The 114,739-nt window shown below is 60.2% G+C and carries 105 protein-coding genes and 4 tRNA genes (1 of these 109 only partly in view); 60 read left to right on the top strand and 49 right to left on the bottom strand.

The annotated features are described in order from the left end of the window. The 3 genes in view from katB to radA are tightly spaced (at most 57 nt apart) and all read left to right on the top strand, a layout consistent with a single transcriptional unit that may run on beyond the window. Window positions 1-447 carry the 3' end of a catalase KatB gene (gene katB, locus OC605_RS04165; protein ID WP_262136363.1) on the top strand. 1,095 nt of this gene lie to the left of the window's left edge, so only the last 447 of its 1,542 coding nucleotides appear in the window; the start codon falls outside the window, past its left edge; the stop codon is at window positions 445-447. A gap of 57 nt (window positions 448-504) precedes the next feature. After that, window positions 505-1,050 (top strand): ankyrin repeat domain-containing protein, encoded by a 546-nt coding sequence (locus tag OC605_RS04160; protein WP_076564177.1) that lies wholly within the window; start codon window positions 505-507, stop codon window positions 1,048-1,050. A gap of 47 nt (window positions 1,051-1,097) precedes the next feature. Then, window positions 1,098-2,465: a DNA repair protein RadA gene (radA, locus tag OC605_RS04155; RefSeq protein ID WP_095181861.1), complete on the top strand. Its 1,368-nt coding sequence runs from the start codon at window positions 1,098-1,100 to the stop codon at window positions 2,463-2,465. A 172-nt stretch (window positions 2,466-2,637) separates the two neighbouring features. Here radA and OC605_RS04150 read toward each other — a convergent pair whose 3' ends face one another. Beyond that, window positions 2,638-3,006: a PilZ domain-containing protein gene (locus tag OC605_RS04150; protein WP_186569394.1), complete on the bottom strand. Its 369-nt coding sequence runs from the start codon at window positions 3,004-3,006 to the stop codon at window positions 2,638-2,640. A gap of 159 nt (window positions 3,007-3,165) precedes the next feature. Between OC605_RS04150 and OC605_RS04145 the strand changes: the two genes are divergently transcribed. The 3 genes from OC605_RS04145 (at window position 3,166) to yjiA (ending at window position 6,575) form a co-directional block, all read left to right on the top strand. Then, a complete protein-coding gene (locus tag OC605_RS04145) occupies window positions 3,166-5,232 on the top strand; it encodes a carbon starvation CstA family protein (RefSeq protein WP_016773099.1) in 2,067 nt (688 codons plus the stop codon). Between the two features lie 15 nt (window positions 5,233-5,247). Continuing rightward, window positions 5,248-5,445, top strand: coding sequence for a YbdD/YjiX family protein (locus tag OC605_RS04140; protein WP_003228401.1), 198 nt, complete (start codon window positions 5,248-5,250; stop codon window positions 5,443-5,445). 152 nt (window positions 5,446-5,597) lie between these two features. Beyond that, the gene (gene yjiA, locus OC605_RS04135; RefSeq protein ID WP_262136361.1) at window positions 5,598-6,575 is read left to right on the top strand and encodes a GTPase; all 978 of its coding nucleotides are present in this window, start codon (window positions 5,598-5,600) and stop codon (window positions 6,573-6,575) included. 113 nt (window positions 6,576-6,688) lie between these two features. Here yjiA and OC605_RS04130 read toward each other — a convergent pair whose 3' ends face one another. Genes OC605_RS04130 through OC605_RS04120 form a run of 3 tightly spaced genes read right to left on the bottom strand, consistent with a single transcriptional unit; the run spans window position 6,689 to window position 9,479 of the window. Beyond that, on the bottom strand, window positions 6,689-7,393 hold the full coding sequence (locus OC605_RS04130; protein ID WP_262136360.1) for a GntR family transcriptional regulator: 705 nt from the start codon (window positions 7,391-7,393) through the stop codon (window positions 6,689-6,691). 18 nt (window positions 7,394-7,411) lie between these two features. Beyond that, window positions 7,412-8,116: a FadR/GntR family transcriptional regulator gene (locus OC605_RS04125; protein WP_262136359.1), complete on the bottom strand. Its 705-nt coding sequence runs from the start codon at window positions 8,114-8,116 to the stop codon at window positions 7,412-7,414. Between the two features lie 49 nt (window positions 8,117-8,165). Beyond that, window positions 8,166-9,479, bottom strand: coding sequence for a C4-dicarboxylate transporter DctA (locus OC605_RS04120; protein WP_110603140.1), 1,314 nt, complete (start codon window positions 9,477-9,479; stop codon window positions 8,166-8,168). A gap of 149 nt (window positions 9,480-9,628) precedes the next feature. Between OC605_RS04120 and OC605_RS04115 the strand changes: the two genes are divergently transcribed. After that, window positions 9,629-9,805, top strand: a complete 177-nt coding sequence (locus OC605_RS04115) for a hypothetical protein (protein WP_174823884.1) — start codon at window positions 9,629-9,631, stop codon at window positions 9,803-9,805. A 7-nt stretch (window positions 9,806-9,812) separates the two neighbouring features. Here the strand turns inward: OC605_RS04115 and glyA are convergent, their stop codons facing one another. Together glyA and morA are read right to left on the bottom strand one after the other, a co-directional pair. Continuing rightward, the gene (gene glyA / locus OC605_RS04110; protein ID WP_186569391.1) at window positions 9,813-11,066 is read right to left on the bottom strand and encodes a serine hydroxymethyltransferase; all 1,254 of its coding nucleotides are present in this window, start codon (window positions 11,064-11,066) and stop codon (window positions 9,813-9,815) included. Window positions 11,067-11,299: 233 nt separating this feature from the next. Beyond that, window positions 11,300-15,148: a cyclic di-GMP receptor MorA gene (gene morA / locus OC605_RS04105; protein ID WP_262136358.1), complete on the bottom strand. Its 3,849-nt coding sequence runs from the start codon at window positions 15,146-15,148 to the stop codon at window positions 11,300-11,302. 287 nt (window positions 15,149-15,435) lie between these two features. On the opposite strand from morA, the gene ettA reads away from it, so the two are divergent. Together ettA and gdhA are read left to right on the top strand one after the other, a co-directional pair. Beyond that, entirely contained in the window at window positions 15,436-17,100 is a 1,665-nt protein-coding gene (gene ettA / locus OC605_RS04100; RefSeq protein ID WP_016773108.1) for an energy-dependent translational throttle protein EttA, read from the top strand. A 351-nt stretch (window positions 17,101-17,451) separates the two neighbouring features. Beyond that, window positions 17,452-18,789 carry an NADP-specific glutamate dehydrogenase gene (gene gdhA, locus OC605_RS04095; protein ID WP_262136357.1) on the top strand — a complete coding sequence of 446 codons (1,338 nt, stop codon included), beginning with the start codon at window positions 17,452-17,454 and terminating at the stop codon, window positions 18,787-18,789. Here the strand turns inward: gdhA and OC605_RS04090 are convergent. From OC605_RS04090 to OC605_RS04075, 4 genes are all read right to left on the bottom strand, one after another. Continuing rightward, complete coding sequence (locus tag OC605_RS04090; protein ID WP_110646711.1) at window positions 18,786-19,280, bottom strand: GreA/GreB family elongation factor; 495 nt, start codon at window positions 19,278-19,280, stop codon at window positions 18,786-18,788. The two genes, gdhA and OC605_RS04090, sit on opposite strands and share 4 nt — an antisense overlap. Before the next feature lie 70 nt (window positions 19,281-19,350). Beyond that, on the bottom strand, window positions 19,351-19,707 hold the full coding sequence (locus OC605_RS04085; RefSeq protein ID WP_262136356.1) for a hypothetical protein: 357 nt from the start codon (window positions 19,705-19,707) through the stop codon (window positions 19,351-19,353). 220 nt (window positions 19,708-19,927) lie between these two features. After that, a complete protein-coding gene (locus OC605_RS04080; protein ID WP_262136355.1) occupies window positions 19,928-21,781 on the bottom strand; it encodes a DUF4105 domain-containing protein in 1,854 nt (617 codons plus the stop codon). A 244-nt stretch (window positions 21,782-22,025) separates the two neighbouring features. Continuing rightward, window positions 22,026-22,514, bottom strand: coding sequence for a DUF3015 domain-containing protein (locus OC605_RS04075; RefSeq protein ID WP_016773112.1), 489 nt, complete (start codon window positions 22,512-22,514; stop codon window positions 22,026-22,028). A 302-nt stretch (window positions 22,515-22,816) separates the two neighbouring features. Here OC605_RS04075 and OC605_RS04070 point away from each other — a divergent pair, with 302 nt between their 5' ends. Both OC605_RS04070 and OC605_RS04065 read left to right on the top strand, forming a co-directional pair. Further along, entirely contained in the window at window positions 22,817-25,255 is a 2,439-nt protein-coding gene (locus tag OC605_RS04070; protein WP_024014367.1) for a Lon protease family protein, read from the top strand. A gap of 324 nt (window positions 25,256-25,579) precedes the next feature. Beyond that, complete coding sequence (locus OC605_RS04065; protein ID WP_016773114.1) at window positions 25,580-25,900, top strand: hypothetical protein; 321 nt, start codon at window positions 25,580-25,582, stop codon at window positions 25,898-25,900. On the opposite strand, the gene OC605_RS04060 is transcribed toward OC605_RS04065, so the two are convergent. Continuing rightward, window positions 25,897-27,726: a hypothetical protein gene (locus OC605_RS04060; protein WP_262136354.1), complete on the bottom strand. Its 1,830-nt coding sequence runs from the start codon at window positions 27,724-27,726 to the stop codon at window positions 25,897-25,899. The two genes, OC605_RS04065 and OC605_RS04060, sit on opposite strands and share 4 nt — an antisense overlap. Window positions 27,727-27,886: 160 nt before the next feature. Between OC605_RS04060 and OC605_RS04055 the strand changes: the two genes are divergently transcribed. The 3 genes from OC605_RS04055 (at window position 27,887) to OC605_RS04045 (ending at window position 29,551) form a co-directional block, all read left to right on the top strand. Then, complete coding sequence (locus OC605_RS04055; RefSeq protein ID WP_016773116.1) at window positions 27,887-28,375, top strand: TIGR00645 family protein; 489 nt, start codon at window positions 27,887-27,889, stop codon at window positions 28,373-28,375. Window positions 28,376-28,507: 132 nt separating this feature from the next. Beyond that, window positions 28,508-28,813 carry a DUF6482 family protein gene (locus tag OC605_RS04050; RefSeq protein ID WP_024014365.1) on the top strand — a complete coding sequence of 102 codons (306 nt, stop codon included), beginning with the start codon at window positions 28,508-28,510 and terminating at the stop codon, window positions 28,811-28,813. A 120-nt stretch (window positions 28,814-28,933) separates the two neighbouring features. Then, entirely contained in the window at window positions 28,934-29,551 is a 618-nt protein-coding gene (locus OC605_RS04045; RefSeq protein WP_186569384.1) for an FKBP-type peptidyl-prolyl cis-trans isomerase, read from the top strand. Window positions 29,552-29,688: 137 nt separating this feature from the next. Here OC605_RS04045 and OC605_RS04040 read toward each other — a convergent pair whose 3' ends face one another. From OC605_RS04040 to OC605_RS04030, 3 genes are all read right to left on the bottom strand, one after another. Beyond that, window positions 29,689-29,946: a hypothetical protein gene (locus tag OC605_RS04040; protein ID WP_016773118.1), complete on the bottom strand. Its 258-nt coding sequence runs from the start codon at window positions 29,944-29,946 to the stop codon at window positions 29,689-29,691. Between the two features lie 204 nt (window positions 29,947-30,150). Further along, on the bottom strand, window positions 30,151-30,492 hold the full coding sequence (locus OC605_RS04035) for a zinc ribbon domain-containing protein YjdM (protein ID WP_186569383.1): 342 nt from the start codon (window positions 30,490-30,492) through the stop codon (window positions 30,151-30,153). Between the two features lie 196 nt (window positions 30,493-30,688). Then, window positions 30,689-31,657, bottom strand: a complete 969-nt coding sequence (locus OC605_RS04030; protein WP_016773120.1) for a polyprenyl synthetase family protein — start codon at window positions 31,655-31,657, stop codon at window positions 30,689-30,691. A gap of 241 nt (window positions 31,658-31,898) precedes the next feature. Here OC605_RS04030 and rplU point away from each other — a divergent pair, with 241 nt between their 5' ends. The 6 genes from rplU (at window position 31,899) to OC605_RS04000 (ending at window position 37,317) form a co-directional block, all read left to right on the top strand. Beyond that, window positions 31,899-32,210 (top strand): 50S ribosomal protein L21, encoded by a 312-nt coding sequence (gene rplU / locus OC605_RS04025; protein WP_007924746.1) that lies wholly within the window; start codon window positions 31,899-31,901, stop codon window positions 32,208-32,210. A gap of 35 nt (window positions 32,211-32,245) precedes the next feature. Then, window positions 32,246-32,503, top strand: coding sequence for a 50S ribosomal protein L27 (gene rpmA, locus OC605_RS04020; protein ID WP_016773121.1), 258 nt, complete (start codon window positions 32,246-32,248; stop codon window positions 32,501-32,503). Window positions 32,504-32,696: 193 nt separating this feature from the next. Next, window positions 32,697-33,920: an Obg family GTPase CgtA gene (cgtA, locus tag OC605_RS04015; protein ID WP_016773122.1), complete on the top strand. Its 1,224-nt coding sequence runs from the start codon at window positions 32,697-32,699 to the stop codon at window positions 33,918-33,920. Between the two features lie 137 nt (window positions 33,921-34,057). Then, window positions 34,058-35,176, top strand: coding sequence for a glutamate 5-kinase (gene proB / locus OC605_RS04010; RefSeq protein ID WP_039761700.1), 1,119 nt, complete (start codon window positions 34,058-34,060; stop codon window positions 35,174-35,176). Between the two features lie 10 nt (window positions 35,177-35,186). After that, window positions 35,187-35,654, top strand: coding sequence for a CreA family protein (locus tag OC605_RS04005; protein ID WP_262136353.1), 468 nt, complete (start codon window positions 35,187-35,189; stop codon window positions 35,652-35,654). Window positions 35,655-35,892: 238 nt separating this feature from the next. Beyond that, complete coding sequence (locus OC605_RS04000; protein WP_177434347.1) at window positions 35,893-37,317, top strand: IS1182 family transposase; 1,425 nt, start codon at window positions 35,893-35,895, stop codon at window positions 37,315-37,317. A gap of 127 nt (window positions 37,318-37,444) precedes the next feature. On the opposite strand, the gene rpsT is transcribed toward OC605_RS04000, so the two are convergent. Next, entirely contained in the window at window positions 37,445-37,717 is a 273-nt protein-coding gene (gene rpsT / locus OC605_RS03995) for a 30S ribosomal protein S20 (RefSeq protein ID WP_003228351.1), read from the bottom strand. A gap of 252 nt (window positions 37,718-37,969) precedes the next feature. On the opposite strand from rpsT, the gene murJ reads away from it, so the two are divergent. From murJ to ispH, 6 genes are all read left to right on the top strand, one after another. After that, window positions 37,970-39,508, top strand: a complete 1,539-nt coding sequence (murJ, locus tag OC605_RS03990) for a murein biosynthesis integral membrane protein MurJ (protein WP_130902281.1) — start codon at window positions 37,970-37,972, stop codon at window positions 39,506-39,508. Window positions 39,509-39,637: 129 nt separating this feature from the next. Beyond that, a complete protein-coding gene (ribF, locus tag OC605_RS03985) occupies window positions 39,638-40,576 on the top strand; it encodes a bifunctional riboflavin kinase/FAD synthetase (protein ID WP_262136352.1) in 939 nt (312 codons plus the stop codon). Between the two features lie 13 nt (window positions 40,577-40,589). Next, window positions 40,590-43,421, top strand: a complete 2,832-nt coding sequence (ileS, locus tag OC605_RS03980) for an isoleucine--tRNA ligase (protein WP_262136351.1) — start codon at window positions 40,590-40,592, stop codon at window positions 43,419-43,421. Beyond that, the gene (lspA, locus tag OC605_RS03975; RefSeq protein ID WP_024014359.1) at window positions 43,414-43,926 is read left to right on the top strand and encodes a signal peptidase II; all 513 of its coding nucleotides are present in this window, start codon (window positions 43,414-43,416) and stop codon (window positions 43,924-43,926) included. Before ileS ends, lspA begins: the two co-directional genes overlap by 8 nt. Further along, window positions 43,919-44,371: an FKBP-type peptidyl-prolyl cis-trans isomerase gene (gene fkpB / locus OC605_RS03970; RefSeq protein ID WP_016773128.1), complete on the top strand. Its 453-nt coding sequence runs from the start codon at window positions 43,919-43,921 to the stop codon at window positions 44,369-44,371. Before lspA ends, fkpB begins: the two co-directional genes overlap by 8 nt. Before the next feature lie 204 nt (window positions 44,372-44,575). After that, window positions 44,576-45,520, top strand: a complete 945-nt coding sequence (gene ispH, locus OC605_RS03965) for a 4-hydroxy-3-methylbut-2-enyl diphosphate reductase (RefSeq protein WP_130902282.1) — start codon at window positions 44,576-44,578, stop codon at window positions 45,518-45,520. Here the strand turns inward: ispH and OC605_RS03960 are convergent. Further along, complete coding sequence (locus OC605_RS03960) at window positions 45,477-46,046, bottom strand: GspH/FimT family protein (protein WP_262136350.1); 570 nt, start codon at window positions 46,044-46,046, stop codon at window positions 45,477-45,479. The genes ispH and OC605_RS03960 overlap by 44 nt on opposite strands. Window positions 46,047-46,176: 130 nt before the next feature. On the opposite strand from OC605_RS03960, the gene OC605_RS03955 reads away from it, so the two are divergent. From OC605_RS03955 to thiO, 7 genes are read left to right on the top strand one after another with little or no spacing between them, the layout of a single operon-like run. After that, window positions 46,177-46,650 carry a GspH/FimT family pseudopilin gene (locus OC605_RS03955; RefSeq protein WP_262136349.1) on the top strand — a complete coding sequence of 158 codons (474 nt, stop codon included), beginning with the start codon at window positions 46,177-46,179 and terminating at the stop codon, window positions 46,648-46,650. After that, window positions 46,647-47,096, top strand: a complete 450-nt coding sequence (gene pilV, locus OC605_RS03950; RefSeq protein ID WP_024014356.1) for a type IV pilus modification protein PilV — start codon at window positions 46,647-46,649, stop codon at window positions 47,094-47,096. Before OC605_RS03955 ends, pilV begins: the two co-directional genes overlap by 4 nt. Beyond that, complete coding sequence (locus tag OC605_RS03945; RefSeq protein ID WP_262136348.1) at window positions 47,093-47,806, top strand: PilW family protein; 714 nt, start codon at window positions 47,093-47,095, stop codon at window positions 47,804-47,806. The genes pilV and OC605_RS03945 overlap by 4 nt, the downstream gene beginning before the upstream one ends. 11 nt (window positions 47,807-47,817) lie before the next feature. Continuing rightward, window positions 47,818-48,297, top strand: a complete 480-nt coding sequence (locus OC605_RS03940; RefSeq protein ID WP_016773134.1) for a PilX N-terminal domain-containing pilus assembly protein — start codon at window positions 47,818-47,820, stop codon at window positions 48,295-48,297. Then, window positions 48,284-51,373, top strand: coding sequence for a pilus assembly protein (locus OC605_RS03935; RefSeq protein WP_262136347.1), 3,090 nt, complete (start codon window positions 48,284-48,286; stop codon window positions 51,371-51,373). Before OC605_RS03940 ends, OC605_RS03935 begins: the two co-directional genes overlap by 14 nt. A 15-nt stretch (window positions 51,374-51,388) precedes the next feature. Then, the gene (locus OC605_RS03930; protein WP_262136346.1) at window positions 51,389-51,790 is read left to right on the top strand and encodes a type IV pilin protein; all 402 of its coding nucleotides are present in this window, start codon (window positions 51,389-51,391) and stop codon (window positions 51,788-51,790) included. A 56-nt stretch (window positions 51,791-51,846) separates the two neighbouring features. Beyond that, window positions 51,847-52,947 carry a glycine oxidase ThiO gene (gene thiO, locus OC605_RS03925; RefSeq protein WP_262136345.1) on the top strand — a complete coding sequence of 367 codons (1,101 nt, stop codon included), beginning with the start codon at window positions 51,847-51,849 and terminating at the stop codon, window positions 52,945-52,947. Window positions 52,948-53,039: 92 nt separating this feature from the next. Here the strand turns inward: thiO and OC605_RS03920 are convergent, their stop codons facing one another. The 4 genes from OC605_RS03920 to OC605_RS03905 form a co-directional block, all read right to left on the bottom strand. Then, the gene (locus OC605_RS03920; RefSeq protein WP_133339061.1) at window positions 53,040-54,386 is read right to left on the bottom strand and encodes a sigma-54-dependent transcriptional regulator; all 1,347 of its coding nucleotides are present in this window, start codon (window positions 54,384-54,386) and stop codon (window positions 53,040-53,042) included. Then, window positions 54,383-55,963 carry a sensor histidine kinase gene (locus OC605_RS03915; RefSeq protein WP_262136344.1) on the bottom strand — a complete coding sequence of 527 codons (1,581 nt, stop codon included), beginning with the start codon at window positions 55,961-55,963 and terminating at the stop codon, window positions 54,383-54,385. Before OC605_RS03915 ends, OC605_RS03920 begins: the two co-directional genes overlap by 4 nt. Then, window positions 55,953-56,186, bottom strand: a complete 234-nt coding sequence (locus OC605_RS03910) for a PP0621 family protein (protein ID WP_212617163.1) — start codon at window positions 56,184-56,186, stop codon at window positions 55,953-55,955. Before OC605_RS03910 ends, OC605_RS03915 begins: the two co-directional genes overlap by 11 nt. Before the next feature lie 126 nt (window positions 56,187-56,312). Continuing rightward, window positions 56,313-57,329 carry an outer membrane protein assembly factor BamD gene (locus OC605_RS03905; RefSeq protein ID WP_016773139.1) on the bottom strand — a complete coding sequence of 339 codons (1,017 nt, stop codon included), beginning with the start codon at window positions 57,327-57,329 and terminating at the stop codon, window positions 56,313-56,315. 151 nt (window positions 57,330-57,480) lie between these two features. Between OC605_RS03905 and rluD the strand changes: the two genes are divergently transcribed. From rluD to OC605_RS03865, 8 genes are all read left to right on the top strand, one after another. Further along, window positions 57,481-58,443, top strand: coding sequence for a 23S rRNA pseudouridine(1911/1915/1917) synthase RluD (gene rluD / locus OC605_RS03900; RefSeq protein WP_016773140.1), 963 nt, complete (start codon window positions 57,481-57,483; stop codon window positions 58,441-58,443). Next, on the top strand, window positions 58,440-59,162 hold the full coding sequence (gene pgeF, locus OC605_RS03895; RefSeq protein ID WP_262136343.1) for a peptidoglycan editing factor PgeF: 723 nt from the start codon (window positions 58,440-58,442) through the stop codon (window positions 59,160-59,162). Before rluD ends, pgeF begins: the two co-directional genes overlap by 4 nt. A 131-nt stretch (window positions 59,163-59,293) precedes the next feature. Beyond that, the gene (clpB, locus tag OC605_RS03890) at window positions 59,294-61,858 is read left to right on the top strand and encodes an ATP-dependent chaperone ClpB (protein WP_262136342.1); all 2,565 of its coding nucleotides are present in this window, start codon (window positions 59,294-59,296) and stop codon (window positions 61,856-61,858) included. A 297-nt stretch (window positions 61,859-62,155) separates the two neighbouring features. After that, window positions 62,156-62,231: transfer RNA gene (locus OC605_RS03885), tRNA-Asn, on the top strand. A 9-nt stretch (window positions 62,232-62,240) separates the two neighbouring features. Continuing rightward, window positions 62,241-62,317 (top strand) — tRNA-Pro (locus tag OC605_RS03880). Window positions 62,318-62,322: 5 nt separating this feature from the next. Further along, window positions 62,323-62,398 (top strand) — tRNA-Lys (locus OC605_RS03875). Window positions 62,399-62,495: 97 nt separating this feature from the next. After that, window positions 62,496-62,572, top strand: a tRNA-Pro gene (locus tag OC605_RS03870). Between the two features lie 161 nt (window positions 62,573-62,733). Continuing rightward, the gene (locus OC605_RS03865; protein WP_262136341.1) at window positions 62,734-64,359 is read left to right on the top strand and encodes a methyl-accepting chemotaxis protein; all 1,626 of its coding nucleotides are present in this window, start codon (window positions 62,734-62,736) and stop codon (window positions 64,357-64,359) included. 156 nt (window positions 64,360-64,515) lie between these two features. Here OC605_RS03865 and OC605_RS03860 read toward each other — a convergent pair whose 3' ends face one another. The 4 genes from OC605_RS03860 to OC605_RS03845 form a co-directional block, all read right to left on the bottom strand. Continuing rightward, window positions 64,516-65,814, bottom strand: a complete 1,299-nt coding sequence (locus OC605_RS03860) for an NAD(P)/FAD-dependent oxidoreductase (RefSeq protein WP_262136340.1) — start codon at window positions 65,812-65,814, stop codon at window positions 64,516-64,518. Between the two features lie 63 nt (window positions 65,815-65,877). Beyond that, window positions 65,878-66,051 carry a DUF3094 domain-containing protein gene (locus OC605_RS03855; protein WP_007909875.1) on the bottom strand — a complete coding sequence of 58 codons (174 nt, stop codon included), beginning with the start codon at window positions 66,049-66,051 and terminating at the stop codon, window positions 65,878-65,880. Window positions 66,052-66,102: 51 nt separating this feature from the next. Then, window positions 66,103-66,630: an MOSC domain-containing protein gene (locus tag OC605_RS03850; RefSeq protein ID WP_024014346.1), complete on the bottom strand. Its 528-nt coding sequence runs from the start codon at window positions 66,628-66,630 to the stop codon at window positions 66,103-66,105. Next, window positions 66,627-67,253: a DUF1780 domain-containing protein gene (locus OC605_RS03845; RefSeq protein ID WP_007909887.1), complete on the bottom strand. Its 627-nt coding sequence runs from the start codon at window positions 67,251-67,253 to the stop codon at window positions 66,627-66,629. The genes OC605_RS03850 and OC605_RS03845 overlap by 4 nt, the downstream gene beginning before the upstream one ends. A gap of 117 nt (window positions 67,254-67,370) precedes the next feature. On the opposite strand from OC605_RS03845, the gene OC605_RS03840 reads away from it, so the two are divergent. Continuing rightward, window positions 67,371-68,060, top strand: a complete 690-nt coding sequence (locus OC605_RS03840) for an energy-coupling factor ABC transporter permease (protein ID WP_016773147.1) — start codon at window positions 67,371-67,373, stop codon at window positions 68,058-68,060. A gap of 65 nt (window positions 68,061-68,125) precedes the next feature. Continuing rightward, window positions 68,126-68,341: a hypothetical protein gene (locus OC605_RS03835; protein WP_016773148.1), complete on the top strand. Its 216-nt coding sequence runs from the start codon at window positions 68,126-68,128 to the stop codon at window positions 68,339-68,341. 7 nt (window positions 68,342-68,348) lie between these two features. On the opposite strand, the gene yacG is transcribed toward OC605_RS03835, so the two are convergent. Genes yacG through pilB form a run of 5 tightly spaced genes read right to left on the bottom strand, consistent with a single transcriptional unit; the run spans window position 68,349 to window position 72,960 of the window. Further along, on the bottom strand, window positions 68,349-68,549 hold the full coding sequence (gene yacG, locus OC605_RS03830) for a DNA gyrase inhibitor YacG (RefSeq protein ID WP_016773149.1): 201 nt from the start codon (window positions 68,547-68,549) through the stop codon (window positions 68,349-68,351). Next, window positions 68,546-69,169, bottom strand: a complete 624-nt coding sequence (gene coaE / locus OC605_RS03825) for a dephospho-CoA kinase (protein WP_076564149.1) — start codon at window positions 69,167-69,169, stop codon at window positions 68,546-68,548. Before coaE ends, yacG begins: the two co-directional genes overlap by 4 nt. Then, window positions 69,166-70,038 (bottom strand): prepilin peptidase, encoded by an 873-nt coding sequence (locus OC605_RS03820; protein WP_262136339.1) that lies wholly within the window; start codon window positions 70,036-70,038, stop codon window positions 69,166-69,168. Before OC605_RS03820 ends, coaE begins: the two co-directional genes overlap by 4 nt. A gap of 1 nt (window position 70,039) precedes the next feature. Continuing rightward, on the bottom strand, window positions 70,040-71,257 hold the full coding sequence (locus OC605_RS03815; RefSeq protein ID WP_122693098.1) for a type II secretion system F family protein: 1,218 nt from the start codon (window positions 71,255-71,257) through the stop codon (window positions 70,040-70,042). Between the two features lie 2 nt (window positions 71,258-71,259). Continuing rightward, on the bottom strand, window positions 71,260-72,960 hold the full coding sequence (pilB, locus tag OC605_RS03810) for a type IV-A pilus assembly ATPase PilB (protein WP_262136338.1): 1,701 nt from the start codon (window positions 72,958-72,960) through the stop codon (window positions 71,260-71,262). 226 nt (window positions 72,961-73,186) lie between these two features. Here pilB and OC605_RS03805 point away from each other — a divergent pair, with 226 nt between their 5' ends. Together OC605_RS03805 and OC605_RS03800 are read left to right on the top strand one after the other, a co-directional pair. Continuing rightward, on the top strand, window positions 73,187-73,624 hold the full coding sequence (locus OC605_RS03805; RefSeq protein ID WP_073475464.1) for a pilin: 438 nt from the start codon (window positions 73,187-73,189) through the stop codon (window positions 73,622-73,624). A gap of 298 nt (window positions 73,625-73,922) precedes the next feature. Continuing rightward, on the top strand, window positions 73,923-74,276 hold the full coding sequence (locus OC605_RS03800; RefSeq protein ID WP_016773155.1) for a BON domain-containing protein: 354 nt from the start codon (window positions 73,923-73,925) through the stop codon (window positions 74,274-74,276). A gap of 264 nt (window positions 74,277-74,540) precedes the next feature. Here the strand turns inward: OC605_RS03800 and OC605_RS03795 are convergent, their stop codons facing one another. The 14 genes from OC605_RS03795 to dksA form a co-directional block, all read right to left on the bottom strand. Continuing rightward, complete coding sequence (locus OC605_RS03795; protein ID WP_039761633.1) at window positions 74,541-74,840, bottom strand: DUF2845 domain-containing protein; 300 nt, start codon at window positions 74,838-74,840, stop codon at window positions 74,541-74,543. Beyond that, on the bottom strand, window positions 74,837-77,788 hold the full coding sequence (locus OC605_RS03790; RefSeq protein WP_262136337.1) for a DUF748 domain-containing protein: 2,952 nt from the start codon (window positions 77,786-77,788) through the stop codon (window positions 74,837-74,839). The genes OC605_RS03795 and OC605_RS03790 overlap by 4 nt, the downstream gene beginning before the upstream one ends. Before the next feature lie 222 nt (window positions 77,789-78,010). Beyond that, window positions 78,011-79,027: a class I SAM-dependent rRNA methyltransferase gene (locus OC605_RS03785; RefSeq protein ID WP_262136336.1), complete on the bottom strand. Its 1,017-nt coding sequence runs from the start codon at window positions 79,025-79,027 to the stop codon at window positions 78,011-78,013. Window positions 79,028-79,162: 135 nt separating this feature from the next. Then, window positions 79,163-81,100 carry an acetate--CoA ligase gene (acs, locus tag OC605_RS03780; RefSeq protein ID WP_186569363.1) on the bottom strand — a complete coding sequence of 646 codons (1,938 nt, stop codon included), beginning with the start codon at window positions 81,098-81,100 and terminating at the stop codon, window positions 79,163-79,165. Between the two features lie 200 nt (window positions 81,101-81,300). Further along, the gene (pgi, locus tag OC605_RS03775) at window positions 81,301-82,965 is read right to left on the bottom strand and encodes a glucose-6-phosphate isomerase (protein WP_016773160.1); all 1,665 of its coding nucleotides are present in this window, start codon (window positions 82,963-82,965) and stop codon (window positions 81,301-81,303) included. 360 nt (window positions 82,966-83,325) lie between these two features. Continuing rightward, window positions 83,326-84,186: a pantoate--beta-alanine ligase gene (gene panC / locus OC605_RS03770; protein WP_262136335.1), complete on the bottom strand. Its 861-nt coding sequence runs from the start codon at window positions 84,184-84,186 to the stop codon at window positions 83,326-83,328. Beyond that, window positions 84,183-84,983 carry a 3-methyl-2-oxobutanoate hydroxymethyltransferase gene (gene panB / locus OC605_RS03765; protein WP_071173624.1) on the bottom strand — a complete coding sequence of 267 codons (801 nt, stop codon included), beginning with the start codon at window positions 84,981-84,983 and terminating at the stop codon, window positions 84,183-84,185. The genes panC and panB overlap by 4 nt, the downstream gene beginning before the upstream one ends. Before the next feature lie 435 nt (window positions 84,984-85,418). Further along, window positions 85,419-85,904, bottom strand: a complete 486-nt coding sequence (gene folK / locus OC605_RS03760) for a 2-amino-4-hydroxy-6-hydroxymethyldihydropteridine diphosphokinase (RefSeq protein WP_262136334.1) — start codon at window positions 85,902-85,904, stop codon at window positions 85,419-85,421. A gap of 3 nt (window positions 85,905-85,907) precedes the next feature. Then, entirely contained in the window at window positions 85,908-87,308 is a 1,401-nt protein-coding gene (locus tag OC605_RS03755; RefSeq protein ID WP_016773164.1) for a polynucleotide adenylyltransferase PcnB, read from the bottom strand. Window positions 87,309-88,042: 734 nt separating this feature from the next. After that, the gene (locus tag OC605_RS03750; protein ID WP_039761623.1) at window positions 88,043-89,479 is read right to left on the bottom strand and encodes a sigma-54-dependent transcriptional regulator; all 1,437 of its coding nucleotides are present in this window, start codon (window positions 89,477-89,479) and stop codon (window positions 88,043-88,045) included. Between the two features lie 22 nt (window positions 89,480-89,501). Further along, a complete protein-coding gene (locus tag OC605_RS03745; protein WP_024014332.1) occupies window positions 89,502-92,456 on the bottom strand; it encodes a sensor histidine kinase in 2,955 nt (984 codons plus the stop codon). Continuing rightward, entirely contained in the window at window positions 92,440-92,616 is a 177-nt protein-coding gene (locus OC605_RS03740; RefSeq protein ID WP_003176118.1) for a hypothetical protein, read from the bottom strand. Before OC605_RS03740 ends, OC605_RS03745 begins: the two co-directional genes overlap by 17 nt. Window positions 92,617-92,693: 77 nt before the next feature. Then, window positions 92,694-93,587 (bottom strand): tRNA glutamyl-Q(34) synthetase GluQRS, encoded by an 894-nt coding sequence (gene gluQRS, locus OC605_RS03735; protein WP_262136333.1) that lies wholly within the window; start codon window positions 93,585-93,587, stop codon window positions 92,694-92,696. Between the two features lie 211 nt (window positions 93,588-93,798). Continuing rightward, window positions 93,799-94,242 carry an RNA polymerase-binding protein DksA gene (dksA, locus tag OC605_RS03730; RefSeq protein WP_101157646.1) on the bottom strand — a complete coding sequence of 148 codons (444 nt, stop codon included), beginning with the start codon at window positions 94,240-94,242 and terminating at the stop codon, window positions 93,799-93,801. A gap of 332 nt (window positions 94,243-94,574) precedes the next feature. On the opposite strand from dksA, the gene OC605_RS03725 reads away from it, so the two are divergent. Both OC605_RS03725 and sfsA read left to right on the top strand, forming a co-directional pair. After that, window positions 94,575-95,744: a pyridoxal phosphate-dependent aminotransferase gene (locus OC605_RS03725; protein ID WP_262136332.1), complete on the top strand. Its 1,170-nt coding sequence runs from the start codon at window positions 94,575-94,577 to the stop codon at window positions 95,742-95,744. Next, entirely contained in the window at window positions 95,744-96,457 is a 714-nt protein-coding gene (gene sfsA / locus OC605_RS03720) for a DNA/RNA nuclease SfsA (protein WP_024014329.1), read from the top strand. The genes OC605_RS03725 and sfsA overlap by 1 nt, the downstream gene beginning before the upstream one ends. Here the strand turns inward: sfsA and OC605_RS03715 are convergent. Then, entirely contained in the window at window positions 96,454-96,771 is a 318-nt protein-coding gene (locus tag OC605_RS03715) for a Rieske (2Fe-2S) protein (protein WP_262136331.1), read from the bottom strand. The two genes, sfsA and OC605_RS03715, sit on opposite strands and share 4 nt — an antisense overlap. Window positions 96,772-96,935: 164 nt before the next feature. Between OC605_RS03715 and OC605_RS03710 the strand changes: the two genes are divergently transcribed. The 4 genes from OC605_RS03710 to OC605_RS03695 are packed head-to-tail and all read left to right on the top strand — an operon-like array spanning window position 96,936 to window position 100,477. Continuing rightward, window positions 96,936-97,808, top strand: a complete 873-nt coding sequence (locus OC605_RS03710; protein WP_262136330.1) for a hemin ABC transporter substrate-binding protein — start codon at window positions 96,936-96,938, stop codon at window positions 97,806-97,808. A gap of 50 nt (window positions 97,809-97,858) precedes the next feature. Next, window positions 97,859-98,842, top strand: coding sequence for a FecCD family ABC transporter permease (locus tag OC605_RS03705; RefSeq protein WP_262136484.1), 984 nt, complete (start codon window positions 97,859-97,861; stop codon window positions 98,840-98,842). Beyond that, complete coding sequence (locus tag OC605_RS03700) at window positions 98,839-99,609, top strand: heme ABC transporter ATP-binding protein (RefSeq protein WP_410055981.1); 771 nt, start codon at window positions 98,839-98,841, stop codon at window positions 99,607-99,609. The genes OC605_RS03705 and OC605_RS03700 overlap by 4 nt, the downstream gene beginning before the upstream one ends. Window positions 99,610-99,628: 19 nt before the next feature. Beyond that, window positions 99,629-100,477, top strand: coding sequence for a ChaN family lipoprotein (locus OC605_RS03695; RefSeq protein WP_262136329.1), 849 nt, complete (start codon window positions 99,629-99,631; stop codon window positions 100,475-100,477). A gap of 233 nt (window positions 100,478-100,710) precedes the next feature. Here the strand turns inward: OC605_RS03695 and OC605_RS03690 are convergent, their stop codons facing one another. The 4 genes from OC605_RS03690 to OC605_RS03675 form a co-directional block, all read right to left on the bottom strand. After that, window positions 100,711-101,505, bottom strand: coding sequence for a Crp/Fnr family transcriptional regulator (locus tag OC605_RS03690; protein ID WP_262136328.1), 795 nt, complete (start codon window positions 101,503-101,505; stop codon window positions 100,711-100,713). A gap of 15 nt (window positions 101,506-101,520) precedes the next feature. After that, a complete protein-coding gene (locus tag OC605_RS03685) occupies window positions 101,521-101,793 on the bottom strand; it encodes a TfoX/Sxy family protein (RefSeq protein WP_016773175.1) in 273 nt (90 codons plus the stop codon). Between the two features lie 289 nt (window positions 101,794-102,082). Next, window positions 102,083-102,427 (bottom strand): pentapeptide repeat-containing protein, encoded by a 345-nt coding sequence (locus tag OC605_RS03680; protein WP_039761605.1) that lies wholly within the window; start codon window positions 102,425-102,427, stop codon window positions 102,083-102,085. A gap of 91 nt (window positions 102,428-102,518) precedes the next feature. Then, window positions 102,519-104,075: an AAA family ATPase gene (locus OC605_RS03675; protein WP_262136327.1), complete on the bottom strand. Its 1,557-nt coding sequence runs from the start codon at window positions 104,073-104,075 to the stop codon at window positions 102,519-102,521. Window positions 104,076-104,191: 116 nt separating this feature from the next. On the opposite strand from OC605_RS03675, the gene mrcB reads away from it, so the two are divergent. The 3 genes from mrcB to OC605_RS03660 are packed head-to-tail and all read left to right on the top strand — an operon-like array spanning window position 104,192 to window position 107,617. Continuing rightward, window positions 104,192-106,516: a penicillin-binding protein 1B gene (gene mrcB, locus OC605_RS03670; protein ID WP_262136326.1), complete on the top strand. Its 2,325-nt coding sequence runs from the start codon at window positions 104,192-104,194 to the stop codon at window positions 106,514-106,516. Between the two features lie 16 nt (window positions 106,517-106,532). Then, entirely contained in the window at window positions 106,533-107,282 is a 750-nt protein-coding gene (locus OC605_RS03665; protein ID WP_016773179.1) for a tetratricopeptide repeat protein, read from the top strand. Continuing rightward, window positions 107,282-107,617 (top strand): YqcC family protein, encoded by a 336-nt coding sequence (locus OC605_RS03660; RefSeq protein WP_016773180.1) that lies wholly within the window; start codon window positions 107,282-107,284, stop codon window positions 107,615-107,617. Before OC605_RS03665 ends, OC605_RS03660 begins: the two co-directional genes overlap by 1 nt. Window positions 107,618-107,639: 22 nt before the next feature. On the opposite strand, the gene OC605_RS03655 is transcribed toward OC605_RS03660, so the two are convergent. Continuing rightward, complete coding sequence (locus OC605_RS03655; RefSeq protein WP_024014319.1) at window positions 107,640-108,056, bottom strand: DUF4124 domain-containing protein; 417 nt, start codon at window positions 108,054-108,056, stop codon at window positions 107,640-107,642. 399 nt (window positions 108,057-108,455) lie between these two features. On the opposite strand from OC605_RS03655, the gene OC605_RS03650 reads away from it, so the two are divergent. The 6 genes from OC605_RS03650 (at window position 108,456) to msrQ (ending at window position 114,443) form a co-directional block, all read left to right on the top strand. Continuing rightward, entirely contained in the window at window positions 108,456-110,180 is a 1,725-nt protein-coding gene (locus tag OC605_RS03650; RefSeq protein WP_065616944.1) for an acetolactate synthase 3 large subunit, read from the top strand. Between the two features lie 2 nt (window positions 110,181-110,182). Then, window positions 110,183-110,674: an acetolactate synthase small subunit gene (gene ilvN, locus OC605_RS03645; protein ID WP_003176102.1), complete on the top strand. Its 492-nt coding sequence runs from the start codon at window positions 110,183-110,185 to the stop codon at window positions 110,672-110,674. A gap of 46 nt (window positions 110,675-110,720) precedes the next feature. Then, window positions 110,721-111,737 (top strand): ketol-acid reductoisomerase, encoded by a 1,017-nt coding sequence (gene ilvC / locus OC605_RS03640; RefSeq protein WP_003228216.1) that lies wholly within the window; start codon window positions 110,721-110,723, stop codon window positions 111,735-111,737. Window positions 111,738-111,885: 148 nt separating this feature from the next. Further along, the gene (gene pssA, locus OC605_RS03635) at window positions 111,886-112,743 is read left to right on the top strand and encodes a CDP-diacylglycerol--serine O-phosphatidyltransferase (protein ID WP_016773182.1); all 858 of its coding nucleotides are present in this window, start codon (window positions 111,886-111,888) and stop codon (window positions 112,741-112,743) included. 63 nt (window positions 112,744-112,806) lie between these two features. Beyond that, a complete protein-coding gene (msrP, locus tag OC605_RS03630; protein ID WP_024014317.1) occupies window positions 112,807-113,820 on the top strand; it encodes a protein-methionine-sulfoxide reductase catalytic subunit MsrP in 1,014 nt (337 codons plus the stop codon). After that, window positions 113,820-114,443: a protein-methionine-sulfoxide reductase heme-binding subunit MsrQ gene (msrQ, locus tag OC605_RS03625; RefSeq protein WP_130928038.1), complete on the top strand. Its 624-nt coding sequence runs from the start codon at window positions 113,820-113,822 to the stop codon at window positions 114,441-114,443. The genes msrP and msrQ overlap by 1 nt, the downstream gene beginning before the upstream one ends. Window positions 114,444-114,739 lie beyond the last annotated feature (296 nt).

Raw genomic sequence — 114,739 nt, 5'->3', positions numbered from 1 at the left:
ATGTATCGCCTCGGCGCCAACGCTTTGCAATTGCCGATCAACGCTCCGAAAACAGCGGTGAACAATGGCAATCAGGATGGCGCGATGAATTTTGGCGCCAGCCAGTCCGGCGTCAACTACCAGCCGAGTCGTCTGCAGCCGCGTGAAGAGACGCCAGCGGCGCGTTACAGCCAGTCGGCACTGGCGGGCAGCACGCAACAGGCGAAGATCCAGCGCGAGCAGAACTTCAAGCAGGCCGGTGATCTGTATCGCTCGTATAGCAAGCAGGAACGTCGCGACTTGATCGACAGCTTCGGCGGCTCGCTGGCGACCACCGATGACGAGAGCAAGCACATCATTCTGTCCTTCCTGTACAAGGCTGACCCCGAGTACGGCAGCGGTGTGACCGAAGTGGCCAAGGGCGACCTCAGCCGTGTGAAAGCACTGGCGGCCAAACTGACCGACTGATAGCGATGCGGCGTACGCGAGGGCTGTCCCGCCTCGCGTGCGCTCAAGGAGAGCCCTATGCGTATTTTTCTTTTATGCCTGGCCGGGTGCCTGTCGTTCAGCGCGTGGGCGGCACCGGTCGAGCAAAGTCCCGAGGCAATCAAGGCGCAGTTGCAGGATTACTACTTTGACGCCGCACGGCGTGGCGACGTGCCGATGCTCGAGACCTTCATCGAGTCCGGCTATTCCCTCGATACCCGCGACAGCAAGGGTTACACCGCGCTGATTCTGGCGGCCTATCACGGTCAGGCGCCGGCGGTTGAGCGGCTGTTGGCAGCGGGCGCGGACGCCTGTGCTCAGGATCAACGCGGCAACACGGCGCTGATGGGCGCGATTTTCAAAGGCGAGTTGCAGATCGCCCGGCGCCTGATGGCCACCGATTGCAGCCCCGACCAACGTAACGGCGCCGGGCAGACAGCGGCGATGTACGCCGGGCTGTTCAAGCGTCTGGAATTGCTTGATGCGTTGAAAGCCAAGGGCGCCGACCTCAATGCCGAGGATCCGCTGGGCAACAGTGCCGCGCGTCTGGCCAGCGGCGAAATCCGTACCGCTGCGCCGCGCTGATCGGCGATGGCTGCGTTATCATCGCGTCTTTTGTTCCGGGGGTTCTGATGGCCAAGGCCAAGCGCATGTACGGCTGCACCGAGTGCGGCGCAACCTTTCCCAAGTGGGCCGGGCAGTGCGGCGAGTGCGGTGCCTGGAACACCCTGACCGAAACCATGATCGAAAGCGGTGGCGCCACGGCACCCACCGGGCGCACCGGTTGGGCCGGCCAGCAGGCACAGATCAAGACGCTCGCCGAAGTCAGCATCGAAGAGATTCCACGCTTTTCCACCGCGTCCGGTGAGCTCGACCGCGTGCTCGGCGGTGGTCTGGTCGATGGTTCGGTGGTGCTGATCGGCGGTGATCCGGGGATCGGCAAATCGACAATCCTGCTTCAGACCCTGTGCAATCTGGCCAAAAGCATGCCGGCGCTGTACGTCACCGGTGAGGAATCCCAGCAGCAGGTGGCGATGCGCGCTCGCCGTCTCGGCCTGCCGCAGGATCAGCTGCGGGTGATGACCGAAACCTGCATCGAAACCATCATCGCCACCGCCCGCCAGGAAAAGCCCAAGGTGATGGTGATCGACTCGATCCAGACCATTTTCACCGAACAATTGCAATCGGCCCCGGGCGGCGTGTCGCAGGTACGCGAAAGTGCGGCGCTGCTGGTGCGTTACGCCAAGCAGAGCGGCACGGCGATCTTCCTCGTTGGTCACGTCACCAAAGAGGGCGCTTTGGCCGGTCCACGTGTTCTGGAGCACATGGTCGACACCGTGCTGTATTTCGAAGGTGAATCCGATGGTCGACTGCGTCTGCTGCGGGCGGTGAAAAACCGTTTCGGCGCGGTCAACGAGTTGGGCGTGTTCGGCATGACCGACAAGGGCCTGAAAGAAGTCTCCAACCCATCGGCGATTTTTCTCACTCGCGCTCAGGAAGAAGTCCCGGGCAGTGTGGTCATGGCAACGTGGGAGGGCACCCGGCCGATGCTGGTGGAAGTGCAGGCGCTGGTCGATGACAGCCATCTGGCCAACCCGCGTCGGGTGACGCTGGGGCTGGATCAGAACCGTCTGGCAATGCTGCTCGCGGTGTTGCACCGTCATGGTGGCATTCCGACCCACGATCAGGACGTGTTCCTCAACGTGGTCGGTGGCGTGAAGGTACTGGAGACGGCGTCGGACCTGGCGTTGATGGCGGCGGTGATGTCGAGTTTGCGCAACCGGCCGCTGCCGCATGATCTGCTGGTGTTCGGCGAAGTCGGCCTGTCCGGCGAAGTGCGCCCGGTGCCGAGCGGGCAGGAGCGGCTGAAAGAAGCGGCCAAGCACGGCTTCAAACGCGCGATCGTGCCGAAGGGTAATGCTCCGAAGGAATCGCCGGCGGGGTTGCAGATCATTGCCGTGACCCGTCTCGAACAAGCCCTCGACGCACTGTTTGAGTGAATGCCGAACCTCTGTGGTGAGGGGATTTATCCCCGTTGGGGCGCGTAGCGGCCCTGAAAAAACGGGTCTGCTGCGCAGCCCAACGGGGATAAATCCCCTCGCCACATCAATCCCCTCGCCACATAAATCCCCATCACCACAGGGGCATTCCAAATCGGGATTGGGGGTGGCGCTAGATCTCGATCAGCGCACCCAATTCCCGCTCAAGCTCCTGCGGATCACCGAGGTTGAACTCGATCAACCGCCGCAGGCGCTGGATCGATTCCAGGCTGATGTGGCGGCAGATGAACCCCAAGTGGCCGTTTTCCTCATGGGCCAGATGCACGTCCATTTCGATATCGACGTCTTCGCTCAGATGAATGTCGACGAAGAAGTCCTGCTCTTTATCCCCGAGCCACGGCTCCGGTCGCTCGATCAGCAGACCCTTGAGCGACAGGTCGATCAGCTTGACCGGCCAGATGTACTCGCCCTGTTTCAGCTCGGTTCGGGCATCGAACGCAATACGTTTGAAACGACGTCGATTGGCGGGGTGCTCACTCATGGCGCAATCCTCATGAAGGTTCGCTGACTATAGACCGCGAATGCGGGCGCCAGCCAATCGCTCAAGCGTCTAGACCTATGTCGGGGTATGGCCTTTGGCGCCGTAAGCGCTAAACTCGGGGTGGCTGTCTTTCTTGTCCACCCTGGCTGGAATAATAAAATGAAAAATAATAATAGCCTGCTGCGCCACTTACCCTGGCTCGTGCTGGCAATCGTAGGAGCGTGCGCCCTTGGCGTAGTGGCATTGCGCCGCGGCGAGGCGATCAACGCCTTGTGGATTGTGGTCGCTGCCGTGGCCATTTATCTGGTTGCGTACCGTTACTACAGTCTGTTCATCGCCAACAACGTGATGCAACTGGATCCGCGTCGGGCCACCCCCGCCGTGCTCAACAACGATGGTCTGGACTACGTGCCGACCAACAAACACATTCTTTTCGGTCACCACTTCGCGGCCATCGCTGGCGCGGGGCCACTGGTCGGTCCGGTGCTGGCGGCGCAGATGGGGTATCTGCCCGGCACACTCTGGCTGATAGCCGGTGTGGTGCTGGCGGGCGCGGTGCAGGACTTCATGGTCCTGTTCATGTCGACCCGACGCAACGGCCGTTCCCTGGGCGACATGGTGCGTGAAGAAATGGGCCGGATTCCCGGCACTATCGCACTGTTCGGGTGCTTCCTGATCATGATCATCATCCTCGCGGTGCTGGCGCTGATCGTGGTCAAGGCCTTGGCCGAGAGCCCCTGGGGCATCTTCACCGTGATGGCGACCATCCCGATCGCGATGTTCATGGGCATCTACATGCGTTACATCCGCCCGGGCCGCATCGGCGAAATTTCCGTGGTCGGCGTGTTGCTGCTGCTCGGTTCGATCTGGCTGGGCGGGCAGATAGCTGCCGATCCGGTATGGGCCAAGGCCTTCACCTTCACCGGCGTGCAGATTACCTGGATGCTGGTCGGTTACGGTTTTGTCGCTGCGTCGCTGCCGGTCTGGCTGATTCTCGCGCCGCGTGACTACTTGTCGACCTTCCTCAAGATCGGCACCATCGTCGCCTTGGCGATCGGCATCCTGATCACCATGCCCGAGCTGAAAATGCCGGCGCTGACCCAGTTCGTCGACGGCACTGGCCCGGTGTGGAAGGGCGGTCTGTTCCCGTTCCTGTTCATTACCATTGCCTGCGGCGCGGTATCGGGTTTCCACGCACTGATCTCGTCGGGCACCACGCCAAAGCTTTTGGATAACGAAACCAACGCCCGCTACATCGGTTACGGCGGCATGCTGATGGAATCGTTCGTGGCGATCATGGCCATGGTTGCCGCTTCGGTGATCGAGCCGGGCGTGTACTTCGCCATGAACAGCCCCGCCGCAGTCGTCGGCAGTGACGTCGCTTCGGTGGCGCAGGTTGTCACCAGCTGGGGCTTTGCGATCACACCGGAAGCGCTGCAAGCGGTTGCCCATGACATCGGCGAAACCACCATTCTGGCTCGCGCCGGTGGTGCGCCGACCTTGGCGGTCGGTATTGCGCAGATCCTGCACAGTGTCCTGCCGGGTGAAAACACCATGGCGTTCTGGTACCACTTCGCGATCCTGTTCGAAGCGCTGTTCATCCTCACCGCTGTCGACGCCGGCACCCGTGCCGGGCGTTTCATGCTGCAGGACCTGCTCGGCTCCTTCGTACCGGCGCTCAAACGCACCGAATCGTGGGGCGCCAACCTGATCGCTACCGCCGGTTGTGTGGCGATGTGGGGCTGGTTGCTGTATCAGGGCGTGATCGATCCTCTGGGCGGCATCAACACCTTGTGGCCATTGTTCGGCATCTCCAACCAGATGCTCGCCGGTATCGCGCTGATGCTCGGTACCGTGGTCCTGATCAAGATGAAGCGCCAGCGCTACATCTGGGTCACCCTGTTGCCGGCCACCTGGCTGTTGATCTGCACCACCACCGCTGGCTTCATCAAGCTGTTCGACGCCAACCCGGCGATCGGCTTCCTCTCCCTGGCCAAGAAGTACAGCGATGCGCTGGCCAACGGTCAGGTGCTGGCGCCGGCGAAGAGCGTCGAGCAGATGCAGCACGTGATCTTCAACGCCTACACCAACGCCACACTCACCGCGCTGTTCCTGTTCGTGGTCTTCAGCATCCTGTTCTATGCGCTCAAGGTCGGCATCGCCGCCTGGGGCAAAAAAGAGCGTACGGATAAAGAATCGCCATTCCAGGCCCTGCCGGATGCGTAACCAGAGGATTGCAGCATGTTCAATGACCTGAGTCGCCTCGGTAAATACCTCGGTCAGGCCGCGCGCCTGATGGTCGGCATGCCCGACTACGACACCTACGTCGAGCATATGCAAACCAAACACCCGGACAAACCGGTGATGAGCTACGAGATGTTCTTTCGCGAACGTCAGGAAGCCCGTTACGGTGGCAAGGGTGGGCCGAAGTGCTGTTGAGCTGACAGCCTGCGGTTGAGGTAATCCCCTGTGGGAGCGAGCCTGCTGGCGAATACGGAGTGTCAGTTGAAGAATGATTTGACTGACACACCGCTTTCGCTAGCAGGCTCGCTCCCACATTTGTTTTTGTGTTCTTTTCAGGAGATCGGGTTTTGTCTTCTCCCATTCCGGTAACGGTACTCAGCGGTTTCCTTGGCGCCGGCAAGACCACCTTGCTGCGTCATTTATTGAAGGCCGAGCACGGCCTGAAAATCGCCGTGATCGAAAACGAATTCAGCGACGCCGGCATCGACACTCAGTTGCTGGGTGACGAGCCGGTGCAAGTCATGACTCTGGCCAACGGCTGCGTCTGCTGCACCATTCACACCGACTTGACCAAGGCGCTGTATTTGCTGCTCGAGCGCCTGGACAGCGGCGAGATCGCCTTCGACCGTCTGGTGATCGAGTGCACTGGCCTTGCCGATCCGGCGCCGGTGGCGCAGACCTTTTTCATCGATGAAGAGCTGCGCGAGCGTTACCTGCTCGACGGCATCATCACCCTGGTCGACGCCGCCCACGCCGACGTGCACCTGACGCAGACCATCGCCCAGGCGCAGATTGGTTTCGCCGATCGCTTGCTGGTGAGCAAGACCGACCTGGTCGATGAGCCGACGTTCAATGCGCTGAGCGAGCGCCTCACGCGAATCAACCGCCGCGCGCCGATCCGCGTGGTCGAGCATGGCAACATCGATCTGGCCGAATTGCTGGATGTGCGTGGCTTCAACCTCAATGCTGACCTCGGCGGCGGTTTGAGCCTGCGCCCGGTGAGCAAGGCGCCGTCGATCGATCGCATCTCCAGCCTGGTGCTGCGCACCGATCAGGCGCTGGATATCGATCAGCTCAGCGAGTTCATGAACGAACTGCTGGAAGAGCACGGCAAGCAATTGCTGCGCTACAAAGGCGTGCTGAATATTGCCGGCGAAGATCGGCGCCTGGTATTTCAGGGCGTGCTGAAACTCTATGGCTTCGACTGGGACACCGAATGGGCCGAGGGCGAGGCGCGCGAGAGTGTGATCGTGTTTATTGCCGATGACTTGCCGGAAGAGAAGATTCGGGCGGGGTTTGCCAGGGTAGCGGCGCAACAATCCTGATATTTCAACAGCTCAAAGGGCCTCTTCGCGAGCAGGCTCGCTCCCACAGTGGATTGCATTCCTCCTGACAGAATGCGGTCTTTTGTGGGAGCGAGCCTGCTCGCGAAGGCGATCTAGCCGACAGCACAATGCCCATGGTCAGAACCGAGCAGCGTCTGCTCAAGACGATCCAGATGCCGATCCATCAGCCTCCCGGCCTTGGAAACATCACCTCGCTCCACAATCTCAACCAACGCCAAATGCTCCTGCCATGCGCAACAACTGCGCGTCGGGCTCTGACTCCGCGCAATCGCCAGCGACGTCAACGGCACAAGGCTGCGCAGAAAATGCGCCAGCGGCAGATTTCCCGCCATCCGTGCCAACTGCAAATGAAACTCCCCCGATAACCGAATCGCTGCCCCGCGCCGAGCCTGCTCGATGGCGCCCTTCTCGCGCTCTATCAACGTGCGCAAACATTTCAGATCGTCTGGCTGCGGACGCTGACAGGCCAACCGCACCAAGGTGTTTTCAGCCAGCCGGCGCGCATGCAAGGTCTGCCGGATCAGCTCCCGATCAGGCGCGGCCACTCGTGGTCGATGATTGGCGCGCAATACCACGATCTGCTCGTGGGACAACTGCGTCAGCACCCGTCGTACATCGGCGCGGCCGGCGCCGAACATCGCTTGCAGACTGTCCTCGGTGAACCGGCTGTCTTCATCGATACGCTGTTCGAGAATCGCGTCGAACATTCGCGGATACAGATCTTCCATCGGCGTGCCCAAGCGAGAGACGGGCAGGGCGGTCGATTGCGCGTGGGTCGCTGAAGCGAAACTGTTCATGGCCGTTCTCCTGGCAAATCAGGTGGGCAGGTTGTCATCCGGAATATTCAGCTCGATGCCCATGCGCTGACCTTCGCGCAGAATGTGCCGGCGCATTTCGGCGCTGGCCTGAGCGCTGTTCTTGCTGCGGATCGCGCGGACTACGGCTTCGTTTTCTTCCAGGCGTTCGGCCAGATGTTCCGGGGAATTGCGCAACACTTCGGCGCTTTGCTTGAGCGCGTTACTGGTCTGCTGCACCACGCTCTGGAAAATCGGATTCGAGGTCAGCGTGAACAGTTCTTCGTGGAAAGCGATGTAGGCACTGACTCCGGCCTCACTGTCACCGGCCTCGAGGGCTTCGCGCATGTCCATCAGGGTCAGGCGCAACTGGCCGACTTCCTTGCTGCTGATCGATTGCGCGACCAGGCCAACGATGAACGGCTCAAGGGTGTAGCGCAGTTGCAGCACGTCTTCGAGACTGGCGCCGGCCACCGCGCTGTCGTGGCTCTGGCTGTCACAGAGTTGTGCGTCGAGGACGACTACGCCTTTGCCCGGCATCGAGCGCACCAGGCCGAGTGTTTCGAGGACAATCACCGCTTCGCGCAGGCTCGGTCGGCTGATGCCCAGCTGTTCGGCCAGTTCGCGCTGGCCCGGCAGCATGTCGCCGGAGCGCCATTGGCCACGGGCCAACGCGGCGCGGAGTTTTTCCACCACTGAGTTGACGACGGTTGACGTTGTAATCACGTATTGGCTCCCTGCGCCGTGCCTGCGCATTGGCAGGAACGGCACTCATTCAGAATTCTTTGGCCGCCGCCTGAGCGACGGTTTTTCGCGGTTGAAAGTTATAGCCCTGTTCGCCGTTGAGCACCTTGTTCGCGCGCTGTACATCGATGTCCTTTTCCCAGCGGGCGATGGCCACGGTGGCGACGCAGTTGCCGATCAGATTGGTCAGCGCGCGGCCGATGCCCATGAACCAGTCCACGGCCAACACCAGCACCAGACCGACTACGGGAATCGCCGGGATCGCCGTCAGCGTCGCGGCGAGAATCACCAGCGCCGAACCGGGAATGCCGTGGGCGCCTTTGGAGGTGATCAGCGACACCAGCAGAATCGTCAGCAAATCGGTCATCGCCAGTGGCGTGCCGGTGGCGTTGGCGATGAACACGATGGCCAGGGTCAGGTAGATCGAGAAACCGTCGAGGTTGAACGAGTACCCGGTCGGGATCACCAGACCGACCGTCGAGCTGCCAATACCGAGGTGTTCGAGCTTGCGCATGATCTGTGGCAGCACGGCGTCGGAAGAGGCAGTGCCCATGACGATCAGCAGTTCTTCGCGCAGGTACTTGAGCAGCGGCCACATGCGCAGGCCGGAAACGCGCATCACCAGACCGAGGATCAGCGCGACGAAGGCGACGCAGGTCAGGTAGAACAGACCGACCAGACTGCCCAGGTGCTGCAGCGAGTCCAGGCCGTATTTGCTGGTAGTGAAGGCGATGGCACCGAACACGCCGATCGGCGCCAGCCGGACGATCATGCCCATGATGCGGAAGATCACGTGGCTGAGTTCGTTGATCAGCCGCGAAATCCCGGAAGCGGCTTCGCCGACCAGATTCAGCGCACTGCCGAACAGCACCGAAAACAGCAGCACTTGCAGAATATTGTTGTCAGCGAAGGCACCGATCACCGAGGTCGGGATCAGGTCCATCAGAAATTGTGTGGTGGTGTGCATGTGCTGGCCGCGCTCGGCGAGGTCGCCCATGTCGGCGCTGGAGAGTTGCTCCAGATGAATGTTCGCGCCGCTGCCAATGCCGGTGCTGAAGGCGAACACCAGACCGATCACCAGAGCGATGGTGGTCAGCACTTCGAAATAGATCACCGACTTGAGGCCGATGCGCCCGACCTTCTTCAGATCGCCCGCGCCGCTGATGCCGCTGACCACCACACAGAACACGATCAGGCCAATGAGCATCTTGATCAGTTTGATGAAGCCATCGCCGAGCGGTTTCAGCTGGGCGGAGTATTCAGGAAGGGTCAGCCCGCAGACGATGCCGAGCATCAGTCCGAGAACCACTTGAAGGAAGATTGAGCGCGAGCACCATCTGAGCATGGGAGGAATCCTGGGTCGGTGTCCTGGCTGCCGTACGCGTGGCGCAGCGGATTCAGGACTTAATTATTGTGGTCTTACCGGTATGTCCAGTGCAGGCGCAGTCTAGGCTTGGGTTTTTCCTGAATACAAGGGGGAAGCATGAAATTGGCATGACCGGTCTGACCAGCGGCCAAAGCCGCGTAGGTGCTGCCGAAGGCTGCGATCTTTTGATCTTGTTTTTAAAATCCAGATCAAAAGATCGCAGCCTTCGGCAGCTCCTACAGGTGAATTGCAGGCGAAAAAAAACCGGCCAATCACTTGGCCGGTTTTTCATGCTGCGGGTTTAACGTCGCATCAAGCGCCGTACACCGGCAGTTTCTTGCAGATGGCTTTGACTTTCTCGCGAACGGCGTCGATCACCGCTTCGTTGTTCAGGTCAGCCAGGATGTCGCAGATCCAGCCAGCCAGCTCTTTGCACTCGGCCTCTTTGAAACCGCGGGTGGTCACAGCCGGAGTACCGAAGCGCAGGCCGGAGGTAACGAACGGCGAGCGTGGATCGTTAGGTACGGAGTTCTTGTTCACGGTGATGAACGCTTTGCCCAGTGCGGCGTCGGCGTCTTTACCGGAGATGTCCTGCTTGATCAGCGACAGCAGGAACAGGTGGTTCTTGGTACCGCCGGATACTACGTCGAAACCGCGCGCGATGAACACTTCGGCCATGGCCTGAGCATTCTTCACCACTTGTTCCTGGTAAGCCTTGAACTCTGGCTGCAGCGCTTCCTTGAAGCAGATTGCCTTGGCGGCGATCACGTGCTCCAGCGGACCACCCTGGGCGCCCGGGAATACTGCGGAGTTGAGCTTCTTCTCGATCTCGGCGTTGGCGCGAGCCAGGATCAGACCGCCACGTGGACCGCGCAGGGTCTTGTGCGTGGTGGTGGTCACGACGTCAGCGAACGGCACCGGGTTCGGGTACACACCCGCGGCAACCAGACCGGCAACGTGAGCCATGTCGACGAACAGGTAAGCGCCAACCTTGTCAGCGATTTCGCGGAAGCGCGGGAAGTCGAGAATCTGCGAATAGGCCGAGAAACCGGCAACGATCATCTTCGGCTTGTGCTCGACCGCCAGGCGCTCGACTTCGTCGTAGTCGATCAGGCCGTTGGCATCGATACCGTATTGAACGGCGTTGTACAGCTTGCCCGAGGAGGAAACGCTGGCGCCGTGGGTCAGGTGACCACCATGGGCCAGGCTCATGCCCAGAATGGTGTCTCCACCTTGCAGCAGAGCCAGGTAAACAGCGGCGTTGGCTTGCGAACCGGCGTGCGGCTGAACGTTGGCGTAATCGGCGCCGAACAGTTCCTTGGCGCGGTCGATGGCCAGTTGTTCAACCACGTCCACATATTCGCAACCACCGTAGTAACGCTTGCCCGGATAGCCTTCGGCGTACTTGTTGGTCAGGACCGAGCCTTGAGCTTCCATCACCGCTGGGCTGGTGTAGTTTTCCGAAGCGATCAGCTCAATGTGTTCTTCCTGACGCTGAGCTTCTTGCTCCATGGCGGCAAAAAGGTCGGCGTCGTACTTGGCAATAGTCAAATCACGGCTGAACATGGCGGTCCTCAAGGATCGGGGGGGCAGAAAAGGGGGGCATTCTAACCCAACCGCTTTTGGATGACATATGAAACGACGTCATGTCGCAGACAAGTGGCGTTCATGACAGATGTGCGGTGCTTTTGCCGGCCCCTTCGCGAGCAGGCTCGCTCCCACAGGAGAATGCATTGCAGCAAGGGAATGCATCTCAAATGTGGGAGCGAGCCTGCTCGCGAAGGCCGCGCCGCAGATCTTCAGTCGAACATGAACAGCGCATCGTTACAGAACTGCGCTTCAAACCGCCCCGCCGGCATTGGCCGGCCGAACAGATATCCCTGCACCTCATCGCAGCCATGCTCTCGCAGGAAGTCCAGTTGCTCATGAGTCTCCACACCCTCGGCGATCACCGCAAGATTCAGGCTGTGGGCCATGGCGATGATCGCCCGGGCGATCTGCGCGTCCTGCTCGCCGGACGGCAGGCCGTCGACGAAGGTGCGGTCGATCTTCAGCACGTCGATCGGGAATTGCTTGAGGTAGTTGAGCGATGAATAACCGGTGCCGAAGTCATCGACCGCGATACTCAGGCCGAGGTTTTTCAGCCCGGCAAGAATCTGCATCGCCTCGCTGACTTCGCGCATCAGGATACTTTCGGTCAATTCCAGCTCCAGACATGCCGGTGGAAGGCCGGTTTCGCGCAGGATCGTCGCGATTCGCGTGCCCAACTGGCCGTCGGAGAACTGCCGTGCGGAGATGTTCACCGACACCTTCGGCACCCGCACCCGTTGCTGGTGCCAGGTTTTCAGCTGTCGACAGGCCTCGCTGATGACCCAGTCGCCAACGTCCACCACCAGACCGAGCTCTTCCAGCACCGGAATGAAATCCCCCGGCGGCACCAGCCCGCGACGCGGATGGCGCCAGCGCAGCAGCGCTTCGGCGCCGGTCAGGCGCTTGCCGTCGCCACTGAACTGCGGCTGGTAATACAGGACGAATTCGTTCTGCTCCAGCGCATGGCGCAGATCGCTTTCCAGTTCCAGACGCTCCAGCGCACTGGCGTTCATATCGGCCTGATAGAACTGGAAGTTGTTCTTGCCGCGTTCCTTGGCGTGATACATCGCCGTGTCGGCGTTTTTCATCAACTGGCTGAGTTCGTTGCCGTCCTGCGGACTCAGGGCGATGCCGATACTGGCGGTAACGAAGAACTCACGACCCTCAAGCACGAACGGCCGCACCAGGCTGGCGAGAATCTGCTCGGCCACGTGAATCGCCCGGTTCAGCGCCAATTCTCGGTTGGAGCGATGCTGCAGCAGCAGGGTGAATTCGTCGCCGCCCATGCGCGCCACGGTGTCATCGTCATCGACGCAGGCCAGCAGGCGCGTGGCCATGTCCTTGAGCATGCGGTCGCCGGCGGCGTGGCCGAGGGAGTCGTTGATCGGTTTGAAACGGTCGAGGTCGAGGAACATCAGCACCACCCACGACTTCTGCCGTTCGGCCGCTTGCAGCGCGGTGTGCAGACGATCCTGGAACAGCGTGCGGTTCGGCAGGTGGGTGAGGGCGTCGTAATAGGCGAGGCGGTGGATGCGCTGCTCGCTGGCCTTGCGCTCGCTGATGTCGCTGAAGAAACACACGTAACTGGCCAGATCGCCCTCATCGTCGAGCACGGCAGTAATGCCGACCCACGCCGGGTAATGTTCGCCGTTACGGCGCTTCATCCACACTTCGCCTTCCCAGGTGCTGTGCTCGTGCAACTGCTTGAGCACGTAGCGCAAGTGCGCGTCCTGCTGCTCGTCGACAGTGAGCATGTTCGGCAACTGGTCGAGCACTTCGCCAACGCTGTAGCCGCTGACCCGACTGAACGCTTCGTTGGCCTGGACGATGTAGCCGGCCGGGTCGGTGATCAGGATTGCCGAAGTCGAGTGCTCGAATACCGTGGCGGCCATGCGCAGATCTTTTTCGGCACGGCGCTGTTGACTGATATCGCGGCCGACGCCGAGCACTCCTTCGAACGCGCCGTGTTCGTCCCACACCAGCACCAGGCGCAGTTCGATCGGAATCTTGCGGCCGTCGGCACGCAGGCAATCGAAGAGGAACAGCTGCGTTTGCACCTGACTGCGCAGCAATGCCAGTTGCTCGGGCTTGTCCAGCGCCTTGCTGACGCGGTCCATCAGCAAATGAATGCCGTTCAGTTGCCCGGGATTGGCGATGATCGATTGCCAGCCGTTCTGGAAAATCCAGTCGGCGTTGTAACCGAGCACGGCCTGCACCGACGGGCTGACGTAGTTCAGCGAGAGCTTGCTGTCGGTGGAGAAAATCACGTCGCTGATGCTTTCGGCAAGCATGCGGTAGCGCTGCTCGCTGTCACGCAGCGATTCGCTGGCCTCGATCTGTTCGGTGATGTCCTTGGCCACGCCGATGATCCGCGTGACCTGATCGTGCTTGTCCCGCGCCAGCGCCTGTTCACGGATGTCGAAGCGCCGCCACTTGCCGTCGCGATGGCGGAAGCGCAATTGGCATTGCAACAACTGGCTGTAACCGGCGTGACGCTGCAACTGCCGCGAGCGATGGTAATAGTCGGCATCTTCCGGGTGCAGGAGGATTTCCCAGAAGTACTCGCCCATCTGATGCAGTTCGGTGCGGTTGTAGCCCAGGGTCTGGCCGAGGTGGTGGTTGCTGAAAATCATCCGCTGGCTGATCACGTCCTGCACATACAGATGATCGGGCACGGTGCGCACCACGTCCGACCAGAAGCCTTCACGCTCCAGCAGCGACAGTTCGATCAGCTTGCGGCTGGTGATGTCGTTGATGCTGAGGATCACCGCTTTATAGTCGTGCTGCTCGCTCGGCAGGCGCAAAACCATCCACAGATGCTGGTCGCGACCGTTGCTGTTGGGCAGTTTGATTTCCAGTTCCAGCTGTTTCTGCTGCTGCAGGACGGCGTCGAGGATCTGCTGACCGATCGCGCACTGCGGATGGCGCTGGCCATCGATCAGCAGTTGCCAGGCATCGTCGCAGGAGTGCACATCGAGCAGTTGCAGGGCGACCTGGTTGACTTCGGTGACGCGCATTTCCGCGAGCAACTGCTGGCGCTGCTGCGGTTGTTCGAGCCAGGCCTTGAGCTGGTCGCTGGTCTGAATCTGCGCCTTCTCGAACATCTGCTTGAGGCCGGACAGGTCGAGTACGCACAAGGCCACGCCGGTGCCTTCGAAAATATCCTGATAACGCCGCCGGCCTTCATGCACCTGGCGCTGACGCCGACGCATGTTCAGCAGCGCGATCACCGGCAACATCGAAAACGCCAGGCCGAGCAGGCATTTGCCGATGAACGCTGGCAGCAACTCTTCAAGGACGCGCTGGCGGTCGAACAGCCCGCGCAGTTGCCAATCGCTGCTGCTCAGCGGCACGGTCAGCACGGTGTTGGCGACATCGTCGGGCGTCAGCCCGCCAGCCTTGGTCGGGGGCAGCCCTGCTTCGCGGCTGATGATCTGGTGATTGAGGCGGTTTTCCACCAGCCACAACGGGCGCAGGGCGGTGGCGTCCTGTTTGGTCAGCGAGTCGAAGAAGGTTGGCGTCAGGCGCAAGGCCCAGTAACCGCGACTGCTGCCGCTGGCCTGATGCAGCAGCAGATGCACCACCGAGCCGTCATCGGCATTGCTGAAGTAATGCGCCTGGGCACGGCTGCGGCGCACCAGTTCAGTCAGGTAATCGGCGTCGGAACTGTCGGTGGCGCTGTCGCTGATGATCCGGCCGGAGGGCGAGAGCAGGGCCATGCTGCGCAGGTCGGGCAGCGAGCGTTGCAGCTTGCGCAGGAGCATCTGCTGTTCGTCGGCAGTTTGCGGTTGTTCGACGATCGGTAGCAGATTGAGGGCGATTTGCGCATTCAGCGCCATGTTCAGGCTGACCTGAGCGGCGAGGTCGGCGGTGTAGTCGATGGTGTATTGGCGCTGATTTTTCTGGGTTTCGCGCAATTGATCGAGCAGTTGCCAGAACAGCAACGCGAGCAATAACAGCACGAGGGTGGCCAGCGCCCCCTTCAATGTCCCGCGCAGGGGCGAGCCGGGCGCCGGTGGGGTGCTGCTCACAGAGGCTGGCGGAGTGACATTGGTCAAGCTGTGATCCTGCGATTTGGCTGGACTGGCGCGACGTGCACTATAAGCCGGACGCCCGAAGGGCGGCTAGCATGCCTTGACTCGTGGCTAAGTGCCAGCCCCTCTCGGCTGGACTGCCTTCCAGCATTAAGGTAGCTTTGCCGGTTAGACCGGGGGCGTTCCAGCCCCTACAATCAGACTTTTTCCAGCGCGCACGCATTGATCGCGATCAAGTGAACGACGCGCACAGTCTGGCCAGGCATCGCCTGCGCTCCAATCATTCATCTGTCACTGACCCAAGGTTCTCCATGGCTCAATACGTCTTCACCATGCATCGGCTGGGCAAAGTTGTTCCGCCGAAGCGGGAAATCCTCAAGAACATTTCGCTGTCCTTCTTCCCCGGCGCCAAGATCGGCGTGCTCGGCCTCAACGGTTCGGGTAAATCCACGCTGCTGAAAATCATGGCCGGCGTCGACACCGAGTTCGAAGGCGAAGCCCGTCCGATGCCGGACCTGAACATCGGTTACCTGCCGCAAGAGCCGCAGCTCGACCCAGCCAAGACCGTACGTGAAGTGGTCGAGGAAGCGGTCAGCGTGATCAAGGATGCGCAAGCGCGCCTGGACGAGGTCTACGCGGCCTACGCCGACCCGGATGCCGACTTCGACAAGCTTGCTGCTGAACAGGCCAAGCTCGAAGCGATCCTCCAGGCCAGCGACGGCCACAACCTCGAGCGCCAGCTGGAAGTCGCTGCCGATGCACTGCGTCTGCCGGCCTGGGACGCGAAAGTCGAACACCTGTCCGGTGGTGAAAAACGTCGCGTCGCCCTGTGCCGTCTGCTGCTGTCCGCGCCAGACATGCTGCTGCTCGACGAACCGACCAACCACTTGGACGCCGATTCGGTGGCATGGCTGGAGCATTTCCTCCACGACTTCCCGGGCACCGTGGTCGCGATCACGCACGACCGTTACTTCCTCGACAACGTCGCCGGCTGGATTCTGGAGCTCGACCGCGGCGCGGGCATTCCTTACGAGGGCAACTATTCGGGCTGGCTCGAAGCCAAGTCCGATCGTCTGGCCCAGGAATCCAAGCAGCAGTCGGCTCATGAAAAAGCCATGAAAGAAGAACTGGAATGGGTGCGCAAAGGCGCCAAGGCCCGCCAGTCGAAATCCAAGGCACGTCTGCAACGCTTCGAAGAAATGCAATCGCAGGAATTCCAGAAGCGCAGCGAAACCAACGAGATCTACATCCCGGCCGGTCCACGCCTGGGCGACAAGGTCATCGAGTTCAAGAACGTCACCAAGGGCTACGGCGATCGCGTGCTGATCGACAACCTGTCGTTCTCCATGCCGAAGGGCGCCATCGTCGGCGTGATCGGCGGTAACGGTGCCGGTAAATCGACGCTGTTCCGCATGCTGATGGGCAAGGAAACACCGGATTCGGGCAGCATCGAAATCGGTGAAACCGTGCAGCTGGCCTGCGTCGACCAGAGCCGCGAAGACCTCGACGGCAGCAAGACCGTGTTCCAGCAGATTTCCGACGGTTCCGACCAGATCCGCATCGGCAACTACGAGATCCCGTCGCGCACCTACGTCGGTCGCTTCAACTTCAAGGGCGGCGACCAGCAGAAGTTCGTCAAGGATCTGTCCGGCGGTGAGCGCGGTCGTCTGCACCTGGCGCTGACCCTGAAGGAGGGCGGAAACGTCCTGCTGCTCGACGAACCGTCCAACGACCTCGACGTGGAAACCCTGCGTTCGCTGGAAGAAGCCCTGCTGGACTTCCCTGGCGCGGCGATTGTGATCTCCCACGATCGGTGGTTCCTTGACCGTGTCGCCACGCACATCCTGGCGTACGAAGACGACTCGCAAGCGGTGTTCTTCGAAGGCAACTACACCGAGTACGAAGCCGACCGCAAAAAACGCCTCGGCGAAGCAGCGGCCCAGCCACACCGGGTACGTCACAAGAAACTGGCCTGATATCGGGTTGGTTGCATGAGAGAGCGGAGCCTTCGGGCTCCGTTTTTTTTGCCTGAGTTTTTTCAGTCAACCCAGGCGCGGCGATTCGCGAGCAGGCTCGCTCCCACAGGGGTAACGCATTCCAAATGTGGGAGCGAGCCTGCTCGCGAAGACGGTGTAACTGTTGGTGCAAGTCTTGAATCTGTGCTCCCCACTCAGGTGCAAAAACGGATCAAAACCCCCTCGGATTTATATCCTGTGCACCATTTAATTTCATAACTGCGACATTTTGCTCTGTTCCTGTGCGCAATTCGTTTGTTACAGTCCGGCCCAATCTCCTCCAACGACAATAAATTTGCCGAGACTTTGCCCATGATCGAATCCGTCGAATCCTTCCTTGCGCGCCTGAAAAAACGCGACCCGGATCAACCCGAATTCCACCAGGCTGTCGAAGAAGTCCTGCGCAGTCTTTGGCCGTTTCTCGAAGCTAATCCGCATTACCTGACTTCGGGCATTCTCGAGCGTATCTGCGAGCCGGAGCGCGCGCTGGTGTTCCGGGTGTCGTGGGTCGACGATCAGGGCAAGGTCCAGGTCAATCGCGGCTTCCGTATCCAGATGAACAGCGCCATCGGCCCGTACAAGGGCGGCTTGCGTTTTCATCCGTCGGTGAACCTCGGCGTGCTGAAATTTCTCGCCTTCGAGCAGACCTTCAAGAACTCGCTGACGTCCCTGCCCATGGGCGGCGGCAAGGGCGGTTCGGACTTCGATCCCAAGGGCAAGAGCGATGCTGAAGTCATGCGCTTCTGCCAGGCGTTCATGAGCGAGCTGTATCGCCACATCGGTGCCGACGTCGACGTGCCGGCCGGTGACATCGGCGTCGGTGCGCGGGAGATCGGTTTCCTGTTTGGCCAGTACAAGCGCCTGAGCAACCAGTTCACCAGCGTCCTCACCGGCAAGGGCATGACCTACGGCGGCAGCCTGATTCGCCCGGAAGCCACCGGTTTCGGCTGCGTGTACTTCGCCGAAGAAATGCTCAAGCGCCGCGGGCAGAGCGTGGAAGGCAAGCGCGTGGCGATTTCCGGTTCCGGCAACGTTGCCCAGTACGCGGCGCGCAAAGTGATGGACCTGGGCGGCAAAGTGATTTCCCTGTCCGACTCCGAAGGCACGCTGTACTGCGAAGCAGGACTGAGCGAAGAACAGTGGCTGGCGCTGCTGGAGTTGAAGAACGTCAAACGTGGGCGCATCAGCGAACTGGCGAGCGCCCATGGTCTGGAATTCCGCGCTGGCCAGCATCCATGGTCGTTGGCGTGCGACATCGCTCTGCCCTGCGCGACACAGAACGAACTCGACGCCGAGGCTGCGCGCACTCTACTGCGCAATGGCTGCGTCTGTGTGGCTGAAGGCGCGAACATGCCGACCACGCTGGAGGCTGTGGATATCTTTATCGAGGCCGGCATTCTGTTCGCACCGGGCAAGGCGTCGAATGCGGGCGGTGTTGCCGTGAGTGGTCTGGAAATGTCGCAGAACGCCATGCGCCTGCTGTGGACCGCGGGCGAGGTCGACAGCAAGCTGCACGCGATCATGCAGTCGATCCACCACGCCTGCGTGCATTACGGCGAAGACAACGGTCAGATCAATTACGTCAAAGGCGCGAACATCGCCGGCTTCGTCAAAGTCGCCGATGCGATGTTGGCGCAAGGCGTGGTTTAAGCCGGTTCGATGCGGATCACTTCGATCAGTTGATCGCCGGCAGGCCGCTGCCACAGCACTTCATCGTTGAGCCGGGCGCCGAGCAAGGCCCGGCCCAGCGGTGAGGCCCAGTTGATCAGGCCCTGACTGGCGTCGGCCTGATCCTCGCCGACCAGTTGCACGCGGTGTTCAGTGTCGTGTTCATCGGCAAAAGTCACCCAGCTACCGATCTGCACCTTGTCGGTGGAAGTCGCAGCGACTGCGACTTGGGCGCTGCTCAGGCGTTGAGTGAAATAACGCAGATCCCGTTGTAGATCGGCGAGACGTTGTTTGTCGGCCTGCTCGCCCTTGGCCGTTTGCTCAGCGTGCAGGCTTTGCAGCTCGGTGACTTTCGCCTGCAATTGCGCCAGACCTTGCGGGGTGACGTAGTTGGGCTGCGTGCTGACCTGACGTTCGACCGGCTGATCGGCCTGCGCGGCGGCGTTGTCTTCGTTGACGAATGCGCGACTCATGAAGTCCTCCTGTTAAAGGATTTGGGCCATGGTTGCCGGCATTTGGTTTCACTGGATGTCTGCAAGCGACCTATTGCGAGCGATAGGCCCGCCCGACGTCCTGGTCCTTCTGCTGCTGCCAGGCGCGTTCGCGTTCGTCCCAATGTTCGTTGCGATATTGCTCGCGATCCTTGTTTTCGAGCATCGCCTGACATTGGCGGAAGCCGTCGACCCAGCCTTCGGCGTATTGCTGATCCTTGAGATAGCGCGGCACGTTCTTGCGAAATTCGCCGCTGATCGACCCCGCCGCTTGCCGGCCGCTGATGCAGCCGTCATCGAAACCGTCGGCGAAGGCCGGCGGATAACCCTTGGCGATCAAGTCTTCATGGGTGGTCTGGCAACCGCCCAGCGCCAATACAACGCCCAACAACCCCACGCACCGCCACATCGCACTCTCCCGCGCCGGTTTTCGGCTGATACGGGAAGTCTAGAAGGCGATTCATGAGGCGGCTGTCGAAGGCCTGTGAAAAATCCATTGCACACCACAAAGCGCGTGTGGGAGCGAGCCTGCTCGCGAAGGCGTCGTGTCAGGCAACACTACTATTGACTGACCCACCGCTTTCGCGAGCAGGCTCGCTCCCACATTGGTTTTGTGCTGTGTGCGGGGATCAGTAGTGATACCACTTCACTTCAAGCATGACTTCTGTTTCCGGGCTGGCGAGCTGGCTGAATTCACGCTGCGCACTCAAGCGCAGACCGAGGTTGCGCGACAGCTCCCACTGCTGATTCAGGCTCAGGCTGCGGCGCACTTCGCCGTTGAAGAAGTAGTCGCCCTTGGCTTCCAGGCTCAGATTGCCCAGCGGGTTTTTCCACAGCACGCCGGTGTTGAAGCCACCGGCCGGGGAAACAAACTCGGCGAAGTCGTTGTTGTGTTCCACCCGCACCGTGCCCAGAGCGAAGCCGAGAACGTCTTCGCCCAACTGCCACGTGCCGCCGCCGCCACCGTTGACATGGCTGACCAGCGTTTCGTCGTCATGCTTGCCCGGCACGCGCTCAAGGCCACCGGTGACTTGCCACGACAATGGTTGCAGCAGCTCGTTGCGCGGTGTCAGCGAACGAATGGTCGCCAGGTCCAGTTGCTGCAACTGCCAGTCATTGCCTTCGTATTGACGCAGCTTCAGTTGCAGGATCTCGATCTGCGCGCCGAGAGGAAAGCTTTCGGCGTTGTCATTGAGGTCGTGATAAGCCATGCGCAGGCCGTATTCGCCAAAGGCGCGATCGCCTCGCGTACCGAGCCCGGCCTGCCAGGTGCGGGACTCGTGGCCATCTTCGGGCAGACCGGGTTGCGGTATTTCCAGCTCCGGCGCCGGGTTCTTGTTGATCGCCCGCAACAGTTCGAAACTGCGCTGCGCTCGTTGCGGGTCGCGCTCCTGACCGTTGGCGCGGTAGCGCTCCAGACGATAGGCGGCGTCGACGATCAGCGCCTGACGTGCGCGCGGCAGGGCTTTGAACGCTGGCTCTTGCAGGACTTTTTGATCGGCGCTGACTTTCAGCACCCATTGCTGTTCATCATCGCTCAACGGCTCGGCGCGGCTGAGCAGTTCACGTTCGCGGGACGGGCGATATTCGATGTGCTCGACCAGCCCGGCTTCTTTCACCGCTTTGACGGTGTCGGTCGGGATCGCGGTCAGCGGGAATTGTTCGGTCAGGCGCAGGCTCGGCCGCGCCACTTGCAGCAATTCCAGCAAGCGATACGAGCAGTTTTCGTCGAAGAAGAAGTAGTCGAACTGGATCTGCTTGAGCTCCCACACATGTTCGACCATGCGTGCGGTTTCTTCCTGAGTCAGATTGAGCCGGTATTCCCACAGGTCGCGGTTTTCCAGGCTGCGGTATTCCGAGAGTTTTTCCTGATACGGCACCAGCGCAAACAGCCCCGGGTAGCCGCCCATCAAGCCTTTCCAGGCATACAGAATGCTGTTGTCCGAGCCTTCGATGTAGGCACCGAAGTTGATCGCGTAGCTGAGCAGCGAGGTTTTATCAGCCTGCACATCCGCCTGATCGATGCGCAGCAGGGTGTGGCCGAACATCGACGATGGGCTGTTGAGATACGCCGCCGGGAAAATCATCACCGCACTGTGCGGCGAGACGTCCTTGAACCATTTCCTGTATTCGGCGCATTCCGGCGCTGGCAGGTCAGCGAGATTGAGCTGCGCTTTCAGCCAGCGTGTACGCGCCGGGTATACGCATTGTGCGTGTTGCTCGCCGAGGCTGGCCGGGGCGTACAGCGCCTGCACGGTGGCGGCGAGTTCGCGGTCCGGATGCTCGTTGCCGTCGGGCGCGAGAAAGAACTTCTTGTCGCTGACATAGCTGCGCCAGCCGCCAAGCTTGGCGGTTTCGTAATGACCGAGGGAAATCCAGAAGCGGTCGTTGGCCAGTTGCTGCAAACGTTGAGGATCGATGTGAGGCGCGGCGGACAGCGGGGCGCAGACACAGAGCGCCAGCCAGGCAAGGCGTTTGAGCATAGGTGGCAACTTAAGTCGAAAGAAAAAAAATCCCGTATCGGGGGTAATCACTGCACCCTGTGGCGAGGGGAGTTATTCCCCCCGGGGTGCGAAGCGGCCCCATAAGCTGTGTCACCAATGCATCGGATACATCGCATGCACAGGTTTTACGACTGCTTCGCAGCCGAACGGGGATAAATCCCCTCGCCACAGACCGTAATCAAAATAAAAACCCGCTTCCCGAAGGAAGCGGGCGGGGTCGAGCTTAAGCCTGAGTTGCGTACTTGGCCAGACGTGGGTCCGATTTCAGTACTGCCAGGGTGTTGGTATGCACGTCTTCAGCGGTCACGTCAGCCTTGCTGAAGATCTGCTGGAAGTGCTCGTGGGTCACTTGCGCGAAATGCGCGCGATCTTCCGGTGCTACGCCCAGTACCACGGCATAGGTGGTCAGCGCTTCGCCGTTGCCTTTGGCCATGTCTTCGGACAGCTCGTTCATCATGCCATTCATGGCGAACCAGGATTTGCCGCCATAAGTCAGGGACGCGTTGGTCGAGCAGCCGTTGGTGCCGGAAGTCATACCGAAGGTAGCGTTACCGGAAGTGCCGTTGGTGGTGGAAGCAAGGAAGTGCGCCGGAGTGCCACGCTGACCTTCGAACAGCATGTTGCCCCAACCGCAATCCGGGCCGCCCGGGGCTTGCGCCATTGCGTTGATGGATACAGCGGTGAAGAGAGTACCGAGAAGAATCCGTTTCATAGCTTTGTTCTCTTTATGTGCATACCAATGGACAGGGTTCTGGCCCTTCGCGCTCTGCCCGAGGACAAAGCCGAAAGTGTCAGTGGGCCGGTATTAGTTCCAGCCGCGCAGTTTGGAGTTTAGGCACGTTCCAGCGGTTCCGTGACTTTTTGCAAAATATTTGGAATAAACCTCTGATTTATCGGGACCCGTCGACCGGCCGCGCGCTTGTCTATGCTTTGTCATGTGGCGCGCCTTGCCAGTGGGGCACGGGCAGCGCCAGAATGCCGCTACCTGCCCCGCCTGATTGTTAAGGAAGCCCGATGCCTGATCCTGTTGCTGCCAGCCTGCGTCTTGCGCCCGAAGCGCTGACTCGTCCGTTTTCCGCTGAACAGTTCAGCTTCACTAGCACCAATGATCTGGAGCCCTTTCGCGGTGTGCTCGGCCAGGAACGCGCGGTCGAAGCCTTGCAGTTCGGTGTGGCGATGCCACGCCCCGGTTACAACGTATTCGTCATGGGCGAGCCCGGCACCGGCCGTTTCTCGTTCGTCAAACGCTACCTGAAAGCCGAAGGCAAGCGCCTGCAGACCCCGGCGGACTGGGTCTACGTCAACAACTTCGATGAGCCGCGCGAACCGCGCGCACTGGAGCTGCCATCGGGCACGGCGGCCTCGTTCATCGGCGACATCAACGGCCTGATCGACAACCTGCTGGCGACTTTTCCAGCAGTTTTCGAACACCCGTCCTACCAGCAGAAAAAAAGCGCCATCGACCGCGCCTTCAATCAGCGCTACGACAAGGCGCTGGACATCATCGAACGCCTGGCCCTGGAAAAAGACGTCGCCCTGTACCGCGACAGCAGCAATATCGCTTTCACCCCAATGCTCGACGGCAAGGCCCTGGACGAAGCCGAATTCGCGCAGTTGCCGGAAGCCGAGCGCGAGCGTTTTCACGATGACATTTCCGGCCTCGAAGAGCGTCTGAACGAAGAACTCGCCAGCCTGCCGCAGTGGAAGCGCGAGTCGAACAATCAACTGCGTTCGCTCAACGAAGAAACCATCACCCTGGCCTTGCAGCCGTTGCTGGCGCCGCTGTCGGAGAAGTACGCAGAGAACGCCGGGGTCTGCGGTTACCTGCAAGCGATGCAGGTCTACCTGCTGAAAACCGTGGTCGAGCAACTGGTCGACGACAGCAAGACTGACGCCGTCGCGCGCAAGTTGCTGGAAGAACAATACGCACCGAGCCTGGTGGTCGGGCATCCGGCCAGCGGCGGTGCACCGGTGGTGTTCGAACCGCATCCGACCTACGAAAACCTGTTCGGCCGCATCGAGTACACCACCGATCAAGGCGCGCTCTACACCACTTACCGGCAGTTGCGTCCGGGGGCGCTGCATCGCGCCAACGGCGGTTTCCTGATTCTCGAAGCGGAAAAAATGCTCAGCGAGCCGTTCGTGTGGGATGCGCTCAAGCGCGCCCTGCAATCGCGCAAACTGAAAATGGAATCGCCGCTGGGCGAGATGGGCCGCTTCGCCACCATGACCCTGAACCCGCAGCACATTCCGCTGCAGGTCAAAGTCATCATCATCGGTGCGCGGCAGCTGTATTACACGCTGCAGGATCTCGATCCGGACTTCCAGGAGATGTTCCGCGTTCTGGTCGACTTCGACGAAGACATCCCGATGGTCGACGAAAGCCTCGAGCAGTTCGCCCAGCTCCTGAAAACCCGTACTTCGGAAGAAGGCATGGCGCCGCTGACCGCCGATGCGGTGGCGCGGCTGGCGACCTATAGCGCACGGCTGGCCGAGCATCAGGGGCGCTTGTCGGCGCGCATTGGCGATCTGTTCCAACTGGTCAGCGAGGCGGATTTCATTCGCCATCTGGCCGGCGATGAAATGACCGACGCCGGCCATATCGAACGCGCCCTGAAAGCCAAGGCCACCCGCACCGGGCGGGTCTCGGCGCGGATTCTCGACGACATGCTCGCCGGAATCATCCTAATAGACACCGACGGTGCGGCAGTCGGCAAATGCAACGGGCTGACGGTGCTCGAGGTCGGCGATTCGGCGTTCGGCGTGCCGGCGCGGATTTCCGCCACGGTCTACCCGGGCGGCAGCGGCATCGTCGACATCGAGCGTGAGGTCAACCTCGGCCAGCCGATTCACTCCAAAGGCGTGATGATCCTCACCGGTTATCTGGGCAGCCGTTATGCCCAGGAATTCCCGCTGGCGATCTCGGCGAGCATTGCGCTGGAGCAGTCGTACGGTTACGTCGACGGCGACAGCGCATCGCTGGGCGAGGCGTGCACGCTGATTTCGGCGCTGTCGAAAACCCCGCTCAAGCAATGTTTTGCCATCACCGGTTCGATCAACCAGTTCGGCGAGGTGCAGGCAGTCGGCGGGGTCAACGAGAAGATCGAAGGCTTCTTCCGCCTCTGCGAAGCACGCGGCCTGACCGGCGAGCAGGGCGCAATCATTCCCCAGGCCAACGTCGCCACGCTGATGCTCGATGAGAAAGTCCTCGCCGCCGTGCGCGCCGGCCAGTTCCACGTGTATGCGGTGCGCCAGGCCGATGAGGCGTTGAGCCTGCTGGTGGGCGAGCCGGCCGGAGAGCCGAACGCCGATGGCGAATTCCCCGAAGGCAGCATCAATGCCCGAGTGGTCGAACGCCTGCGCGATATCGCCGAGATGATCAGCGAAGAGGACCTGAAAGAGGCCGAGAAGGAACTGGCGCAGGAGGCTCTCGCCGAAGCCAAACCCGCCTGACAGGCTTGCAATAAACCCTGTGGGAGCGAGCCTGCTCGCGGAAGCGCTGTATCAGTCGACGAATGAGTTGGCTGATCCATCGTCTTCGCGAGCAGGCTCGCTCCCACAATTCTTTTCCAGATTGATCTCTGCGGGGATCTTCGGGGAATGTGCCACTACTCTGGCGCCAATATTCACACAATGACCATTCGGCGCCTTCTGGTTCCATTTGGCTTGCGCGGGACACTTTTCTTCTATTCTCAGGTCAAGGATATCGACAGTATCACTGGATCGAGCCAGTCCTCCCGTGGGGGCTGAATACCGGCTTTACCGAGGGTCGCCGCCATGTCGCGCAACCTCTGTCTCACCCGTCAATGCCTGGGTCTGGTGACCCGGATCGAATGCGCCGTCAAGCCGCTGGCCGGCGACAATGGCATGTGGACGCTGCTCTTCGCGGCCGGCATGGCCGGCGAACAACCTTCCGCGATCAAAGCCCAGGGCCCGTTTCACGGCCCGGTCGCGGCCGAGTCGATTCTCGACACCATCGTTGAAAGCCTGACCTTGCATGGTTACGAACTGGCCGATGATCCGCAGATCTGGAGCTTGCATCTGCAAGCGCAGTTGCGGCAGATCAACGGCGGTCGTGGGCGCAGCCTCAACGGTTAAGGCGCTGTCTGGTCCACCGGCGCCTTGTCGAGCTTGACCTCAAAGCCGTATTGCACGGTGGCGAGGTCGGTGCGCTGATAGGTTTCCACGCGAGTCGGGCGACCGTAAAAATAGTGCACGCCGAGTAGCGCCGGGCCTTCGGTGCTGGCGTCGTGGCTGACCGAAAGAATCTGCTTGAGGTAATGGCCACTGTCGTCCTTGACGAAGAAACGCCATTCGTTGGCCGGGAAGGTTTTCAGGTCGACCACCAGCGTGTTGTCCTTGATCGCCAGGCCTTTGGGCAATGACTGCGCGTCGTAGGATTGCTTGGCCACCGTGGCCAGGAACAACGGCATCGAACCCACGGCAATCGCCGGGGTTTCCGGAAACAGATTCAGATCATAAGTAATCGTCGCTTGCAGCGGATCGACCTGGTACGCCTCGGGCGGCAGTTCGATCGGCTCGTCGAGTTTGCCGCCGCGCTTTTCCGTGAAGAAGGTCACGGGACTGACGCCGGGGTTGAGTTCGTCGCCAAGCAATTCGTCATTGAAGGTGCGGCGGTGGGAAAACTCGATACGCGCCGCGCTCGGCTCTTCCACCGATTGATGAATGCGCACGCCGGCCTTCAATTGTTCCTCGGTCAGGTCCGCGCCTTTGAGCCAGTTGGCGGCGAGGTCGTCATACACCACAACTGGCAGATCCAGCGGCTGCACGGCTTTGGCCGTGGTGTGCGGATTGAAGGTGCGCACCGGCAGATCCAGGGGGTTGCGCGTCACCGTCGCCGAGGAGAAGTCGAGCACGCTGACTTCCAGGGTCTCGATCGGGCCGTGGAAATACACCTTGTTGTAGCGGCGCGGGTGGTCTTTCTCGAAGGCTTGCTGGTCGTCGCTGAGCTGTTTTTCCAGGGTGTCGCTCCAGCTCTTCTGCTTCTGTAACTGCCTCAGTTGCTTCTGGTAAAACTCGACCTGCTCCGGGCTTTCGTTGATCGAGCCGGCGCGCACCAGGTATTGGCCACTGGCGTCGCGGGCCTGGACGATCAGCGGATTGATCCGGGTTTCGGCGACTTCTGCCGCCAGCGGCAGGCTGTTGCTGACTTCGACCTCGGCATAGTTTTTTTCCAGCTTGAGCAGTTTGACGCTGAGGTTGTCGTTCGTGCGAGTCTGGCCGACGTCTTTCTGCGTCAGGTCGAAACTGTACAGGCGACGTGGCGCGATGACTTCGACCTGGCCTTGCAGGCTGACCGGTTGTGGCAGGCTTTTTTTGTCGACGTTGAGGCCATCGATGAACGGGTAGGTCACCGTCAGGTCGTCGGGATTGGTCACGTTGGAGCTGGACGGGCTGAGCTGAATGCCCGGATCGGTTTCCGACCACTCCGGCTGCCAGGCGATCACGCGTTTGTTGCTTAGCGTCACCGAGTGCCACTCGATGCCGTGCGGGAACAGGAAACCGCCGGGAATGTTCAGGTTGAACGGGTATACCGGTTGCAGATCGGTGAGGTAATCCGAGCTGGCGTCCTTGTGCAGCACGAACAGGCCATTGATAAAGGTATCGACCAGCGCTTGCGGGGTAGGGTAGTGCTTGAGCACGGCGAGGGCGTCGGCGCCGTATTCGGTGTGCGGGGTGATGTCGTCGAGCTTGAGTCGGGCGCGTTCGAGCAACAGCAGCGAACCGCCGAGTTCGGTGATGGCGTCCTTGAGCTTCGGATCGCTGATCGTGTCCAGTGACTGTTCGAAGGTGGCGGTCTTTTCGTCGAGGTTGGCGACTTGCTTTTCATCGCCGGGCGAACAACCGCCGATGAGCAAGGCTAGGCAGATTCCGGCAGTCGTCAAGGCTGATCGCACATCCATTTCCACGCGTCCTGTCCACTGTCATTGGGCTGTCAATGCTTTGGACACTAGCAGAAAAACTTTGTCACACACACGCAGGTGGCGGATTTTCCGGCGGTTTCTGGCTGTCACAGCGGGCTGTTATACTCGCCGCCATTTCCAGCCCCTTGTGTGAGAGTCAATGGAACGCTTTATCGAAAATGCAATGTACGCCACCCGCTGGCTGCTGGCGCCGATCTACATCGGCCTGTCCCTCGGTCTGCTGGCGCTGGCATTGAAGTTCTTCCAGGAAATCATCCATATCCTGCCCAATGTCTTCGCCATGGCTGAATCGGATCTGATTCTGGTGCTGCTGTCGCTGATCGACATGGCGCTGGTGGGCGGTCTGCTGGTGATGGTGATGATTTCCGGCTACGAGAACTTCGTCTCGCAACTGGACATCGACGAAGGCAAAGAGAAGCTCAGCTGGCTGGGTACCATGGACTCGTCGTCGCTGAAGATGAAAGTCGCGGCGTCGATCGTGGCGATTTCTTCGATCCACTTGCTGCGCATCTTCATGGATGCCAAGAACGTCGATCCCGAGCATCTGATGTGGTACGTGATCATTCACATGACTTTTGTGGTGTCCGCGTTTGCCATGGGTTACCTGGACAAGGTCACCAAGCACTGATCAGCCGATCAAGGCAAAAAAAACCGCCCGTCTGTTGCGAAACAGACGGGCGGTTTCGTTTGTGGCTTGTGCTTTCAAGCGCAGCGGCCTATGCCTGTAACGGTGCGATTCGCCACGGTGTGAGGTGCTTCCATGAACCTGCAAGAGTTGAACGCGTTTGCTGTTGCCAGGAAGGTCGACGAATTGAACCTGATCTCCATGGAAGGAGGCATTTACCTGTTGGAAGCGAGGATGCATGGGACGGCGTATCCGTTGAGCGATCTCAAGGGCAATATGCTGACGCTGCGCTCAGTGGAGCACGCGCGGGATCTGCTGCATGCTTTCCCGGTGCTGCCCTTCAACCTTGTGCACACCTCGGTCCATGACGAAATGTGCGGGCTGGTCGCTGACCTCGATGAAAGCCTGAAAGTGCCGCTCGCCTGGCGCTCGGCCCTGTAGGCCCGGCCCCAAGTCCGGGGTATCTGTGCTAGTCTGCTCGCCCTTTTGGTTCCGGGCGCGCCGGGACGCGCTGTGCACGCACGGCAAGTCCTGTGGCCGTCCGCACAGCGGAGCAGTGTCATGTCCGAAGTAAATCTGTCCACCGACGAAACCCGCGTCAGCTACGGTATCGGCCGTCAACTCGGCGACCAGTTGCGCGACAACCCGCCACCGGGTGTCAGCCTGGACGCGATCCTGGCCGGTCTGACCGACGCTTTCGCCGGCAAACCAAGCCGTGTGGGGCAGGAAGAAATGTCCGCCAGCTTCAAGGTTATCCGCGAAATCATGCAAGCCGAAGCAGCTGCCAAGGCTGAAGCTGCGGCTGGCGAAGGCCTGGCCTTCCTCGCCGAAAACGCCAAGCGTGACGGCATCACCACCTTGGCTTCCGGCCTGCAATTCGAAGTGCTGACTCAGGGCGAAGGCGCCAAGCCGACCCGTGAAGATCAGGTGCGCACGCACTACCACGGCACCCTGATCGACGGCACTGTGTTCGACAGCTCCTACGAGCGCGGCCAGCCTGCAGAATTCCCGGTTGGCGGCGTGATCCCGGGCTGGACCGAAGCTCTGCAACTGATGAATGCCGGCAGCAAATGGCGCCTGTACGTGCCGAGCGAACTGGCTTACGGCGCGCAAGGCGTGGGCAGCATCCCGCCGCACAGCGTTCTGGTGTTTGACGTCGAGTTGCTCGACGTTCTGTAATACCGAGCCTGCCTTGATGGCGGGCTAACCCTGTGGGAGCGAGTCTGTTTGCGAAGGCGGTGTGTCAGTCAACTCAATCGTCGACTGCAAATCCGCCTTCGCGAGCAGGCTCGCTCCCACAGGTTTTGTACTACCGCTCATATTTCGATCTTGTTGTGCAGCTCATTGGTCGGGCGCAAGGCCCGGGCATAGCAGAACAGGAACAGATTGCGCACCAGCTCCTTGAGTACCAGCGGCTCGCTGGAATTGAGGCTGCTGACGTCCAGATCGCCTTGATCCTGCAGCTCATGCAAGGCTTCTTCTTCAAGCACCGCGCAGACTTCGCCGGTTTCCCGATGGAGGATTCTGAGGTACGGGTGTGGGCGATCCAGCCAGGCGTCGATCAAATAAGTCATGGGTCTCATCTCCTTGAAAGGTTTCAATGAGAATAATTCTTATTCATCAAATAGCAAGTGCCTATTGGCGGATCGTGGTGTTTTCCGGGTAAAGGTTGTGTCAAGTCAAAATGGCTGGCTGATGGCCATGCGCGGATTCATTGAGCTGAAGTGGGGAGGGCAAAGCTCCATCCCACGGCTGGCGCAGGATGGATGACGCAAGGCTCAGACTTTTCTGACGAACTCGGATTTGAGCTTCATCGGGCCGATGCCATCGATCTTACAGTCGATGTCATGATCGCCGTCGCACAGGCGGATGTTCTTGACCTTGGTGCCGACCTTGACCACCAGCGACGTGCCTTTGACCTTGAGGTCCTTGATCACGGTGATGGTGTCGCCGTCCTGCAGGACGTTGCCGACCGAATCTTTCTTCACGGCATCATCGGCCGCCACTTCGGCTTCGCCGCTGGCAGACCACTCGTGGGCGCACTCGGGGCAGACCATTTGGGTGCCGTCTTCGTAGGTGTATTCGGAATTGCATTTCGGGCAGGGTGGCAACGTGCTCACTAAGGTTCCTTGGGTATCAGGAGGACTAAAGGGCGCACATTGTATAGGGTTTTACGCGGAGGAGGGCATAGCGCAGAAACAACTGTGGGAGCGAGCCTGCTCGCGAAAGCGCTGTGTCAGTCAACATTGAGTCGATTGGCAGATTGCTTTCGCGAGCAGGTCGAATCGTCGCACCGTCGCTCCCACAGGGGATGAATCAGTGCGTGCGGGCGACCGCGAACTCGCTCAGTTCCACCAGCGCATCGCGGTATTCGCTGGCCGGCAGCGCCTCGAGGCACTTGATCGCGCGGGCCACGTAATCGCGGGCCAGTTGCGCGGTGTACTCCAGCGAGCCGGACGCTTCGACGGCGATGCGGATGCTTTCCAGGTCTTCGATCCCGCCTTTCTGGATCGCCTGACGCACCAGTGCCGCCTGTTCGGCCGTGCCTTCGCGCATGGTGTAGATCAGTGGCAGGGTCGGTTTGCCTTCGGCCAGATCGTCGCCGACGTTCTTGCCCAGGGTTTCCGCGTCGCCTTTGTAGTCGAGCAAGTCATCAACCAGCTGGAACGCCACACCCAGGTGATCGCCGAACGTGCGCAGGGCTTCGCTCTGCTCGGCGGTCGCGCCGGCGAGCGCGGCGGCGCTGTGGGTCGAGGCTTCGAAGAGCATCGCGGTCTTGCCGCGGATGACTTCCATGTAGGTTTCTTCGCTGGTGCTGGCGTCACGCACCTTGGACAGCTGCAACACTTCGCCTTCAGCGATGATCCGCGTGGCTTGAGACAAAATCTTCATCACCGGCATCGAGCCCAGTTCGACCATCATTTCGAACGAGCGCGAGTACAGGAAATCGCCGACCAGCACGCTCGGGGCATTGCCCCACATGGCGTTGGCGGTCGAGCGGCCACGACGCATCCCGGACATGTCGACGACGTCGTCATGCAGCAGGGTCGCGGTGTGCAGGAATTCGATGGTGGCGGCCAGCAGGCGCATGTCGTCGCCTTCGCGCCCCAGGGCCTTGCCACACAGCAACACTAATAAAGGACGCAGACGTTTGCCGCCGGCCGACGTGATGTAATCGCCGATTTTCGATACCAGCGGCACTCGAGACGTCAGCTGCTTCTTGATGATGCCGTCGACGGCGCTAAAATCGTCCGCCACCGCGCGGTAGAAAGCTTGGGGTTGCATCAGCGAGAGTCGCTCCAGAAGGGTTGCGCGGCATGCTAGGACCCCCGTCCAGACCTGTCAAGGCGCGATGGACGGCCACTTGCGCGAGGCAGATTGCTTGCGTACAATCGCGCACCCTGAACTTCCTGGGCAGCACCTGCCTTACGCAATTGCACTTGGGCCGTTCCAGCCCCATGCAGCCATGCCAGCCAATACCTCTTCTTATAAAGAGCTGGGTGAGCAGGATTATCGGAGAAATACCATGTACGCAGTAATCGTTACCGGCGGTAAGCAATACAAGGTCGCTGAAGGTGAATACCTGAAGATCGAAAAACTGGAAATCGCTACTGGCGAATCCGTGACTTTTGATCGCGTTCTGCTGGTCGCCAACGGCGACGACGTGAACATCGGCGCACCAGTTGTTGCTGGCGCAACCGTCAAGGCTGAAGTGATCTCCCAAGGTCGTCACGATAAAGTCCGCATCATCAAGTTCCGTCGTCGTAAGCACCACATGAAGCGTATGGGCCACCGCCAGTGGTTCACCGAGATCAAAATCACCGGTATTCAGGCTTAATTACAGCCTAATTCCTCACTAGGAGAATTGAACTCATGGCACACAAAAAAGCTGGTGGTAGTACCCGTAACGGTCGCGACTCAGAAGCCAAACGCCTTGGCGTGAAAATGTATGGCGGCCAGGTCATCAAGGCCGGCAACATCATCGTGCGTCAGCGCGGCACCCAATTCCACGCTGGCTACGGCGTTGGCATGGGCAAGGATCACACTCTCTTCGCTAAAATCGAAGGCGTGATCAAGTTCGAAGTAAAGGGCGCCTTCGGTCGTCGTTACGTGAGCGTAATCGCGGCTTAATCGCGAGATCGCTGGAGAAGCCCTGTCTTGCGACGGGGCTTTTTCGTTTGTGGGGTGAGTCTCTTGCAAAGCTGTTTGTATGGGCTGTCGGCGTGCGATGCAGGTCGTGTCTTGGGGTCGCTGCGCTCATTTTTGCAAGAGTCTTATGTCTTGATTGTTTTTCGGCTCGTCCGTACGGCGAGAGGCGTTGGTTATGAAGTTTGTTGATGAAGTATCGATTCGCGTAAAGGCCGGTGACGGTGGCAACGGTGCCATGAGTTTCCGCCGGGAAAAATTCATTGAAAACGGCGGTCCGAACGGCGGTGATGGCGGTGATGGCGGTTCCATCTACATGATGGCCGACGAAAACCTCAACACCCTGGTCGACTACCGTTACACCCGTCACTTCGATGCCGAGCGTGGCTCCAACGGCGGCAGCACCGACTGCACCGGCAAGAAGGGCGAAGACCTGATCCTGCGCGTGCCGGTCGGCACCACCGTGATCGACTCTGCCACTCAGGAAGTCATCGGCGACCTGACCAAGGCCGGTCAGAAACTGATGGTAGTGCAGGGCGGCTGGCACGGTCTGGGCAACACCCGTTTCAAATCCAGTACCAACCGTGCACCGCGTCAGACCACGCCAGGCAAGCCGGGCGAGCAGCGCGACCTGAAACTGGAAATGAAAGTGCTGGCCGACGTCGGTCTGCTGGGCTTGCCGAACGCCGGTAAAAGTACTTTTATCCGTTCGGTCTCGGCGGCCAAGCCGAAAGTCGCCGACTACCCGTTCACCACGCTGGTGCCGAACCTGGGTGTGGTCAGCGTCGATCGCTGGAAGAGCTTCGTCATTGCCGACATTCCGGGTCTGATCGAAGGCGCTTCCGACGGTGCCGGCCTGGGCATTCGCTTCCTCAAGCACCTGGCGCGTACGCGTCTGCTGCTGCACCTCGTCGACATGGCGCCACTGGATGATTCCAGTGCTCCGGACGCGGCTGAAGTGATCGTCAACGAGCTGATCAAATTCAGCCCGTCGCTGGCCGAGCGTGATCGCTGGCTGGTGCTGAACAAGTGCGACCAGATCCTTGAAGAAGAGCACGATGCCCGGGTCAAGGAAATCGTCGATCGTCTGGAGTGGACCGGTCCGGTTTACGTGATCTCGGCCATCGCCAAGATCGGTACCGAGCGTCTGTGCCATGACATCATGCGCTACATGGAAGACCGTGCCGATCGCCTCGCCGCAGATCCTGCGTACAAGGAAGAGCTGGCCGATCTCGATCAGCGCATCGAAGACGAAGCCCGTGCTCAGTTGCAGGCGCTGGACGACAAGCGTGCCCTGCGTCGCAGTGGCGTGAAGTCGGTCCATGACATCGGCGACGATGACTGGGACGAAGAAGATGTGGATGACGAAGACGGTCCGGAAATCATTTACGTGCGTGACTGATCCGTTGCGATAAACTTGAACGCCGCTCAATCGAGCGGCGTTTTAGTATCCGGAAATCGATCGTTGGTCAGCAATCGCCACGATTAACGTCACGGGCAGTGCCAGGTCGCGCTGCCCTCAAGCTGAGGTTGAAGATGATGCGGAGCAAGGTGACAGGTGCGCAGCGTTGGGTCGTGAAGATCGGCAGCGCTTTGCTGACAGCTGACGGCAAAGGGCTGGATCGCGCGGCAATGAGTGTCTGGGTCGAGCAGATGGTGGCGCTGCATGAGGCGGGCGTCGAGCTGGTGCTGGTGTCCTCCGGGGCGGTGGCGGCCGGCATGAGTCGCTTGGGCTGGACCGCACGACCCAGTGCCATGCACGAGCTTCAGGCGGCCGCTGCAATCGGTCAGATGGGGCTGGTGCAGGCGTGGGAGTCGAGCTTCGCCGAGCATGGCCGGCACACTGCGCAGATTCTCCTGACCCACGACGACCTGTCCGACCGCAAGCGCTACCTCAACGCCCGCAGCACCTTGCGTGCACTGGTCGAGCTGAAAGTCATTCCGGTGATCAACGAAAACGACACCGTGGTCACCGATGAAATCCGTTTCGGCGACAACGACACGCTGGCGGCGCTGGTGGCCAATCTGGTCGAGGCCGATCTGCTGGTGATCCTCACTGATCGCGACGGCATGTTCGACGCCGATCCGCGCAACAATCCCGATGCGCAGCTGATTTATGAAGCACGCGCCGATGATCCGACGCTGGATGCGGTTGCGGGCGGTACCGGCGGTGCGCTGGGGCGCGGCGGCATGCAGACCAAACTGCGTGCAGCGCGCCTGGCAGCGCGTTCCGGTGCGCACACCATCATCGTCGGCGGGCGCCTTGAGCGCGTGCTTGATCGTCTCAAGGCGGGCGAGCGCATCGGCACGCTGCTATCGCCGGAGCGCGGCATGCTCGCGGCGCGCAAGCAGTGGCTGGCCGGGCATCTGCAAACCCGTGGCACCCTGGTGCTGGATGAGGGGGCGGTGTCGGCGTTGTCCAAGGGCAACAAAAGTCTGCTGCCGGTGGGGGTGAAACTGGTTCAAGGCAGTTTCCGTCGTGGTGAGATGGTCGTCTGCGTAGCGCCGGATGGTCGGGAGATCGCTCGGGGTCTGGCCAATTACAGCGCCCTGGAAGCGCAAAAAATCATCGGTCAGTCGTCGGATGCGATTGTCGGTTTGCTCGGTTACATGGCAGAGCCGGAACTGGTTCACCGTGACAACCTGATTCTGGTCTAAGGAAAATTCGATGCGTATAGCGAAAGGATTATTGGGTCTGCTGATGGCCATGCCATTGCTGGTCTCGGCCGAGGAGATCGGTCAGGTCTCGACGGTGTTCAAGTTCGTCGGGCCGAATGACCGGATCGTGGTCGAGGCCTTCGACGATCCGAAAGTCGAGGGCGTGACCTGCTACCTGTCGCGCGCCAAGACTGGTGGAGTGAAGGGTGGTCTCGGTCTGGCCGAGGATCGCGCAGAAGCGTCGATCGCTTGCCGCCAGGTCGGGCCGATCAAGTTCAAGGGTGAGCTGAAGGATGGCGATGAGGTGTTCAAGGAGCGCACTTCGCTGGTGTTCAAGACCATGCAGGTGGTGCGTTTCCTCGACAAGAAGCGCAACACGCTGGTGTACCTGGTCTACAGCGATCGCTTGATCGAGGGCAGTCCGCAGAATGCGGTCACGGCCATCCCGATCCTGCCGTGGGTACCGGTCCAGCAATAAGCGCCACCAATCCGAACTGTGGGAGCGAGCCTGCTCGCGAAGAGGTCATGTCGGTCGATAGAAATATCAACTGGCAGATCGCATTCGCGAGCAGGCTCGCTCCCACATTTTTTTGCCTGTAGCTTGTTAAATCACAGGCAATAAAAAACCGACCCTGACAGACTGTGTGAAAACCTAGCAATCTGCGCAGCGCTCAAAGAAAATGCTCCGTATCGAAAGATACGGAGCATTTTTCGTTATGGCCTACATCCAGGGACAATCCCGCAGCCAGACCAGCCTGTTTCCGGTCTCGCTGGAAGAGTTGATCCCCGAGGATCACCTCGTTCGCGTTATCGATCTTTACGTCGCCAAGCTGGATCTGGCTCGACTGGGCTTTGATAAAGCACTTCCCAAAAGCACCGGCCGTCCCTCTTACGATCCAGCGGATCAGCTCAAACTCTACCTCTACGGCTATTTCCAGCGGATTCGCTCATCACGACGGCTCGAAGCCGAGTGCCAGCGCAACGTCGAAGTGATGTGGCTGATCAATCGACTCAAGCCTGATTTCAAGACCATCGCCGATTTCCGTAAAGACAACAAAGCCGCTTTCATCGCGACGTGCCGGGCCTTCGTGCAGTTTTGCCGCTCAGCGGGGCTGATAACCGGCGAGTTGGTGGCCATTGATGGCAGCAAATTTCAGGCGGTCGCCTCTTCACGGCGTCATATGAATTTGAAGCGGCTCCAACATCAAGAGCAGAAGCTGGAGAAGCGCATCGCCCACTATTTGGCAGAGCTGGACGAGGCAGATAAAACCGAAGCCGGCGAGAAGATTGACCGCAATGCAATCAAGGCGACTTTGGCGCAACTTGAAGTCAGGCATTCCAATAACTTGACGTGCCAGGCGCTGATGAAATCCATGGAGCTTGAGCAATTCAATACCCACGAAAGCGATGCGCGAATGCTGCGAACGCACAAAGGGCCTCGGGTCGGGTACAACGTGCAGACAGCCGTGGACGCTGAAAACTGCATGATCGTGCATCATGAAGTGACTCAGGACAGCGATGATCGCAAGCAACTTGAACCGATGGCCAAGGCCGCCAAGGAACAACTTTCACAAGATGAACTGACGGTCACCGCGGATGCGGGCTACTCCAATGGCAAGCAGTTCCAGGCATGTGAGGATGAGAACATCACGGCTTATGTGCCTGTGGCGCGATCACTCAACTCCTGCGGCAAGGAGCAGATATTTTTCGATCGAACAGCATTTGCCTACGATGCGTCGCAAGATCGATATCAATGCCCTGCCGGAAAATGGCTGATCTTTAAGCAGATCAGCAACAAAGGCCGGATCTACCAAGCGAAGGTCAGCGACTGCGCAAGCTGCCCGATTAAAGCGAAGTGCACCGACGCCAAACGCCGATACATCTCGCGCCATCTGCACGAACAGGCTTTCGAGCGAATGGAGCAGCGAATGCAGGCACATCCCGAAATGATGGTCAGTCGACGATCCATCGTCGAACATCCCTTCGGCAACCTTAAACAGTGGTTATTTGGTAACGCTCGCTTCTTGCTGCGACAGCTTGAAGGCGCGAGAGCTGAAATGGCCTTGGCGGTGAACGCCTACAACCTGAAAAGAGCAATTAACGTGTTGGGCGTGCGCCAGATGATGGCGCTGATGGGCTGAAACGCCTTTTTTCGTTTGCTGTGAGCACAAAAGCAAACGCCCCGAACAAGTCGGGGCGTTTGCTGGAACCACCATCAGTGCGTTTTCACACAGTCTGCTGAGGTCGGTTTTTTAATGACTACGTCGATTAAGCGGCTTCTTTCAGCGCTTTGACGTGGCCATTCAGACGGCTCTTATGACGAGCAGCCTTGTTCTTGTGGATGATGCCTTTATCGGCCATACGGTCGATAACTGGCACAGCCAGAACGTATGCAGCTTGAGCTTTTTCAGCGTCTTTTGCGTCGATGGCCTTAACTACATTCTTGATGTAGGTACGAACCATGGAACGCAGGCTGGCGTTGTGGCTGCGACGCTTCTCAGCCTGTTTTGCACGTTTTTTGGCGGAAGGTGAGTTGGCCACCGTCGAGCTCCTCGAAAGACTTTTTAGGAAATAGCAAACAAAATAGGCCGCGAATCATGCCGATGAAGACTTGTCTTGTCAAGGGCACTTGAATCGTTCCGCTAAGTGGTAGGTATAAAGAGGCGGGATATTTATTTCCGGCGCTTGACCTGTAAACTCGCGAGCTTTGGCTCTGTGCTGTTGCGGCGCGGAGTATCGCACAAGTAGGCGCATTGTTCGCCTGCTGTTTATCGACAGGCACAAACTCTCTCAATGAATCTGCTCAAATCGTTGGCCGCCGTCAGCTCTATCACGATGCTTTCCCGGATTCTGGGTTTTGTTCGTGACACGCTGATCGCGCGGACATTCGGCGCCGGGATGGCCACGGATGCCTTCTTTATTGCGTTCAAACTGCCCAACCTGCTGCGGCGGATCTTTGCCGAAGGGGCTTTCTCCCAGGCGTTCGTGCCGATTCTGGCCGAATACAAAAGCCAGCAGGGCGAAGAGGCGACGCGTACCTTTATTGCCTATGTATCCGGCCTGTTGACGCTGGTGTTGGCGGTGGTGACGGCGCTGGGCATGATCGCCGCGCCCTGGGTGATCTGGGCCACAGCGCCCGGTTTTACCGATACCCCGGAGAAATTCCAGCTCACCTCCGATCTGTTGCGGGTAACCTTTCCTTATATATTGCTGATCTCGCTGTCGTCGCTGGCCGGCGCGATCCTGAATACCTGGAACCGCTTCTCGGTGCCGGCCTTCGTGCCGACTCTGCTCAACGTCAGCATGATCGTGTTTTCGCTGTTCCTCACGCCGTACTTCGATCCACCGGTCATGGCCCTTGGCTGGGCGGTGCTGGTCGGCGGTCTGGCGCAGTTGCTGTATCAGCTGCCGCACCTGAAAAAGATCGGCATGCTCGTGCTGCCACGCCTGAACCTGCGCGACAGCGGCGTGTGGCGGGTGATGAAGCAGATGCTGCCGGCGATTCTCGGCGTGTCGGTCAGCCAGATTTCATTGATCATCAACACCATCTTCGCCTCGTTTCTGGTCGCAGGTTCGGTGTCGTGGATGTATTACGCCGACCGTTTGATGGAATTGCCGTCGGGTGTGCTGGGTGTGGCTCTCGGGACGATTCTGCTGCCAACGCTGGCCAAGACCTACGCCAGCAAGGATCGCCACGAGTATTCGCGAATCCTCGATTGGGGGCTGCGCCTGTGCTTTGTGCTGGTGCTGCCGTGCGCGCTGGCACTGGGGATTCTTGCCGAGCCGCTGACGGTTTCATTGTTTCAATACGGCCAGTTCAGTGGCTTTGATGCCGAGATGACCCAGCGTGCGCTGATTGCCTATTCTGTCGGCCTGCTCGGGATTATCGTGATCAAAGTGCTGGCGCCGGGCTTTTATGCGCAACAAAACATTCGCACCCCGGTGAAAATCGCGATTTTCACGCTGGTCTGTACCCAGTTGTTCAACTTGGCGTTGATCGGCCCACTGGCCCATGCCGGCCTTGCCTTGGCGATCAGTGCCGGTGCTTGCCTGAATGCCGGGCTGCTGTTCTATCAGCTGCGCAAGCAAAAGATGTATCAACCGCAACCGGGCTGGGGCAAATTCGGTTTCAAGCTGGTCGTTGCAGTGACCGTGATGTCGGCGGTGTTGCTGGCCTGCATGCATTTCATGCCCGCGTGGGATGAGGGGCATATGCTCGAGCGCTTCCTGCGGCTGGGCGCGCTGGTGGTTGCTGGCGTGGTGGCGTATTTCGGTATGTTGCTGCTGCTGGGTTTCCGCCTGCGCGACTTCAATCGCAAAGCCTTGAGCTGAGGTTTCAGTCTTTATAAACAGGCACGGGCCGGCGGTTTTGTCGGCTCGTTCACTTTGCGTTACGGTGTTGCCTGTCGTCGGCCGTCGGGTGTGGTTATAATCGACCACTTTATGAGCAAGAAGCGCGTTATGCAGCTGGTTCGAGGCCTCCACAACTTGCGCCCCCAGCATCGGGGCTGCGTCGCCACTATTGGCAACTTTGACGGTGTTCACCGTGGTCACCAGGCTATCCTGGCCCGGCTGCGTGAGCGTGCGCTCGAGTTGGGCGTACCCAGCTGCGTGGTGATTTTCGAGCCGCAGCCACGGGAGTTCTTTGCTCCCGACACCGCACCGGCACGTCTGGCGCGGTTGCGCGACAAGCTGCAATTGCTGGCCGCTGAAGGCGTCGACCGGGTGCTGTGCCTGGCGTTCAACCAGCGGCTGAGCAAGCTCAGCGCCAGTGAGTTCGTCGATACCATTCTGGTCGATGGCCTTGGCGTGCAGCATCTGGAGGTCGGTGACGATTTCCGTTTCGGTTGCGACCGCCTCGGTGATTTCGATTTTCTGATGCAGGCCGGGCAGGTTCACGGTTTCACCGTCGAAGCGGCGCAAACCGTCGAGCTGGACGGCATTCGCGTCAGCAGCACGCAGGTGCGCAACGCCTTGGCTGCGGCCGATTTTGCCTTGGCCGAACGCTTGCTCGGCCGTCCGTACCGCATCGCCGGTCGCGTGCTGCATGGTCAGAAACTGGCCCGGCAACTGGGCACGCCCACTGCCAACATTCAACTCAAGCGTCGTCGCGTGCCGTTTACCGGGGTGTATCTGGTGAATGTCGACATCGACGGCAAGACCTGGCCCGGCGTCGCCAATATCGGCGTGCGCCCCACGGTGCAAGGGGATGGCAAAGCCCACCTCGAGGTCCATCTGTTAGATTTTGCCGGCGATCTGTATGACCGGCGTTTGAGGGTGGTTTTCCACCAAAAGCTGCGTGAAGAGCAGCGCTTCGCCTCTCTGGAGGCATTGAAAACGGCGATCAATGCGGATGTCGCCACCGCCCGTGCACTAGCCGCACCTAGCGCCCATCGCTAATGAAGAGCCTTAAATGACCGACTATAAAGCCACGCTAAACCTTCCGGACACCGCCTTCCCAATGAAGGCCGGCCTGCCACAGCGCGAACCGCAGATCCTGCAGCGCTGGGACAGTATTGGCCTGTACGGAAAGTTGCGCGAGATTGGCAAGGATCGTCCGAAGTTCGTCCTGCACGACGGCCCTCCGTACGCCAACGGCACGATCCACATCGGTCACGCACTGAACAAGATTCTCAAGGACATGATCATCCGCTCGAAAACCCTGTCGGGTTTCGACGCGCCGTACGTCCCGGGCTGGGATTGCCACGGCCTGCCGATCGAGCACAAGGTTGAAGTGACCCACGGCAAGAACCTCGGCGCGGATAAAACCCGCGAGCTGTGCCGTGCCTACGCCACCGAGCAGATCGAAGGGCAGAAGTCCGAGTTCATCCGTCTCGGCGTGCTGGGCGACTTCGCCAACCCGTACAAGACCATGGACTTCAAGAACGAGGCCGGTGAAATCCGCGCCCTCGCCGAAATCGTCAAGGGTGGCTTTGTCTTCAAGGGCCTCAAGCCGGTGAACTGGTGCTTCGATTGCGGTTCGGCTCTGGCTGAAGCGGAAGTCGAGTACGAGAACAAGAAGTCCTCGACCATCGACGTCGCGTTCCCGATCGCTGACGAGGCCAAACTGGCTGCTTCGTTCGGTCTGGCGTCGCTAAGCAAACCTGCTGCGATCGTGATCTGGACCACCACGCCGTGGACCATCCCGGCCAACCAGGCGTTGAACGTGCACCCGGAATTCAACTACGCCTTGGTCGATATCGGCGACAAGCTGCTGGTGCTGGCTGAAGAGCTGGTCGAAGCCTGCCTGGCGCGCTATGGCGTGCAAGGTTCGGTCATCGCCACCACCACCGGTAAAGAGCTGGAGCTGATCAACTTCCGTCACCCGTTCTACGATCGTCTGTCGCCGGTGTACCTGGCTGACTACGTCGAACTGGGCGCTGGCACCGGCGTGGTTCACTCCGCCCCGGCCTATGGCGTGGACGACTTCGTGACCTGCAAGAAATACGGCATGGTCAACGACGACATCCTCAACCCGGTACAGAGCAACGGCGTGTACGTGCCGTCGCTGGAATTCTTCGGTGGCCAGTTCATCTGGAAGGCCAACCCGGCCATCGTGGAAAAACTGACCGAAGTCGGTGCGCTGATGCACACCACCGTCATCGAACACAGCTACATGCACTGCTGGCGCCACAAGACCCCGCTGATCTACCGCGCCACCGCGCAGTGGTTCATCGGCATGGACAAGGAGCCAACCAGCGGCGACACCCTGCGCGTGCGCTCGCTCAAAGCCATCGAAGACACCAAGTTCGTTCCGGCCTGGGGCCAGGCGCGCCTGCACTCGATGATCGCCAATCGTCCGGACTGGTGCATCTCGCGTCAGCGCAACTGGGGCGTGCCGATCCCGTTCTTCCTCAACAAGGAAAGCGGCGAGCTGCACCCGCGTACCGTCGAGCTGATGGAGGAAGTCGCCAGACGCGTTGAAGTCGAAGGTATCGAAGCCTGGTTCAAACTCGACGCTGCCGAACTGCTCGGTGATGAAGCGCCGCAGTACGACAAGATCAGCGACACCCTCGACGTCTGGTTCGACTCGGGCACCACGCACTGGCACGTTCTGCGCGGTTCGCACCCGATGGGCCACGAGAGCGGCCCGCGTGCCGACCTGTACCTGGAAGGTTCCGACCAGCACCGTGGCTGGTTCCACTCCTCGTTGCTGACCGGTTGCGCCATCGACAACCACGCGCCGTACCGCGAACTGCTGACGCACGGCTTCACCGTCGACGAGTCCGGCCGCAAGATGTCCAAATCGCTGGGCAACGTGATCGCGCCGCAGAAGGTCAACGACACCCTGGGCGCCGATATCATGCGTCTGTGGGTCGCTTCGACCGACTACTCCGGCGAAATGGCGGTGTCCGAGCAGATTCTGCAGCGCAGCGCCGATGCCTATCGTCGTATCCGTAACACCGCGCGCTTCCTGCTTTCCAACCTGACCGGTTTCAACCCGGCCACCGACCTGCTGCCGGCCGAAGACATGCTGGCGCTGGATCGCTGGGCCGTGGATCGTACGCTGCTGCTGCAACGCGAGTTGCAAGAGCACTACGGCGAATACCGTTTCTGGAACGTCTACTCGAAGATCCACAACTTCTGCGTGCAGGAGCTGGGTGGTTTCTACCTCGACATCATCAAGGACCGCCAGTACACCACCGGCGCCGACAGCAAGGCCCGGCGCTCGTGCCAGACCGCGCTGTTCCACATCTCCGAAGCGCTGGTGCGCTGGATCGCGCCGATCCTCGCCTTCACTGCTGACGAACTGTGGCAATACCTGCCGGGCGAGCGTAACGAGTCGGTCATGCTCAACACCTGGTACGAAGGCCTGACCGAGCTGCCGGAAGGCTTCGAGCTGGGTCGCGCCTACTGGGATCGCATCATGGAAGTGAAGGTCGCGGTCAACAAAGAGATGGAAATCCAGCGTGCGGCGAAAGCCGTCGGTGGCAACCTGCAGGCCGAAGTGACGCTGTTTGCCGAAGAGGCGCTGAGCGCCGATCTGGCCAAGCTGAGCAACGAGCTGCGCTTTGTCCTGATCACCTCGACTGCCAGCGTTGCACCGTTCGTTCAGGCTCCGGCCGATGCAGTGGCCACCGAAGTCAGCGGTCTGAAACTGAAGATCGTCAAATCGGCGTTCCCGAAATGCGCGCGTTGCTGGCATTGCCGCGAAGACGTCGGCGTGAACCCGGAGCATCCGGAAATCTGCGGGCGTTGCGTCGACAACATCAGCGGTGCTGGCGAGGTTCGTCACTATGCCTGATGCCATTGGCCGTTTCGGACGGCTGAGCTGGCTGTGGTTGAGCTTGCTGGTTCTGGTCATTGACCAGGCCAGCAAGTTCTACTTCGAAGCCAAGCTCGAAATGTTCCAGCAGATCGTGATCATTCCCGATCTGTTCAGCTGGACCCTGGCCTACAACACTGGCGCTGCTTTCAGCTTCCTCGCCGACAGCTCCGGCTGGCAGCGCTGGCTGTTTGCCCTGATCGCGATTGTGGTCAGTGCCGTGCTGGTGGTCTGGCTCAAGCGTCTGGGTCGCAACGACACCTGGCTGGCCGTCGCCCTGGCGTTGGTGCTGGGTGGCGCGCTGGGCAACCTGTATGACCGCATTGCCCTGGGCCATGTGATCGACTTCATTCTGGTGCACTGGCAGAACCGCTGGTATTTCCCGGCGTTCAACATTGCCGACAGCGCGATCACCGTTGGCGCGATCATGCTGGCACTGGACATGTTCAAATCGAAGAAAACCGAAGAGGCTGCTCATGACTGAACCGCTATCGACTGAGCAACGCATCGGCCAGAACACCGAAGTTACGCTGCACTTTGCTTTGCGCCTGGAAAACGGTGACACCGTCGACAGTACCTTCGACAAGGCCCCGGCGACGTTCAAGGTCGGCGATGGCAACCTGCTGCCGGGCTTCGAAGCCGCACTGTTCGGCTTCAAGGCCGGCGACAAGCGCACCCTGACCGTCGAGCCGGAAAACGCTTTTGGTCAGCCGAACCCGCAGAACGTGCAGACCATCCCGCGTTCGCAGTTCACCGACATGGAGTTGTCGCCGGGTCTGCTGGTGATCTTCAACGATGCGGCCAATACTGAATTGCCAGGTGTGGTGAAGGAATTCGACGACACGCAAGTGACCGTCGACTTCAACCACCCGCTGGCGGGCAAGACGCTGACCTTTGACGTGGAAATCATTTCCGTCAAAGCGATCTAAAAATGCAGGAGTGAGCTTCTGTGGCGAGGGGATCTATCCCGCTGGGGTGCGAAGCGCCCCCAGACCAGTCAACGGATTCTGAGACAAGTCCGTTGACGGTCCACGACTGCTAAGCAGCCGAGCGGGATGAATTCCCTCGCCACAACAAGCAGGTCTCCACAGTCTGTTTTCCATTGTTTTCGCGCGCAAGACACGAGGCACAGCATGCAAATCAAACTCGCCAACCCCCGTGGCTTCTGCGCCGGTGTGGACCGGGCGATCGAAATCGTCAACCGCGCCCTGGAAGTTTTCGGGCCACCGATCTATGTGCGTCACGAAGTGGTGCACAACAAGTTCGTCGTCGAAGACCTGCGCAGCCGTGGCGCGATTTTCGTCGAAGAGCTCGATCAGGTGCCCGATGACGTGATCGTCATCTTCAGCGCCCACGGTGTTTCCCAAGCCGTGCGCAATGAAGCTGCAGGTCGTGGCCTGAAAGTCTTCGATGCAACCTGCCCGCTGGTGACGAAGGTGCACATCGAAGTCGCCAAATACAGCCGCGACGGTCGTGAATGCATCCTGATCGGCCACGCCGGTCACCCGGAAGTCGAAGGAACCATGGGTCAGTACGACGCCAGCAATGGCGGCGCGATCTACCTCGTTGAAGACGAAAAGGACGTGGCCGCACTGCAGGTGCGCGATTCGGAAAGACTCGCTTTCGTCACCCAGACAACCTTGTCGATGGACGATACCAGCCGTGTGATCGACGCCCTGCGCACGCGCTTCCCGGCCATCGGTGGCCCGCGCAAGGACGACATCTGCTACGCCACACAAAACCGCCAGGACGCCGTCAAGCAACTGGCCGACGAATGCGACGTGGTGCTGGTGGTCGGCAGCCCGAACAGTTCGAACTCCAACCGTCTGCGTGAACTGGCTGAGCGCATGGCGACTCCGGCGTACTTGATCGACGGTGCCGAGGATCTGCAACAGAGCTGGTTCGACGGCGTCGAGCGCATTGGTATTACCGCTGGCGCCTCCGCACCGGAAGTGCTGGTCCGGGGCGTGATTCAGCAATTGCAGGCCTGGGGCGCGACAGGTGCCGACGAGCTGGCTGGCCGTGAGGAGAACATCACGTTCTCGATGCCGAAAGAGCTGCGCGTCCGTTCGATCTGAAGCTTCTGCGTTTGTCGCACAGCGCCTGTTCGGTCTCCTGACTGCCCAGGCGCACGCGACCGGTCGCCGCCAGCACGATCTGCCGCTGGCTGACCGGTTCGCGCGGCGAGCAGATGTGTATCGTCCCCGCCTGAAATCGCCGCCCCGGCATCAGCGGCTGCCCCAGATGACTGAAGCGCACATAGCGGCTCACCCACCAGTTGCCGACAATCGGCACCTTCGCCTCACTGGCGTGTTCAACCAGCAGCGGATTGCTGCTGTCCTCCGGCCCCTTGCCGCTTCGATCCAGAATGATCCGCCAACCCTGACTCCAGTCACCGTCGATACCATGGATCACCACGCTCTGATTGTGCGTGATCGCCAGTGTGCGAGCGTGGCGGATGCCTTCGAGCAGCGACTGCGCTGCGTGGTCGCGCTGAGTCGCTTGCTTGAGCGCGGCGAACGCCGGGCTGACCAGCAGCAGAACAATTGCGCCAATCGCCAGTCCCCTAAGCAGTTCAATCAGGCTGAAACCGTGTTGCGGCATGAAAAATCCCTCCGTGGAATGGTGTGAGCGGCGCGTTCCGTGCGCCGCGCAGGGCAAATCAGTCGGCGCGTGCCGAGCGAATGTTCTAGCGTGTAAAAGCAGGTATAGCCGACGGCAACGGAGGGCACCGATGGATCTTCGTACAAAAGGTTTCACGCTGGTCGAGTTGCTGGTCGCCATCGCGGTGTTCCTGGTGCTTATCACGCTGGCGGTGCCGGCCTTTACCCGTACGATCCAGAGCAGCAAGGCAGATACTGAAGTCGGTGACTTGCAGCGCGCGATCAATTTCGCCCGGCTCGAAGCGATCAATCGTGGCGTGACCACGCGTCTGCGTCCGACCGCCGGCGGCAGTGTGTGGACCGGTGAGCTGGCGGTCTACGACAGTACTGGCAATCCGGCCAATGTGTTGCGGGTTGTTCCAGCGCTGAGCAGCGGCGCGACTCTGACGCTACCCTCAGGAGTGACCGCACTGGATTTCAACAATCTTGGTGGTCTGGCGGCACCGTCGACGGCGGTAGTCATCGGTTACACGCTGGGCACGCAAAGCAGGACGCTGAACGTGTGTTTGAACGGACGCATTCAACTGGGTGGAAATTGCGGATGAGGGCAGGGAGCAAAAACGCACAGGAGGGCATGACGCTGATCGAAGTGCTGGTCGCGCTGCTGATTCTCACCGTCGGGCTGTTGGGCGCAGCGGCGGTGCAGCTCAATGCGCTGAAGTACACCGACAGTTCGCGGATGACCAGTCAGGCCAGCTTCATCGCCTATGACATGATGGATCGCATCCGCGCCAATTCCGGCGCCAACTACACCGTTACGCCACCGACCTCGGGCAACCTCAGTAATGCGCGGGACCAGGACCTCTACGACTTCACCACCAATATCGCCAACTTCGGCGGCCCGACCGCGACGGGCAGTATCACCCTCAACCAGCGGGTCTACACCATCACCATTACCTGGAGCGATGCGCGCGCGGCCAACTCTGCCAGTGCCCAGCGCAGTTTCGTCCTGACCAGCCGGGCGGCGGTCGATCCGGTGGCCACACCATGACGCGTTCCAACCGTGGTTTCGGCCTGATCGAGTTGCTGATTGCTCTGGCTTTGGGTTTGATCGTTGTACTCGGTGTGGTGCAGATTTTCATCGCCGCAAAAAACACCTACGTCAGCCAGAACAGCGCCGCAGCGATGCAGGAGGATGCGCGCTTCGTCCTCAGCAAAATGATTCAGGAAATCCGCATGGTCGGCATGTTCGGTTGTCTCGGCACCATCGTCGACTCCAGCTCAGCAGGGGATTTCAACGCCGCGCAACTTACCCCGATCAACTGGGACAACGCCAGTCTCAAGCTGACCATGGTCACCGCCGATGTCGGCAGCGGCGGGGGAACGCCGACCTGGACGGTGATTTCCGACTGTCGCAACAGCGCGGTCGCCTACAGCGGATTGCGCAACCCGACCACGGGGCAGATCGCGTTTCCGATCCGGCGCCTGATCTACAGCTTCAGCAATAATCAGATCCTTATGGGCACTGGCAGCGGCAATCCGGCGCAGCAAGTGCTGGTGAACAATGTCAGCGCCTTCAACGTCACCTTCGGCCTGGCCAGCTCGGCGACAGACGTCGCAGCCTCAACCTACAGCAGCAACCCCGGCGATCCCGCGCGCATCCGCAGTGTGCGCCTGAGCCTGACCCTCACCGACCCGAACAATCGGGTGCGCAATCAAACCTTCAACGTGGTTGCGGCATTGCGCAATCGCTTGCCATGAGGGGGGCGGCGATGAGGATTTCCTTGCAGCAACGTCAGGCCCAGCGCGGCATGGTCTTGTTGGTGAGTCTGGTGTTTCTGCTGTTGCTGACATTGATCGGTTTGTCCTCGATGCAGAGCGCCAACCTGCAAGAGAAAATGGCCGGCAGCGTAAGCCTGCGCAATCAATCATTTCAGGCGGCCGAAGCGGCATTGCGTGTCGGCGAGAGCGCAGTGCAACTGGACAGTTACTCGTTGGCGGTGTGCAGCGGCACGAGCCAATGTCTGCCGCCGGCGGAATCGTCATCGGTCAGCTCGGCAGGTTTCAATTCGACCTCCGGGGTGACGTGGATCGCTGCCGGTAATGGCTTTTATGGCGTGCAGAACATCGGCACGACCCTGACGGCGGTGAACGTGCCCAGTAACACCTCGGCAACCTTATATCGAGTGACTGCGGTCGGCATCGCCGGCAATTCGCGTAGCGTGGTGGAGAGTGTCTATGCGAAGTATTGAGCGCGGCGTGTCGCTGCTGATCGGCATGCTGCTGAGTTGTTACCTGGCGGCACCGGCCTGGGCTTTCGCGCCTTCCGATTCGCCATTGCTGAGCGCGGCTGCGGTAGCGCCAAACGTGATGCTGCTAATCGACGACTCCGGCAGTATGAACAGCATCATCTACGCCGCCGGATTCGACCCGAACGTCAACCGCACACCCGCCCGGCAGTGCAATGCCTTCCTCGGCTTGTGCTCCGCGCTCAATGCGCCGCAGATAACCGGCGACACGGTATTTTTATCGAGCCTGCCAACCTCCGGTTGCTCGGGAGGCGCCTATGCGTTTTACAACAACAGTGTGGCGCCGTTGTGCCTGAAATTGCCCGATCCTGTAGGCAACGAGAACACTCGGTATTCCGCCGATTACATTTCCTACATAGTCGGCCTCGCCAACAGCAACGGCACCCGCGACTTCACCACGGGGGCGATCCCCAACGATTACCGGATGAACGTCGCGCGCAACGTTTCCACTGCACTGGTGAGCAGCAACCGCAGCTTGCGCATGGGCCTGTCGACATTCAATCCGGCGACCAGCAGCAACCCGGGCAACGGCGGTTTCATCGCCCGCTCGATCACCGATTTGTCACCCGTCGCGGGCAGCGTCACCCAGGCCCAGGCAGACACCAACTACAACGCGCTGATCTCATCGATCAACGGCTTGAACGCCGTGGCCAACACGCCATTGGCCGAGAGCTATTACGAACTCACGCGCTACATGCGTGGCTTGGCGCCTTACTACAACGGCACACCGGCGACCTATACCAGTCCGATTCAATACCGCTGCCAGAAAAACTACGGCGTGGTGATTACCGATGGCTTGCCGACCTATGACCGTACCTTCCCGACCAACGATCCGCTGGGAGGCAGTCGCTTACCGAACTGGGATGGCGTGAATAACGATGGCGACAACCTCAACGGTGACGGCGAAGGTGACACGCTGTATCTGGATGACATCGCCAAATTCGCCTTCGACATCGACATGCGCTCGACCGGCACCGACGCCGCCGGCAAGAGCTGGAACGCGGTGGATTTTCCCCGGCAGAACATGAACACCTACACCGTGGGTTTCGCGGCGGATAACGACATGTTGTCCGACGCTGCCAGTTACGGGCAGGGCAGGTATTACCAGGCGACCGACAGCTCCGGGCTCAATGCGGCGTTATCGTCGGCACTCAGCGATATCACTTCCAAGGCCGGCTCCGGTGGTGCCGGTGTTGCCAGCAGCAGTACGTTGACCAGTGGCAGCAGTTTTTACCAGACAACCTACGATCCCAAGGATTGGCGCGGCACGATCAGGTCGTTCGGCTTTACCTCGACCGGCACGGTAAATACCTCGGCGGCGCAATGGTCGACCGACACCACCATCGTGCCCTCTGCTACAGCGCCGACTTTCCAGTCATGGAACACCTTGAGCAATACGCCCATTGCTCTGGCATTCGGCAGCTTTTCCCCAGCCCAGCAGAACACGCTGAATCAGGGCCTGCCCACCGGTATCAGCGGCACTGAACTGGTGGAGTGGAGCAAAGGGACCAACAGGACCGGGCTCAAAGTGCGCACTGCGCTGCTGGGCGACATCATCAATTCGCCGCTGGTGCTCGCGTCGCCATCAGACAAGTCCGCATCCGATCTGACGGGTGACAGCAGTTACACCAACTACCTGACCACCAAGGCTGCGAACATGAATGCCAGTCTGGTGGTGAACGCCAACGACGGTTTCGTCAACGTGATCAATTCGGCGAACGGCACCCGCCGTTATGCCTACATGCCTTCCAGCGTGCTGCCTTCGTTGCGGCTGATTGCGGATACCAATTACGTCAACGGCGTCAGCCACAAGTTTCTCGTGGACGGTCAGCTCGGCGTGTTCGATGCGCAGGCCGGCACCACCTGGAGAACGCTGGCCATTGGCGGAACGGGGGCCGGTGGTAAAACCTTTTACGGACTGCAACTGTTCGATGCCTCGGCAGGCAACGTGATCAAGGCACTGTGGGAAGTCAGTGCGCCGGCTACGGCAAATGCGTCGAATGCTTTCAATGATCTGGGTTACGCCTACGCGCGTCCGGAAGTGGCACGCTTGGCCAATGGTCGCTGGGCAACATTCATCGCCAATGGTTACGGCAGCAATTCGGGGGTTGCGGCTTTGTATGTACTGGATGCAATGGATGGTTCGCTGATCAGGAAAATCGTCATCGACAGCACGGAAACCACTAACGGTCTGTCTTCGGTAAAACTCAGGGTCAATTCCTCGAACGTGGTGCAGGCTGCCTACGCTGGTGACCTGAAGGGGCGTATGTGGAAATTCGACTTGAGCGCACCCGGGGCAGAAAGCTGGGGCGTGGCGTTTGCCGGCAAGCCATTGTTCACCGCCCCGGGCGGGGCAACGCAGCCGATCACCGCGCAACCGCTGCTGGCGGACAACCCGCAGGGCGGCAAGCAGGTGTTCTTTGGCACCGGCAAGTTCAACGAAACCGCCGACAAGACCAACAAGGATCTGCAGGCGTTCTATTCGATCTGGGATGCAGAGGGTGGGGCCGGCCAAATCACCGTCAGCAGTTTGCAGGCACAGGCGATAACCGGTTCGTTCTCCGGCAGTTCCGGGCAGTTCCTGACCACCAGCCAGAATGAAACGACGTATCCGGCAGAGAAAGGCTGGTATCTGCCGCTGGTGTATAACAACGTGCTGACCGGTGAACGCGTGATCAATCAGGCCAGTCTTGTGTTGGGGCGAGTTGTTTTCACCACTGCCAGCGTCGATACCACCGACCCGTGTTCGAGCTTTGGTACGGGCCGACTGGTCGAACTCGATGCGTTCAACGGTAAGATGCTCAACTATGCCGTGATCGACACCACCGGCGACCGTTTGGTCGATGGCACTGACACGATATCAAGTGGCGTGGTATTTACCGGTGGCATTCCGACCCTTAACGTCATTTCCGCCGGTGGTACGGGAAAGGTCGTGACCGACACCAGTGGCGTCATCACCACCATTGTAGAGAAGGGTGGCGGTGGCAGCCGTCGTATCATGTGGCGACAAATCCAGTAAGCGAGAATTTGAGGCATGCGCAGATCCAGCCGAGGTTTTACCCTGATCGAGATCATGATCGTCATCGCGATTGTCGGGATCATCCTCACCATCAGCATTCCCAGCTACAACGAATACGTGAAGAAGGGCCGTCGCGCCGAAGTGGTTTCGCTGCTCTCGGAGCAGGCGCAGACCCTCGAGCGTTTCTACACCCGCAACAATGTCTACACCGGCGTCACCGGACTGAGCACGGGCAATGATTTCTACACCATCACCCCGACGCTGACCGACCAGACCTTTGTGCTGACTGCGGTGCGTAAAACCGGCTCGGCCATGGCGACCGACAAATGCGGGGATTTCACCCTGACCAACACTGGCGTGCGAAGCATGAACAACGCGACCACCGGAGTGACTGCCAAGGATTGCTGGGGCCGCTGACGCATTCTTTTTCGGGCGCCTTTTGCGCCCACTGTCTTTTTACGGTTGGATCAAACATGACCAGGCAACAGCAAGTGGTGATTGTCGGCGGCGGGGTGATTGGCCTGCTCACCGCCTACAATCTCGCCTCCGAAGTGCGCAGCGTGGTGCTGCTGGATCGCTCGAATGTCGGCCAGGAATCGTCCTGGGCTGGCGGCGGCATCGTCTCGCCGTTATACCCGTGGCGCTACAGTCCGGCAGTCACCGCGCTGGCGCATTGGTCGCAGGACTTTTATCCACAGCTCGGCCAGCGCTTGTTTGCTGACACGGGGGTTGATCCTGAGGTGCACACCACTGGCCTGTATTGGCTGGATCTGGACGATGAAACCGCAGCCCTGGCCTGGGCCGAGCGGGAAAATCGGCCGCTGCGGGCTGTGGATATCTCGGCGGCACATGACGCGGTGCCGGTGCTCGGCAGCGGTTTCAGCCGGGCGATCTACATGGCCGATGTCGCCAACGTGCGCAATCCACGGCTGGTCAAATCGCTGAAAGCCGCGCTGCTGGCGCTGCCGAACGTGACGATTCATGAGCAATGCGAAGTCAGTGGCTTCGTCCGCGAGGGCGAGCGCGTGGTCGGCGTGCAGACTTCGACGGGGTTGATCAATGGCGACCAGATTGTGCTGACGGCGGGGGCGTGGAGCGGTGATCTGCTCAAGACGCTGAACCTGACGCTGCCGGTCGAACCGGTCAAAGGCCAGATGATTCTCTACAAGTGCGCGGCTGATTTCCTGCCAAGCATGGTGCTGGCCAAGGGGCGTTATGCGATCCCGCGTCGCGACGGTCACATTTTGATCGGCAGCACGCTGGAGCACGAAGGTTACGACAAGACCCCGACCGATGTAGCGCTGCAAAGCCTCAAGGCCTCGGCGATCGAATTGTTGCCGGCGCTGGCGGATGCCGAAGTGGTCGGGCACTGGGCCGGACTGCGGCCGGGGTCGCCGGAAGGGGTTCCCTTTATTGGCCGGGTGCCGGGATGCGAAGGGCTGTGGCTGAACTGCGGGCATTACCGCAACGGGCTGGTGCTGGCGCCGGCATCGTGTCAGTTGTTTGCCGATGTGATGTTGGGGCGGGCGCCGATTATTGATCCGGCGCCGTATGCGCCTGAGGGCCGGATTTAGTCAGAGGCGGGTAGACCGCCTTCGCGAGCAGGCTCGCTCCCACAGGAATACTCATTCCAAATGTGGGAGCGAGCCTGCTCGCGAAGGGGCTTTTAATCCAGGCCCAATTTCTTCAGCCGATAGCGCATCGACCGAAACGACAGACTCAACCGCTGCGCCGCCGCCGTGCGGTTCCAGCGGGTTTCCTCAAGCGCCTGCAAAATCAGCTTCCTCTCGACGCTCTCCAGATAATCCTCAAGATTGTCGATCTGCGTCAGATCGGCCATCGCCCCGTCCGCCGTGCAATTGCCTTCGCTCAAGCGCAGATCCTGCGCTTCGATCGTGCGGTTTTCACACAGGGTGTGCGCGCGTTCGAGAACGTTCTCCAGTTCGCGCACATTGCCGGGGAAGCGATAGTTCTTTAGCGCCTCCAGCGCTTGCGGGTGCAGGCGCGCTTCGGGTTGTCCGGTGTCTTTGGCCAGGCGCTTGAGCACGTGCATGGCAAGCGCCTCGATGTCGTCACGGCGTTCGCGCAGGGACGGCACACGCAGTTCGATGACGTTGAGCCGGTAATACAGATCCTGGCGGAAGCGTTCGGCTGAAACTTCGGCTTCAAGGTCTTTGTGCGTGGCGCAAAGGATGCGCACATCCACCACCGTTTCCTGCTGGCCGCCGACGCTGCGCACGGCTTTTTCCTGAATCGCCCGCAGCAGTTTCACTTGCATCGACAGTGGCAAATCGGCGACTTCATCGAGAAACAGAGTGCCGCCATGGGCCGCTTGAAACAGCCCCGGCTTGTCTTCGACGGCTCCAGTGAAACTGCCTTTGCGGTGGCCGAAAAATTCGCTTTCCATCAGTTCCGATGGAATTGCCCCGCAGTTCACCGGCACAAAGGGTTGGCTGGCGCGCGGACCTTGTTCGTGGATCAGACGCGCGACCAGTTCTTTGCCGCTGCCGGATTCACCACTGATGTACACCGGCGCCTGACTGCGTGCGAGCTTGTCGATCTGCCTGCGCAGATTGGCCATCGGCGGCGAGTCGCCCAGCAAGCGTCGCTCGATTGCCGTGCTCAAGCCGCCCGCTGTCGGCAGGCGTAGCGCCGAGCTGACCAGTTCGCGCAAGCGCGGCAGTTCCACCGGTTTGGTGAGGAAGTCGAACGCCCCGGCCTTCAGCGCATTGATCGCAGTTTCCAGGCTTCCGTACGCCGTGATCATCGCTACCGGCAGGTGTGGATCGCGTTGCTGAATGTGTTGCACCAGCTCCAGCCCGGTGCCGTCGGGCAGGCGCATGTCGGTCAGGCACAGGTCAAAGTGCTCGCGCTGCAACAGCGCCTGAGCTTCGCCCAGATTGCGTGCGCTGAAGGTCTCGAGTTTCATCCGTCCCAGGGTGATTTCCAGGAGCTCGCGGATATCCGGTTCGTCGTCGACGATTAGAATTTTTTGCCGTGGGCTTGTATTCAACTTTGTTTCCGTCCGTGAGCAAAAGTGATGCGAAAGCAGCCGCCGCCTTGGCGTGATTTGAAGTCTAGGCGTGCCTGATTGCTTTCGCACAGCTCACGGGACAGATAAAGGCCAAGGCCGGTGCCTTGGCTGCTGGTAGTGAAGAACGGCTCAAACAGATGCGCCTGTTCATCGGCCGACACGCCGGGGCCGTTGTCCTGCACTTCGAGCACTGCCAATTGGCTTTCGGGGTCGACAAACAGTGCCAGCCAGACGTCGGCCTGCTCGTGCAGTTGCGCACTGTGACGCCAGGCGTTGCGGATCAGATTGTCGAGAATCTGCCGCAGCTGGTTGGGATCCATCAGCGTGGTGAAATCGCCGGAATTGATTCGCAGATGAATGTGCTGGCGCTCGTTGGCCTGCTCGCGGGTTTCGCCGACGAAGTCTTCCAGCCACGGCTTGAGGTCCAGCCGTTGCGGCGCGCTTTGCTGGCGGCGGGACAGTTGCAGGACGTTTTCGATGACTCGGTTCATGCGCTGGGAGTGGTCTTGAATAATCTGCGTCAGACGTCGATCTGCGCTATCGAGTTCCTCGGACTCGGCCAACAGCTGCGCGGCATGACTGATCGCGCCCAGTGGATTGCGAATTTCATGGGAGATGCCGGCGGTCAAACGCCCGAGCGCAGCGAGCTTGAGTTGCTGCGCCTGTTGGGTGATTTGCGCCAGGTCTTCGAGAAACACCAGCGTCTGCTGGTTCGGACTCTGCTCAAGGGCGATGAAGCTGGGTTGCAGCTCAAGGCCATTGCCGGGGATTTTCAGGCTCTGCGGGCGCAAGGTCGGGTTGTTGCGCCACAGTTGCAGACGCTCGACCAGTGCTGGCGAATATTCGTCGATCAAATGACCTTGCAGGTGACTATGGGCGAGCAGACTCTGCGCGCTGTGATTGGCCAGTTGCACCCGGCGTTGCTCATCGAGCACCAGAATCCCCGTGCGCATGCGTTGCAGGATCAACGCGTTCAGCGCCTCCAGGCTGACCACCTCGCTTGCGCGCTGTTCGGCCAGGGTCTCGCTGACTTCGAGGCGACGAATCAACCCTTGCACCAGCAATGAGGCGGCGAAGCACAGCGCGCCGAGGGTGCCGGCTTGCAGGTAAGCGTTGGCGCTGAGGGGCTGGCTGAGACCCAGTAGGAAGCTCAGGCCGACAATACCGATCGCCGCAATGGCGGCAATCAGCAGGCCGATGCGTCGGCGCAGCAGGGTGTTGCTGATCGCCACCGAGACCACCAGCAAATTGCCCAGCGCACTGGCCACGCCGCCGGCCGCGTAGAACAGGCCGCACAACAGCAGCACATCGACAAGCGCCAGGGAGAACAACTGCGCCGGGCGCCGGGTGTTTTCGAGAAACACCACCAGCAGCATGTTGATGATCAGGTACAGCCAGCTGCCGCCGCGCAGCAGATCGTCGTTGGCCGACGTCAGCAGGCTGTTGTCCATGTTGCTGGAGATCAGCAGCACCAGGGTGATGCCGACACTTAACCGGTACAGGTGATAAAGGCGCAGCAGACGCTGAGCCTGTTTTTGGTCGGTCTCAGCGACCACTGGCGCCCGGGCCTTGCTCGAGATGAGCCTGGCTGCAATACCACAGTTGCTGGTTGCCCAGCGCGCGGTCGCGGGGCAGGTGCACACCGCAGTGGGCGCAGCGCACCATCGGCGGCGCGTCCTGTTCGCGCGGCGATCGGGTGGACGAGGCGGGGGCCTTGAATTTGCGCCAGAGCCAGATGGCGGCGAAGATCAGGACAATCCAGAACAATAAACGAAGCATGATGAGCGGCTTTTCGACTGATGATCCGGCAGTTTAGCCAAGGACCCGATCAGCGCACAGCCTATTAAAGCGCGGCAATAAAAAAGGGAGATCCGCGGATCTCCCTTTTTCGTACCGCCGGTGTGATCAGTCGAATACGCCGAAGGTCATGTAGCTGAACCACGAGCGATCGGTGTCGCTGGATTCCGGCTCTGGCTCTTCGATCACGTCGCCGTTTTCGTCTTTAGGCTTGAGCTCGTTCGGAATCGCATCTTTCGCGTCCTGGAACTGCTTCTGCACGTCCTGGTTGGCGCGGGTTTCGCCCGGCGGCAGCGGTGGACGCGATTCGATCAGGCCCAAAGTCGCCTTGCTCAGGAACGAACGGTTGTCGGCCTCGGCTACGCGTGGCACGAACTGGCCATCTTGCAGGCTTGGGTGATCCGGGTAGTTGAGCTTCAGGGTTTCCAGGCTGGTGGCGGCCAGATCGTCGAGGTGCAGACGCTGGTAGGCTTCGGTCATCACCGCCAGGCCGTCGCCGACCGATGGGGTTTCCTGGAAGTTTTCCACGACATACTTGCCACGGTTGGCAGCGGCTACATAAGCCTGACGGGTCAGGTAGTAGTCAGCGACGTGAATCTCGTAGGCCGCCAGCAGATTGCGCAGGTAGATCATGCGCTGCTTGGCGTCCGGCGCGTAGCGGCTGTTCGGGTAGCGGCTGGTCAGCTGCGCGAACTCGTTGTACGAGTCACGGGCGGCGCCCGGGTCACGCTTGGTCATGTCCAGCGGCAGGAAGCGCGCCAGCAGGCCGACGTCCTGGTCGAACGAAGTCAGACCCTTGAGGTAGTACGCGTAATCCACGTTCGGATGCTGCGGATGCAAACGAATGAAACGCTCGGCGGCAGACTTTGCAGCTTCCGGCTCGGCGTTCTTGTAGTTGGCGTAGATCAACTCCAGCTGAGCCTGATCGGCGTAGCGACCGAACGGATAACGCGACTCCAGAGCCTTCAGCTTGGCTGTGGCGCTGGTGTAGCTGTTGTTGTCCAGGTCAGTCTGAGCCTGCTGATACAGCTCGGCTTCGCTGAGGTTTTCGTCTACGACTTCCTTCGATGAGCAAGCAGCGGTCAATGCGAGGATGGCGATCAGCAGCAGGTGTTTCACTTGCATGGCGGCTTGCGTCCCTATGACGGCCGCTGTCTTGGGCGGGGCCGTCCTGTTATGATGAGCGCCCCGTTGAAAAGCCTCGGGGCAAAAGACGCCGTATTTAACCACAAGCGCGCAGCCGAAACCAAAGGCTGTGCCGACGCCCAGTCCGAGCATGTCCGATAAAATTGAACTTCGCGCAGAGGTGCCGTCCGAATTGGGCGGCCAACGCCTCGATCAAGTCGCCGCCCAACTCTTCGCTGAGCACTCACGCTCGCGCCTTTCCGCCTGGATCAAAGAAGGTCGCCTGACTGTGGACGGGGCGGTGATCCGCCCGCGCGACATTGTGCATGGCGGTGCCGTCCTTGAGCTGACTGCCGAGCAGGAAGCCCAGGGCGAGTGGATCGCCCAGGACATCGAGCTCGACATCGTCTATGAAGACGACGACATCCTGGTGATCAACAAGCCTGCGGGCCTGGTGGTGCACCCGGCCGCCGGTCACGCCGATGGCACCCTGCTCAACGCTTTGTTGCACCATGTGCCGGACATCATCAATGTCCCGCGCGCCGGTATCGTGCATCGTCTGGACAAGGACACCACCGGTCTGATGGTGGTGGCCAAGACCATTCAGGCGCAGACCAAGCTGGTCGCACAATTGCAGAGCCGCAGCGTCAGCCGTATCTACGAGTGCATCGTGATCGGCGTCGTCACCGCCGGCGGCAAGATCAATGCGCCGATCGGTCGTCACGGCCAGCAACGCCAGCGCATGGCAGTGATGGAAGGCGGCAAGCCTGCCGTCAGCCATTACCGCGTGCTCGAGCGTTTCCGTTCGCACACCCACGTGCGGGTGAAACTGGAAACCGGTCGGACCCACCAGATCCGCGTGCACATGGCGCACATCAACTTCCCGTTGGTCGGCGATCCGGCCTACGGCGGGCGTTTCCGCATTCCGCCTGCGGCCAACCCGACCATGGTGGAATCGCTCAAGCACTTCCCGCGTCAGGCGCTGCACGCGCGCTTCCTTGAACTCGATCACCCGACGAGCGGCGAGCGCATGAGCTGGGAATCGCCACTGCCGGAAGATTTCGTCTGGCTGCTGACCCTGCTCAAGCAGGATCGCGAGGCCTTCGTCGGATGAACTGGCTGACGCCGGACTGGCCTGCGCCGGCCAGCGTCAGGGCCTGTGTCACCACCCGCGAGGGTGGTGTCAGCGAGGCGCCGTTCGACAGCCTGAATCTGGGCGATCACGTCGATGATCGCCCGCAAGCGGTGGCCGAAAATCGTCGCCGCTTGACCGAACACTTCTCCATACAGCCTGCCTGGTTGCAGCAAGTGCACGGGATCACCGTTGCGCACGCTGATCCGGGCATCGTTGCGACTGCAGATGCCAGTTGGACGGCAACGCCGGGTATTGCCTGTGCGGCGATGACGGCAGACTGTTTGCCGGCATTGTTCTGCGATCGTGCCGGCACGCGTGTCGCGGCCGCTCATGCCGGTTGGCGTGGTCTGGCGGCGGGGGTGCTTGAAGCGACCCTCGATAGCCTCAATGTTGCACCTGAAGACGTGCTGGTCTGGCTCGGTCCGGCGATTGGCCCGCAAGCCTTTGAAGTCGGTGCGGAAGTACGCGAAGTCTTCGTCAAACAGTTGCCGGAAGCGGCGACAGCCTTCGTGCCGAGCCACAATCCCGGCAAGTTCATGGCCGACATCTATCACCTGGCGCGCCTGCGTCTGGCTGAACGCGGTGTTACCGCTGTTTATGGTGGCGGTTTCTGCACCGTGACCGATCCGCGCTTCTTCTCCTATCGCCGTGCGTCGCGCACTGGGCGCTTCGCCTCTCTCGTTTGGATCACCCGCTAGACTTGCCTGACCTGTATCAACTCTCCGACGCTTGAATCTTGCAGAATCGACCGCATCTATAGCGGTATCTGGCAGGTTTCTTTATTCAGGATGGTTTCTTAGGTCCGGCCTGCTCAAAAGGAAGGTGACCCATGCGTATTGACCGTTTAACCAGTAAATTACAGTTGGCCCTGTCCGACGCCCAGTCGTTGGCGGTTGGCCACGATCATCCGGCCATCGAGCCGGCGCACTTGATGCAGGCCATGCTTGAACAGCAGGGCGGTTCGATCAAGCCGCTGCTGATGCAGGTAGGCTTCGACGTCAACAGCTTGCGTAAAGAGCTGACCAAAGAGCTCGACCAATTACCGAAAATCCAGAACCCGACCGGCGACGTCAACATGTCGCAGGATCTGGCGCGCCTGCTCAATCAGGCCGACCGTCTGGCTCAGCAGAAGGGCGACCAGTTCATCTCCAGCGAACTGGTGCTGCTCGCCGCGATGGACGAGAACAGCAAGCTCGGCAAGTTGCTGCTCGGCCAAGGCGTGAGCAAAAAAGCCCTGGAAAACGCGATCAACAACCTGCGTGGTGGCGAAGCGGTAAATGACGCCAACCAGGAAGAATCGCGTCAGGCCTTGGACAAGTACACCGTCGACCTGACCAAGCGCGCCGAAGACGGCAAGCTTGATCCGGTGATCGGCCGTGACGACGAGATCCGCCGCACCATTCAGGTTCTGCAACGCCGCACCAAGAACAACCCGGTGCTGATCGGTGAACCTGGCGTGGGTAAAACCGCGATCGCCGAAGGGCTGGCGCAGCGCATCATCAACGGCGAAGTGCCGGATGGCCTTAAAGGCAAGCGCCTGCTGTCGCTGGACATGGGCGCGCTGATCGCCGGCGCCAAGTATCGCGGCGAGTTCGAAGAGCGCCTGAAAGGCTTGCTCAACGAGCTGTCGAAGCAGGAAGGGCAGATCATTCTGTTCATCGACGAACTGCACACCATGGTCGGCGCTGGTAAAGGCGAAGGCTCGATGGACGCTGGCAACATGCTCAAGCCTGCGCTGGCTCGCGGCGAGTTGCACTGCGTCGGCGCGACCACGCTCAACGAGTATCGCCAATATATAGAGAAGGACGCGGCGCTCGAGCGGCGTTTCCAGAAAGTCCTGGTGGACGAGCCGAGCGAAGAAGACACCATCGCCATTCTGCGTGGCCTCAAGGAGCGTTACGAGGTCCACCACAAGGTGGCGATCACCGACGGCGCGATCATTGCCGCGGCGAAACTCAGCCATCGCTACATCACGGATCGGCAGTTGCCGGACAAGGCCATCGACTTGATCGATGAGGCCGCCAGCCGTATCCGTATGGAGATCGACTCCAAACCGGAAGTACTCGATCGTCTGGAGCGGCGCCTGATTCAGTTGAAAGTGGAATCCCAGGCGCTGAAGAAAGAAAGCGACGACGCAGCGAAGAAACGCCTGGAAAAACTCCAGGAAGAAATCGAGCGTCACGAACGTGAGTATTCGGATCTGGAAGAAATCTGGAACTCGGAAAAAGCCGAGGTGCAGGGTTCTGCTCAGATCCAGCAGAAGATCGAACAGTCGCGCCAGGAACTGGAAGCCGCACGCCGCAAAGGCGACCTGAATCGCATGGCCGAGTTGCAGTACGGGGTGATCCCCGACCTGGAACGCAGCCTGCAAATGGTCGACCAGCACGGCAAGAGCGAAAACCAGTTGCTGCGCAGCAAGGTGACTGAAGAAGAGATTGCCGAAGTCGTGTCGAAGTGGACCGGCATCCCGGTGTCGAAAATGCTCGAAGGCGAGCGCGACAAGCTGATGAAGATGGAGAGCCTGTTGCACAAACGGGTGATCGGTCAGGAAGAAGCGGTCGTGGCTGTGGCCAACGCCGTGCGGCGTTCCCGCGCCGGGCTGTCCGACCCGAATCGTCCGAGCGGCTCGTTCATGTTCCTCGGCCCTACCGGTGTCGGTAAAACCGAGCTGTGCAAGGCCTTGGCCGAATTCCTTTTCGATACCGAAGAGGCGATGGTGCGGATCGACATGTCCGAGTTCATGGAGAAACACTCCGTGGCTCGTCTGATTGGTGCGCCACCGGGCTACGTCGGCTATGAAGAGGGCGGTTATCTGACCGAAGCGGTGCGTCGCAAGCCGTACTCGGTGATCCTCATGGACGAAGTCGAGAAGGCGCACCCGGATGTGTTCAACATCCTTCTGCAAGTGCTTGAGGATGGCCGGCTGACCGACAGTCACGGGCGTACGGTGGACTTCCGCAACACGGTGATCGTGATGACGTCCAACCTCGGGTCGATGCAGATCCAGGAACTGGTCGGTGATCGTGAGGCGCAGCGTGCTGCTGTGATGGACGCGCTGACGTCGCACTTCCGTCCGGAGTTCATCAACCGGGTCGACGAGGTGGTGATCTTCGAGCCGTTGGCGCGGGATCAGATCGCCGGGATTACCGAGATCCAGTTGGGTCGCCTGCGCAGCCGTCTGGCCGAGCGCGAGCTGAAGCTGGAGCTGAGCCCGGAAGCAATGGACAAGCTGATCGCCGTCGGTTACGACCCGGTGTATGGCGCACGTCCTTTGAAACGGGCGATCCAGCGCTGGATCGAAAACCCGCTGGCGCAGTTGATCCTGTCGGGTCATTTCATGCCTGGCGACACCGCCACCGGCAAGGTCGAGAACGACGAAATCGTTTTCGGCTAAGCCTCAGCGGCAATGAAACCGGGAAGGCCTCGCATTGCGAGGCCTTTTTTTCGCCAGGCTGTTGAACTCAAAGGAAAAGGCTTGTAAAGTGCGCCCCGCAGTCAGTCACCGGCAGCGTTTCAACCCACCAGGTTGGAATCTGAAATAAGTTGCAAATCATTAACTTGAAAGCAATTTAGGGGGTTGACAGAGGTGTTCTAGGTTGTAGAATAGCGCGCCTCAGACACACGAACGCAGCGATGCGAACGGGTGGCGAGATGCAACAAAGCTTCATCGTTGTAAATTGAAATATGTAGTTCCGTGATAGCTCAGTCGGTAGAGCAAATGACTGTTAATCATTGGGTCCCAGGTTCGAGTCCTGGTCACGGAGCCAATTTCAAACCGGGGTATAGCGCAGTCCGGTAGCGCGCCTGCTTTGGGAGCAGGATGTCAGGAGTTCGAATCCCCTTACCCCGACCATATTTGGGTCGTTAGCTCAGTTGGTAGAGCAGTTGGCTTTTAACCAATTGGTCGTAGGTTCGAATCCCACACGACCCACCATTTTTGAAACCAGTTTGCGCTGGGATCGAATCTTAAGATCAGAAGCCAAAAGCGCTGATCGAAGAAGGCGATCTTTGAAAGGTCGCCTTTTTTTTACCGGGGTATAGCGCAGTCCGGTAGCGCGCCTGCTTTGGGAGCAGGATGTCAGGAGTTCGAATCCCCTTACCCCGACCATATTGAAAATCCTCGTATCGAAAGATACGGGGATTTTTTTTGCCTGCCGAAAGCTGAATCCCTTCAAGTCGTCATACAACCTGCCGATAGCCCGCTAACACGAGGGGACTGCCAACGCTTCGCCCCTTGATCTGGCCATTACAAGAATAAGGGCGTTCGTCATGTTGCTTCGTCAGTTGAATATTGCTCCCCGGGCTGCCTTGGGATTTGCCCTGATCGCGGTGTTGGTGGCCTTGCTCGGCGTGTTTGCGCTGGGGCAGATGTCGAGCATCCGCGACAGTGAGGTGGCGGTGGAGAACCGTTGGTTGCCGAGCATCCGTGGCGGCGACGAGATCCGCGAACTGATGCTGCGCATCCGCACCATCTCTCTGCGCATGGCGCTCGATCAGGATTCGGCCAATATCGCCACCTATCGCGGCCAGATGGACACCCGCGACAAGGAACTGAGCGAGAAGATCGCCGCCTACGACAAACTGGTCGACACTGCCGAAGGCCAGCAGCTGTATGACCAGTTCAAGAAAACCTTCGCCGCCTATCGCACTGGCATTGCCCAGTCGTTCACCCTTGCCGAGCAAGGCAAGCGTGACGAGCTGACCAAATTGCTGCTGGTTGACATGAAGACCGTGGTCGACGGCTCCGGCAAGCAACTCAACGATCTCGCCGATCTGTTCGCCCGCCAGGTCGCTGCCGAAAGCGAGAAGTCCGCCGCGCATTATGAAACCTCGCGCACCATCGTTACTCTTTTCATTGCCTTGGCAGCGCTGGCCACGGTGGCGCTGGCGATGTTGCTCACGCGCAGTATCGTGCGCCCGCTGAGCAGCGCCGTGGATGCCGCTGAAAGTGTCGCCAAGGGCGATCTAACCCGACCGATCGAAACCCATGGCAATGACGAAGTCAGCCGTTTGCTCAAGGCCTTGGCGACGATGCAACAGAACCTGCGCGAGACCCTGCAAGGTATCAGCGGCTCAGCTACGCAACTGGCCACCGCCGCGGATGAACTGAGCGCCGTCACCGTCGACAGCACCCAAGGCCTGCAAGAGCAGAACAACGAAATCGAACAAGCTGCCACTGCGGTCAACGAGATGACCGCTGCGGTGGAGGAGGTCGCGCGCAACGCGGTGTCGACGTCCGATGCCACGCGCCAGTCCAGTCAATCAGCGCAATTGGGCCAGGAGCGCGTCAGCGAAACCGCCAGTGCGATCAACGCCCTGGCCAGTGATGTACAGAACACCGGCGAACTGGTGCAGTCGCTGGCCAATCAATCGCAAGACATCGGTAAGGTTCTGGACGTGATTCGCGCCATCGCTGAGCAGACCAATCTGCTGGCGCTCAACGCTGCCATCGAGGCCGCACGCGCCGGTGAAAGCGGTCGAGGTTTTGCGGTGGTGGCCGACGAAGTGCGCGCACTGGCTTATCGCACGCAGCAATCGACGCAGGAAATCGAGCAGATGGTGCAAGGCATGCGCAGCGGCTCGAGCCTGGCGCTGGAGTCAATGCAGGCCAGCGCTTCCCGTGCGGCGAGCACCTTGGTTCTGGCCGAGCGGGCAGGTGAGGCGCTGGTGACGATCACGGCGTCGGTGCACGAGATTCACGAGCGCAACCTGGTGATCGCCAGCGCTGCCGAGGAGCAGGCGCAGGTGGCGCGGGAAGTGGATCGCAATCTGGTGAATATTCGCGACCTGTCGGTGCGTTCGGCTGCGGGGGCTGATCAGACCAGCGCATCGAGCCACGAACTGTCGCAACTGGCCAATGCGCTACAGGGCATGGTGCGGCGCTTCCAGCTGTGATGAACAGCGATTCATTGCAGGCCTTCGCCCACTGATTTGAGAACAGCACGAAACAATGTGGGAGCGAGCCTGCTCGCGAAGGGGCCGGATCATTCAACGACAGTGTTGACAGACCCACCGCTTTCGCGAGCAGGCTCGCTCCCACAGGTTGGCGTTTTAGTGCAGTTTCAGACGCGGCTCGGTGCCACGACCAATCTTGCTGCCCAGCATCAGCATCGCCGTGCGGAACGGCCCGTACAGCGCCATCTGGTGCATACGGTACAGCGACACATAGAACATCCGCGCCAGCCAGCCTTCGAGCATGACGCTGCCGGTCAGGTTACCCATCAAGTTACCCACAGCAGAAAAACGCGACAGCGAGATCAGCGAGCCGTAGTCGGTGTATTTGTACTCCGGCAGGGTCTTGCCTTCGATGCGCAATTTCAGCGACTTGGCCAGCAGCGACGCCTGTTGATGCGCCGCTTGTGCCCGTGGCGGCACGTTGCGATCGGTACCCGGTTGCGGGCAGGCCGCGCAGTCACCGAAGGCAAAGATGTTTTCGTCGCGCGTGGTTTGCAGAGTCGGCAGCACTTGCAGCTGATTGATGCGGTTGGTTTCCAGACCGTCGATGTCCTTGAGGAAACCCGGTGCGCGAATGCCGGCAGCCCAGACTTTCAGGCTGGCCTTGATCTCGTTGCCATCGGCGGTGGTCCGGCTGTCGGCAGTCACTTCGCTGACTGCTGCGTTGGTCATCACATTGACCCCGAGCTTTTCCAGGGTCTTGTGCACCGGCCCGCTGATGCGCTCCGGCAGGGCAGGCAGCACCCGTGGGCCGGCTTCGATCAGCGTGATGTGCATGTTTTCCGGTTTGATCCGGTCCAGACCATACGCGGCCAATTCATGGGCGGCGTTGTGCAGCTCTGCCGCCAGTTCGACGCCAGTGGCGCCAGCGCCGACGATGGCCACGCTGATTTGCTCGACCACATCGGTCTGCCCGGCGTGGGCGCGCAGATAGTGATTGAGCAATTGCTGGTGGAAGCGCTCGGCCTGTTTGCGCGTATCGAGGAACAGGCAATGCTGCGCCGCGCCCTGGGTGCCGAAATCGTTGGTGGTGCTGCCGACGCTGATCACCAGCGAGTCATAAGCCACTTCACGCGCCGGTACCAGCTCGACGCCGTTTTCGTCATAGGTCGCGGCCAACTGGATTTTCTTCTGCGCACGATCAAGCCCGCTCATGCGCCCAAGCTGGAACTCGAAGTGGTTCCATTTCGCCTGGGCGACATAGTTGAGTTCGTCTTCGGAGGAGTTCAGGGAACCGGCGGCCACTTCGTGCAGCAGCGGTTTCCAGATGTGGGTCAGGTTCGCGTCGACCAGCATGACGCTGGCCGTGCCGCGCTTGCCCAGAGTCTTACCCAGGCGGGTAGCCAACTCCAGACCGCCGGCGCCGCCGCCGACAATGACAATACGATGGGACATAGGGATAACTCGCAAGGTTTTTAAAGGAAATCGGTGCGGTTACCCGAGGGAGCGCAAGGCAGCTCATAACGTCAGGTAACTGATAAATCGGCTCAACAGGCCCAGACCAATGGTCACTGCCAGCACCAGCACCAGGAGCATCCACGGCCGGAAAGGCCGGCGCTCGACACGGTGTTGGGACAATTGCAGGTACTCTTCGACATGCTTTTGGTCTTCGGGGTTCAGGCGGCTGGTCATATTTGCCTCGTCAGGTAGACGTTACTGAATGAGCACAGGCTACAGCGGTTTTCAGCCCGGGTTGAACGCAGCGTAGCCGCTGTCCGGAACCGGTTCGACGCACACGCTATCGTCGAGGCGAATGATGCCGCTTTGTAACACCCGGGCGGTGATCCCGCCATGCCCGCGCACGGCTTGAAAAGTGCCCGGGCCGAGATTGTTCTGCAAGCGTGCACAGGGCTGACACCAGCCAGTGGTTTCGAGTATCGCCTGCCCGATGCGAAAGCGCCGCCCCTTCAGGCTAAACAAATTGATTCCGCTTATAACGAGATTGCGCCGCAGATCTTCAGGCCGGACTGGCTGATCAGCGGGACGGCCCATCAATGCGTTGATTACCGCCAGGTGCTCCCACTGGATCAGCGTCACCTGTCGCGCATTGCGAATGCCCGGGCGGGCGTGGTCGCCGGTGAGCCCGGCTTCCAGCCGCGCCTCGACCGCGTCGAGCTCAAGCATCGGCCCGCGGGATTCTGGACGCACGCCGATCCAGCGCACACGACCGGTTTGCGGAACCTCGGCGATCAACTGCTGCAGCGGCGTCACAGGCTGATGCCCACGTCGAACACAATGCTGCGGCCGAGGTTGCTGCGCAGAAAGTCCGGTGCGTCGGGGTGGGCAAACAGCACCCTGGCGAACGTCGGGCCGACCAGCGACAGCGAGCGCCAGCCCTGACGCAGGTATTCGGTCGGTGGCGGGAAATGACTGTTGAGGTCCAGCACTTCGCGCTTGAGACTGGCGAAGGCGATGATGTCCAGCTCACCCAGATCCATGCCGCGTTCCTTGTAGTTGTGCGCCTTCTTGCGCAGGGTCGGCGCCAGACGCAGGAGAAATTCGTTGGCCGGGATGCGCTTGGGTTTGGCTTCGCGGCGCACCAGTTGGCTCAGGGAAAATGCGCTGCGCCGACGCTGCAATTCGTCGCGCCACTCGTCATTCAGACGGCGGCCTTCATCGAGGACGAAAAAAACTTCGAAATTGGCATCGCGGAACAATACGTCCGGCGGCTCACCGGCCGGGGCGAATTCGTCGGCGCGGTAGGGGATGTTCAGACCTTGCAGCAGGCGCTGGCAGACCCAACGCTCACGCTCCCATTTGCGGGCATTGGACAGGAACGCATTGGCCTGCTCGGCCGCGATGGTCAGCAGGCGTAAATAATCTGAATCATCCATAAGCCCAAGCTTAGCGTCCAAATGCGACAAGCAGATAGCTTTGCATCGGCTGGTGCACATACATCGGCGGTGTAGACTGCGACAAAGCGGTAAGTCCATGGAGAAGGTGAGGGAATCATGATCGGTGCCGAACTGCTGTCCTCGGCAAGCCTGACGCTCGGCTGGCTGATTTATCTGCCGGTGCTGCTCTGGGCGATCATGCGTGCGCCATGGGTCGAGCTGTTCAGCGACAGTCGCCGGCAGCACTTGCTGTTCGGCACGGTGTTCGCGCTGTTTCTGCTGTGGCTGGTGCGCAGGGATTTCGACACCGGCGTGTCTTATCACTTCATCGGCATGACGGCGGTGACGCTGCTGCTTGATTGGCCGCTGGCGATCGTCGGCGGGCTGGTTGCGCAGATGGGGCTGGTGCTGCTGGGGCGTCAGGACCTGGCTGCGGTGGGCGTCAATGGCGCGTTGCTGATTCTGCTGCCAGTGCTGATCACCGAATGCGTGGCAATCCTCGTGGAGCGTGCGCAGCCACGAAATCCGTTCGTTTACATCTTCTGTTCCGGTTTCTTCGCCGCTGCGTTGTCAGGCCTGTTGTGCCTGATTCTGAGCCTGACGTTGCTGTGGTACGACGGCCTCTTCGCCATGCCGGAATGGCTGGAAGATTTCGTCGGCTACCTGTGGTTGCTGCTGTTTCCCGAGGCCTTTATCAACGGCATGGTTGTCAGTGCGTTGGTGGTGTTCTGCCCGGAATGGCTGGAGACCTTCAACCGCACCCGTTACCTTTCAGCGCCGTGGAAGGACGACGATCCGAAGTCTTGATCCACATCAAACCGGCCATGCCGCAGAGATTTCATGCTCGCGCAAATTCCTTCAGGAGCAGTGGCATGGGCGTTTACGAATGGGCGCGGCAGGAAACCCGGCAGAGTCTGGAGCTGGCGCAGGAAGTGGGCTTTGACCCGGGCCTGAGTTTGCGCGCCCTGCTCAGCGCCGTGGTGCAGCAGAGCAAGGCAGTGCGCAATGCCGAAGACCTGGCCGACGAGTTGCGCTTTCTTGCGGAGAACCTCGACGACAGTCAGGACTACGGCTTTATGCGGCCCTGATCAGCGATCAGTGACGCGGATCGAAATCGCCGGAAAACAGCTCGTCTTCGGCATCCGGGGCGACCGGAATCTTGTGCTCTTCCGAGGCCCAGGCGCCGAGGTCGATCAGTTTGCAGCGATCGGAGCAGAACGGACGGAATTTGTTCGCCGGGGTGAATTCGACGGGGGCGCCGCAGGTTGGGCATTCAACGGTTGGAATCTGGCTCATGCTTGGCCTCCGGATAAAGTCAGATAAAAGTGATGCAGACGCTCGACCTCGCTGTGCAGCCAGGCGAGGTCGCGGTCATTGACGATCACGTCGTCGGCACGGCTCACGCGGTCTTCACGGCTCGATTGCGCCTTGAGGATCGCCTGCACCTGCGCTTCGCTGGTCTGGTCACGTTGCAAGGTGCGTTCGATCTGCAGCTGTTGCGGCGCATCGATGACCAGAATGCGCTGGGTCATCGCGTATTGCCCGGACTCGATCAGCAACGGTGACACCAGAATCGCGTAAGGCGATTTTGCCTGCGCCAGATGATGAGCGATTTCCTCGCCGATCAACGGATGCAGCAGCGCTTCGAGCCAACGTCGCTGTTCGGGGTCTTCAAAAATCAGTTTGCGCAGTGCGGCACGGTCCAGTGTGCCGTCGGCCTGCAACACGCCGGAACCGAAATGCTCGGCGATTTTCGCCAGCGCCGGACGCCCCGGTTCGACTACCCAGCGCGCCGCATGATCGGCATCCACCACGTGCACGCCGAGGTCGATGAAGTGCTGCGCCGCCGCGCTTTTGCCGCTGCCGATGCCGCCGGTCAGGCCGAGGATCCAGGGTTTTTCCACAGGGGTATTCATTTCAAACCGACAGACTGCCAATAGAAGTCAGTTATTTGACCACCCCAGAGCAAGGCAATCCAGCCGGCAATTGCCAGAAAGGGCCCGAAGGGGATCGGCGTCGAGGTTTCCTGGGCGCGCAGGCGCAGCATGACGACGCCCAAAATCGCTCCCACCAAGGATGACAACAGAATCGTCAGCGGCAGAATCTGCCAGCCACCCCAAGCGCCAAGCAAGGCCAACAGCTTGAAATCGCCGTGACCGATGCCGTCCTTGCCGGTGAGCAGTTTGAACAGCCAGAACACCGACCACAGCGCCAGATACCCCGCGACTGCGCCCCACAATGCATCTGGCAACGCCACGAACACGCCGAAGCTGTTGACGATCAGCCCCAGCCGCAGCAGCGGCAGCACCAGCACGTCGGGCAGCAGCTGATGTTCGCAGTCGATCAGACTCATCGCCAGCAAGCCCCACGTCAGCAAAATCAGCAAGCTCGCCGGCCAGCCGAAGCCCAGATGCCAGGCGATGAATGCCGAGAGCAGGCCGCAGGCCAGTTCGGTCAGCGGGTAACGTCTACTGATCGGCGCCGAACAGGCCGAGCAGCGCCCGCGCAGCAGCAGATAACTGAGCAGCGGAATGTTTTCCCACGGGCGGATCCGGTGTCCGCAATGCGGGCACGCGGAGTGCGGCAGCATCAGGTTGTAGGTCGGCACGGGCGTTTCGCTGGGCAGGCCGAGCACATCATGGGCTTGCTGGCGCCAGTCGCGCTCGAGCATTTTCGGCAAGCGCCAGACCACAACATTGAGGAAGCTGCCGACCACCAGCCCGAGCAGCAGCGCGCTGACCACAAAGGCCAGCGGATACACGGCAAACAGTTCATCGATAGGCATGTCAGATCGCTGAGCCGAGTTGGAAGATCGGCAGGTACATGGCCACCACCAGTCCACCGACGATGACCCCCAGCACCACCATGATGAACGGCTCCATCAGGCTGGTGAGGTTGTCGACCATGTTATCGACTTCCGCTTCATAAAAACCGGCGACCTTGTCGAGCATGTCATCCAGCGCGCCCGATTCCTCGCCGATGGCGGTCATCTGCACCGCCATATTGGGAAACACACCGGTGCTGCGCATGGAGAAGTTCAGCTGCATGCCGGTCGAGACGTCTTGCCTCACGCGCAGCACCGCGCGCTTGAACACCACATTGCCGGTGGCGCCCGCCACCGAATCCAGTGCTTCGACCAGCGGCACACCGGCGGCGAAAGTGGTCGACAGGGTGCGGGCAAAGCGGGCGACGGCGGACTTGTACATCAAAGTGCCTACCAGCGGCAGCTTCAGCAGCCAGGCATCGCGCCGGTCGCGCAGGGCCTGCGAGGTCTTCAGCGCGTGACGAGTGCCGAAAAACGCTGCCACCAGTGCAAACAGAATCGCCCACCACCACTGCTGCATGAATTCCGACAGGCTGATGATCATCAGGGTGAAGCCCGGCAGTTCTGCGCCGAACCCGGAGAATACCGACTGGAACTGCGGCACCACTTTGACCAGCAGAATGCCGGTCACCACCGCCGCCACCAGCACCACGGCGGTGGGGTAGGTCATGGCTTTCTTGATCTTGGCCTTGAGCGCTTCGCTTTTTTCCTTATAGGTCGCCACTCGTTCGAGCAACGTGTCGAGGGCACCGGACTGTTCGCCGGCGTCGACCAGGTTGCAGTACAACTCGTCGAAGTATTGCGGCTTCTTGCGCAGGGCCGTGGCGAAGCTGTTACCGGCGGCAACTTCCTGTTTGACCTCATCGACCAGCTTGCGCATGGCCGGGTTTTCGAAGCCTTCGCCGATGATGTCGAAGGACTGCAACAGCGGTACACCGGCCTTCATCATCGTTGCCATCTGCCGGGTGAACAGGGCGATGTCCTGCGGTTTGATGCGTTTGCCCAAGGTCAGCAGGGAGGCGGACTTCTTGCGCACCTTGCCCGGGTTGATCCCCTGTTTGCGCAGCTGCGCCTTGATCAGTGCGGGGTTCTGTCCGCTTAGTTCGCCGCTGACTTTGCTGCCTTTGCGGTCGGTGCCTTCCCAGGCGTAAATGCTGACTTTTGCTGCCTTGACCGCCATGTTCAATCCTTGGTGACCCGGTTGATTTCCTCAAGGCTGGTGATGCCTTGCATGGCCTTGTACAGCCCGGAAGTGCGCAGATCGGCGAAACCGTCGCGGCGCATCTGAATGTCGATTTCCAGCGAATTGCCTTCGGCCATGATCAACCGTTGCAGGTCCGGTGTGTTCTTTACCACTTCATAAATCCCCACGCGTCCTTTGTAACCGCCGTTGCAGTGATCGCAACCGACCGGCTCGTAGATCGTGAAATGACCGATGCGTTCCTCGGGGAAGCCTTCCTTGAGCAAGGTTTCGTGCGGGATTTCCAGCGGCCGCTTGCAGTGCGCGCACAATTTGCGCGCCAGACGCTGGGCGATGATCAGGCTGACCGAGGTGGCAATGTTGAAACCGGGAATGCCCATGTTGTGCAGGCGCGTGAGGGTTTCCGCCGCGCTGTTGGTGTGCAGGGTCGACAGCACCAGGTGGCCGGTCTGCGCGGCCTTGATCGCGATCTCGGCGGTTTCCAGATCGCGGATCTCGCCGACCATGATCACATCCGGGTCCTGACGCAGGAACGAGCGCAGCGCCTGGGCAAAGTCCAGCCCTTGGCGGGGATTGACGTTGACCTGATTGATGCCTTCCATGTTGATTTCCACCGGGTCTTCGGCGGTGGAAATATTGATGTCGACGGTGTTGAGGATGTTCAGCCCGGTGTACAGCGACACGGTTTTACCGGAACCGGTGGGGCCGGTGACCAGAATCATCCCTTGCGGCTGTTTCAGCGCGGCCAGGTACAAGGCCTTTTGTTCGGCCTCGTAGCCCAGCGCATCGATGCCCATCTGCGCACTGGACGGGTCGAGGATCCGGATCACCACTTTTTCGCCCCACAGGGTCGGCAAGGTGTTGACGCGAAAATCGATGGATTTGCTTTTCGACAGGCGCATCTTGATCCGCCCGTCCTGGGGTTTGCGTCGTTCGGAAATATCCAGACTGGCCATCACCTTCAAGCGAGCGGCAATACGCCCGGCCAACTGGATCGGCGGCTTGGCCACCTCGCGCAGCATGCCGTCGGTGCGCATGCGCACCCGGTAGTTTTTTTCGTACGGCTCGAAATGCAGGTCGGACGAGCCGCTCTTGATCGCATCGAGCAGCATCTTGTGCACAAAACGTACGACCGGGGCGTCGTCGGCATCGAGGCCGCCGATCACGTCCTGTTTGTTGTCATCGATGGACTCGACGTCGAGGCCGTCGAGATCGACATCGGCCATTTCTTCCAGACCCGAGGCGTGGCTGTCGAAGAACTTGTCGATGGCGTCGCTGAGCTTGTCGTCCTCGACCAGAATCGCTTCGGTGCTCAGGCCGGTGCTGAACTGGATGTCGCTGATCGCCTGCTGATTGCTCGGGTCGGAAAGGCCCACGAACAATTTGTTGCCGCGCCGCCACAAGGGCAGGGCGCAATGCTGACGAACCAGTTTCTCACTGACCAGCCCCTTGGGCTGAGTCTCCTTGTCGAGGCAGCTGAGATCGAGCAGGGCCATGCCGAAATGTTCCGAGGCGATCTCGGCGATCTGCCGGCTGTTGACCAGTTTGTTGTGTACCAGGTAATTGACCAGCGACACGCGATTGCGCTGGGCCTGCGCCCAGGATTGCCGGGCACTTGTTTCCGTGAGCAGTTCGGCCTGGACCAATTGCTTGGCCAGACCGCTCAGAGCGATGTCATTCATGGGGATTCCGCACGCTTGCCGTTCATGACTTATAGCCTAGTCAAGTGACAGCGCCAAACACGGCCGGTGCAGGTGACAAAAAGTGTCAGATAGTGCGGTTGCGGGTTGTAGGAAACGGCGCAGGGTATCGCGCATGTCCAGCAGGCCGGGCCTGAAAGGCGTTGGCATGGGCTGTGCTGAGCCTTGTTCAGATCATGAGATTTCGACTCATGCATGGAGCGTGTCTATGAAAAAACAACAAGGTTTCACATTGATCGAGCTGCTGATCGTCGTGGCGATCATCGGCATTCTGGCGACTATCGCCCTGCCTCAGTATTCGAAGTATCAGGCGCGGTCGAAGGTGACGGCGGGGTTGGCGGAGATTAGTGCATTGAAAGTGCCGTTCGAGGACACGATCAATCAAGGCACAGCTCCAACTCTGGCCAACGTTGCCAATGGTGCGACTACTACCTCCAACTGTACGTTGGCAGTTACAGGCACAGCCGCGACTGGCGAAGGCACGCTTACCTGTACCCTGCTCAATGCACCAGGTCCGGTGTTAGGTAAAACCATTACGCTTTCTCGTTCCGGGGCGGCGACGGGGAATACCTCCGGTGTTTGGACGTGTGCGACGACGGTCAACTCTGATTATTCTCCGCGCGGTTGCACGGCCAGCGGTACGTAATCACAAAGGTAAATAATCAGAATGCCCCGCATTGCGGGGTATTTTTGTATCTGCGATCACTTAACAAAAGCTCCAATAATTTCAGCAGCTTATGAACTTTCCGAAAAACCGCAACTTGCATGCGAAATTGCGTTGAGTCATGCATTTTGCATGAAAACGAAAAACAGCGTTTTTTATAACTCATTGTTTTTAAACAGTTTTATGCGACTGAAAAAGTTGGCACAGCGTTCGCAATATCTCCGGTAACCCTGCTGACAAGCGTTACAGCAGACTTCCAGTAAAAACAGGAGTTACTCGTATGAAGAAGTTCGCTATCACTGCCGCTGCTACCGCTCTGACCCTGACCATGGCTGGTGGCGCTTTCGCCCAGTCCGCTCAGGCTACCCAAGCGCCAATGGTTCTGGCTGCCGGTGAAGTTACCGAAATGAAACAAGATACCAGCGACACCTGGATCACCACCAAGGTCAAAGCTGACCTGGTTACCGAAAAAGGCATTCCAGGCACCGACATCAAAGTTGAAACCAACAAGGGTGTAGTTTCCCTGTCGTCGACCACTGCGGTAACCGAGTCGCAGAAAGAAGTCGCCGTAGGCATTGCCAAGAAAATCAAAGGCGTTAAAGCGGTCTCCGCTGATGGCCTGAAAGCCGAGTAAGGCAAGACTTCTCGCCTGAACCGGGAGAAGACGCGACAGACGGGCCGAGCAATACGTCTGCCGCAACTTTAGAGTTCATGCGAACGGTCACACGGATGTGACCATTACAGGCCCCGGCACTTGTGTCGGGGCCTGTTCTATTTTGGGCAATACCAATGTGGGAGCGAGCCTGCTCGCGAATGCGAAGTCTCAGCCGACAAGTTCGTCAGTAGACAGACCGTATTCGCGAGCAGGCTCGCTCCCACAGGGTGAATTTCGTTCGGCTTAGTTACCGCGTTTGCTGTTGATCTGCCGCAGGCGATTGCCTTCGAAGCGCAGGTATTGATACATGCCGTTGTTCGGGCCGTAGGTCCATTCCTCGACCTGAAACTCTTCGCGGCGATTGGCGCTGCGCTTGTAGCCGAGCACATCGCGACTGACCGGCTCGCCGCATTTTTGCAGCACCTCGCTGGCGCGGTCGCCGAGGCTGATCAACTGGCTGCCGCAGCGCAATGTATCCGAAGCCGACGCGTGGCCGGCGGCGCAGGTCAGCGCGAGCACAGCCAGCCAGTTACGCACGGTCATTCGGCATCCAGGTGCATTTGCGTCACCACGCGGCCATCGCTTTCGGCCTCGCCGAGGTTGGCGTCGATGAAGTACACGCGGTCATCTTCGAGCTTGCCCTTGTCGACCAGGTAATCCTTGATGGTGCTGGCGCGATCCTGGCCCAACTGTCGCAACAGCACCTCGCTGCCGCTCCAGAACGCGATCACGCCTTGGCGCATTTTCGCCGTGCGCTCTTCCTTGCCGAAGTCTTTCCATTCTGCCGGTGGCTGGGTTTTCAGGCGGGTGCGGTAAATCCCTTCGAGCAATGCGCCTTTCTCGCCTTCGGGCACTTGCAGCAGCGAGGCCTGGGCCGGGACCTTGTCGCCACGGCGCTGGAGCATCTTGTAGTAGTTGTATTGGTATTCGCGTTCCAGACGTTGCTCGGCGAGCAGTGGCCCATCACTGCTCTTCGCGGCAGTGCCTTCGATTTCCAGACGCAGCGCCGGACGTTCCTTGAGCGCTTGCGACAGTTTCACCAGCGCTGCTTCGGCGTCTTTGCTCAGATCGCTGGAGCCCGGCGCGAAGGACACCGTGCCGAGGTCTTCGGAGCCGCCGCCACTGACCAGCCCGCCGATCATCTTGAACGGCGCGGCGGCAGCTTTGACGATCAAATTGCGCAGGGTCTGCCAGACGATCGGCATGACGCTGAACTGCGGATTATTCAGGTCGCCGGTCACTGGCAACTCGATGGAGATCTTGCCATCGACGTCCTTGAGCAGGGCGATCGCCAGTTTCAGCGGCAGACTCACTGCATCAGGGCTGTCGACCTTCTCGCCCAGTTGCAGCTGCTCGACGACGACTTTGTTCTCGGCTTTCAGTTGGCCTTTGGTGATCAGGTAGTGCAGATCGAGGTTGAGCCGGCCCTTGCGGATGCGGTAGCCGGCGAACTTGCCGGAGTAGGGCGTCAGGGTCGTCAGTTCGACGCGCTTGAAGCTGGTGGCGATGTCGAGGCTGGCCATCGGGTCGAACGGATTGACCGCACCCTTGATGGTCACCGGCGCATAACGGTCGACCTTGCCTTTGATGTCAACGCTGGCCGGTTTTGCCTGACGGCTGTCGATGGTGCCGATCTGACCGTTGAGCTGCTGCACGGCGGTGGCGAAATTCGGCGTCAGGCTGAAGTCGGCAAAGTTGGCCGAGCCGTCGTTGATCGCAATCGCACCGATGTGAATGCCCAGTGGTTTGTCCTTGCTGGCCGGTTTGGCTCCGGCAGGTTTGGTGCCGCTGTCGGCCGGTTGCGGGATCAGCAGGTCGTCGACGTTGGTGGTGCGATCGTCGTTGATCATGAAGCGCACATACGGCTGCAACAGGTTGACCTTGTCGATCGACAGGCTGTCGCCGTGCTGATAGTTGATGCCGTCGACCACGACTTGCTGCCATTTGAGGAAGTCGCGGGTCTTCAGCGTATCGAGGGTGTGCAGTTGATCGATCTGCGCGCGGCCGGTAACACTGAGGGCCAGTGGCTCGGTGCTCTTCAGGTTGACCTTGAGGTCACTGCCGAGCATGCCGCTGCGCAGTTCCAGGCGAATGAACGGGTTGATGTAGGACTGCGCGACACGCAGGTCGACGTCCTCGGTTTTCACGTTGAGCTGTGCGTTGACCGGGGCCAGATTGACCGTACCGTCGGCGCTGATCTTGCCTTGCTTGCCCAGGCCGCTGTCGAGCTTGAGCTTGAAAGGCGAGCCGTTGAGGCTGTCGAAATCCTGCAGGTCGACGTTCAGCGGGGTGATGTCCAGCGCCACCGCCGGTTGCGCCGAGCGGTCGGCGAGATGGACCGTGTAGTTGCGCAGTTGCACATCCTTGACCAGCACCTGCCATGGCTTGCTCGGGGCGCTTGGCTCAGGTTTCGGCGAGTCGGCGGCGGCCGGTGTATCCGTAGGTTCTGCAGCCGCTTTGGCAGCCGGTTTCGACGGTTGGCTGGCGAACAGCTTCTGCCAGTCCAACTGGCCGTCGGCTTCCAGCGCCGCCCAGGTTTCCAGTTTGTTGCTGCGGATCTTGCCGACCACCACCTGCTGCTTGGCCAGGTCGAGCGAGGTTTCGCTGACGTCGAGGCGTTCGAGCCTGGCCAGCGGACGTCCGTCCGGGGCCTTGATGGCGAACGGCGCAATGCTCACCGCGACGTTGTTCAGCAGCAGTTCGGTCTGTTTTGACAGGTTGAGTTTGTACTCGGTGCTGAGGCTGACCACGCCGTTTTCCAGTACCAGCGGCACGGCGTCACGCACGTAGGGCCAGAAGGATTTCATCTGGCCATCGGTGACTTTCAGGGTGCCTTCGGAGGTGAACGGGATCAGGCTGAAATTGCCGGTCCAGTCGATCCGCCCGCCAGCGGGGCCGATGGCGACGAGGGTCATGTCGGCGCTGTCCTCGGGCAGGGTGCTGAGGTTTTTCAGCTCGAAACTGAGGTCGTCGTAAAGAAATTCGATCGGCTCACTGGGCCGCATATCCTCGAAATGCACCACGCCGCCGGCCAGTTTGATGTTGTCGATACGCAGCGGGAATGGCTTGGCGTCGGGATCGGCGGGTGTCGGCTCGCTCGGCGGCAGGTTGAACAGGCCCAGCAGGTTGAGCTTGCCGTCCTTGGCGAAGAGGATTTCGCTTTTGGGTTTGTCCAGTTCGATGTCGGACAGGTGCAGGGCCTTGGTCCAGAGGCTGTCGATTTGCAGGTTGGCATAGAGGCGATCGAAGCCGACCTGCTCCTTGCCCGGCTCGCCGATGACCAGGCCCCACAGGGAAACTTCCAGGCTGAACGGGTTGAGTTCGATGCGCTGCAGATGCGCCGGCACCGTCGCGTAGTTGGCCAGTTGCTGGTTGGCCACGCGCAAGGCAATGCCCGGCAGGATCAGAAACCCCAGCAGGCTGTAGAGGGCCAGGGCTGTCAGCAGTGCGCCAATCGCGCGAATCAATCCTTTGGGCATGTGCGGCTTCATCTGTCTGAATCGGAGTGCCTTGGAGTATGGCACGCGATTCTGGTTCCGAAGTGCTTGATGTGGGACAGGATTGTTCAGAAATTTCTGTAGGAACAGATCTCCCTTGTGGGAGCGAGCCTGCTCGCGAATGCGCTGGTTCAGTGAAAAACAAGTCGACTGACACTGCGCTTTCGCGAGCAGGCTCGCTCCCACAGGGGAATGTAATCGCTCATGCCGGAGGGATCACAGCTGCAAGATCAGCGTTTTCAACGGTGGCTGCTGGTCCTGCGAGGGGAAGTCGGCGCCCGGGGTCATCACGCTCCATTCGCGCACCGGGCGGCCGGCTTTTTCGGCGCAGCGCAGCACTTGTTCGCGCCAGTCGTCCATGCTGACTTTCGCCAGGTTGTTGCAGCAGATCAGCACGCCATCGTCGGCGGTGGTCAGCAGCGCCGGTTTGAGCAGGCTCTGATAATCGCGTAGCAGGTCGACGGTGCCGAATGCGCTTTTGGCCCACGCCGGCGGATCGAGCAGGACCAGATCGTATTGTCGCTGTTCGAGGCGCTGATAGCTCGGCAACTTCTGCCCGCGCCGCTGACTGATCGGCAGGCCAGCGAGCTGGCGGATTGCCGGAAAGTAATCGGACTGAATGAATTGCATCTCCGGCAGATGCGGATTGAGCAAACCATTCTCCCGACCGACCGCCAGATTGCCCTCGGCAAAATCGAGGTTGCACACCTCGCGCGCACCGCCCGCCGCCGCACTGAGGCCAACGCCGCAGGTGTAGGCGAACAGGTTGAGCACGCTTTTGCCTTGCGCGTGATCCTTGACCCAGCCACGGGTGTTGCGCAGGTCGAGGAACAGCAGCGGATCCTGCCCGGCATGACGCCCACGCACGCGGTAGTTCAGACCCCATTCATGCCCGACCAGATCGGCCAGTGCGGCGTCATCGGCTTTATAGACGCTGTCCTCGCGATCGATCCGCGAGTTGCCACGGGAGCGGTCGTTGTAGACCAGCAGGCTGTCGAAGCCCAGCGTCTGGTTGACCATGGCGTGCAGTTGCAGCAGATCATCACGTTCGAGCGTCTGGTGAAAACTCTGCACCAGCAGTTGCGGGCCGTAGCGGTCGATGGTCAGGCCGCCGGCACCTTCCTGGCTGCCATGGAACAAGCGATAGCAATCGGTGCTCTGGCTGTGCAGCGCAGCGAGCAAGTCCTGGCGTTGATCGAGGGCGGCGCGCAGCGCCTGATTCAAGGAAGACATGCGGGCGCCTTGCTGAGGGGAATTGGGGCGCGGGAGTTTAACAGTTTGCCGGGTGATCGCGTGATGGCCTTCGCGAGCAGGCTCGCTGCCACATGTGCAATGCGATCACCTGTGGCAGCGAGCCTGCTCTTGAATCTATTGATTCAAACGTTTATCAACGAGGTCCTGCACCACACTCGGATCAGCCAGCGTCGAAGTATCGCCCAGACTGTCGAGCTCATTGCAGGCAATCTTGCGCAGAATCCGCCGCATGATCTTGCCCGAACGGGTCTTTGGCAGCGCCGGCGCCCACTGGATCAGGTCCGGTTTGGCGAAGCTGCCGATCTCCTTGCTGACATGCGCCAACAGGTCTTTCTTCAGCTCTTCGTTGGCCTCGGTGCCATTCATTGGCGTGACGAACGCGTAGATGCCCTGGCCTTTGACATCGTGGGGATAACCGACCACGGCGGCCTCGGCGATGCTGTCGTGCAGCACCAGGGCGCTTTCCACTTCGGCGGTGCCAATGCGGTGGCCGGAGACGTTGATCACGTCGTCGATGCGTCCGGTGATCCAGTAATCGCCGTCCTCGTCGCGGCGGGCGCCGTCGCCGGTGAAGTAATAGCCGGGGTAGGGTTTGAAGTAGGTGTCGATCATCCGCTGCGGATCGCCGTAGACGCTGCGAATCTGCGCCGGCCAGCTGGATTTGATCGCCAGCACGCCACTGCCGGCGCCTTTGATTTCCTTGCCGACTTCGTCAAGCAACACCGGTTGCACGCCAAACATCGGTTGCGTCGCGCAGCCGGGTTTGATCCGCTGCGCGCTGACCAGCGGGCTGAGCATGATGCCGCCGGTTTCGGTCTGCCACCAGGTGTCGACGATCGGGCAGCGCTGTTCACCGACAGCATTGAAATACCATTCCCACGCTTCCGGATTGATCGGCTCACCGACGCTGCCGAGCAATCTGAGGCTGGCGCGCGACGTTTCCTTCAACGGTCCGGCGCCTTCGCGCATCAGCGCGCGCAGGGCGGTGGGTGCGGTGTAGAAAATGTTGACCTTGTGCTTGTCGATGACCTGCCAGAAGCGCGAACTGCTCGGGTAGCTCGGCACGCCTTCGAACATCAGGGTGGTCGCACCGTTGGCCAGCGGCCCGTAGACGATGTAACTGTGGCCGGTGACCCAGCCGACGTCGGCGGTGCACCAGAACACTTCGCCGTCGCGGTAATCCAGCACGTACTTGAAGGTCATTGCTGCTTGCAGCAGGTAGCCGCCGGTGGTGTGCAGCACGCCTTTGGGTTTGCCGGTGCTGCCGGAGGTGTAGAGGATGAACAGCGGGTCTTCAGCGTCCATCGGTTCCGGCGGGCAGTCGTCGCTGACCTCGCGCACGGCCTGGTGATACCAGAGGTCACGGCCTTCGACCCAATCGACCTGGCCCTGAGTGCGCTCGACCACCACGACGGTGCTGACGTTCGGGCAACTTTGCAGGGCTTTGTCGACGTTGTTTTTCAGCGGCACGAAGCGGCCGCCGCGCACGCCTTCATCGGCGGTGATCACGGTACGGCAGTCGGCGTCGAGGATTCGATCACGCAAGGAATCCGGGGAAAATCCGCCAAACACTACCGAATGGATCGCACCGATTCGCGCGCAGGCGAGCATGGCGTAGGCGGCTTCGGGGATCATCGGCATGTAGATGCACACCCGGTCGCCTTTCTTCACGCCACGGCTTTTCAGCACGTTGGCCAGACGGCAGACGTGGTGATGGAGTTTGTTGTAAGTGATCTGCGCCGATTCGGCAGGGTCGTCGCCTTCCCAGAGCAGGGCGGTCTGCTCGCCACGGAGCTTGAGGTGACGGTCGATGCAGTTGTAACTGACGTTGAGCTTGCCGCCGGCAAACCAGGCGGCTTCACCGGTTTTCAGGTCATAGCGCTGAACGGTCTGCCACGGCGTGCTCCAATCGAGGAAACGCGTGGCCTGCTCGGCCCAGAAGGCACTGGGGTGCTCAATCGATTCGCGGTACAGGCGCCGATACTCGTCCTGGCTCAACTGAGCGGCCTGGCGCACGGCATCGGCTTTGGGGAACGTGCTGATATCGAACATGACGGTTCCTTATTCTTGTGGTGCGACACGAACAAAGATGCGCCGAGCGCTGCACAGGTTCAAGTCATGCGCCAAAACAACTGTGGGAGCGAGCCAGTTTGCGAAGGCGCAGTGTCAGTCAACGAAGGTGTTGAATGAAAAACCGCTTTCGCGAGCAGGCTCGCTCCCACAGGGGCACAGCGTTGTGCCGACGGCTTTTATCAGCCGCGGTGACGCCCGCGGAAGTAGTTGATCAGGCCCTGAGTCGAGGCATCGTCAGCCACGGTCTCGTCGCTGCCGACCAGACGGTTGTAGACGCCTTTGCCCAATTCCTTGCCCAGTTCCACACCCCACTGGTCGAAGGCGTTGATGCCCCAGACCACGCTTTGCACGAACACTTTGTGCTCATACATCGCAACCAGCGCGCCGAGGCGACGCGGGCTGATGCGTTCGACCACCAGGGTGTTGCTCGGACGATTGCCCGGGATCACCTTGTGCGGCGCAAGTTTGCGCACGTCGTCTTCGCCCATGCCTTTGTCGCGCAGTTCGGCTTCAGCTTCCGGCAGGGTCTTGCCGAGCATCAGCGCCTGGCTCTGCGACAGGCAGTTGGCGTACAGCCACTGGTGATGGTCGGAAACCGGGTTGAAGCTGACGATCGGCACGATGAAGTCGGCCGGGATCAGTTGGGTGCCCTGGTGCAGCAACTGGTGGTAAGCGTGCTGACCGTTGCAGCCGACGCCGCCCCAGATCACCGGGCCGGTATCGGTCGACACCGAGGTGCCGTCCTGACGCACGCTCTTGCCGTTGGACTCCATGTCCAGCTGTTGCAAGTGCTTGGTGATGTTGCGCAGGTAGTGGTCGTACGGCAGGATCGCGTGGCTTTGCGCACCCCAGAAGTTGCCATACCAGACGCCGAGCAGGGCCAGCAGCACCGGCATGTTCTGTTCGAACGGCGCGGTCTGGAAATGCTGGTCCATGGTGTAGGCACCGGACAGCAGTTCCTTGAAGTTGGACATGCCGATGGCCAGCGCAATCGGCAAACCGATCGCCGACCACAGCGAGTAGCGCCCGCCGACCCAGTCCCACATCGGGAAGATGTTTTCTTCGCGAATCCCGAAAGCCACAGCGGCGGCGTTGTTGCTCGACACAGCGATGAAGTGGCGATACAGCTCGGCTTCCGAGCCGCCCTGCGCCAGGTACCAGGCGCGTGCGGCCTGCGCGTTTTTCAACGTTTCGAGAGTGTTGAACGACTTCGACGAAACGATGAACAGCGTGGTCTCGGCGCGCAGTTTCTGCGTCAGCTCGTGGAATTCGCTGCCGTCGATGTTTGCCAGATAGTGGCAACGTACGCCTTTCTGCGCGTAGGACAGCAGTGCTTCGGAGACCAGCTCAGGACCGAGGAACGAACCACCGATGCCGATGTTGACCACGTCGGTGATCGGCTTCTCGGTGTAACCACGCCACAAGCCATCGTGAATGCGGCCGACGAGATCGGTGATCTGGTTCAGCACCTTGTGCACTTCCGGCATCACGTTGACGCCGTTGACCGACAACTTGTCGCCGACCGGGCGGCGCAGGGCGGTGTGCAGTGCCGGGCGGCCTTCGGAGGCGTTGACGATTTCGCCGTCGAACAGCGCTTTGATCGCGCCCTTCAGATCGACTTCATTGGCCAGGCCCACGAGCAGGTTGCGGGTCTCGGCGTTGATCAAATTCTTCGAATAGTCGAGAAACAGACCGCAGCTACTGAGGGTGAACTGATTGAAACGCTGCGGATCGGCGTTGAAGGCTTCGCGCATGCTGAAATCCTGCATGGCTTGGCGGTGATCTTTCAACGCTTGCCAGGCGGGCAGAGCGGTAACGTCGTGAGGAGTGCGGTAGTACGCCATCGCTGCGGTTTTCCTTTTTACTTGAACGGCCTTTTGAACACGGTACAGATCAACCACGGGTTTTTAGCGCATGGGATCAACTGCGTCGACACGAGATCTGGACACAGGGCGAATACAGTAAACCTCGCGCTGCGTTCTGTCTTGACTTTGTCTGACCAGATCCCTGTACTTTTTTAACATCCGTTGAAGAATCTGGCCGACAAACGGAGGTGCCCGGAACACTTTCGCCCAACCGTCATGCGCCGAAAACACCTGTGGGAGCGAGCCTGCTCGCGAAGGCGTGGTGTCAGGCAACTTATAAGTCGCTGATACACCGCCTTGGCGAGCAGGCTCGCTCCCACAGGGAAAATTCGTTGCTGCTTAAATCGGGCTATCGAGATTCAGGTGCAGGTTGTCGATCAGCCGCGTAGTGCCGAGGAACGCCGCTGCCAGAATCACCAGATCGCCATCCTCCGCCGTCGCCGGACGCCACGTCAGGCCATGACGGATTTCCAGATAGTCCGGACGCAGCCCCGCCGCTTCCAGCACCTGCAACTGCGCAGTGATCAGCGCCGGGTAATCGCGCTCACCTTGCTTGATCGCTTCGGCAATGCTGCTCAGCACGCGATACACCACCGGTGCCACGGCGCGCTGGTCTTCATTGAGGAAGCCGTTGCGCGACGACAGCGCCAAGCCATCCGCTGCACGCACGGTCGGCTCGCCGATGATCTGGATCGGCATGTTCAGGTCATGCACCAGTGCGCGGATCACCGCCAGTTGCTGGTAATCCTTCTGGCCGAAGATCGCCAGATCCGGCTGGACCATGTTGAACAGCTTGCTGACCACCGTCGCCACACCTTCAAAGTGCCCCGGACGGCTGGCACCACACAGGCCTTCGGACAATTGCGGCACGCTGACCCGGGTTTGTCCGGCCATGCCGTCCGGGTACATCTCTTCAACCGTCGGCGCAAACAGCAGGTCGCAACCGGCTTCGAGAAGCTTTTCCTGATCGGCGGCGAGGGTGCGCGGGTATTTGTCGAGGTCTTCGCCGGCGCCGAATTGCAGCGGGTTGACGAAAATACTCGCAACCACGAAATCGACTCGCTGGGTAGCTTTGGTGATCAGTGCGACGTGGCCGCTGTGCAGGTTGCCCATGGTCGGCACGAAGCCGATGCGCTTGCCTTCACTGCGCGCGCGGGCGACGGCGGCGCGCAGTTCGCGTACGGTTTTGACGGTGTTCATGCAGAGAATCCGTGTTCGATGCCGGGGAACGTGGTGGCTTTGACTTCGCTGACGTAAGCCTTCAGCGCGGACTGGATGCTGTCCTGACCTTGCATGAAGTTCTTGACGAATTTGGGTACGCGGCCGGTGATCGACAGGCCGAGCATGTCGTGCAATACCAGTACCTGGCCGTCGGTGGCGTTGCCGGCACCGATACCGATCACCGGAATGCTCACGGCCTGGCTGATTTCTGCCGCCAGTTCGCTCGGCACGCACTCGAGCAACAGCATGGCCGCACCGGCCTGCTCCAGCGCGATCGCATCGGCACGCATCTGCCGCGCCTGATTCTCGTTGCGGCCCTGCACTTTATAGCCACCGAGAATGTTCACTGCTTGCGGGGTCAGGCCCATATGCGCGCACACCGGCACACCGCGCTCGGCGAGCAGACGGATCGACTCCGCCAGCCACAGCTGACCTTCGACCTTGACCATGTGCGCGCCGGCCTGCATCAGCATGGCGCTGTTGGTCATGGTCTGTTCGAGGGTGGCGTTGGCCATGAACGGCAGGTCGGCGAGGATCAGGGCATCGCCATTGCCACGCTTGACGCTGGCGACGTGATAGGCCATTTCCGCCGTGGTCACCGGCAGGGTGCTGTCATGACCCTGCAGAACCATGCCGAGGGAGTCGCCGACCAGCAGCACTTCGACACCGGCCTCGTTGCAGGCGTGGGCGAAGGTCGCGTCATAGCAGGTCAGCATGGTGATTTTTTCACCTTTCTGCTTGAGGCTCTGGAGCGTGGTCAGGGTGATGGCTGGCATGTAAAAAATCCTCGTTCAGGCGCTCTGGAAACTGCTGCGAGTCACGCGCGTGATTCTTCATCTACTCAGGCGCACGGTCTTGTGTCGTGCTTTGAAAGGCCTGGATTGCGCCCGTTCATACCGGGTTGGCGGCAGCGGGACGCCTATAGTCGTGATGAGCCAACAGGAAGTCAATTGCGTGTGTTACCGCATTGTTACGCGGGCGGTGTTACCGGCGTTACTGATGCGATTCAGCGGCGCGGCGGGCCTGATTCGGGGGATTTTTGTCTGACAAAAACTGGAGATTGGCAGGTGACCTGTGGCGAGGGGATTTATCCCCGTTGGACTGCGAAGCAGGCCCAAATCTGAACTAGCTGTACACAACATGGGGCCGCTCCGCGACCCAACGGGGATAAATCCCCTCGCCACATAACCACATTTCACAGAAGATTTTTGTCAGGGCTGGGAGAGGCGTTCGAGGCCGACGAACGGGCAGGCGGCCAGCAGGGCGGGAAGGGCGCGGCCATCGGCGAGACGCAGATCCTGCGGCGCCAGCTCAGCCAAGGGATAGAGAACGAACGCCCGCTCCTGAATCTGGTAATGCGGGACCTTCAGCCGTGGCTCATCGATCAGGCGATCGCCGAACAGCAGAATATCCAGATCCAGCGTGCGAGGCCCCCAGCGCTCAAGACGCTCGCGGCCCTGAGCGTTTTCGATCGCTTGCAAGGCGTCGAGCAGCTCGATCGGTGCGAGCGAACTGTCGAGGGCGGCGACGGCGTTGGTGTAACGCGGCTGGTCCGGCAGCAGCGAATCGCTTTGATAAAAGGCTGACACGCCGGCAAGACTTGTTTGCGGCAATTGGCCCAGCGCCGCGATGGCGCTGCGCAACTGGTCGGCCGGGTCAGCGAGGTTGCTGCCCAGGCCGATGTAGATGCGTTCCATCGCTTACTCGCCCGTCGCGCTCGAAGCACCGGCGCGCTTGCGCTTGGAACCGCCGCTGCGGCGACGTTTGCGCGGTGCGCCGCTGGCATCGTCGCCCTTGCCGCTGAGGTCGCGGATCATGTCGCGACGCTCGCTGTCATTGGCGTCCTGATAATCGGTCCACCATTCGCCGAGGCCATCGGTCTCCTCGCCGGCGCTTTCACGCAGCAGGAGGAAATCGTAACCGGCACGGAAGCGCGGGTTGTCCAGCAACAGATCGGCGCGTTTGCCACTGCGCCGTGGCAGGCGTTCCTGCATGTCCCAGATTTCGCGGATCGGCATGGTGAAGCGCTTCGGAATCGCGATGCGCTGGCACTGTTCGGCGATCAGCTCATGAGCCGCTTCCTGCATCGCCGGAATCGGCGGCATGCCACGTTCCTGCAGACGCAACACTCGCGCCGGCAGCGCCGGCCAGAGCAGTGCGGCAAAGAGGAACGCCGGGGTCACCGGTTTGTTCTGCTTGATGCGCAGGTCGGTGTTGGTCAGTGCTTCGCTGATCAGCGTATGGGTGTATTCCGGGTTGTATTCCAGCGCCTCGGCACTGGCCGGGAACAGCGGGGCGAACAGTTGCAAATCAACCAGCATTTCAAAGGTGATCGCGCCGTGCCCGGAGAGGAACAGCTTGAGCACTTCTTCGAACAGCCGCGCCGACGGAATCTCGCGCAGCATCGGCGCCAGCTCACGGATCGGCTGCACGGTGTGCTTCTCGATGCCGAAGTTGAGCTTGGCGGCGAAACGCACGGCCCGCAGCATGCGCACCGGGTCTTCCTGGTAACGCTGCTTCGGGTCGCCGATCAGGCGGATCAGGTGATTGCGGATGTCGTGCACGCCGTTGGCGTAATCGAGAATGCGCTCACTGACCGGATCGTAATACAGGGCGTTGATGGTGAAGTCGCGACGTTGCGCGTCTTCTTCCAGGGTGCCGTAGACGTTGTCGCGCAGAATGCGCCCGCTCTCGTTGCGCGAAGACTGGTTGCTGTCTTCGTCGTCTTCGTTGACCGGGTGATTGGCGCGGAAGGTCGCGACTTCAATGATTTCGCGACCGAAATGGATGTGCACCAGCTTGAACCGGCGGCCGATGATCCGCGCATTGCGGAATTCGGCACGCACCTGCTCGGGGGTGGCGCTGGTGGCGACGTCGAAGTCCTTGGGCGTGATGCCCAGCAGCATGTCACGCACGCAACCACCGACCAGATAAGCTTGGTAACCGGCACCTTGCAGGCGTTCGACGATATTCACCGCATAGCGGCTGAACTGCGTTTTCTGCAGCGAATGTTGGCCGCTGTTGAGCACTTCAGGGGTGCTGCGGATGTGTTGCGTACGACGCACGGGAGTTCGGAATGACTGGAACAGCTTCTTCAGCATGGGATGCACTGTTTGAAGGAATGTTCGGCCATACCAAAAGAATGACCGCATGATGGGCGCAGATTCTAGCATTTAGTCGGGGGATGGTGTAGGACGCAGCAGATATGAGCTGCAAGCCGCAAGCTGCAAGGGTCGAACGCGGGAAAGCAGGGGGATTTCACGGAGGGGAGAAACTACAAGGGGAGCCGAAGCTCCCCAAGAAGTAGTTGCGTGCTCTTTTTATTATTGATTCGGGCTTCTTGTTTTTGTTGAGTGCCCTCGCCACGAAGTGTTTCCTTCGTGACCCTCCCAATCGGGAGCCAAGAGCAAACGGATTGCTTTGGTCGCTGAATTGCAGTGATCTCTCGATCCAACCAGTACAGGCTCTGTCTTAGGACAGTTTTTGTTGTTCTCGGCCTGGTCGTGGGGCAAGCCCCAAATACAACGCCTCTCCAAAAGAATCAGTTAGCTGCGCCTCTCGCCGTCTTGTTTTTATTGTGCGTGAGTCGATTCGTCTTATTTTTATTGTCTTGTGCATTGCTTGTTATTGTTCTTGTACCAAACATATAGCAGGGTGCGTGCCAACTTTTGCCAAGCCCAGTAAAACAAGGGGTTAGGTCGATATAACCGTTTTGCAGGGGCGAAAAAAAGCCGGGGTTTCGTTACCGATAACCCCGGCTTCTGTTACGTGAATCGACTGCGGTAACAGTTTTTTCACATTGTCATGCGTTACCCGCGCACGCGGTGGGTAACGCTCAGCTCTCGCTGGCGACCCCGGTCTTGCGCCGTGGAATGCCCAGACGCTGGCGGCGTTCCCACAGGCATTTGCGGCTGACGCCCAGTTTGCGTGCCAGTTCGGTCTCGGTCATGTGGTCCTGATGCTCGAGGACGAAATGCTGGAAATAGTCTTCCAGCGACAGATCCTCGGTCGGCTCATGGCTGCTGTTGCTGGCGTTACCGCCGGTTTGCGGCGGCAGGCCGATGAACTCGTCGTCTTCGAGATCGCTCAGCTCGATGTCGATGCCCAGCAGGTCGGCCGAGATCTCCGGGCTTTCGCTGAGAATCACCGCGCGCTCGACAGCGTTCTCCAGCTCACGCACGTTACCCGGCCAGGAATAGTGCCGGATCGCCTGTTCGGCATCGGCGGCAAATTTCAGGTCGGTGCGATTGATCCGCGCGCTCTGGCGAGCGAGGAAGGCATTGGCGATTTCGTTGACGTCGGCGCCACGCTCGCGCAGCGGCGGCAGCTTCAGGGCAATCACGTGCAGACGGTAATAAAGGTCTTCACGGAACTGACCGATTTTCGCCAGGCTCTTCAGATCGCGGTGAGTTGCAGCGATCAGGCGCACATCGACTTTCTGTGACTGCACCGAACCTACGCGGCGAATTTCGCCCTCCTGCAGAACCCGCAGCAAGCGAGCCTGGGCTTCGAGGGGCAGTTCGCCGATCTCATCGAGGAACAAGGTGCCGCCGTCCGCCGCTTCGACCAGACCAGCGCGACCGGCGCTGGCGCCGGTGAACGCGCCTTTCTCGTGGCCGAACAGTTCGGACTCGATCAGGCTTTCCGGAATCGCCGCACAGTTCACCGAAATCATTGGCGCCTTGGCGCGTTTCGACAGATTGTGCAGGGCACGGGCCACCAGTTCTTTACCGGTACCGGACTCACCCTGAATCAACACGTTGGAATCGGTTGGCGCGACTTTGCGGATCTTGCTGTACAGGTCCTGCATCGGTGGGCAGGAGCCGATGATGCCAATTTCACCATTGCTGTTATCCACAGCGGCTTTGCCATTGCCGGCGGCAGGCTTGCTCGCCGTGGCTTCGCCGGCAGCCGGCGCCGACTGGCGATCGCGCAGGATCCGCGCAACCGCCTGGAGCATTTCATCGTGGTCGAACGGCTTGGCGATGTAATCGACCGCGCCCATTTTCATCGAGTCGACCGCCGAGCGCAGGCTGGCGTAACTGGTCATGATCAGCACCGGTGTGCCTTGCCCGAGCTTGATCAGCTCGGTGCCCGGAGCGCCCGGCAGGCGCAGGTCGCTGACGATCAGATCGAACGTAGGAATGGTGAAGCGTTCTTGTGCTTCCTGCACTGATCCGGCTTCGCTGACCTGGTACTGGTTGCGTTCCAGCAGGCGGCGCAAGGCGGAGCGGATAATGGTTTCGTCTTCGACGATCAAAATGTGCGGCATTGATTCGATACTCTCGACGGTCTCAGTTCACAGCGGACGTCGCTTCGACATGACGCGGTAAGGTCACCCGGATACGGGTGCCGCGTTGGCTTTGTACATCAGCCGGGCTGTCGATGGTGATTTGTCCATAATGCTCTTCAACGATGGAATAGACCAGTGCAAGGCCCAGACCGGTGCCTTCACCCGGATCCTTGGTGGTGAAGAAAGGTTCGAACAATCGGTCCATGATGCTCGACGGAATGCCACTGCCTTCGTCTTCGACGATCAGATCGACCGTGTGTTCGCCGGCTTCGCTCTTGACCCGTACCGCACTGTGCGGCGGCGAGGCGTCGCGGGCGTTGGAGAGCAGATTGATCAGCACCTGGGCAAGCCGTTGCGGGTCGCCTTCGACCCAATGATCGGGATCGCACAGGTTGTAGAACTGCACTTCGAAGTTGCGCCGGTTCAGCGCCAGCAGGCCGATGGCATCCTGCGCGACTTCGGCCAGACATACCGGTTCGTCGTTGTGCTGATGACTGCCGGCATGGGCGAAGCTCATCAGCGACTGGACGATGCGCGAGACGCGTTTGGTCTGCTCGAGAATCTGCCCGCTGATTTCTGTCAGCTCGCCGTCGTCTTCGCGCTCTTCGCGCAGGTTCTGCGCCAGGCAGGCGATGCCGGTGATCGGGTTGCCGATTTCGTGGGCCACACCCGCTGCGAGTCGGCCGATGCTGGCCAGCCGTTCGGAATGCACCAGTTTGTCTTCGAGCATCTGCGTTTCGGTCAGATCCTCGACCAGTAACACCAGGCCACTGTTACCCGGTGCCAACGGCTCGTCGATTGCCGCTTTGTGCAGATTCAGCCAGCGGGTCTGACCATCGAGGGCCAGATGCTGTTTGTGCAAATGCTCGTCGGGCAGGTTGATAAAGCCTTGCAGCAGTTCTTTCCACGGGTTGGCGATGGTGCTCAGGCGCGAACCGACCACTCGCTGTGCGGCGATGCCGGTCAGCTCTTCCATCGCCTTGTTCCACATCAGGATCTCCTGATCCTTGGCCAGCGAGCAGACGCCCATCGGCAGTTCCTGCAAGGTCTGGCGGTGGTAGCGGCGCAGGGCGTCGAGCTCGGCGGCCAGGCCGGTGAGGCGCGAGTGATAATCCTCGAGACGGCTTTCAATGAAGTGGATGTCTTCGGTGACATAGTTTTCGCCGCCCGCCTTGTAAGGCAGGAAGGTTTCCACCATATCCTGCGCAACGCTCGGGCCCATCAGGCCGGACAGGTTGGCCTCAATGCGGTCGCGCAACCGGCGCAAGGCATACGGCCGGCGTTCATCGAAGGGTAGATACAAGTCGCGCAGCGCTTGCTCGACTTCTTTCTGCGCAGCCTTGGCACCCAGCGGTTTGGCCAGTTGCGTGGCGAATTCCTGCGGCGAGGCGGCGTGCAGTTCGCGGCGTTGCGGGCGCCGCACGTTATCCACCGCACAGGCCTCGGCGGCGCTGGCTTCTTCCGGGCTGGCGTTGGTGAACAGCGAGATCAAAGTGAACATCAGCACGTTGGCCGCCAGCGAGGCGATGGCCGCCATGTGCCAACTGGTGTCGTCGAGCACGTAGATCATGTTCAGCAGCGGGATATAGAAGCCCTGCAGATTGCCGACCAGCGGCAGCAGCATGGTCACCACCCAGACCGTGATCCCCGCCAGCAGACCGGCAATGAAGCCGCGGCGGTTGGCGGTCGGCCAGTACAACACCGACAACACCCCGGGCAGAAATTGCAGGGTCGCAACGAACGCGACGATGCCGAGGTTGGCCAGATCCTGTTCGACGCCGAGCATCAGGTAGAAACCGAAACCGGCCATGATGATCGCCACGATCAGCGCCCGACGGGTCCATTTCAGCCAGCGGTAGATATTGCCTTCGGCCGGCGGTTGATAAAGCGGCAGCACCAGATGGTTCAGCGCCATGCCCGACAAGGCCAGGGTGGTGACGATGATCAGGCCACTGGCGGCGGACAGGCCACCGACGTAGGCGAGCAAGGCCAGCGGTTTGCTGTTGGCGGCAATGCCGATACCAAGGGTGAAATATTCCGGATCGGTGGTGGCGCCGAGTTTCAGCCCGGCCCAGAGAATCAGCGGTACGGCAAGACTCATCAACAGCAGAAACAACGGCAGGCCCCAGCTGGCGCTGACCAGCGAGCGCGGGTTGAGGTTTTCCGTAAAGGTCATGTGATACATGTGCGGCATCACGATCGCCGAGGCGAAGAACACCAGCAGCAGCGTGCGCCACGGGCCTTCCTGCAACGGTGTGTGCAGGGCGGCGAGGGCGGTCTGGTTTTGCAGCAGCCACAGTTCGAGCTGTTGCGGGCCGTCGAACACACCATACAGCGCGTACAGGCCAACGCCGCCCAGAGCGATCAGTTTGATGATTGATTCGAAGGCAATCGCGAACACCAGCCCTTCATGTTTCTCGCGCGTGGCGATGTGCCGGGAACCGAAGAAAATCGTGAACAGAATGATCAGCGCACAGAACGCCAGCGCCACGCGGCTCTGCACACGTTCGCCGGTGAGAATGCCGATCGAGTCGGCCACGGCCTGAATCTGCAAGGCAAGCAATGGCAAGACGCCAATCAGCATGAAAATCGTGGTCAGCGCACCGGCCCAAGTGCTGCGAAAGCGGAAGGCAAACAGATCGGCCAGCGACGACAGTTGATACGTGCGGGTGATCTTCAGGATCGGATAAAGCAGCACCGGCGCCAGCAGGAATGCACCGGACACGCCGAGATAACTGGACAGAAAGCCGTAACCGTACTGATAGGCCAGGCCCACCGTGCCGTAGAACGCCCAGGCACTGGCGTAAACCCCCAGCGACAGGGTGTAGGTCAACGGGTGGCGAATGATCGCGCGCGGGATCATGCCCCGTTCGCTGACCCAGGCCACGCCGAACAGCGCCGCCAGGTACGCGGCGCTGATCAGGATCATCTGGGTCAGGCTAAAGCTCATCGGCATCTTTTTGGCTCTGCAGGATGAAGGTCACGACAATCAGGATCAGCCAGAGCAGATAAGGGCGATACCAGGCGCCCGTCGCGTCGATCCACCAATCCATGATGGCGGGGGAGAACAGGTAGATCCCGACGACCAGAAGCAGGACCAAGCGATAGATGTACATCCCGGCCTCTCTTTTTTATGCGCGTGCCCGAAAACGTGCGGCGATGGTAACGGATGGGTGCGCGACTGCAAGTGTCGTCATTGCAGTTGCGCTTCGGGCAAGGTCAGTGTGCGCGGGATCCTGTCGGCATCCCAGTGCGCACAGCCCCAGGCCAGCAGTTCACGCGGCGAAGCGTGAGCCAGTTCGGTGCCGGGGTTCTGCCCCAGTGCGCGCAAGGCCCGCAGCAGCAACGGCGTGGCCTGATCGGCTTCGAGCGGCGGCGAGCGGTAGGACTTGCCGAGTTTGTTGCCGTCCGGCTGGGTGATCAGCGGCAGGTGCAGATAGCGCGGCTGTTTCAGACCGAGCAGTTCTTGCAGGTACAGCTGACGCGGCGTCGAATCGAGCAGGTCGGCGCCACGCACGATGTCGGTGATGCCTTGCCAGGCGTCATCGAGCACCACCGCCAATTGATAAGCGTAGAGACCATCGCGCCGACGAATGACGAAGTCGCCGACGTCGCGGCCCAGGTGCTGACGGTATTCGCCCTGCACGCGATCGATGAAGTGGTATTCCAGCTCCGGCACGCGCAGGCGGATCGCGGCGTCGTGCTGTTCATGCCCGGCATTGCGGCAAAACCCCGGATAAATCCCGTGATAGGGCTCCAGTTGTTTGCGCGAGCAGGTGCAGGCGTAGGCCAGGCCATGATTGAACAAGCTATCGAGCACTTCGGCATAAGCCGCGTGTCGATCGCTTTGGCGGACCATTTCGCCGTCCCATTCGAAACCGTAACTTTCCAGCGCCTTGAGAATCGCCGCTTGCGCACCGGGCTCTTCGCGCGGCGGATCGAGATCTTCCATGCGCACCAGCCAGCGCCCACCGACGGCGCGGGCGTCGAGGTAAGACGCCAACGCAGCGACCAGCGAACCGAAGTGCAGGTGGCCACTGGGGGTGGGGGCGAAGCGGCCGATGTAGGCGGGGGCTTTGGCAGTCATGGAGGCGATAAAGGCTATTCAGAATTTGAGCAGGTTACCTCTGTGGGAGCGAGCCTGCTCGCGAAAGCGCTGTGTCAGTCAATAATGAGCTGTCTGAAGGGACGCTTTCGCGAGCAGGCTCGGTCCCACAGAGGCAGAAGCAGGTTCCGCGGGCAAAACACAGAAACAAAAACGGAGCGTTCGCACGCTCCGTCTTTCGTTCAGGTCGAGATTACTTGCCGACCTGCTTTTCCTTGATTTCCGCCAGGGTCTTGCAGTCGATGCACAGATCCGCCGTCGGACGGGCTTCGAGGCGCTTGACGCCGATCTCGATGCCGCAGGACTCGCACCAACCGTACTCTTCGTCTTCGATCAGTTGCAGGGTCTTGTCGATTTTCTTGATCAGCTTGCGCTCGCGGTCGCGGGCACGCAGCTCGAGGGCGAACTCTTCTTCCTGGCTGGCACGGTCGGCCGGGTCAGGGAAGTTGGCCGCTTCGTCTTTCATGTGATCAACCGTACGGTCGACTTCCTGCATCAAGTCCAGTTTCCACTTGTTCAGGATCTTGGTGAAGTGCGCGCGCATCGGAGCGCCCATGTACTCTTCACCCGCCTTCGGAACATAAGGTTCGAAGCCGCTGATCGTCGCTTGCTGCTGTTGCTTTGCTTGGGTGGACATGAAATAGACCGCCTCTACTCTTGTAATCCATTGCGCAGGATTGCTCCATCACCGACACCTGCCGGCCCTGCGGCTGCAAGCGGGCGAACTTACCAGATCAAATCAGCCTGCGCTACTCCCGGATGTCGAGCCCCCGGCGGGTGGCGCTTGCAGATGTCTGACAAGCCGTGTCTGTGGGAAGGGAGACCTGTTCAATCACTGATTTTAGTCAATCCTGGAGCGTACGTTCAGATCGTTACAGTCCAGCGTTCTTGAGGCTGTGACCTCCACGGGTTCTCGCTCGTTCCGGCAGACAGGTAGAATCGTCTCTTTTTTCCGTCGAAGGCATTCCAATGGGCCCCTACAGTGCGCGCAGTCGTGCGATCGAACCGTTCCATGTGATGGCGCTGCTGGCGCGGGCCAATGAATTGCAGGCCGAAGGCCACGACGTGATCCATCTCGAAATCGGCGAGCCGGACTTCACCACCGCCGAGCCGATCATTCGCGCCGGACAAGCTGCGTTGACTGCCGGCAAGACCCGTTACACCGCCGCCCGTGGCATTCCCGAACTGCGCGAGGCGATCGCCGGTTTCTACCAATCGCGTTACGGCCTGAATATCGACCCACGGCGGATTCTGATCACGCCGGGCGGCTCCGGCGCGCTGTTGCTGGCCAGTGCCCTGTTGGTCGATCCGGGTAAACACTGGCTGCTCGCCGACCCGGGCTACCCGTGCAATCGGCATTTCTTGCGGCTGGTCGAAGGCGCGGCGCAATTGGTGCCGGTCGGGCCGGAGGTGCGTTATCAACTGACCCCGGATCTGGTCGAGCGGCATTGGGATCACGACAGTGTCGGCGCCCTTGTCGCTTCGCCGGCCAACCCGACGGGCACTTTGCTGACCCGCGATGAACTGGGCGGATTATCCACAGCGATCAAGGCCAGGCACGGGCACTTGGTGGTGGATGAGATCTACCACGGCCTGACTTACGGCACCGATGCCGCCAGTGTGCTGGAAGTCGATGACAGCGCTTTTGTCCTCAACAGTTTCTCCAAGTATTTCGGCATGACCGGTTGGCGCCTGGGCTGGCTGGTCGCACCGGACGCGGCGGTCAGCGAGCTGGAAAAACTCGCGCAGAACCTCTACATCAGTGCGCCGCGCATGGCGCAGTACGCGGCGCTGGCCTGTTTCGAGCCAGCCACCATTGCTATTCTCGAAGAACGCCGCGCCGAATTTGCGCGCCGTCGCGACTTCCTCCTGCCGGCGCTGCGTGAACTCGGTTTCAACATCGCCGTTGAGCCGGAAGGCGCGTTTTATCTGTACGCCGATATCAGTCGTTTCGGCGGTGATGCCTTCGCCTTCTGCCGACATTTCCTCGAAACCGAGCACGTTGCCTTTACGCCGGGACTGGATTTCGGTCGTTATCAGGCCAGCCATCACGTGCGCTTCGCTTACACACAAAACCTCGCACGTTTACAGGAATCGGTTGAGCGCATCGCGCGCGGCTTGAAGAGCTGGCAAGGCTGATGCGCTTTTATCCTGCTCTGGAAGAAGCGCGGCTGATTCGCCGATATAAGCGTTTTCTCGCCGATATCGAAACCGTTAGCGGCGAGTTGCTGACCATTCACTGCCCCAATACCGGTTCGATGCTCAATTGTCAGGTCGAGGGCGGGCAGGTCTGGTTCAGTCGCTCCAACGACCCGAAACGCAAATTGCCCGGCACTTGGGAAATTGGCGAAACCCCGCAGGGCCGGCTGTTTTGTGTCAACACCGGGCGCGCCAACGGTTTGGTCGAAGAAGCCTTGCAGGCGGGCGTGATCACCGAGTTGAACGGCTTTACCGCGTTGAAGCGTGAGGTTGCCTACGGACAGGAAAAAAGTCGCATCGACTTCCGCCTCGAATACCCCAGCGGCCCGGCGTATGTCGAAGTCAAAAGCGTCACCCTCGGCTTCGACGGCACGGCGGTGGCGGCGTTTCCCGATGCGGTGACCCAGCGCGGCGCCAAACATCTGCGCGAGCTGGCGCATCTGGCGCGCGACGGCATTCGGGCGGTGCAGTTGTACTGCGTGAACCTCACCGGCATCGATGCCGTGCGCCCGGCCGAGGAAATCGATTGGGCTTACGCCGAGGCGCTGCGTGAAGCGGTCGCCTGCGGTGTTGAGGTGTTGGCCTACGGCGTGCGCCTGGACCATGAAGAGATGGTCATCGACCGCCGACTCGATGTGCGGCTCAACGGTTAAACGTCGACCCACACGCCTTGTGTATCTTCCCGGCATTCAATTGCCGTGAGCGACTGCCCGGCGCAGGGGCCGGCGACGCATTCGCCGTTCTCGATCAGAAACAGTGCGCCATGGGTGGCGCACTGGATCAGGCTGTTGCTCGGGTCGAGAAACTGGTCGGGCTGCCATTCCAGCCCGACACCCCGGTGCGGGCAGCGATTGAAATAGACAAAGACTTGGCCACCTCGACGCACGGCAAACAGCTTTTTGCCTTCGATTTCGAAACCGCGACTGCCGGCTTCGGCCAGATCGCTGCCGGCGCAGAGAAACTTCATGGCTATCCTCTAATGTCCGCTCGTGTCGGGATATGTCCGAGCTTGACGTTCAAATGCAAACAATTATCAAATGGCGACCTTCTCCCACAGGGAGTCTGGCCGTTGCCGAGGATACTTGGCTCGCTGCGCCGATGCCCGGGAAACCTTGTTCAAGGAAGCTGCGTATGCGCCTGAAAACCCGCGTTGCCGTGCTGTGTGTCGGCCTTTTTCTCAGTCATCAGGCGACCGCTGCGGATTTACCGCAACGCTGGGTCAGCGCCGGCGGTGCGCTGTCGGAATGGGTCAGCGCGTTGGGTGGTGAGTCGAAGCTGGTAGGGGTCGACACCACCAGCCAACATCCCGAATCGTTGCAGGCGCTGCCGAGTATCGGTTATCAGCGCAGCCTGTCGGCGGAAGGCATCTTGAGCCTGCGCCCGGACATTCTGATAGGTACTGAAGAAATGGGACCGCCGCCGGTTCTGGCGCAAGTCAAAGCGGCCAAGGTCAAGGTCGAGTTGTTCTCGGCGCAGCCGGATCTGCCGACGCTGGAAAAGAATGTCACCCATCTGGGCCAATTGCTCGGCGCACAAAGCCAAGCGGCGCAGCTGCTGCAGAGTTATCAACAGCAACTCCAGGGGCAGAAAGCGCGCGTTGCCCAAGTGCATGCCACACAGAAAGCCCCCGGCGTGTTGCTGTTGCTCAGGCATGCGGGCGGCAAGCCGTTGATTGCCGGCAAAGACACCGCCGCGGACTGGTTGCTGCAACAGGCTGGCGGGCACAACCTCGCGACGCATACCGGCTACAAACCGTTTTCTGTCGAATCCCTCGCCAGCCTCGATCCCGAAGTGCTGGTGTTCGCTGACCGTGCGCTGACCGGCGAGACCGCGAAAGCGGCATTGTTAAAGGAAAACCCGATCCTCAATTCCAGCCGTGCTGCCAAGAGCGGGCGGGTAATGGAGCTGGATCCGACGCTGCTGGTGGGCGGTCTCGGGCCGCGGTTGCCGGCTGCTTTGCAAACCTTGACTGATGGCTTCTACCCGGCCAAGGGCGGCCAATGACCACACTGGTCAAACCCCGTGGCTTGTTTATCGGCCTGACCTTGCTGTGTCTGCTGACGATCTGGCTGTCGCTGGCGCTGGGGCCGGTGAGCCTGCCGCTGTTCGATACCTTGCGCGCGGCGCTGCGTCTGATCGGCGTGCCGTTGGCGCCGCAAGGGTTAGAGCAGGCTGAGCTGATTCTCGGCCAGATCCGCCTGCCGCGAACCTTGCTCGGCTTGGCGGTCGGCGGCGTGCTGGCGCTGTCCGGGGTGGCGATGCAAGGTCTGTTTCGTAATCCGCTGGCGGACCCGGGACTGGTCGGGGTGTCCAGTGGCGCGGCACTCGGCGCGGCGATTGCGATTGTCGGCGGCACGTTCTTTGACGGCCTGCCGGAGTGGTTCGGGCCGTATCTGTTGTCGGTGTGTGCGTTTCTTGGCGGACTCGGGGTGACGGCGCTGGTCTATCGGCTGGGCCGGCGCAACGGTCAGACTCATGTGGCGACCATGTTGCTGGCCGGTATCGCGCTGACGGCGCTGGCCAGTTCGGCGGTCGGTCTGTTCACTTACCTGGCCGATGACGCCACGCTGCGCACCCTGACCTTCTGGAACCTCGGCAGCCTCAACGGCGCCAGTTACGCGCGGCTTTGGCCACTGCTGATCATCACCATCGGCGTGGCGCTGTGGCTGCCGCGCAGGGCCAAGGCATTGAATGCCTTGTTGCTCGGTGAATCCGAGGCCGGTCATCTGGGCATCGATGTCGAACGGCTCAAGCGCGAACTGGTGTTCTGCACCGCGCTGGGCGTTGGCGCGGCGGTTGCGGCGGCGGGCATGATCGGTTTTGTCGGGCTGGTGGTGCCGCATCTGGTGCGCCTGCTGGCCGGCCCGGATCACAAAGTTCTGTTGCCAGCCTCGGTGCTGGCCGGTGCGAGCCTGTTATTGCTCGCCGATCTGGTGGCGCGTCTGGCGCTGGCGCCGGCGGAGTTGCCGATCGGCATTGTTACTGCGTTTATCGGCGCGCCGTTCTTTCTTTATCTGCTGCTGCGAGGGCGTGCCTGATGCTGTCTGCGCACAATCTGCATGTCCGCCGTGGCCGCAAAGCTGTACTCAGTGGAGTCACGCTCAGGCTCGAACCCGGTCAAGTGCTTGGCGTGCTGGGACCGAACGGCGCCGGCAAAAGCACGTTGCTTGGGGCATTGTGTGGTGAGTTGCCCGCCAGTGACGGCAATGTCTCGCTCGAAGGTCAGGCGTTGAGCCACTGGAGCGGAACGCAGCGGGCACAACGACTGGCGGTGTTGCCGCAGGTTTCAACGCTGGACTTTGCCTTCGCCGTGGAAGAGGTCGTCGGCATGGGCCGTTTGCCGTACCAGACCGGGCGCGTACGTGATGACGAAATCGTCGCGGCAGCGCTGGCCGCCGCCGATGCCGGGCACCTGAGTGGGCGCAGCTATCTGGCGTTGTCAGGTGGCGAGCGTCAGCGCGTGCATCTGGCGCGGGTGCTGGCGCAACTCTGGCCGGGTCAGGCCGGGCAAACCTTGTTGCTCGACGAACCGACATCGATGCTCGATCCGCTGCATCAGCACACCACCTTGCAGGCGGTGCGCGAGTTCGCCGATCGCGGCGCGGCGGTACTGGTGATCCTGCATGATCTGAATCTGGCGGCGCGTTATTGTGATCGCGTGCTGCTGCTGGAGGAGGGGCGCCCGGTCGCGCTGGATACTCCGCAGCAAGTGCTGCGTCCGGATACGCTCAAAGCGGTGTTCGGCCTGGAGGTATTGGTGCAGCCGCACCCGGAGCGTGGGCATCCGCTGATCATCGCCCGCTGATCAATCATCGAGGTGTCGCATGCGTGGATTGTGGTTGTTGGCGCTGGTGTTGCTCGCGGGGTGTCAGCACGTGGCGGTTCCGCCGGTGGGCGCTGATATCCGCGATCTGCGCAGCGGCGAGGTACTTACGGCGCAGCAATTGCTGACGCGTCTGGCTGAGCCTGAGCGTTTGATCATCGGTGAGCAGCACGACATCGCCGATCACCATGCCGCACAGTTGTGGCTGTTGCAGTCGCTCGGCGAGCAGCGAGCGCAAGGCAGTCTGCTGCTGGAAATGCTCTCGCCGGTTCAACAAGCGAAAGTCGATGCGGCACGCCAGTCGAAATCCGTTCCGGCAGATCTGCCCGCGGCATTGGCCTGGCAAGAGGGCTGGGACTGGAACCTTTACGGGCCGATCGTGCGTTTTGCCCTGTCGCAGCCTTATCCGCTGCTGGCGGCCAATCTCGATGACAGCGAAATCCGCGCGTTCTACCGCAATCCACCTGCTCTGAACGGTCCGCGCAGCAATTCGCTGTCGGTTAAAAAAACTTTGCTTGGGCAAATCAGTGAATCCCACTGCGGCTTGCTGCCCGAATCACAGATGCCAGCAATGCTGGCGATTCAGCAACAGCGTGATCGACGCATGGCCGAACGCATGCTGGCGGCGCCGATGCCTTCGATTCTGCTGGCCGGTGCCTGGCATGCGCGCAAGGATGTCGGCGTGCCGCTGCATCTGTCGGATCTCGGCGCTGGCAAGGCGCCGATCGTATTGATGCTGGCCGAGCAGGGCGCTGCGGTATCGGCGGCGATGGCCGATTACGTCTGGTACACGCCGGCCACGCCGAAGCCGGATTACTGCGAGCAGATGCGCCAGCAATTCGCTAAATGACTTTTCCACAGGCAAAAAAAGACCCGGTAAAAAACCGGGTCAAATAACCGTGATTAGCCTGATGAGGAGATAATCTGAGAGTCCGAACCAAGGGCTTTTCAGAATATCGACTGATCTCGCGACCAGTTGTGATAATCATAGCGATTCTCATTACCGCGTCAACCGCTGATTTTGCAAATCTGTAATTTAGTTTTGCGAGCAGTGGTCAGGCCCTGTGAATAAAGGGTTTTGCGCTAGGTGCGCTGCGTCGTCAGCTGCGTGATCTGGCGATTCAACTGGCCGATGCGTCGAGCCATGCCCTCAATCAGGCTATGGGCGATCTTCGGATTGCTGCGGGTCATGCTCAAAAATTGATCACCGGGAATCAACATCACCGTGCTCGGCTCTGACGTGACTACCGTGGCGTTGCGCGGCTCGCCGGTAAACAACGCCATGGCGCCGAAAATTTCGTCCTTCGGCACGTCACCGACCTTGTGCCCGTCAACAAATGCCTCGGCGTGCCCGTCGATAATCACGAAGACATGATCCGCTGCATCGCCCTGTTGAATCAGCACGGCGCCCGCCTCAACGCGTTTGAAGCCGTTGGTGCTGCGAAACTCCCGAGGTTTCAGCTCGGCCACGGCGTGGGCGAGCAGCGCCATTTGCCCGAGCGGATAGCTCAGCAACTGCTCCGCTCGATCAGGGTCGGCATACAAATGCTGCAAAACCTCAGCGCGCCCATAGGGCACCAGGCGCACAGCGCTGTCGCTGCAAATGCGGCAATTGCTCCATTGCTCGCCACGTTGCAGGCCGAGCAGATCACCTTCCTGCCAGTAGAACAGCGCACGGCCCGCGATGCAGCCATGTACCACGCCCTCGCTCAGCAGAAACAACTGATCGCTCGGCACCTGTGCAAACAGATCGTCCGTTGCCTCCAGCTCGATGACCGGCGCGCACGGCGAAAAATCCTGCAGCCACTGCCCAGGAAGACTCTGCAAGCGATTGATCAATGCGTCGGCGTGGGCCGATTGTTCCCCCAGTAAATACATGGCGTCAGCGCCTGTTCAGTTCTTGTGGCGCGCCGAAATGGCTTCGAGCTGTTTGTTCAAGGCGTCCTTGCGCTCGGCGGGGATATCGTTCCAGTGCACGTCCATCAACGCGCCCTCGATCGCATACAACAACACCTTCGATGCGCGAAACCCCCGAGTACGCACGGCCCGGTAGGCATCCACTGCGCCGAGGCGACGCAAGTCCGAGGCGCTGTGGATGCCCACGGCATGCAGCCATTGCGCTGATGTCTTGCCAAGATTTTTCAGGTGTTGCAGTTCATCATTCATCAAGCCTCCTTGCGACGGCCGAATGGTGCGTGGGCGAGCTTCTCAGCAGTGTAGCCATCAGTAGGAAAAGCGTGGTTGTTTGGTCGGATTCGACGCAAACGCTTCTAAGAAAGGGCGGTAAAGGGGCTGCGAACGCAGAGGGAAGCGAGTTAGGCGGTTAGCAATGTACAAGCGAGCCTGCTCGCGAAGAGGGCGTATCAGACACAATCGATATCAACTGACACTACGCCTTCGCGAGCAGGCTCGCTCCCACAGAGGCAAGGCGTGGTGTCAGGAAGATTTCCAGGTTTCAGCGGGTGCGATAGCGCAACCGCGTGCCGAAATTCATCGACATCAGGATCTCGTCGGCACTTAGCTCCGGCGGAAAGTACGCCCCGGAAATCTGCGCATGGGCGAGGCTGGCGCCTTCGAGCGAAGCCTTGCGGAAGTCGATGCCGCGCAAATCGGCGGAGCGGAAGTACGCATCGCGGAAATCCACGCCGTCGGCGTTCAGCTCGCGCAGGTCGAGACCACGGAAATCGCCGCCGACCATATCGATCGGGCCATCTTGTGGGCGTTCCTTGTTGAAGCCTGCGACGTCATCTTTGTGCAGCAGGGCGTAAAGCGGAGTGTCGAGCAGTTTTGGCTGGCTCATGTCAGATCACCTGTTGGTTTTATGACGCCAGTATAGTGCCACTATTTGCCGGCCGTGAAGCGAGCGAGGGCTTCACGGCCGAAATAGTTTTTTACAGACCCGGCAGGCGCTGACGGATCTGCGCGACTACTGTGTCCAGCGTGCCGGATTCATTGGTCTGCACGCGTTTGCTGCGCAGGATTTCTTCCGGCGTCAGCGCTTCGCGATTGGCCTGTTGTGCTTCGATCACGGCGAGGGTGGCGTCGGACGGATCCTTCTGGTCGGCCTGGCGCATCGCCAGCCAGCTCTCGATTACCGCTTGCGGGGCGTTGCAGTCGAGGATCAAAAACGGCGTGCCAGTAGCTTCGGCAATCTTCGCCGCGTTGTCGCGCTGCTCACGCTTGAGGTAAGTCGCGTCGATCACTACCGGGAAGCCGGCGTGCAGGATCACCTCGGCGATTTCATGCAGGCGTGCGTAGGTCGCGGTACTGGCATCGGCGCTGTAAATGCCGGCCTGCACATCGTTGGCAACAGTCTGCTCACCGAACAGGCGCTTGCGCTCGACATCGGAACGCAGGCGAATCGCGCCCAGCGCTTCGACCAGACGCATGGCCACGTGACTCTTGCCGACGGCGGAAACACCGTGGGTAATGGCCATGAAGCGCGAAGGAATGGTGCTGTAGCTTTCCGCCAGGTTGGCGTAGTTGCGGTACTGGCGCAGGGTGGTGGCGCGCTGCACCGCAGTCGCGTCGGCCGGCATGCTGAACAGCGCCACCTTGGCCCGCACCAGCGCGCGGTAGGCTTTATAGAAGTTCAGCACTTCCAGGCCCTGATAGTCGCCAGTCAGTTCCAGATACTGGCTGACGAGGCGACGTGCCAGTGACTTCAGGCCACGGTCTTCCAGGTCCATGGCGAGGAAACCGGTGTCGGCCCAGACGTCAGTGAAACGGAATGGCTCGTTGAACTCGATGCAGTCGAAGATCACCACGTTGCCGTCGATGACCGTGGCGTTGCCCAGGTGAATGTCGCCGTGGCATTCACGGGTGAAACCTTGCGCCTTGCGCTGGGCGAACAGGGGCTTGAGGCGCTCGAAGCTGCATTCGGCCCAGGCTTTCAATGCCTCAAGTTGCAGCAAGTCGTTCTTGTCGCTGAGGAATGGCAGGATCTGCTCGAAGTTTTGCGCGACCGGCGCCATCACGCTGTCCGGTGTGCCGGCGTCGTGTTCGGCCGGGACTTTCGGTGCGTTAAGGTGGAAGTGCGCGATCTGCTCGGCCAGTGCATCGATGTGCTGAGTGGTCAGCTCGCCATTGGCTTGCAGGGTGCTGAGCAACCCGCTCTGGGGGAACTGGCGCATTTTCAGTACGTATTCGATAGCCGGGCCGTCGCCGCCCAGTTGTGGTGCTTCGACGCTGCCGGTGATTGGCAACACGTCCAGATACAAATCAGCGGTCAGACGCTGGTTCAGGCGCAGCTCTTCAGCGCAGAAATGCGCACGTGCGTCGAGGCTGGTGAAGTCGAGAAAGCCGAAATTCACTGGCTTCTTCACTTTATAAGCAAACGGTCCGGTGAGAATCACCCACGAGATATGGGTTTCGATGACCTGAAATCCTTCGACGGGATGCGGGTAGAGGGCCGGGTTTTGCAGGGCAGCGATCAGGGACTGGCTCACGGGCGATCCTTCAGAGGCGGGGGAATTCGAGGCGGCCATTATGGCTGCTTGCCCGCCTGACGCAAACCTCCGCGCGTGCCTGTTGAGGATCGATAAAGTGCGTATAATCCGCCGCCATGACTCGATCCCGATCCCCCCGTACCAAGAAAAAACTACCAGCCAAGGGCCTCAGCCCATGGTTGAGCTGGGCCATTAAACTCAGCCTGGTCGGCCTTGTAGTGCTGGCCGGCTTTGCCGTTTACCTCGATGCCGTGGTGCAGGAGAAGTTCTCCGGCAAGCGCTGGACCATCCCGGCCAAGGTGTACGCGCGCCCGCTCGAGCTGTTCGTCGGACAGAAGCTCAGCAAGGACGATTTCCTCACCGAACTCGATGCCCTCGGCTATCGCCGCGAAGCTGTGAGCAACGGCCCCGGCGCCGCCGCCGTCAGCGGCAATACGGTTGACCTGAACACCCGTGGCTTCCAGTTCTATGAAGGTCTGGAAAAGCCGCAGCCAGTGCGCGTGCGCTTCTCCGGCGATTACGTTGCTGAGCTGTCCGCGACCAACGGTTCGAAACTGTCGGTGGTGCGCCTCGAGCCGCTGATGATCGGCGGCATTTACCCGAAAAATCTCGAAGACCGCATCCTGATCAAACTCGATCAGGTGCCGCCGTACCTGCTCGAAACCTTGATCGCTGTGGAAGACCGCGACTTCTATAGTCACTGGGGCGTATCGCCGAAATCGATCGCCCGCGCGGTGTGGATCAACACCTCTGGCGGCAAGATGACCCAGGGCGGCAGTACGCTGACCCAGCAGTTGGTGAAGAACTTCTACCTGACCAGCGAACGCAGCCTGACCCGCAAGCTCACCGAAGCGATGATGGCGTTGCTGCTCGAACTGCATTACGACAAGAAGGAAATCCTTGAGGCCTACCTCAACGAAGTCTTTGTCGGCCAGGACGGGCAGCGCGCGGTGCACGGTTTCGGTCTGGCCAGCCAGTTCTTCTTCGGCCAGCCATTGTCCGAGCTGAAACTGCATCAAGTGGCGTTGCTGGTCGGCATGGTCAAGGGGCCGTCCTACTACAACCCGCGTCGCAACCCGGAGCGCGCGCTGGAGCGGCGTAATCTGGTCCTCGACGTGCTGGCGCAGCAAGGCGTGGCGACCTCGGAACAGGTCGAAGCGGCGAAGAAAATGCCGCTCGGTGTGACGACTCGCGGCAAGCTCGCCGACAGCTCGTTCCCGGGCTTTATCGATCTGGTCAAACGTCAGTTGCGCGAAGACTACCGCGACGAAGACTTGACCGAAGAAGGCCTGCGCATCTTCACCAGTTTCGACCCGATTCTGCAGATGAAAGCCGAAGCCTCGGTCAACGACACCTTCAAGCGTCTGGCCGGGCGCAAGGGCTCTGATGACGTCGAAGCGGCGATGGTCGTGACCAACCCGGAAACCGGTGAAGTCCAGGCGATGATCGGCAGCCGTCAGGCCAGTTATGCCGGCTTCAACCGTGCACTGGATGCGGTGCGCCCGATTGGTTCTTTGATCAAACCGGCGGTGTATCTGACCGCACTGGAGAAGCCGAGCCAGTACACGCTGACCAGTTGGCTGTCGGACGATCCGCTGTCGGTCAAGGGCGCCAACGGTCAGGTGTGGAAACCGCAGAACTACGATCGCCGCTCCCACGGTACGGTGTTCCTCTATCAGGGCCTGGCGCATTCCTACAACCTGTCGACCTCGCGTCTGGGCCTGGAAGTCGGTGTGCCCAATGTGCTCAAGACCGTGGGTCGCCTGGGCGTTACTCGTGAGTTCCCGGCGTTCCCGTCGATGCTGCTCGGTGCTGGCGGCATGACGCCGATCGAAGTGGCGACCATGTACCAGACGTTGGCCAACGGTGGTTTCAATACGCCGATGCGCGGCATTCGCAGCGTGTTGACCGCCGAGGGCGAGCCGCTCAAGCGTTATCCGTTCCAGATCGAACAGCGTTTCGACCCGGCCTCGATTTACCTGATCCAGAACGCCATGCAGCGGGTGATGCGTGAAGGTACCGGCAGTTCGGTTTATAACGTGCTGCCCAAGACCCTGACACTGGCGGGCAAGACCGGTACCAGTAACGATTCGCGCGACAGCTGGTTCGCCGGTTTCAGTCAGGATCTGCTGGCGGTGGTCTGGCTCGGCCGCGATGACAACGGCAAGACGCCGTTCACCGGGGCCACCGGTGCGTTGCAGGTCTGGACCAGTTTCATGCGCAAGGCCGATCCGCTGCCGCTGGACATGCCGCAGCCGGACAACGTCGTGCAGGCCTGGGTCGATTCGCGCACCGGCCAGGGTTCGGATGCCAACTGCCCCGGCGCGGTACAGATGCCGTATATTCGCGGCAGCGAACCGCCACCCGGCGCCGCGTGTGCAAGCGAAACACCTGCCTCGCCGGAGTCGGTGATGGACTGGGTCAAGGGCTGGATGAATTAAGCAAAGAGGGTTTCAAGTGAACAAGTGGTTGATTCCAGCGGTGACCGCCGTGGCTTTGCTCAGCGGCTGCTCCACCGTACAGCGTGGTTCGATTCCGGTAGTGGATTCGGGTACGGCCGTGTCCAACAGCGAACGCATCGGTGCCAATGGCGGTTTCCGCCAGACCACGGTCAAGCGCCCGGTGCAGGGCCAGACTCAGGCGATTCCGCAAGGCGATACCGGCGTAGTGGTGATGGTGCCGGGCGGCGGTGCGGCGGTGTCGACACCGATCAGCTCTTCGCCGATCGTCCCGGGGCCGGCATCCGGAGGCATCACGTCGGGGCCGTACAACCCGTCGGCGGTTGAGTCGGCGCCGATCAACTCCGGCAGCTACAGCATGCCGTCGACGCCAAGTGGCATTCCTTCGGCCAGCAGTGGCGGTGGCCTGTCGGCGGATGAGCAACTGGACGGTCCGGTACTCGCCTTGCTGACCACCGCGCAACAGCAACAGGCCGGTGGCGACCTCAATGGTGCTTCTTCCAGCCTGGAGCGGGCGCAACGTGTCGCCCCGCGTGAGCCACAAGTGCTTTACCGTTTGGCGCAAGTACGTATGGCCCAGGGCGATGCGCCGCAAGCCGAACAGTTTGCCCGTCGTGCGCTGACCATGGCCAACGGTCGTCCGGATCTGCAAGCCAGCCTGTGGGAAATCATCGCTCAGTCCCGTGAGAAACAAGGCGATTCCGCCGGTGCTGCGCTGGCCCGTCAGAAGGCCAAGGTTTCCCTGTGATGGACGTGCGTTTCCCGAAAATCGCCGATCAGCTATTGCTGATCGAACGCGAGCTGCGCACACAGGGCTGGTGGGATGAGGTTGAGCCGTCCGCCGAAGCGCTAAGCAGTGTCGAGCCGTTTTCGGTCGACACGCTGGACTTCGAGCAATGGCTGCAATGGATCTTCCTGCCGCGCATGAAGATGATCCTCGAACAGGATCTGCCCTTGCCAAACGCCTCGGGCATTCAGGAAATGGCGGAAATGGTCTTTGCCCAGCGCAACCTTGGCGGCAAGGATCGTCAATTGCAGGTGCTGCTCAAAGAGTTTGACCTGCTGATCACTGCATCTCGCTGAACTAAACTGGGAACTGCCAGGCCTACTGGCAGTTCTCGGCAATCTGCTTCTTCGCTTCGACGATGCGCTCCTGACGCTGTGTATCGTCGAGCCTGCGCACATCCCCCTCGACCTCCTCACGCAAGCGCGGATTGTTCTGCAGTTGCGCCAGGTTCGTGCGTGCCTGTTCGCAAAACGCCTTGAGCTGCGCCTGCTGCTCGGCGACCTGTTTCTTCACCTTGGCATCAATGGCTTTCTGATCGCCGAGTACGCCGCCGCCCGGCATCGGCGCAGCTTTCGGCGCGGGCGAGGAGGGTGTCTGTACGGTCGTCGACGGTTGGCCCTGCGGAGGCTGCGCATCGAAATGCGTGACGCCTTGGGCATCGACCCATTTGTAGATTTGAGCGGCCGAGCACCATGGGCTGAGACCGATCAGCAGAGTGAGGAGGAGCGTTCGCATGCTGATTCCTTGGCAAAAATGCGCAATTGACGCTAACAGAGTAGCGCTTTTCAGGTTTTTTCTTGCGTTCTCATGTGCTTACCCACAATTAACCACACAGACGACTTGACTTGCAGAGGGCGAAACAGAAGAATCCAAAGTCCGCTGTAGAGGGACTGCCAGAAGCAGACCCACTCGGTAGATCATGAGGCGCACATCCGCGCCGACCTGTTACACCCGCAACGCGTTACCTCGCGCTGGGTGGGAAAGGCCCGCAACACTTGGGACGATCCCAATACTTGCTCAGTCAGTGCTGACGTAGTCGGCGACCACCGTCGCTCATGCTCTGCCGAGAAGTAAACCTATTAAGACCCGCCCCTTTTTTGTGGACGGTATTCTGGCGTTTTAGAGGTGAACAACGTGGAGCTTTTATCTGGCGGTGAGATGCTCGTCCGCTTTTTGCGTGACGAAGGCGTCAAATATATCTACGGGTACCCGGGTGGTGCTCTCCTGCATGTTTACGATGCCCTGTTCAAAGAACCGGAAGTGACCCACATCCTGGTTCGTCACGAACAAGCGGCGACCCATATGGCTGACGGCTACGCCCGTGCCACCGGTAAAGCCGGCGTGGTATTGGTGACTTCCGGTCCAGGCGCCACAAACGCCATCACCGGTATCGCCACCGCCTATATGGACTCGATTCCGATGGTGATCATTTCCGGTCAGGTGCCAAGCACCATGGTCGGCACCGACGCGTTCCAGGAAACCGACATGATCGGTATCTCCCGGCCGATCGTGAAGCACAGCTTCATGATCAAGCACGCTTCGGAAATCCCGGAAGTCATGAAGAAGGCCTTCTACCTGGCGCAATCCGGTCGTCCGGGCCCGGTCGTTGTCGACATCCCGAAAGACATGACCAACCCGGCCGAAAAGTTCGAATACGTTTTTCCGAAAAAAGCCAAGCTGCGCTCCTACAGCCCGGCCGTTCGCGGTCACTCCGGGCAGATCCGCAAAGCAGCCGAAATGTTGTTGGCGGCCAAGCGCCCGGTGCTGTACTCCGGCGGCGGCGTGATTCTCGGCAATGGCTCCGCGCAACTGACCGAACTGGCGAAAATGCTCAACCTGCCGGTGACCAACACGTTGATGGGTCTGGGCGCTTTCCCAGGCACTGACCGTCAGTTCATCGGCATGCTCGGCATGCACGGCAGCTACACCGCGAACCTGGCGATGCACCATGCCGACGTGATCCTCGCAGTGGGCGCCCGCTTCGACGATCGGGTGATCAACGGCCCGGCGAAATTCTGCCCGAACGCCAAGATCATCCATATCGACATCGACCCGGCGTCGATTTCCAAGACCATCAAGGCCGACGTGCCAATCGTGGGTCCGGTCGAGAGCGTCCTGACCGAAATGGTCGCGATTCTCAAGGAAATCGGCGAGACCCCGAACAAGGAGTCCGTAGCCAGCTGGTGGAAGCAGGTGGATGAATGGCGCGGTGATCGCGGCCTGTTCCCTTATGAAAAGGGCGACGGCAGCCAGATCAAGCCGCAGACCGTGATCGAAACCCTCTGCGAAGTGACCAAGGGCGACGCCTTTGTGACCTCCGACGTTGGTCAGCACCAGATGTTTGCCGCGCAGTACTACACGTTCAACAAGCCGAACCGCTGGATCAACTCCGGTGGTCTGGGCACGATGGGCTTCGGTCTGCCAGCCGCGATGGGCATCAAACTGAGCTTCCCGGACGACGACGTTGCCTGCGTCACCGGCGAAGGCAGTATCCAGATGAACATCCAGGAGCTGTCGACCTGCCTGCAATACGGCTTGCCGGTGAAGATCGTCATCCTCAACAACGGTGTGCTGGGCATGGTTCGCCAGTGGCAGGACATGAGCTACGGCAGCCGTCACTCGCACTCCTACATGGAATCGCTGCCGGACTTCATCAAGCTGGCTGAAGCCTACGGCCATGTTGGCGTACGCATCACCGAATCGAAAGATTTGAAGTCGAAGATGGCCGAAGCGTTTGCCATGAAGGATCGCCTGGTGATCATCGATGTTGCGGTCGACACCAGCGAGCACGTCTACCCGATGCAGATCAAAGACGGCTCCATGCGCGATATGTGGCTGAGCAAGACGGAGCGTACTTAATCATGCGGCACATTATTTCCCTGCTTCTGGAAAACGAACCCGGCGCTCTGTCTCGCGTAGTCGGCCTGTTCTCGCAGCGCAACTACAACATCGAAAGCCTGACCGTGGCCCCGACCGAAGACCCGACCCTGTCGCGTCTGACGCTGACCACCGTGGGCCACGATGAAGTGATCGAGCAGATCACCAAAAACCTGAACAAGCTGATCGAAGTGGTCAAGCTGGTGGACCTGTCGGAAAGCGCTCACATCGAGCGTGAACTGATGCTGGTCAAGGTCAAGGCCACTGGCGCCCAGCGCGCCGAGATCAAACGCACCACCGATATCTACCGTGGGCAGATCGTCGACGTTAGCGCCAGCGTGTATACCGTTCAATTGACCGGTACCAGCGACAAGCTCGACAGCTTCATTCAGTCCATCGGCACCGCATCGATTCTGGAGACCGTCCGTAGCGGCGTGACCGGCATTGCTCGCGGCGACAAAGTACTCAGCATCTAAACCAAATTAGCGCATGGCCTGAATGGCCGGATATAAGGGGAAATTCATGAAAGTTTTCTACGATAAAGACTGCGACCTGTCGATCATCCAGGGCAAGAAAGTTGCCATCATCGGTTACGGCTCCCAGGGCCACGCTCAAGCGTGCAACCTGAAAGACTCCGGTGTCGACGTTACCGTCGGTCTGCGTAAAGGTTCGGCCACCGTTGCCAAAGCCGAAGCTCACGGCCTGAAAGTGACCGACGTTGCTTCCGCTGTTGCCGCTGCCGACCTGGTCATGATCCTGACCCCGGACGAGTTCCAGTCCTCGCTGTACAAGAACGAAATCGAGCCGAACATCAAGAAAGGCGCCACTCTGGCCTTCTCCCACGGCTTCGCGATTCACTACAACCAGGTTGTTCCGCGTGCCGACCTCGACGTGATCATGATCGCGCCGAAAGCCCCGGGCCACACCGTGCGTTCCGAGTTCGTCAAAGGCGGCGGTATCCCTGACCTGATCGCGATCTACCAGGACGCTTCGGGCAACGCCAAGAACGTTGCGCTGTCCTACGCCGCTGGCGTTGGTGGCGGTCGCACCGGCATCATCGAAACCACCTTCAAGGACGAGACCGAAACCGACCTGTTCGGCGAACAAGCCGTTCTGTGTGGCGGTACCGTTGAACTGGTGAAAGCCGGTTTCGAAACTCTGGTTGAAGCTGGCTACGCGCCGGAAATGGCCTACTTCGAGTGCCTGCACGAACTGAAGCTGATCGTTGACCTCATGTACGAAGGCGGTATCGCCAACATGAACTACTCGATCTCCAACAACGCCGAATACGGCGAGTACGTGACTGGCCCGGAAGTGATCAACGCCGAATCCCGTCAGGCCATGCGCAACGCCCTGAAACGTATTCAGGACGGCGAATACGCCAAAATGTTCATCAGCGAAGGCGCAACCGGCTACCCTTCGATGACCGCCAAGCGTCGTAACAACGCCGCTCACGGCATCGAAATCATCGGCGAGCAACTGCGCTCCATGATGCCGTGGATCGGTGCCAACAAGATCGTCGACAAAGCCAAGAACTGAGTCGTCGTTCCTTGTACGAAAAACGCGGCCTCGGCCGCGTTTTTTCGTTTGGGCCGGTGCTTCTGGTATAAAGCTGCATCGTTTGTGGCCGAACTGTCGTCCTCAAGCCTCTGTCGAATTTTTTCCAAACCGTTGCAAGGTAATGTCCATGAGCGAACGTCCCGAAGAGCCGAACAAGGCTTCCGACGCCGAAAGCCTGCTGCCCATCGATGAACACATCGAAGAAGGGCACGACGCTGAAGGTCGTAAAGTCCGGCATCGTGGTATCTATCTGCTGCCGAACCTGTTCACTACTGCCAACCTGTTCGCAGGCTTCTATTCCATCATCAACTCGATGAGCGCCCAGGCCGCGTTGAGCGCCGGCGACTCGGTGAATGCGAGCAAGTATTTCGCCTTCGCTGCGATCGCGATTTTCGTCGCGATGGTGCTCGACGGCCTCGATGGTCGCGTGGCGCGCATGACCAATACCCAAAGTGCCTTCGGCGCCGAGTACGACTCGCTGTCGGACATGGTCGCCTTCGGCGTCGCGCCGGCATTGCTGGCCTTCGGCTGGGCGCTGGGAGACATGGGCAAGGTCGGCTGGATGGTCGCCTTCATATATGTAGCGGGTGCGGCGTTGCGTCTGGCGCGTTTCAACACCCAGGTCGGCACGGCGGACAAACGCTACTTCATCGGTCTGGCCAGCCCGGCGGCGGCAGGTGTGGTGGCCGGTATTGTCTGGGCGTTCAGCGATTACGGCATTCAGGGTTCGAAGATGTCGTTCCTGGTGGCCTTGATGGTGGCGGCGGCCGGCATGCTGATGGTCAGCAACATCAAGTACAACAGCTTCAAGGAGCTGGATCTCAAAGGTCGCGTGCCGTTCGTGGCGATCCTGGCGGTGGTGCTGGTATTCGCTGTCGTGTTCAGTGATCCGCCGCGCATTCTGCTGCTGGTGTTCCTCGCCTATGCGGCGTCCGGTCCGGTGCAATATCTGTTGCGTCTTCGTCGTCACAAAAACGCCGAGTGATGTAATTTCCCGCATACTCCGCAGTCTATGGGTGCACCTGTCCTCCAAAGCTGCGGAGTTGTCATGTTGATCAAGATCCCCAAAGCATCCGACTGCCATGAGTCGGATGTCACGCCTGAAGCCATTTATCTCTCCCGCCGCCAATTGCTCGGCGCCACTGCTGCCGGTATTGCCGTGAGCAGCCTGCCACGCTGGGCCAGTGCCGCTGATGCCCCTCGCTACTCTGATGTCGAATCCGGCAAGGCTCCGGCCTGGTTTGCCGAAAAGCTTCCTTCTACTCAATGGGGGGCGGTCAACGTCAAGGACGAGGCGATCACGCCTTATAAAGACGCGACGAACTACAACAACTTTTATGAGTTCGGTACCGGCAAGGGCGATCCCGCGAGGAACGCTGGCGACCTGAAAACCGAACCCTGGAGCGTGGTGATTGACGGGGAGGTGGGTAAGCCGGGGCGTTATGCGCTGGAAGACTTCATGAAGCCGTATCAACTGGAGGAACGTATCTATCGTCTGCGCTGCGTCGAGGCGTGGTCGATGGTCATTCCCTGGATCGGCTTTCCCATCTCGGCCTTGCTCAAGCAGGTCGAGCCGACCTCCAAAGCCAAATACATCCGTTTCGAAACCCTGCAGGATCCCAAGAGTATGCCCGGCCAGCGTTCCGGTTTTGCCTTGATCGACTGGCCGTATGTCGAAGGTTTGCGTCTCGATGAGGCGATGAATCCTTTGGCGATCCTGGCGGTGGGCATGTATGGCCGTGAACTGCCGAACCAGAATGGCGCGCCATTGCGTCTGGTGGTGCCATGGAAGTACGGCTTTAAAAGCGTGAAGTCCATTGTGCGCATCAGTCTGGTCAGTGAGCAGCCGAAGACCACCTGGCAAAGCATTGCTGCCGATGAATATGGCTTCTACGCGAATGTGAATCCTACCGTCGACCATCCACGCTGGACCCAGGCCCGCGAGCGGCGCCTGCCGAACAGTCTGTTCAAACCGAATGTGCGCGATACCCAGATGTTCAACGGCTACTCGGATGAAGTCGCTTCTTTATATACAGGGCTCGATCTGCGGAAGAACTACTGATGCGTTATCCGTTCTGGCGAGTGGGCGTTTTCATTGCTGCGGCGGTCTGGCCATTGCTGTGGTTCTATCAAGCGTTCGCCGATCTGCTCGGGCCTGATCCGGGCAAGGTGCTGGTTGATCGTCTCGGGCTTGGCACGCTGGTGTTGCTGTTGATTACGCTGAGCATGACGCCGTTGCAAAAGCTGAGTGGCTGGGCGGGGTGGATTGCAGTGCGCCGGCAGTTAGGGCTTTGGTGTTTTGCTTATGTGACGCTGCATCTGTTCAGCTATATGGCGTTTATCCTCGGGTTCGATTGGTCACAGTTGGGCGTTGAGCTGCGCAAGCGGCCTTACATTATTGTTGGTGCGCTGGGCTTTCTCGGATTGCTGATACTGGCGGTGACGTCCAATCGTTATAGTCAGCGTCGTTTGGGCGCTCGCTGGAAGAAGCTGCATCGTTTGGTTTACCTGATTTTGGGGCTGGGTTTGCTACATATGCTGTGGATCGTCCGGGCTGATCTGGAGGAGTGGGCGATTTATGCCTTTATAGGTGGCGTGCTTTTGCTGCTTCGTCTGCCGCCGGTGACGAAGCGAATCCCGCGTTTACTGGGTAAAAAGCAGAATCTGCAAGAAAAGCGAAATTAACGGTTGACGGCAGATTCCAGAGGTCTATAATTCGCCCCACTTCCGGCGCAGTCGAAACGGAAAACTCCTTGAGATTCAAAGAGTTATGCAGCTTTCGACAGCGGCTTGCTTCAGATCATCGAAGCCTGGAAGGAGTTGAAAGAGCGGTGATGTTTGGCTCTTTTAACGGTTCGATCTTCTCGGTCGAAAGCGGAGAAGAAGAGGTGTTGACAGCAGCGATTAACGCTGTAGAATTCGCCTCCCGCTAACGAGAGATCGGAAGCGCAAGTGGTTGAAGTTGTTGAAGAATTCTTCGA

It is taken from the genome of Pseudomonas sp. Marseille-Q5117, from assembly GCF_946901175.1.
GTDB lineage: Bacteria > Pseudomonadota > Gammaproteobacteria > Pseudomonadales > Pseudomonadaceae > Aquipseudomonas > Aquipseudomonas iranensis.
The sequence above is the reverse complement of the archived record's forward strand: the minus strand, read 5'-3'. Positions and strand labels throughout refer to the sequence as shown.

Coding starts and splice junctions, on each gene's coding strand:
- OC605_RS04160 (WP_076564177.1), top strand. CDS start 505: ATGCGTATTTTTCTTTTATGCCTGGCCGGGTGCCTGTCGTTCAGCGCG.
- radA (WP_095181861.1), top strand. CDS start 1,098: ATGGCCAAGGCCAAGCGCATGTACGGCTGCACCGAGTGCGGCGCAACC.
- OC605_RS04150 (WP_186569394.1), bottom strand. CDS start 3,006: ATGAGTGAGCACCCCGCCAATCGACGTCGTTTCAAACGTATTGCGTTC.
- OC605_RS04145 (WP_016773099.1), top strand. CDS start 3,166: ATGAAAAATAATAATAGCCTGCTGCGCCACTTACCCTGGCTCGTGCTG.
- OC605_RS04140 (WP_003228401.1), top strand. CDS start 5,248: ATGTTCAATGACCTGAGTCGCCTCGGTAAATACCTCGGTCAGGCCGCG.
- OC605_RS04130 (WP_262136360.1), bottom strand. CDS start 7,393: ATGAACAGTTTCGCTTCAGCGACCCACGCGCAATCGACCGCCCTGCCC.
- OC605_RS04120 (WP_110603140.1), bottom strand. CDS start 9,479: ATGCTCAGATGGTGCTCGCGCTCAATCTTCCTTCAAGTGGTTCTCGGA.
- OC605_RS04115 (WP_174823884.1), top strand. CDS start 9,629: ATGACCGGTCTGACCAGCGGCCAAAGCCGCGTAGGTGCTGCCGAAGGC.
- glyA (WP_186569391.1), bottom strand. CDS start 11,066: ATGTTCAGCCGTGATTTGACTATTGCCAAGTACGACGCCGACCTTTTT.
- ettA (WP_016773108.1), top strand. CDS start 15,436: ATGGCTCAATACGTCTTCACCATGCATCGGCTGGGCAAAGTTGTTCCG.
- gdhA (WP_262136357.1), top strand. CDS start 17,452: ATGATCGAATCCGTCGAATCCTTCCTTGCGCGCCTGAAAAAACGCGAC.
- OC605_RS04090 (WP_110646711.1), bottom strand. CDS start 19,280: ATGAGTCGCGCATTCGTCAACGAAGACAACGCCGCCGCGCAGGCCGAT.
- OC605_RS04085 (WP_262136356.1), bottom strand. CDS start 19,707: ATGTGGCGGTGCGTGGGGTTGTTGGGCGTTGTATTGGCGCTGGGCGGT.
- OC605_RS04080 (WP_262136355.1), bottom strand. CDS start 21,781: ATGCTCAAACGCCTTGCCTGGCTGGCGCTCTGTGTCTGCGCCCCGCTG.
- OC605_RS04075 (WP_016773112.1), bottom strand. CDS start 22,514: ATGAAACGGATTCTTCTCGGTACTCTCTTCACCGCTGTATCCATCAAC.
- OC605_RS04070 (WP_024014367.1), top strand. CDS start 22,817: ATGCCTGATCCTGTTGCTGCCAGCCTGCGTCTTGCGCCCGAAGCGCTG.
- OC605_RS04065 (WP_016773114.1), top strand. CDS start 25,580: ATGTCGCGCAACCTCTGTCTCACCCGTCAATGCCTGGGTCTGGTGACC.
- OC605_RS04060 (WP_262136354.1), bottom strand. CDS start 27,726: ATGGATGTGCGATCAGCCTTGACGACTGCCGGAATCTGCCTAGCCTTG.
- OC605_RS04055 (WP_016773116.1), top strand. CDS start 27,887: ATGGAACGCTTTATCGAAAATGCAATGTACGCCACCCGCTGGCTGCTG.
- OC605_RS04050 (WP_024014365.1), top strand. CDS start 28,508: ATGAACCTGCAAGAGTTGAACGCGTTTGCTGTTGCCAGGAAGGTCGAC.
- OC605_RS04045 (WP_186569384.1), top strand. CDS start 28,934: ATGTCCGAAGTAAATCTGTCCACCGACGAAACCCGCGTCAGCTACGGT.
- OC605_RS04040 (WP_016773118.1), bottom strand. CDS start 29,946: ATGACTTATTTGATCGACGCCTGGCTGGATCGCCCACACCCGTACCTC.
- OC605_RS04030 (WP_016773120.1), bottom strand. CDS start 31,657: ATGCAACCCCAAGCTTTCTACCGCGCGGTGGCGGACGATTTTAGCGCC.
- rplU (WP_007924746.1), top strand. CDS start 31,899: ATGTACGCAGTAATCGTTACCGGCGGTAAGCAATACAAGGTCGCTGAA.
- rpmA (WP_016773121.1), top strand. CDS start 32,246: ATGGCACACAAAAAAGCTGGTGGTAGTACCCGTAACGGTCGCGACTCA.
- cgtA (WP_016773122.1), top strand. CDS start 32,697: ATGAAGTTTGTTGATGAAGTATCGATTCGCGTAAAGGCCGGTGACGGT.
- proB (WP_039761700.1), top strand. CDS start 34,058: ATGCGGAGCAAGGTGACAGGTGCGCAGCGTTGGGTCGTGAAGATCGGC.
- OC605_RS04005 (WP_262136353.1), top strand. CDS start 35,187: ATGCGTATAGCGAAAGGATTATTGGGTCTGCTGATGGCCATGCCATTG.
- OC605_RS04000 (WP_177434347.1), top strand. CDS start 35,893: ATGGCCTACATCCAGGGACAATCCCGCAGCCAGACCAGCCTGTTTCCG.
- murJ (WP_130902281.1), top strand. CDS start 37,970: ATGAATCTGCTCAAATCGTTGGCCGCCGTCAGCTCTATCACGATGCTT.
- ribF (WP_262136352.1), top strand. CDS start 39,638: ATGCAGCTGGTTCGAGGCCTCCACAACTTGCGCCCCCAGCATCGGGGC.
- ileS (WP_262136351.1), top strand. CDS start 40,590: ATGACCGACTATAAAGCCACGCTAAACCTTCCGGACACCGCCTTCCCA.
- lspA (WP_024014359.1), top strand. CDS start 43,414: ATGCCTGATGCCATTGGCCGTTTCGGACGGCTGAGCTGGCTGTGGTTG.
- fkpB (WP_016773128.1), top strand. CDS start 43,919: ATGACTGAACCGCTATCGACTGAGCAACGCATCGGCCAGAACACCGAA.
- ispH (WP_130902282.1), top strand. CDS start 44,576: ATGCAAATCAAACTCGCCAACCCCCGTGGCTTCTGCGCCGGTGTGGAC.
- OC605_RS03960 (WP_262136350.1), bottom strand. CDS start 46,046: ATGCCGCAACACGGTTTCAGCCTGATTGAACTGCTTAGGGGACTGGCG.
- OC605_RS03955 (WP_262136349.1), top strand. CDS start 46,177: ATGGATCTTCGTACAAAAGGTTTCACGCTGGTCGAGTTGCTGGTCGCC.
- pilV (WP_024014356.1), top strand. CDS start 46,647: ATGAGGGCAGGGAGCAAAAACGCACAGGAGGGCATGACGCTGATCGAA.
- OC605_RS03945 (WP_262136348.1), top strand. CDS start 47,093: ATGACGCGTTCCAACCGTGGTTTCGGCCTGATCGAGTTGCTGATTGCT.
- OC605_RS03940 (WP_016773134.1), top strand. CDS start 47,818: ATGAGGATTTCCTTGCAGCAACGTCAGGCCCAGCGCGGCATGGTCTTG.
- OC605_RS03935 (WP_262136347.1), top strand. CDS start 48,284: ATGCGAAGTATTGAGCGCGGCGTGTCGCTGCTGATCGGCATGCTGCTG.
- OC605_RS03930 (WP_262136346.1), top strand. CDS start 51,389: ATGCGCAGATCCAGCCGAGGTTTTACCCTGATCGAGATCATGATCGTC.
- thiO (WP_262136345.1), top strand. CDS start 51,847: ATGACCAGGCAACAGCAAGTGGTGATTGTCGGCGGCGGGGTGATTGGC.
- OC605_RS03910 (WP_212617163.1), bottom strand. CDS start 56,186: ATGCTTCGTTTATTGTTCTGGATTGTCCTGATCTTCGCCGCCATCTGG.
- OC605_RS03905 (WP_016773139.1), bottom strand. CDS start 57,329: ATGCAAGTGAAACACCTGCTGCTGATCGCCATCCTCGCATTGACCGCT.
- rluD (WP_016773140.1), top strand. CDS start 57,481: ATGTCCGATAAAATTGAACTTCGCGCAGAGGTGCCGTCCGAATTGGGC.
- pgeF (WP_262136343.1), top strand. CDS start 58,440: ATGAACTGGCTGACGCCGGACTGGCCTGCGCCGGCCAGCGTCAGGGCC.
- clpB (WP_262136342.1), top strand. CDS start 59,294: ATGCGTATTGACCGTTTAACCAGTAAATTACAGTTGGCCCTGTCCGAC.
- OC605_RS03865 (WP_262136341.1), top strand. CDS start 62,734: ATGTTGCTTCGTCAGTTGAATATTGCTCCCCGGGCTGCCTTGGGATTT.
- OC605_RS03860 (WP_262136340.1), bottom strand. CDS start 65,814: ATGTCCCATCGTATTGTCATTGTCGGCGGCGGCGCCGGCGGTCTGGAG.
- OC605_RS03855 (WP_007909875.1), bottom strand. CDS start 66,051: ATGACCAGCCGCCTGAACCCCGAAGACCAAAAGCATGTCGAAGAGTAC.
- OC605_RS03845 (WP_007909887.1), bottom strand. CDS start 67,253: ATGGATGATTCAGATTATTTACGCCTGCTGACCATCGCGGCCGAGCAG.
- OC605_RS03840 (WP_016773147.1), top strand. CDS start 67,371: ATGATCGGTGCCGAACTGCTGTCCTCGGCAAGCCTGACGCTCGGCTGG.
- OC605_RS03835 (WP_016773148.1), top strand. CDS start 68,126: ATGGGCGTTTACGAATGGGCGCGGCAGGAAACCCGGCAGAGTCTGGAG.
- yacG (WP_016773149.1), bottom strand. CDS start 68,549: ATGAGCCAGATTCCAACCGTTGAATGCCCAACCTGCGGCGCCCCCGTC.
- coaE (WP_076564149.1), bottom strand. CDS start 69,169: ATGAATACCCCTGTGGAAAAACCCTGGATCCTCGGCCTGACCGGCGGC.
- OC605_RS03820 (WP_262136339.1), bottom strand. CDS start 70,038: ATGCCTATCGATGAACTGTTTGCCGTGTATCCGCTGGCCTTTGTGGTC.
- OC605_RS03815 (WP_122693098.1), bottom strand. CDS start 71,257: ATGGCGGTCAAGGCAGCAAAAGTCAGCATTTACGCCTGGGAAGGCACC.
- pilB (WP_262136338.1), bottom strand. CDS start 72,960: ATGAATGACATCGCTCTGAGCGGTCTGGCCAAGCAATTGGTCCAGGCC.
- OC605_RS03805 (WP_073475464.1), top strand. CDS start 73,187: ATGAAAAAACAACAAGGTTTCACATTGATCGAGCTGCTGATCGTCGTG.
- OC605_RS03800 (WP_016773155.1), top strand. CDS start 73,923: ATGAAGAAGTTCGCTATCACTGCCGCTGCTACCGCTCTGACCCTGACC.
- OC605_RS03795 (WP_039761633.1), bottom strand. CDS start 74,840: ATGACCGTGCGTAACTGGCTGGCTGTGCTCGCGCTGACCTGCGCCGCC.
- OC605_RS03790 (WP_262136337.1), bottom strand. CDS start 77,788: ATGAAGCCGCACATGCCCAAAGGATTGATTCGCGCGATTGGCGCACTG.
- OC605_RS03785 (WP_262136336.1), bottom strand. CDS start 79,027: ATGTCTTCCTTGAATCAGGCGCTGCGCGCCGCCCTCGATCAACGCCAG.
- acs (WP_186569363.1), bottom strand. CDS start 81,100: ATGTTCGATATCAGCACGTTCCCCAAAGCCGATGCCGTGCGCCAGGCC.
- pgi (WP_016773160.1), bottom strand. CDS start 82,965: ATGGCGTACTACCGCACTCCTCACGACGTTACCGCTCTGCCCGCCTGG.
- panC (WP_262136335.1), bottom strand. CDS start 84,186: ATGAACACCGTCAAAACCGTACGCGAACTGCGCGCCGCCGTCGCCCGC.
- panB (WP_071173624.1), bottom strand. CDS start 84,983: ATGCCAGCCATCACCCTGACCACGCTCCAGAGCCTCAAGCAGAAAGGT.
- folK (WP_262136334.1), bottom strand. CDS start 85,904: ATGGAACGCATCTACATCGGCCTGGGCAGCAACCTCGCTGACCCGGCC.
- OC605_RS03755 (WP_016773164.1), bottom strand. CDS start 87,308: ATGCTGAAGAAGCTGTTCCAGTCATTCCGAACTCCCGTGCGTCGTACG.
- OC605_RS03750 (WP_039761623.1), bottom strand. CDS start 89,479: ATGCCGCACATTTTGATCGTCGAAGACGAAACCATTATCCGCTCCGCC.
- OC605_RS03745 (WP_024014332.1), bottom strand. CDS start 92,456: ATGCCGATGAGCTTTAGCCTGACCCAGATGATCCTGATCAGCGCCGCG.
- OC605_RS03740 (WP_003176118.1), bottom strand. CDS start 92,616: ATGTACATCTATCGCTTGGTCCTGCTTCTGGTCGTCGGGATCTACCTG.
- gluQRS (WP_262136333.1), bottom strand. CDS start 93,587: ATGACTGCCAAAGCCCCCGCCTACATCGGCCGCTTCGCCCCCACCCCC.
- dksA (WP_101157646.1), bottom strand. CDS start 94,242: ATGTCCACCCAAGCAAAGCAACAGCAGCAAGCGACGATCAGCGGCTTC.
- OC605_RS03725 (WP_262136332.1), top strand. CDS start 94,575: ATGGGCCCCTACAGTGCGCGCAGTCGTGCGATCGAACCGTTCCATGTG.
- sfsA (WP_024014329.1), top strand. CDS start 95,744: ATGCGCTTTTATCCTGCTCTGGAAGAAGCGCGGCTGATTCGCCGATAT.
- OC605_RS03715 (WP_262136331.1), bottom strand. CDS start 96,771: ATGAAGTTTCTCTGCGCCGGCAGCGATCTGGCCGAAGCCGGCAGTCGC.
- OC605_RS03710 (WP_262136330.1), top strand. CDS start 96,936: ATGCGCCTGAAAACCCGCGTTGCCGTGCTGTGTGTCGGCCTTTTTCTC.
- OC605_RS03695 (WP_262136329.1), top strand. CDS start 99,629: ATGCGTGGATTGTGGTTGTTGGCGCTGGTGTTGCTCGCGGGGTGTCAG.
- OC605_RS03690 (WP_262136328.1), bottom strand. CDS start 101,505: ATGTATTTACTGGGGGAACAATCGGCCCACGCCGACGCATTGATCAAT.
- OC605_RS03685 (WP_016773175.1), bottom strand. CDS start 101,793: ATGAATGATGAACTGCAACACCTGAAAAATCTTGGCAAGACATCAGCG.
- OC605_RS03680 (WP_039761605.1), bottom strand. CDS start 102,427: ATGAGCCAGCCAAAACTGCTCGACACTCCGCTTTACGCCCTGCTGCAC.
- mrcB (WP_262136326.1), top strand. CDS start 104,192: ATGACTCGATCCCGATCCCCCCGTACCAAGAAAAAACTACCAGCCAAG.
- OC605_RS03660 (WP_016773180.1), top strand. CDS start 107,282: ATGGACGTGCGTTTCCCGAAAATCGCCGATCAGCTATTGCTGATCGAA.
- OC605_RS03655 (WP_024014319.1), bottom strand. CDS start 108,056: ATGCGAACGCTCCTCCTCACTCTGCTGATCGGTCTCAGCCCATGGTGC.
- ilvN (WP_003176102.1), top strand. CDS start 110,183: ATGCGGCACATTATTTCCCTGCTTCTGGAAAACGAACCCGGCGCTCTG.
- ilvC (WP_003228216.1), top strand. CDS start 110,721: ATGAAAGTTTTCTACGATAAAGACTGCGACCTGTCGATCATCCAGGGC.
- pssA (WP_016773182.1), top strand. CDS start 111,886: ATGAGCGAACGTCCCGAAGAGCCGAACAAGGCTTCCGACGCCGAAAGC.
- msrP (WP_024014317.1), top strand. CDS start 112,807: ATGTTGATCAAGATCCCCAAAGCATCCGACTGCCATGAGTCGGATGTC.
- msrQ (WP_130928038.1), top strand. CDS start 113,820: ATGCGTTATCCGTTCTGGCGAGTGGGCGTTTTCATTGCTGCGGCGGTC.